This window comes from Brevundimonas sp. ALps5 (assembly GCF_058681645.1).
Genome location: NZ_CM178744.1, coordinates 1472407 through 1583607, shown reverse-complemented (window position 1 = coordinate 1583607; position 111201 = coordinate 1472407). Strand labels below are relative to the sequence as shown.

The following is a 111201-nucleotide window of genomic DNA, read 5'->3' as shown; positions in this document are numbered from 1 at the left end:
GGTCCGTTCATCGGCTTCCTGGTCACCCTGCTGGCCCTGTTCGGCGCCCTGACCGGCGTGATGGCGATCAAGGAACGGTCTGTCGCGGCCGGCGGCGCGGTCATCGACGGCTGGATCTCGACCGGCGTCCAGGCGGCGCTCAAGGCCGTGGGCAAGGCTCCGGCCGCCGCCACGGTCGCCGCCGACAAGGCTGGCGACACGGCCGAGAAGACCGGCGACGCCCTGAAGGCCGGCGCCGCAGAGACCGCCCAGGAACTGAAGCCCGCTCCGGCCCACTAAGGCCCTCGGCAGGGCGGCCGAACACCGCATCGACGGAATAGTGACGCTTGCCCGGAACGTCGGCTGCGGCTGGACGTTCGGGCGGTATGACCGACACCCTGATCCAGAGCGGCGCGACCGGTTCCGGCTCCGCGCCCCAGACTGAACCGCCCGCCCCGGACGCGGTGCCCGTCTCCGACGCGGCCATGGCGGAGGCGGCTGAAGCCGTCGTCCGCGCGCTGACGCCGCACGTCGAGATCAGACGCGTCGTCGTCCTGGTCAATCCGGCTTCGGGATCCGTCGGCCCCCGCGCCGCGGGCGAGGTTGAAGCCATTCTGGCGGACTACCCCCTCGAGGCCGAGGTGGTGTCGCTGGAGGGCGGCCATTTCGACGCCCAGATCGAAAAGGCCCTGACCTCCGATCCCGACGTCCTGTTCGTTCTGGCCGGTGACGGCACGGCGCGGGCGGTGGCCTCGCGGGCCGGTCCGAAGGGACCGCTGGTCGCCCCCCTTCCCGGCGGCACGATGAACATGCTGCCCAAGGCGCTCTATGGCACCGCCGACTGGAAGCTGGCCCTGCGCAAGGCGCTGGAGGAGGGCGCGCCGCAATGCGTCTCGGGCGGAACGGTGGAGGGCCAGGACTTCTACTGCGCCGCGATTCTCGGCTCGCCCGCCCTGTGGGCGCCGGCGCGTGAGGCCATGCGGTCCGGCAAACTGTCCCTGGCCTGGGCCTACGGGCGCCGCGCCCTGCGCCGCGCCTTCACCGGACGGCTGCGCTTCTCGCTGGACGGCGGCGCCAAGGGCAAGACCGAGGCCCTGGTCCTGATCAGCCCGATGATCTCCCGCGCGCTCGACGAGCCCGTCGGGCTGGAGGCCGCCGCCATGGACCCGACCGACACCGGTCAGGCTTTCCGTCTGGCCGCGACGGCCCTGTTCAGCGACTGGCGTCAGGACGCCTCGGTCACGACGAAGCCCGCCCGCAAGATCGAGGTCTGGGCCCGGTCGAAGATTCCCGCCGTCATCGACGGCGAGCCGACCCTTCTGCCGCACGAAACCAAGGTGACCTTCATCCCCAAGGCCTTCCAGGCCCTTGCGCCCCATCCGCCGGCGGCGGAAGACAGCGTATGACGAGAACCCCGCCTTGAGCGCCGGCCGCCTGATCCAGTTTTCCGACGTCCATTTCGGCGTCGAACACCGGCGCGCCTGCGCCGCCGCGCTGGACTATGCCCACGCCACGCCAAGCGACCTGATCCTGATCACCGGCGACGTGACCCAGAAGGGTCTGCCCGATGAGTTCAAGGCCGCGGGCGACTGGATCCGGGCCATGCCCGAGCCGCGCTTCGTCGTCGTCGGCAACCACGACGTCCCCTATTACAGCGCCATGGCGCGGCTGTTCTGGCCCTGGCGCGCCTTCGAGGCGGCGACCGGCCATCCGGCGCACGACGGGGAATTCAAGCGCGACAATCTGATGGTCCGGGGCGTGACCACCGCGCGCGGCTGGCAGGCCCGGCTGAACTGGTCCAAGGGCGTCATCGATCTGGACCAGACGCGGCGCGCCGCCGCCGCCCTGCGTCAGGCGCCGGTCGGCGCCCTGCGCATCCTCGCCTGCCACCATCCGCTGATCGAGATGATCGGCACCCCGATGACCGGGGACGTGAAGCGCGGCGACGCCGCTGCCGAAATCTTCGCCGAGGCCGGGGTCGATCTGATCATGACCGGCCATACCCACATCCCCTTCGCCCTGCCGATCGACCTGACCGACCGCTGCTCCTACGCGGTCGGTTGCGGGACCCTGTCGCACCGCGAGCGGGGAACGCCGCCCAGCTTCAACCAGCTGGAATGGGATGCGAAGGAGATCGTGGTCACGGCCATGGCCTGGGACGGTTCGGCCTTCGCGCCCAGCCGGACCTGGCGTCTGCCGCGCCGTCAGGACACCCGCAACCCCGAGACCGCGCCCGACCCCGGCGTCGCAGGCCAGAAGGAGAAGGCGGCGGTCTGAACCAGGCCGTCGTCTTCGCACGCCGATCTTCACGCACGAAAAAGCCGCCGCCCTTTCGGACGGCGGCTTCTGTTCGACCAGCGTTCAAGCGCCGGTCTAGATTCGGGTTCCGCGCCCGCGCAGACCGCCCGCGACCAGGGAGATCAGGAACAGGACAACGGCGACGATCGCGACGAACTTGGCGATCTCGAAGGACATGCCGGCGATGCCGCCGAAGCCCAGAACGGCAGCGACGAGCGCCACGACGAAGAAGATGATAGCCCAACGAAGCATGACGGCCTCCAGTAGAGAAGGGGTTGAAACGTTTGATGATCTGGGCGCCACCTGAACCGGCGCCGCTCGCTTCATCAACGCGTCTCAACTCCGACTGTTCCGTCGAGGTCGAAGACTCTCCCTGGTCTTAACGCCTTCTGCGGCCGTAGCCGCGGCTTTCCATCCGCTTCTCGGTGATCATGCTGGCGGCGATCGCGGCGAGGGCCGGATTGCGCAGCAGGAAGAAGAGAATGCCCAGACCGCCGGCTGCGCCGAGGATCGGACGCTCACGCAGGAGGTGCACCGCCTTCTGGGCGAAGCTTTCCGGTTCGTCGTCGTCCTCATCATCATCGTGATGACCACCGCCGGCGTTCAGGAACACCACGGCGATCAGGGCGGTGATCGCCCCGAAGACGGCGAAGGTGATCGCCGCCGCGCCGAGGGCGGGCAGAACCAGACACAGCGCGTAGAAGAGCGTGGCCCCCAGAGCGATCACGGCCACGAAGGCGCTGGCCGCGGCGGCGAAGCCGGCGACCAGCTTTTTAACCAGCCCCTTGCCGATCATCAGCGGCGACGACCGGCCAGCAGGAGGCCGAGCACGACGCCGACGCCGAGGGCGATGGCCGTCGACTGGACCGGACGCTCCTGCACGCGCTCGGTGATGTAGCGCTGGGCTTCGTCGAAGCGGTCGGAGGCTTCGTCATAGTATTCGCGGCCACGCACGCGGGCGCTGTCGTAATAGCCCCGGGCCTGTTCGCGCAGGACCTCGGCCTTTTCGCGCACCACGGCCTCGGCCTCGGCCGAGCGGGCCTTCAGACGCTCCTGGGCCTCGGCGGCCTTTTCCTTCAGACGCGCGGTCTCCTCGCGGGCGCCGGTCTTCAGGTCTTCCTTCAGGGTCTTGAGGTCGTTCTTGATGTCTTCTCGAGCCTTGGTCGTGGCCATGTCGCGCGCTCCGGTGGTCAGCTTGGCTGTAAATAGAGGTACCTGCCGCTGAACGCTACATCTTCGCGAGAGTTCCGGCCGTTTCGCCGCACCGCAGCATGGGATTGCGGATGACGCTGGAGATTCCGCGTCCTAGAACGGAGGCCATGACCGACTGGCTGTTCGAACCCGCCCCGACCCCCTCCCTGCCCATCGTCGGCGAGGCCCGCAGATTTCCGGTGCGCCGCATCCTGTGCGTGGGCCAGAACTATGCGGCCCATGTGCGCGAAATGGGCGGCGACGCGACGCGGCCGGCGCCCTTCTTCTTCTCCAAGCCCGCCGACGCGCTTGTGACGGACGGCAAGGATCCGGCTTATCCGTCGGCGACGACCAACCTGCATCACGAGGTCGAGCTGGTGGTGGCCATTGGCGAAGGGGCCGAGCCCATCGGCTGGGCCGTCGGCGTCGATTTGACCCGCCGCGATCTCCAGGCCCTGGCCAAGGAGAAGGGCCGGCCGTGGGACGCGTCCAAGGGCTTCGACCAGTCGGCGCCCTGCGGTCCGATCACCCTGGGCGACCTGCCCCGACCGATGGGGACCATCAGCCTGTCGGTCAACGGCGTGGCGAAACAGTCGGGATCGCTGGACGACATGATCTGGAACCCGCACGAGATCGTGGCAAAGGCCGGGGAGCTGTGGACGCTCCAGCCCGGCGACCTGATCTTCACCGGCACGCCCGAGGGCGTCGGCCCCCTGGTCCCGGGCGACCGGGTCGAGGCCGCCATCGAAGGCCTGACGACCCTGACCTTCACCGTCGCCCCCGCGCTGAAAGGCTGAGGCGGCCGTGATCCTGCACTCCTACTGGCGGTCCGGCGCCGCATACCGGACCCGCATCGCCCTGAATGTGAAGGGGCTGGAGTACGAACAGGTCGACGTCGATCTGCGTCAGAGGGCGCACAAGTCCGACGCCTATCTGGCGCTCAATCCGCAGGGAATGGTCCCGGCGCTGGAGGTCGAGGGCGCCGTCCTGACCCAGAGCGTGGCCATTCTGGAATGGCTCGAGGAGGCTTATCCCGAGCCCGCCCTGCTGCCCGTCGCTCCGCTGGAGCGCGCCCGGGTCCGGGCCATGGCGGCGGTCATCGGCTGCGATATCCATCCGCTGAACAATCTGAGGGTCCTCGGCGCCGTGCGCGGCCTGGGCGCCGATCAGGCCGGAGTGGACGCTTGGGCGGGCGGCTGGATCACCGCAGGATTCGATGCGCTCGAGCAGATGGTCGCGGCCGACGGCGCCGGCTGGAGCTATGGCGCGACCCCGACCCTGGTCGACTGCTATCTGATTCCCCAACTCTATTCGGCGCGCCGGTTCAACCTCGACCTCGCCCCGTGGCCCAAGCTTCTGGCGGTCGAACAGGCGGCCGAAACCCATCCGGCCTTTATCGCGGCCCACCCGGACAAACAGCCCGGCGCGGACTGAATTTCCTGAAGATTTCCGGCCTATCGCCGGTCCGCAGGTAAGGTTCCGGCAACTTCCGGGTCAGCCTCCCTTAAACTTTGTGGTGCAAGGGTCTTCGGGTGAAGCCTCTTCCCGCACAGACCCCCGCCGGCAAATTGGCCATGGCGGTCGTCACCGACCCTGAAAGGGGTCTGGGCGCCGTCGCGACCGCGCCTGTCGGCGCGCGCGAGGAGGCCATGCGCTTCCTGCTTCAGACCGCCGCCGACGGCGGAATCAACACCGTCGCCACCCGTCCCGACCGCGACGGCGAACGGCTGTTGGGTCAGGCCTGGCCCTTCCCTTCGCCCTTCCGCGTCACCGTGCGCACCGTTTCCCTCTCTGAAGGTCTGGACCGGGTCGAGGCCCGCGCCCGCCGGTCTCTGGAACGCATGGGTCTGCCACGCGGCGACACCCTGCTCGTCTCCAACGCCGCCGATCTGGCCGGGGCCGAGGGCCGCGCCCTGTGGGACCGGATGAAGGCGCTCAAGGATCGCGGCCTGTACCGCCGCATCGGCTTCTGCGCGACCATGGAGGACGGCCCGGCCCTGCTGGCCCGCCGCTACCAGCCCGACGTCGTTCAGATGCCCTGCAATCTTCTGGACCAGCGTCCGGTGACCGAAGGGGTCCTGTCGGACCTCGCCGGCATGGACATCGACGTCCACATCTCCTCCGTCTTCGCGCGCGGCCTGCTGTTCGCCAGCCGGGAAAACCTGCCGCCGCATCTGGCCGAGCACGGTCCCGCCCTGTCGCGCGTGCGCCGCAGCCTGGCCGAGGCGCGTGTCGATCCGATGCAGGCCGCCCTCGCCTTCGCCCTGAACCTGCCGCCGGCCGCCTGTGCGGTGGCCAGCGTCGCCTCGGCGGCCGAACTGCGGGCCATCCTGGCCGCCTCCTGCGCCCCCAAGCCCGATCTGGACTGGGAGACCCTCGCCCTGTCCGAGCCCGCGGCCCTCAGCGCCCGGGCTCCGATCAGCGCCGCGGCCTGACGCGAACAAGTCCGCCCCTGACTTCGGAATGGGTTGAGAGATGACTTGAGACGGGGCGCCTGATCCGTCACCCTGTGCGTTCGCATGAACGCTCCCCTCGCTCACCCCCCGCAACCCGCCTCTACCGAAGGCGTGACCCCCGTCATGGGCCAGTATCTGGCCGCCAAGGCGGCGCAGCCGGACGCTATCGTCTTCTTCCGCATGGGCGACTTCTACGAGCTGTTCTTCAAGGACGCCGAGATCGCCTCGGCCCTGCTGGGCATCACCCTGACCAAACGCGGCAAGCATCAGGGCGAGGACATCCCCATGGCCGGGGTCCCGGTCCACGCCATGGACGGCTATCTGGCGCGGCTGATCCGGGCCGGCCAGCGCGTCGCCATCTGCGACCAGATCGAAACCCCGGCCGAAGCGAAGAAGCGCGGCTCCAAGGCCATCGTGGCGCGCGACATCGTCCGGGTGGTCACCCCCGGCACGCTGACCGAGGATTCGCTGCTGGAGGCGCGGGGCGCCAACCGGCTGGCGGCCGTGGCCATCCGCAAGGGCCGCGCCGCCGTCGCCGTGGTCGAACTGTCGGCCGGTGCGGTGGATTCGGTCGCCTGCGCGCTCGAGGACCTGGCCGCGACGCTCGCCGCCTTCCGCCCGTCCGAGGTGCTGGTTCCGGACAAGCTCTTCTCCGACGACGCTGTGCGGCCGGCGCTGGACGGCTCGGGCGGGGTGGTTCAGGCCATGGCCTCGGCGGTCGCCGAGCCCGCCGCCGCGCGCGACCGAGTCGAGCGGCTGTACGGCGTCGCCTCGCTGGACGGTTTCGGCGCCTTCGAGGAGGCCGAGGTCTCGGCTCTGGGTCTGGTCGCCGCCTATCTGGAGACGACGCAGGCGGGCAAGGTTCCGGCCCTGACCCCGCCGCGCCGTTCGGGCGAGACGGGCTTCCTCGCCATCGACCCGGCGACGCGTCAGTCCCTCGAGATCGACCGCACCCAGCGCGGGGAGCGCGAGGGCTCGCTGCTGGCCTGTCTGGATCGCACCGTGACCTCGGGCGGGGCCCGGGCCCTGGCCGAGCGGATTTCGCGGCCCCTGCGCGATCCGCTGGCCATCAACGAGGGTCTGGACGCGGTCGAATGGCTGCTGGAACGGCGTGACCTGCGCCGCGACCTGCGAGACTCATTGCGCGCCTCGGCCGACGTCGCCCGGGCCGTGTCGCGGCTGGCGCTGGGGCGCGGCGGACCGCGCGATCTGGCGGCCATCCGTTCGGGTCTGGCCATCGCCGAGGGCATCGCCGGACTGTTCGTGGTTCCCGCCAATCCGCTCAGCGCCCCGCCCCGGCGCATCCTCGGCTGCCTCGACCGCCTGACCCTGTCGCCCGATCTGGGCCGGCTGAAGATCGATCTGGCCGAAGGGCTGATTGAGGAGCCGCCGCATCTGGCGCGCGACGGCGGCTTCGTCCGTCCCGGCTTCCGGCCCGAGCTGGACGCGGCCCGCACCCTCCGCGACGACAGCCGCCGCGTGGTCGCGGACCTCGAGGCCCGCGCCGTCGCCGAGTCAGGCGTGCCGTTCAAGATCAAGCACAACGCCGTCCTCGGCTATTTCCTCGAGACCACCGCCAAACACGCCGAACCCCTATTCCGGGCTGGTCCCGAGAGCCCCTACATCCACCGCCAGACCCTGGCGGCTCAGGTGCGTTTCACGACCGTCGAACTGTCGGAACTGGACGCGAAGATCAGCCAGGCGGGCTTCCGGGCGCTCGCCATGGAGGGCGAAACCTTCGAAGGCTGGCGCCAGACGGTGCAGCGTCTGGCCCAGCCGCTGCAGGCCGTTGCAGACGCCCTCGCCGAACTGGACGCCACCTCGGCCCTCGCGGAGTGGGCCGAAGAGGTCGGGGCGGTCAGACCCACCGTCGATTCCAGCACGGTCTTTGAGGTTCAGGCCGGACGCCACCCGGTGGTCGAGGCCGCGGTCAAGAAGGCGGGCGACCCCTTCACCCCCAACGACTGCCGTCTGGACGGCGCGCCGATCAAGGGTCCGGGCTCCTGCGCCCGCCTGTCGATCGTCACCGGACCCAACATGGCCGGTAAGTCGACCTTCCTGCGCCAGAATGCCCTTCTGGTGATCCTGGCCCAGGCCGGGTCCTTCGTGCCCGCCCGATCGATGCGGTTGGGCGTGGTCGATCGGCTGTTCTCACGCGTCGGGGCCGGGGACGATCTGGCGCGCGGCCGCTCCACCTTCATGATGGAGATGGTCGAGACCGCCGCCATCCTGACCCAGGCGACGCCGTCGAGCTTCGTGGTTCTGGACGAGATCGGGCGCGGCACCGCCACCTATGACGGCCTGGCCATCGCCTGGGCCTGCGCCGAGGCCCTGCACGAGACCAACCGGTCCCGGACCCTGTTCGCCACCCACTATCACGAGCTGGCGCGGCTGGAGGAGCGGCTCGACCACGTCTCCAACCTGTCGATGGTGGCCCGGGAGTGGAACGGAGAGCTGATCTTCCTGCACGAGGCCGCGCCGGGCGCCGCCGACCGCTCCTACGGGGTGCAGGTGGCGAAACTGGCCGGGGTGCCGCCGTCGGTGGTCGCCCGCGCCCGCTCGGTTCTGGACCGGCTGGAGGCCGAAAAGGCCGCCAACGACAAGCTGGACGACCTGCCCCTGTTCGCGGTCGCCGAACCGCCGCCTCCGCCGATGAAGTCGATCGTTGACGAGGCGGTCGCGGCGCTCGATCCCGACGCCATGACCCCGCGCGAGGCGCTGGAGGCTCTCTATCGTCTGAAGGCCCTGAAGGCCTGAATCTGAAGGGTTGAACTAGTGCCGTTTGATCGGCGCATAGCCGTAGTCGATGACGCACATGTGGTTGAACACCGCATGGGGACCGCAGCTGACGCCGGCGCGGACATAGCCGTCGCGGAACAGGTTCACCCGGTGGCCCCGGTCGGCGATGTTGTCATCAACCAGCAGCTGGATGATGACCTCACGCGCGGTGTCATAGCCGTAGGAGATATTCTCCCCGCCGTAGGGATCGCCGCCGCGCCGGGCGACGCGGGTCGCGAAGTCCCAGCCGTCCGAGCCATAGTGGCCGATGAAGCCTGAAGGCCCCTGATCCGCGACATGGTCACCGGCCGTCAGGGCCAGGATCAGGTCGGGCTCCAGCGGGTCCATCGGCTTCTGGCGGCGCAGGAAGGCGATGGCCTCGTCGACGGCCGCCACGCCTTCACGGGTCTGGATGTTGATGCGACCCGGGCGGACGACGATGTCGCCCCGGAACTGGGCCCGGTACTCCTGCAGCACAGCGATATAGCCCAGAGGATCGGACCGCATCAGGTTCATCTCGGCCAGGACCTCGCGCGACAGCTGGGCGTCACCGCCAGCTGGACCGTAGCCCGCCGCCGCCATGGCCATGCCGTTCGACCAGGTCTCGCGCCGCAGGTCGGCCCGGATCGTCGCGGGAGCCTCGCCCGAGGGCGGGCTGGAGGCGGCATGAGCGGGCGGGGCCGGGGCCGCCGGAGCCGGGGCCGTCCGTCCGCCGCCCGATCCATCACCATCGCCATCCCACGCGAGGGCGCGCGCGGGCGCGTCGAGGCTCGACGCCACGACAGCCAGAACTGCGAGGAGGACGAGGCGCGGGGTCAAAAAGGCTCCGGGAAACAGTGTTCCCGAACCCTGCCCCAAGCGCGGAAAAGACTCCAGCGGCCTCCCCGCGTTGGCGAACAGGCGCGGCGCCCGCGCCACACCGGGGGCTTTCCCCGATTGACATGTCGCCCGAGTACGGCAGACGAGACGGGCCGCCGTGGGGCGCCTATATTGGCCCGGCCGATGACCGCCGTTCCCCTCACCCCGACCCGGACCCCGCTCGACGATCGCCTCGACGCCCTCGTCGGTGGCCCGGACATGCGTGCGGGCGTCGCCGCCGCCCTGAAGGCCCACTATGACGCCGCGCGCGAGAAGATCGCGGCCCGGCTGGCAGGCGGTCTGGGCGGGGTCGAGGTCGCACGCCAGTACAGCGCCGCCGCCGACGAGATCCTGATCGCCCTGTGGCGTTTCACCTCCGAGACCCTCTATCCGTCGCACAATCCAACCGAGGCCGAAAAGCTGACCCTGATCGCCGTCGGGGGATACGGGCGCGGGGTGCTGGCGCCCTTTTCCGATCTGGACCTGCTGTTCCTGAGGCCGTGGAAGACCACCGCCCGGACCGAGACGGTCGCCGAGTTCGTCCTCTATGTCCTGTGGGACCTGGGGCTGAAGGTCGGGTCGGCTGCCCGGTCGGTCGACGAATGCCTGGCCCTGTCGCGCACCGACATGACGGTGCGCACCGCCCTGCTGGAGGGCCGCTGGCTGGCCGGTGACCGGCATCTGGCCGAGGACTTCCTGTGGCGCTTCCGGGGCACGGTGACCAATGCCGATCCCCGCCCCTTCATCGCCGCCAAGCTGGAAGAGCGTCAGGCGCGTCACACCAAGGCGGGCAATGTCCGCTATCGCGTCGAGCCCAACATCAAGGACGGCAAGGGGGGTCTTCGCGACCTCAACACCCTGTTCTGGATCGCCCGGGCCCTGGCCCCCGAAAGCCCCTTGGGCGCCGCCGTCCTCAACGACCTGCTGACCCCGCGCGAGCGCCGCACCTTCGAGGAGGCCTTCGACTTCCTCTGGCGGGTGCGCTGCCACCTGCATCTCATCGCGGGCCGGGCCGAGGAGAAGCTGACCTTCGACCTGCAGCCCGAGGTGGCGCGGCGGATGGGCTGGCGTGGGCGTGGCGACGAGCCGGCGGTGGAACGGTTCATGCGCCGCTACTTCCTGGTCGCCCGCGACGTCGGCGCCCTGACCCGGGCGATGAGCGCGACCCTGGAGGCGCGTCAGCAGAAGAACACCCTCAGCCTGTCGCGGCTGATCCCGGGGCGAAAGCGCAACCTCGGCGTGCCGGGCTTCATCGAGGACGGAGGCCGGCTGTCGGTCGATAGCGCCCAGGTCTTCGTCGACGATCCGGTCAAGCTGCTGACCCTTTTCGTGACTGCCGACCAGCACGACCTCGACCTGCACCCCCACGCCTTCTCGGCGGTGACCCGGTCGCTGGGGCTGGTGACGCCGAAGCTGAGGCGCGATCCGCGCGCCACCGCCGCCCTGCTGCACATCCTCGCCCATGGCCAGAGACCTTACCGGGTCCTGACCATCATGAACGAGACCGGTCTGCTCGGCCGATTCCTGCCCGAATGGGGTCGGATCGTCGGCCAGACCCAGTTCAACATGTACCACGCCTATACGGTCGACGAGCACAGCCTGCAGGCCATCGGCATCATCAACGACATCTTTCGGGGCAAGCTGAAGGATGAGCATCCGCTGTCGTCCTCAACCATCCACCTGATCGCCGACCTCGAGGTGCTGATGCTGGCCATGCTGCTGCATGACGTCGGCAAGGGCGGCGAGCGCGGCCAGCTTGAGGACGGGGCCATCGCGGCGCGTCGGGCCTGTGAGCGGCTGGGCGTCGATCCGCGCCGGATCGAGTTGGTGGTCTGGCTGGTCAGGAACCACCTGGCCATGTCCGACTACGCCCAGAAACGCGACACCTCCGATCCCCAGACCATCCGTGACTTCGCCGAACTGGTCGGCGATCCGGAGCGGCTGCGCCTGCTGCTGGTCCTGACCGTCGCCGACATCCGCGCCGTGGGGCCGGGCGTCTGGAACAACTGGAAGGGCCAGTTGATCACCGCCCTCTATACCCGGGTCGAGGCCCTGTTCCGGGGCGAGGACGTGGATGTGATCGACCCCCTGGCCGAGCACGCCGCCCTGATCGCCCGGGCCTTCGAGGCCGGGGCCGCCGCCGAATGCCGTCAGGGGCCGGGCCGGATCGAATCCACCACCGAGATCGCGCTCGCCGCCCGCGACCGGCCGGGCCTGTTCGCCGACCTGACGGCCGTGCTGGCCGCCGCCGGCGCCGACGTCACCGGCGCCCGGGTCGCCACCGCCGCCGACGGCACGGTGCTGGACGTGTTTCAGGTTCAGGACGGCGCCGACGCCCCCTATGGCCAGGCCGAACCACGCCGCCTGAAGACTTTGGTCGCCGCGCTGGAAGCCACCGCCCGGGGCGAGACGCCCGTCGAGGCGCCCGCGATGCCCGCGTCGACGCCGCGCCGCGCCGTCTTCGACGTCCGGCCCGTGGTCATGATCGACGCGGGGGCCAGCGAGACGGCGACGGTGATCGAGGTCTCGGGCGCCGACCGGCCGGGCCTGCTGGCCGAGCTGTCGCGCACCCTGACCGATCTGGACCTGTCGATCCGCTCGGCCCACGTCGCCGGCTTCGGCGAGCGGGCGGTCGACAGCTTCTATGTGGTCGACCGAAAGGGCCGGAAGGTCTTCTCCGAAATGCTGCTGAACGAAATCCAGTCGGCGCTCGAGGCCGTACTGGAACGGGCCCCCGCAGCGCCTCAGGGACGCGCCATCATGGCCGCCCGCGCCAGCGCCCGCGACGTCTCCGATCTCAATCGCCCGATCCGCCGCGCAAAGGACGTTTCGTCGCAGGCGGAACCGCGCTAAGCGCTGGAAATACCCGCCCTTCTGCGGGACCGGATCTCCCCGCATGAGCCTGGCTCGCAATACGATCGTCCAGTCCACCCTGACGCTGGGGAGCCGCGTCCTCGGCTTCGCCCGCGACCTGGCCCTGTCGGCCCGCTTCGGCCAGGGGCCGATGATGGACGCCTGGGCGACGGCGATCATGCTGCCCAACCTGTTCCGCCGCCTGTTCGCCGAGGGCGCTTTCGCCCAGGCCTTCGTGCCCATCTACGGCGGGGTCCGCGCCTCGGACGGCGAGGAGGCGGCGGCAGTGACGGCGTCGGAGGCCCTGTCCTTCATGTTCGCCGTGGTCACCGGTTTCTGCATCGTGATGCAGATCGCCATGCCCTGGATCATCCCGCTGCTGATGTCGGCCTACAAGGGGCGGCCGGACGTGCTGACCGTGGCCGTGACCGCGACCCAGCTGGCCATGCCCTATCTGGCCTGTATGACCATCGCCTCCCTGCTGTCGGGCGTGCTCAACACGGGCGGGAAGTTCGCCCTGTCGGCGGGCGTGCCTGTCGCCCTGAACGTCTGCACCCTCTTCCCGCTGCTGGCCCCGACCTTCATCCCCTCGATGACCCAGCCGGAAACCCTGCTGGCCGTCACGGCGGCGGTGACGGTGTCCGGCCTTGTCCAGGCGGGTCTCCTGTGGTGGGGCGTGCGACGTCTGGGCGTGAAGCTGAAGATTTCGGTGCCGAAACTGACCGCCAGCGTGAAGAAGACCCTCGCCCTGGCCATTCCCGGCGCCATGGCCGGCGGGGCGCTTCAGTTGAACTCTGTCGTCAGCCAGGTCCTGACCGGGTCGGACGCGGGCGCCCGTTCGGTGCTCTACAACGCCGACCGCCTCTATCAGCTGCCGCTGGGTCTCGTCGGCGTCGCCATCGGCCTGGCCCTCGTCCCGCGCCTGACCAAGGCCTTCGTCCAGGGCGACCATGAGGGCGGGCAGAAGACGCTGGACGACGGCATCAACCTGGCCATGGCCTTCACCCTGCCGGCCGCCGTGGCCCTGTTCGTCATCCCCTATTTCATCATCGATTCGACCGTGACCCGCGGCGCCTTCACCCACGCCGACGCGGCCCGCACCGCCGACACCCTGCGCCAGTTCGCCTGGGGCGTGCCCGCCTTCGTCCTCGCCAAGGTCCTGACCCCGCCCTTCTTCGCCCGGATGGATACCCGCCGGCCGATGATCTTCGCCGTGACCTCGGTGGTCATCACCGTGGTGCTGGGCGCCGGCCTGTTCTTCTGGTTCTCGCACATCGGGGTCGACGGGGTTCTGGGTCTGGCCATCGCCACCAGCGTCTCGGCCTGGATCAACGTCGCCCTGCTGTGGGGCACCCTGATCCGCGAGAAGGCCTGGTCGGCCTCGGCCAGCTTCATATCACGCATCTCGCGGGTGCTGGCGGCCAGTGGTGTGATGGCGGCCCTGCTGCTGGCGGCGGGGATCTTCTATCCCGAACTCAGCAAGCTGTTCCTCGCCAAGGAGATCGCGGTCCTGATCGTCTGCGGGGCCGGAGCGGTGGTCTACGGCGCCTGCCTGTTCCTCTTCCGGGCGGTCACCCCCGCCGAGCTCAAGGCGGTCCTGCGTCGCGAACCGGGCGCCCCGGTCTCAGGCGGCGGGCTGGACTAGGGGTTTTGTCGTATTCAGCCGGGTCGGGGAACTTGCTCTCTCCGCCCGGCTGGGGCATCTGCGAGCCCATGTCCGACGCTGCGCCCGCCTCCTCCGCTCCCACCTCCGAATACGCCGGTCCGCGGCGGGTGCTCTCGGGCATCCAGGCCTCGGGCGCCCTGCATCTGGGCAACTATCTCGGCGCCCTGAAGCGCTTCACCCAGCTGCAGGATCAAGGGGCGCCCTGCTTCCTGTTCGTCGCCGACCTGCACGCCATCACCGTCTGGCAGGACCCGGCCCTGCTGACCGCCCAGACGCGCGAGATCGCCGCCGCCTATCTGGCCTCGGGCCTCGATCCGGCGAAGTCGGTCATCTTCCCGCAATCGGCCGTGCGCGCCCATGCGGAGCTGGCCTGGGTCTTCAACTGCGTCGCCCGCCTCGGCTGGCTGGACCGGATGACCCAGTTCAAGGAGAAGTCGGGCAAACACAAGGAACGCTCGAGCGTCGGCCTGTACACCTATCCGGTGCTGCAGGCGGCCGACATCCTGCTCTACAAGGCCACCGAGGTGCCGACCGGCGAGGACCAGAAACAGCATCTGGAACTGACCCGCGACATCGCCCAGAAGTTCAACTCCGACTTCAATGTTCCCGGCTTCTTCCCCCTGCCCGAACCCCTGACCCAGGGACCGGCGCCGCGGGTGATGAGCCTGCGTGACGGCTCGGCCAAGATGTCCAAGTCCGACCCGTCGGACCAGTCGCGCATCAATCTGACCGACGACGCCGACGCCATCGCCGGCAAGATCAGGAAGTCCAAGACGGACATGGGCGTCATGCCAGAGGTCGGCGAGGCGCTGGACGACCGGCCCGAGGTCAAGAACCTGATCTCCATCTACGCTGCCTTGTCGGACCAGACCAAGGACCAGGTCACCGCCGAGTTCGCCGGTCAGGGCTTCGGCGCCTTCAAGCCGCGCCTGGCCGATCTGGCCGTCAGCGCCATGGCGCCGATCACCGCCGAGATGCGCCGCCTGATGGCCGACCCCGCCGAGATCGACCGCGTCCTCAAGGACGGCGCCGACCGCGCCGCCGCCATCGCCGACCCGGTGGTGGATGAGGTCAAGACAATCGTCGGATTCTGGCGGGCCTGAGGCCCGGCGGTTTCCGGACATCGGATTCGCGAAGGCGGCTGACGGCGGCGCTTCCCGGCGCTAGATCGGCATGACCATGTCCCATCCGCTCGACCGCACGACCTGGAACGCCCTGACCGGCCGGTTGAAAGCCTATGCGCTGGGTGACGACCATGCCGTCAGGCTCGATCCCGACCTCGGCGTCTTTCTGGCGGCGCGGGACGACAGCGCCGAAAGCCGGGCCTGCCTGAACGCCCTGGCCGCCCGCTATCCCGGCTCGGGCCTCGTCGAGCTGGAGGGCTCGGCGATGGAGAATGTCCTGCCCGACCAGCCGGTGGTCAGCCGTAGTCCCTGCGTCCAGATGACCTGCAGCGCCCTGACGACGTCCGGAGCGCCCGAGGTCGCGTTCGGGGCGCTGGGGCCGGACGACGCCGCCGAAATGCTGGCGCTCGCCACCCTGACCAAGCCGGGCCCCTTCCGAAGCCGGACCCAGGAACTGGGCGGTTTCGTCGGTGTGAAGCGCGATGGAAAACTGATCGCCATGGCCGGCAACCGGCTGCGGGTCGAGGGCTTCACCGAACTCAGCGGCGTCTGCGTCCATCCCGATTTCCGGGGACAGGGTCTTGCCGGCGCCCTGTCGCGGGTCGTCGTGGCGCGCATTCTGGAGACCGGGGAGCAGGCCTTCCTGCACGCCTATGCGGGCCATGAGGCGACGATCCGGCTGTATCGCTCGTTGGGCTTCGACGTGCGGACGCGGGTCACCTATACGGTTCTGGCCGGTTAAGCTTGAGAGGTCACCGATGAGCGCGCACCACACCACCGTTGAATGGAAACGCGATGGTCAGGTCTTCATCGACAAGAAATATTCCCGCGCCCACATCTGGACCTTCGACGGCGGCGCCGTGGTCAAGGGTTCCTCGGCCCCCGAGAGCGTGCCGGTTCCCATGTCCGACATCACCGCCGTGGACCCCGAAGAGGCCATGGTCGCCTCCCTGTCCAGCTGCCACATGCTGTGGTTCCTGGCCTTCGCCGCCGGCGACGGCTTCGTGGTCGACCGCTATGTCGACGAGGCCTCGGGCATGCTGGGCAAGAACGCGGGCGGTCACCGCTACATGAACCGGGTGACCCTGCGCCCCATCACCACCTTCTTCGGCCCCGCCCCCACGCAGGCTGAACTCGACGCCCTGCACCACGCCGCCCACGAACACTGCGAAATGGCCCATTCGGTCCGGGCCGAGATCGTAGTCGAGGCGAAGATCGGCTAGCGCTCAGGCAAGGCGCCTAAAACCCCCCGATCTCCTCCGCGATCAGGGAGCGGTGCAGGGCGATCCCGGCCATGACGCCGGAGGCCGAGGCCAGGGTCAGGTTCGACATCGTCGCGGCCGTGTCTCCCGCCGCGAAGACGCCCGGCACCGTCGTCTGCTTCATCTCGTCGACGCGAATGATATGGCCCATAGGGGTCTCGTCCACCGCACAGCCGAGGCTCTCGGCCATGGGACCGGGTTGGCGCAGGCGCGGGCCGACGAAGATTGCCTTCAGCGGGACCAGCCGCCCGTCGGCCAGCCGCGCCCCGGTCAGGGTCGGCGCCTCCCCCTCCAGCCCCACGACGGGTTCGCGCTCGATCGTGACGCCGCGCTTCGCCAGCTTCGTCGTCTCTTCCGCGTCGGGCGTCAGGGCGCCGTTCAGGAACAGGGTGACCTGACCCCAGTCGGCGACCATCAGGGCCTGATGCACGGACAGGGGCCCGGCCCCGAGCACGCCCAGCGCCCCGCCGCCGATCTCGAAGCCGTGGCAGTAGGGACAATGCAGGGCTGTGCGGCCCCAGCGCTCGCCCACGCCCGGCAGTTCGGGCAGATCATCGACCACGCCGTGGGCCAGCAGCAACCGACGGCCCGAGGTGGTGGAGCCGTCCTCGAGCGTGATCTCGAAGCCCCCGTCGACGGCCCGGGCCGCCGTGGCCTCGGCCATGCGGAAGGCCGCGGTCGGATAGGCGGCGACCTGGGCCCGGGCCTCGGCGGCGATGTCGGAGCCAGGGCGTCCGTCCATGGCCAGGATCCCGTGGGCGCGGGCGGCGAAGCGGTTGCGGCGACGGCCGTCGTCGATGACCAGCACACGGCGGCGCGCGCGAACCAGCTGCATCGCCGCCGACAGGCCGGCGTAGGAACCGCCGATGATCACGGCGTCATGAGGCATTGGGGCTTCCATGGTTGATTCCCTTGTGCGGATGGGCCGCCATCCGACGGCGGAAGTCATCGGCCAGATCGGCGAGGGTCACCTCGGCCAGCCGCGCGACCAGAAGGGCGTTGGCGGCCGCATGGGCCTCGGCCAGGGCGTCGGTCACCGCCGCCTCGACCAGACAGCCCTCGTGATCCACCAGTTTCGGGGTGGCCAGAAGCGTGGTCTCGCCCAGCGCCTCGGCCACCTTGAGCAGGGTGACCTCCTTGAGGTCCCGCGCCAGCCGCCAGCCGCCGCCGTGACCCCGCTCCGAGGTGACCAGACCCATTTCACGTAGCCCCGCCATGGTCCGGCGCACCACCACCGGATTGGTGGACAGGCAGGCGGCCAGCATTTCCGACGTCATCGGGGCGCCGGTCGCGGCCTGATGGTCGGCCATGTGCAGCAGGGCGTGCAGGGTGTTGGACAGTCGATCATCGCGCTTCATGTAACTTCAATTGTTACGTGACAGCCTGGCCGTCAAGACGGCGATGGAAGTTTCTTTTCCGGAGCTTCAGATGGCGACGGGTCAGGCCGCCAAAGGCTGGGGTCCGCGCGGGGCCGTGTCTTCCAGCAAGGCCTGGAAGCGCCGGATGGCCTCGTCGGTCAGTTCGGGGTGGTAGCGCATCGGCGGCGCCGAGGTCGGCTCGTCGAAACTATGGGTGCCCTCGGCGATCCAGGTCTCGACGTCCGCGCCGCAGTTGCGAACCATGTCGTGCACCCGCTCCGCATTGCGGACACTGGTCAAGTGGTCGCGGCGAGCGATAACGGCCAGGGTCTTGGGGCAATGCCGCCAGGGCCGCATCCGGTTCAGGGCGGCGAAGCCGATATAGGGATAGGCCAGATAGGCCGCCTTGACCCCGTCCAGCGAGACCTCGCCCGGATCGGCGAGGCCGAGCGAATTCGGGCGTCGGTCGGCGCTCATGGCCTCCATAATGCCCCAACCGCCATGGCTCCAGCCGGCCAGGGCGATGCGCGAGGCGTCCACATCGGGCCGGGTCGAGACGCCGTGGATCGTCGCCAGGATGTCGCCGGCCCGCTCGTCGCCACGCAGCACCAGACCCGTGCAGACCGTGGCCAGGGCGAAGACCCGGCTGAACCCGCGCGAGGCGTAGGAATCCACGGTGAAGGCCCGCCATCCGGCCGCCTTCGCCGCCTCGGCATACTTCGGCAAATGGTCGCGTAAGCCTCCACAACCGTGGAAGATCAGCACCGCCGGACGCGGCCGGTCGTCATCCGGCCCGACCACCGTCGTGTGAGGCTCCAGTTTCGCCCAGCGCGCGCTCAAGGTGTCCATGAGCGTCACCATAACTGCCCCGCGAGACTTGGGAAGGCTCGGCCCGGAGGTTCAGGCGCTTCGCAGTGCCTCGACCGCCGCGACCAGCCGGTCGAGATCGGCCGGGGTCGACAGCCGGTGGTCGCCGCCCTCGATCAGGTCCAGCCGCACGTCGCCGCCGGCCAGCCGCTCGACCAGCTGGATCGAATGCCCCCAGGGCACCACGTCGTCGGCCCGGCCCTGAAGGATGTGAACCGGCGCGGCGATGCGGACGGGTGCGCCGAGCAGCAGCCAGGTCTTGGCCTCCTCGAACATGGCGCGGGTCAGGACGTAGGAGCCCAGCCCTTCCTCGACCACGACCGTCTCGCCGTCACGCAGAATGGCCTGACGCTCGTGGTCGGCGAGGCCGGGCCACATCAGGGCCTCGGTGAAATCCTGGGCCGGGTTGACCAGCACCAGCCCCGCGATCGCCTCGGGCCGCGCCAGCGCCGCAAGCAGCGCCACCCAGCCGCCCATGGAGGAGCCGACCAGAACCACCGGTCCCTTCAGGCTGTCGATCAGGGCGATGGCGTCCTCGCGCCAGCGGCCAATGGTCGCCTGACGCCAGTCGCCGCTCGATTGCCCATGGGCGAAATGGTCGTAGCGGACATAGGCCCAGCCCCTGTCCCGGGCGACGGCGTCCAGCGCCAGCGCCTTGGTCCCCTCCATGTCCGAGCGAAAGCCGCCGATCCAGATGACGGTCGGGCCATCTCCGGAAACGGATTTGAAGGCGATCGTCTCGCCGTCGGGGCGTGTAAGGTGTTCCATGGCGGGCTCTGTGGTGACTGCGCCTGTGTCGTGAGAGAGGTCGATGAAATCAATCGGAATCCCGCCGGCGGCTCTCGAAGACGAGAAATCCGTGGAGATGGCCCGGGTCTGGGTCGCCCAGAAGGGTCTTCACTGCGTGCTGAACATCGGGACCTATCGGGACAGCAAAATCCGGGAAGCGAGGGCCTGGGGCGTCATGCTCGCCGACATGGCGCGTCACATCGGCGACGCCTTGGCCGCCGAAGGCTTCGAAGAGGATGCGGCTTCCGCGCTGGAAGAGGTTCGCCGGGCGATGGCGCAGGAGCTTGACGCTCCTACCTCGGCCGCGTCAGGCGAGTTCCGAAGAACCAAACAATAGCCGTTTGATCTTCCGCCAAGCCGGTCAATAAGACGGCATGTCCAAGGTTCTTTTCGTCAGCTCCAACCGTATCGGCGACTGCGTCATCTCGTCGGGCGTGATCCGCGAGATCGAGCGCCAGCTGCCGGGGGCGAAGATCACCGTTGCCTGCGGCCGGCCGCCCGCCCCCTTCTTCCGCTCCGCCCCGGGCGTCGAGCGCGTCATCGTCCTCGACAAGAAGAAGATGGCCGGACACTGGGTCGATCTGTGGAAGCAGGTCTCGGGGACCCGCTGGGACATGGTCGTCGACATCCGCGGCTCGGCGCTCAGCTATCTGATCCCGGCCAAACGGCGCGTGGTCTACAACCGCTCATGGGAGACGGGGCTGCGCAAGGTCGAGATGGTGTCGCGGCTGATGGGCTCCGAGACGCCGATCGATCCCGAGATCTTCCTCGACGACCAGGCGCGCGCCGAAGCCGCCGCCGTCATCGATCCGCAGCTGGCGGGCGGCGCGGGGCCGGGGCCCATCATCGCCCCCCCTATCATTGCTTTGGCGCCCATCGCCCATCAGCCGGGCAAGAGCTGGCCCGCCGAACGCTGGGGCCAGCTGGTCGAGAAGCTGAAGGCCGAGCCCCGTTTCGACGGCTGGCGCTTCATGCCCGTCGGCGGCCCGGGCGACCGGCCGCCCGCGACCCCGGCGCTGGAGGCCGCAGGACCGCGCGGCATCGACTTCGTCGGCAAGGGCGACATCCTGGCCTCGGCGGCGGCCATCGACCGGGCGGCCCTGTTCGTCGGCAATGATTCCGGCCTGATGCACGTCTCGGCGGCGCTGGGGCGGCCGACTCTGGGCCTGTTCGGCCCGACCGAATGGTGGCTCTACGGCCCCTGGGGCCCGCGCACGCGCATCGCGGCCTCCAATGAGACGCGCGGCGAGTTCTCGCCCATCGAGGACCTGACGGTCGACCACGTCTTCGACGCCGTTCTGGCGCTCCACGACCAGTATATCGCCAGCTGAGCCGTTAACGGCTGATCAGCCTCGCCTTGATAAAACGGGCTTTCGGGCGCATATAGCGCGCCTCAGGGAACGCGGCGCCGAGCCGCGCGCTGACCCCTGCAAGCCTGCAAGACTTTCGTCCACACAAGGAAACGACGCTCATTCGCCGTCCGATGCAAACGCCGCCCGTCAAGGATGGGCCGCCCATGAACCACGATATCCGCGCGCCGCGCGTTCTGCTGATCGATCAGAACGGCGAGAAGCAGGGCGTCATGCCGACGTCCGCCGCGCTGGAAGCCGCCGAAGAAGCGGGCATGGACCTGGTTCAGATCGTGTCCACCTCCGAACCGCCGGTGGCCAAGATCCTCGACTACGGCAAGTTCCGTTTCCAGGAGCAGAAGAAGAAGGCCGAGGCCCGCAAGCGCCAGAAGATCGTCGAGCTGAAAGAGATCAAGCTCCGTCCGAACATCGACACCCACGACTATGAGGTGAAGGCCAAGGCCATGCACCGCTTCTTCGACGAGGGTGACAAGGTCAAGGTGACCCTGCGCTTCCGCGGTCGTGAAATGGCTCACCCGGAACTGGGCATGAAGCTGCTCAACAAGGTCCAGGAAGACTTCGACGAGATCGCCAAGGTCGAATACGCGCCGCGTATGGAAGGCCGCCAGATGATCATGATCCTGGCGCCGAAGTAGCGGCGGCGACCCGGCCTCCGGGCTCAAGCAGCGCGACCGCGCGATAGCCCAAAAGACAATGCCCCGGCCGCCGCGCCGGGGCGTTTTCGTTTTCGGGTTGCAAAGAGTCTTGCCACAGGTTGAGGCGCCGCTAGGGTTCCCGCGGGGATTTCGGGGGAATGGGATGATTTCCAGGCAATTTGCGCGTGCGGCCGCCCTGTCGGCTGCATTGTCGGCGGCGATGTTGGGGCTCGTGGCGACCGGTTCGACCGTCAGGGCCGAAGCCGCGGCCGAAGGCGGCCTCGAGCCGATGGACGTTCAGGGCGCCGCCCCTTCATGCCTGCCCCCTGAGCCAGGCTATGTCCCGGGGGCCGCGCCGCTTTCCGTCTACGGAAGCATGCCGTCCACCGATATGGTCGAACTCTCGCCGAGCGGGAAACGTCTGGCCTATGTGGCCATCGTCGGAGAGCAGCGCAGCCTGATCATCTGCGATCTGGAGACTCTCGCCGTGATCGGCGGGGTTCGCGCGGGCGATATCAAGGTGAGGGGCCTGGACTGGATCGGCGAAGACTATGTGATGGCCACCACCTCCGCGACCCAGATGGGCGAACTGACGGGAGGCCAGCGCATGGAACTGTGGGAGGGGCAGATCTATTCGATCCGCACCCGCCAGGTGGCCAAGGTGTTCCGCAACACGGACGGGGTCTTTCCCCGGCTGAGCGGCCCGACCTATGTGCGCAACGGCAGGCTGATCGCCGCAGGCGCGGGCTATGAGGGCCCTGCCTACAAGGGGACGGGCCTGTGGCTCATCAATCCGGACACCGGCCGTGGCGACACCGTCCTGCAGAATCCCGCGCGGGCGGGCGGCTATCTTCTCAACGAGGCGGGCCAGCCTGTCGCCCGCGTGACCTATGAGGTCGGCGGCGAATGGGCCGTTCAGAAGGCGATCCCCGGCGGCTTCTTCCGCGACGTCTGGAAGACCAATGCCCCTATCGACACCCCCAGCATGGTCTCCCTGGGTCGCACGGACCGCGAGGTCGTCATCCAGGGCGGCAAGGACAGCGCGCCGGACGACTATCGCATCCTGAACCTCGATACCGGCGAATGGTCGGATTTGCCCTTCTCCGGACGACCGACCTCGGTGTCGGTTCACCCCCGCACCCGTCTTCTGATGGGCGCCCGCACAGAAGGCGACGGCGAGGCCAGCTATCAGTTCCTCGACCCCGCCGCCGAACGGGCCTGGAACACCATCAAATCCACGTTCCGGGGCAAGCGGACCCAGCTCGTGTCATGGTCGGACGACATGCGCACCATCGTGGTCCAGACCGAGGGCGACGGCGACCCCGGCACCTATCAACTGCTGGATCTCGACCGGCGCACCGCCGAAATCTTCGGCGAGACCTATCCGCTCAGACCAGACCAGGTCGGCCATATCCAGATCGTCGAATACCCTGCCGCGGACGGCATGCGCATTCCGGGCTATCTGACCTTGCCGCCGGGCGTCACCGACCCGAAGAACCTGCCGCTGGTCGTCCTGCCACACGGCGGACCCCAGGCGCGCGACAGCCTCGGCTTCGACTGGTGGGCCCAAGCGATCGCCTCGCGCGGCTATGCGGTGCTCCAACCCAACTACCGGGGTTCTGACGGCCTCGGTCAGGCGCATCTGGAGGCCGGCTACGGCCAATGGGGTCTGAAGATGCAGACCGACCTCTCGGATGGGGTTCGCTACCTGGCCGCGCAGGGAACGATCGATCCGAAACGGGTCTGCATCGTCGGCGCCAGCTATGGCGGGTACGCGGCCATGGCCGGTCCGACACTGGACAACGGCGTCTATCGCTGCGCCGTCGCGGTGTCGGGCGTCTCGGATCTGCGCGCCATGGTCCAATGGGAAGCGGACCAGGGCGGGCGACGGGACTCGCCGGTTGTGCGCTACTGGAACCGCTTCATGGGCGCCGAGCGCCTCGGCGACCGCTCCCTGGACGACCGATCGCCCATCATGCAGGCGGCCCGGTCGGATGCGCCGATCCTGCTCCTTCACGGCCGCGACGACACGGTCGTGCCCTTCATCCAGAGCCGACGCCTGGCCGACGCCCTGCGGCGGGCGGGCAAGCCGGTCGAGATGATCGAGCTGAGCGGTGAGGACCACTGGCTGTCGCGCGCCAGCACCCGCACACGGATGCTGACCGAGACGCTGCGCTTCCTCGAAACCCACAACCCGCCGGACTGAGGCCGCGGCGGCCGGATCGGCGCCGGCGCCCGCAGAACCCCGTTTCCGGATCGGGCGGCACAGGCTAGCGTCCGCCCATGACCGATGCGCCGCCCGATCCCGCCTCCTCCAAGCGTCAGGCCCCGGCCCTGGCCGTCCTGTTCGCCGTGGTCTTCATCAATCTGGTCGGGTTCGGCCTGGTGGTGCCGCTGCTGCCCTTCTTCGGACAGAGCCTGAAAGCCGAGGCCTGGCAAGTCGCCCTGATGTTCTCGGCCTATTCGCTCGGTCAGTTCTTCGGCGAACCCTTCTGGGGGCGGCTGTCGGACCGGATCGGCCGCAAGCCCGTGCTTCTGATCACCGTCCTGGCCAACGCCGTCGGCTATCTGGCCCTGGCCTTCGTGCCGAACATCTGGCTGGCGATCGCCGTGCGGCTGTTCACCGGCCTGGGCGCAGGCAATATCTCGACTGTTCAGGGCTATGTCGCCGACATCACCCCGCCCGAGCGCCGCGCCGGACGCATGGGGATGATCGGAGCCGCCTTCGGCCTGGGCTTCATCGTCGGGCCGGGTCTGGGCGGTCTGATGGTCCATCCCGACCTGGGCCGGCTGGGCTATCAGCTGCCGATCTTCGCGGCGGCGGGCCTGTGCCTGCTGGCCGGTCTGGGCGTGATCGTCTTCCTGAGGGAGAGCCGGGCGAAGGCCGATCCCGCCGCTGCGCGTCCGCCCTTCCTCGGCGGGGTGCGCGATGCCATGCGCGACCCGGTCATCTCCCGCGTCCTGCTGGTGACCCTGATCTACATGGCGGGCTTCTCGGGCATGGAATCGACCTTCGGCCTGTGGGTTGAGGCCCGCTACGGCTGGGGCGCGCGCGAGGTGGGGCTCAGCTTCATGGCCGTCGGCGTGGTCTCGGTCCTGTGCCAGAGCCTGATCACCGGCCGGCTGGCGCGGCGGTTTGGCGAGAGCAATGTCCTGGCCTGCGGCTGCCTGCTGTTCGGGATCGGCCTGACCGGCCAGGTGCTGTCGCCGGTCGCCTGGGCCGTGCCGGTGATGATGGCCGTCGGCGCGTTCGGGATGGCGACGGCCATGCCCAACATCTCGGCCCTGATCTCCCGCTCGGCCCCGCCCGACCGGCAGGGCGCGATGCTGGGTCTGAACATGGCCGCCAGCTCCAGCGCCCGCATCGTCGGCCCGATCGTGGCCGGCGCCGTCTTCTCGGGCGTGGGTCACAACTGGCCCATGCTGATCGGCGCCCTTCTGACCGTCCCGGCGGCGGTGGCCGCGCTCAACGCCGGCCGGGCCTTCCGTCGCCGGCAGGCGGAGATCGCGGCGACACAGACGACCTGAAGGCGAAATCCCCTTGAGCCTTCAGCCCTGCCGGGCGAAGGTGAACGGAGTTCAGTGTCGGCGGGGGCCAATCTTGTATCTTATAACGACGGCGGCGCTGGCCAGCGCCTTGCTTCTTTTCGCGCCGGTCGCGGCGCAGGCCCAAGGCGCGCCTGCCCAGAACCCGCCCGCCGCTCTGGCCCCTCTTTCGGCCTACGGCGCCCTGCCGTCGCTGGAACTGGTCCAGATCTCGCCCTCGGGAGATCGTCTGGCCTTCGTCGCCGTGGTCGGCGATCGGCGAACCCTGGCCGTCGCCGATTTGAAGGCAGGCCGGACGCTCGGCACGGCCGGCGTCGGCCTGACAAAGGTGCGGGACCTGCAATGGATCGGCGACGACAGGGTGCTGGTGACCAGCACCTCGACCGAGTCCCTTCCCGACATCGGCGTCAGCAAGACCGAGTTCTCCTTCGGCCAGATCTACGATCCGGCCCGACGCCGGGTCACCCGCATGCTGAACGGCGCTCCCGGCATCTTTCCCTCCCTGATGGGAACGCCGCGCGTCCTGCCCAACAGCGGCGACCCTCTGGTTCTCGTCCGCGCCCATGACTTCGGCCGCGCCAACCATCTCGACCTCTACCGGATCGATCCCGACACGGGCCGCCCCCGGCGCTTCGAGGACCTGTCCGACACGGTCGTGGACTATGTTCTCGACACCGCCGGCCATCCGCTGGCCCAGGCTGAGTACGACAGAGGAACCCAGCGCTGGAGCCTGCAATTCCGGCAGGGCGGCGCGGCGCGTGAAATCTGGTCCGTAAACGCCCCGCTCGACCGGCCGAGCCTCCTGGGTCTCGGCATGGCCGGAGACAGCGTCATCGTCCTGGCCGACCGCCCGGACCTGAGCCATCAGGGCAAGGGCGTGAACGGCCTGTTCGACGTCAATCTCTCGACCGGGGTCTGGCGTTCCCTGCGCTTCGAGTTCGAGACCCAGGGCGCGATCTTCCACCCGGTGACCGGGCGGCTGGTCGGGGTCACCCGCCGTGATGACGACGGCCGACGCTACAGCTTCGTCGAACAGGACGCGGGCGCGCTGTGGGACGCCGTCGAAACCGGCCTGCCCGGCAAGAAGCCCCAGCTCGTCAGCTGGAGCGACGACCTGCGCCAGGCGGTGGTCTTCACCAGCGGGGACGGCGACTCGGGCGCCTATCATCTCGTCGACCTCGACGGCGGGGGCGTGACCACCGTCGGCGCCGCTTATGACGCCATCACGCCGTCGATGGTCGCCTCCGTCAGGACCGTGACCTATGACGCCGCCGACGGACTGGAGATCCACGGCTATCTGACCCTGCCGCCGGGCCGGGCCGATGCGAAGGGCCTGCCGCTGGTGGTCCTGGCCCACGGCGGTCCCCAGGCGCGCGACGACGGCGGCTTCGACTGGTGGGCGCAAGGCCTCGCCTCGCGCGGCTATGCGGTGCTGCAGGCCAATTTCCGCGGTTCCAGCGGCTATGGCGAGGCCTTCGTCGAGGCCGGCTACGGCGAATGGGGCCGCAAGATGCAGACCGATCTCTCGGACGGCGTCCGCTGGCTGGCGGGTCAGGGGATCATCGATCCCGAGCGGGTCTGTATCGTCGGGGCCAGCTACGGCGGCTATGCGGCCCTCGCGGGTCCGACGCTGGATCACGGCGTCTATCGCTGCGCCGTTTCGGTCGCGGGCGTCTCGGACCTGCGCCGGATGGTCGCCCGGGAGGCCGGCCGGAGCGTGCGCCGCGACACCGAGGCCGTCCGCTACTGGAACCGCTTCATGGGCGGCGACGGTCCGGGCGACCGGTCGCTGGACGCCCGATCGCCGGTCCGGCTGGCGGAGACGGCCGACGCCCCCATCCTCCTGCTGCACGGCCGCGACGACACCGTGGTTCCGATCGAACAGAGCCGGATCATGGCCGACGCCCTGCGCCGGGCGGGCAAGCCGGTCGAGTTCATCGAGCTGACCGGCGAGGACCACTGGCTGTCGCGCGAGGAGACCCGCACCCGGATGCTGACCGAGACGGTCCGCTTTCTGGAGGCGAACAACCCGCCGAACTGAGTCGTGAGAAGGGGGCCGAAAATCCAGACTCCGCTTGCCTTTCGGGCCCGGTTCCCCTACTAGCCGCGCCTTCGCCTACGAACCGCCGGGCTAATGGCATGCCTTGGCGGTTTCGAAACCAGCGCCACCATCCACCTCGGGCTCAAGTAGTCCGAAGGACGGTAGCCCAAAAAGAGAGTGGAAAATGCCGAAACTGAAGACGAAGTCGGGCGCCAAGAAGCGCTTCAAATTCACCGCGACCGGTAAGGTCAAGGCGGGCGTGGCCGGCAAGCGCCACCGCCTGATCAGCCACAACTCGAAGTACATCCGCCAAAACCGCGGCACTTCGGTCATGGCCGACGCCGACGCCAAGAAGATCAAGTCCTACATGCCGTACGCCTGATCGGCGCACGCTCCAGACTGATCTCAACCCAACGAATTTGAAGGAATAAATCATGGCTCGCGTGAAACGGGGCGTTACGTCCCACGCCAAACACAAGAAGGTTCTCGAACAGGCCAAGGGCTTCTCGGGTCGCCGCAAGAACACCATCCGCACGGCCAAGGCCGCCGTCGACCGCGCCGGGCAATACGCCTACCGCGACCGCCGCGTGAACAAGCGCAACTTCCGCGCCCTGTGGATCCAGCGCATCAACGCCGCCGCCCGTCAGGAAGGCTTTACCTACTCCCAGTTCATCCACGGCCTGGGCAAGGCCGGCATCGAGCTGGACCGCAAGGTCCTGGCCGCGATCGCCATGGAAGGCGTGGGCTTCAAGGAAATCGCCGCCAAGGTCCGCGCCGCCCTGGCGTAAGATCTTCGGTCTATCCGATCGAAACGCCCGCCCCGGTCGCCGGGGCGGGCGTTTTCGTTTGCGGCCCGTGCAGCCTTGGAGATTCAGGCGGGTTCGGCGGAAGGCCGGGACGATGTCACGCGCGTCTTCCCCGGCGTCCAGGATCCGCCCCGGCTCGGCCAGACCGCCCAGACGACGGCGAGGACGATGCAGGCGATGAAGTTCGTCCAGCCATAAAGATCCGGCGAGGCCAGTTCCTTCAGGCCGGTCATCGTCGCCCACAGGCCGATCAGGCTGGCCAACCCCGCCCAGGCGGGCAGGCCGACATCGCGGGCGCGGCGGGTCACCAGCGCACTCCAGCCCCAGAACCAGACCAGGATGGCGGCGCAGACGATCACGGTCAGGACCAGGGCCATGATCAGGGCGATTGTCCGGGGGAAGACGGCGAACAGGCCCTTGACCGAACCCTTGATCGCCAGCGACAGGGCATAGGGCGCGATCACGGTCAGCGCGCCGCCGGCGATGAATTCGCGCCGATCAGAGCGGCCGGCGTAGCCCAGCCGGCGTCCAAGCCCGCGAATCCAGTTCATGGCCACCTCCCGTCGAGGCCGGATCATCGGCTCCATTCGATTGAGAAAGCGGCGCCGAACGTCGTTAAGCCGCGCCCGGATCGCCATACGGGCGTCACATGGGTGACGAACGCCTCGTCAGCCGCTAGATGCTCCCGACAATGACCGATCTTCCCCAACTCGAACTCGATCTGATCAACGCCATCGGCGGCGCGACGACCGTCGCCGAGGTGGAGGCCGTGCGCGTCAACGCCCTGGGCAAGACGGGCGTCATCTCGGCCCTGCTCAAGGGCATGGGCGCGATGAGCCCGGACGAGCGCCGCGAACAGGGGCCGATGATCAACGGCCTGCGCGACCGCGTCGCCGCCGGCATCGCCGACCGCAAGGCCGAGCTGGAGGCCGCCGAGCTGGACGCCCGGCTGCTGTCCGAAAAGATCGACCTGACCCTGCCGACCCGCCCGCGCCGCCAGGGCGGGGTCCATCCGACCATGCAGGTCATGGACGAGATGGTCGCCATCTTCGCCGCCATGGGCTTCGCCGTCGCCGAAGGCCCGGACATCGAGGACGACTTCCACAACTTCACGGCCCTGAACTTCCCGCCCAAGCATCCGGCGCGGGAAATGCACGACACCTTCTTCCTCAAGCCCGACCCCGAGACGGGCGAGCGCAAGGTGCTGCGCACCCACACCTCGCCGGTGCAGGTGCGGACCATGATGTCCCAGCAGCCGCCGATCCGCATCATCGCGCCCGGCCGGACCTTCCGTAAGGATTCCGACGCCACCCACACCCCGATGTTCCATCAGGTCGAGGGGCTGGTGATCGACCGCGACATCCACATGGGTCACCTGAAGACGACGCTCGAGACCTTCATCGCCCGCTTCTTCGAGCTGGACGCCGTCGACGCCCGCTTCCGCCCGCACCACTTCCCCTTCACCGAACCCTCGGCCGAGATGGACATCCGCTGCGACCGCTCGGGCGGCCAGATCCGGTTCAACGAAGGGAGCGACTGGCTGGAGATCCTGGGCTGCGGCATGGTCCACCCGAACGTGCTGCGGTCCTGCGGCATCGATCCGGACGAATACCAAGGCTTCGCCTTCGGCATGGGCGTCGACCGTCTGGGGATGCTGAAGTACGGCATGCCCGACCTGCGCCCCATGTTCGAGGCCGACGTCCGGTGGCTGGCCCACTACGGCTTCTCCGCCTTCTCCGCGCCCAACCCGGCCTCGGGCCTCAGCTGATTTCAAGAAGCGTCCCATGACAGATATCCACGACGAAGCCTTCGGTCGCGCGATGGTCGCCCGCACCGAGTTCACCAATGAAGCCGTCTGGCTGCCGATGCTGTCGGCCTATCACCTGAACGCCGGCGAGCCGGTGATCTCGGGCAAGACCTTCACCGACTGCGTCATCGAGGGCCCGGCGGTTCTGGTCGCTCTGAACGACGTCGGCCTCGACGGCTGCAACATGGGGGTCACTTCCAACCCGATGAATCTGATGTTCAAGCCCCTGGGCGACAAGATCATAGGCGCCGTGGGCGTCGCCAACTGCCGCTTCGTGCGCTGCCGCTTCGTCCAGGTCGGCTTCACCGGCCCGGAGACCTTCCTCAACGAACTCGCCGCCAGCATGAACGCTTCGGCCGGCGAAGGTGGAGTGGGCGCATGAGCGAGACCCTGACCTTCCAGGCCCTCGGCCCCGGCCCCGACTACAGCAACCTCGACATCTGGTTGCCGCTGCTGTTCCACGAAGCCGTGCTGCGCGGGGAGTCGGTGCTTAAGGGCAAGACCTTCACCAACTGTCGAATCCAGGGACCGGCGGTGGTCGTTCCCATTTCCGGCTGCCAGTTCGACGCCTGCAACATGGGCTCGGCCGACGGCGACATGCGCAATCTGATGTTCCAGCCACTCGGCCCGACCCGCCTCACGGGGGCTATCCCGCTGAGCGATTGCCTCTTCCGGCGCTGCGACTTTGTCGGCGTGGCCTACACGGGCGCGCCCGATTTCCTCGAGCAACTGCAGGGCCTTCCCACGGGGCCTGGCGGCGGAGCGCCGGCGTGAAGTTCACTCTCGGCTGGCTGAAGGATCATCTGGAGACGACCGCGGACGCCGCGGCCGTCGCCGACGCCATGACCATGGCGGGTCTTGAGGTCGAACATGTCGCCGATCCGACCGCGACCCTGAAGGCCTTCACCGTCGCCCGCATCGTCGAGGCGGTCCAGCACCCCAACGCCGACCGCCTGCGCGTCTGCCAGGTGGAGACCGTCGACGGGATGAAGGAGATCGTCTGCGGCGCCCCGAACGCGCGCGCAGGGCTGACCACCATCTACGCCCCCATCGGCGCCTGGGTGCCTGGCCTCGGCGTCACCCTGGTCGAGAAGCCGGTGCGCGGCGTCGTCTCCAACGGCATGCTGTGCTCGGCCGGCGAACTGGAACTGCCGGGCGAGAGCGACGGCATCCTCGAGCTGCCGCCGTCCATCCCGGTCGGGACCCCGGCCGCGACCGTCTACGCCCTGGAACCCGTCATCGACTTCGAGGTGACCCCCAACCGCCCCGACTGGCTGGGCGTCGCCGGCATCGCCCGCGATCTGGCCGCGACGGGTCTGGGCAAGCTGAAGCACTATGACATCGCCGTGGTGCGCGGCGCCTTCGCCTCGCCGATCACCGTGCGGATCGAGGCCCCCGGGATGTGCCCCGTCTTCGCCGGCCGCCTGATCCGCGGCGTGAAGAACGGCCCCTCCCCGGCCTGGCTCCAGACGCGTCTGCAGGCCATCGGCCTGCGCTCGATCAACCGCCTCGTCGATGTCACCAACCTGATCGCCTACGACCGCGCCCGCCCGCTGCACGTCTATGACGCCGGCAAGCTGGTCGGCGACGAGATCGTCGTTCGCGGCGGCCTGCATTCGGCCGAGACCGGCGCGGTCGAGCATCTGATCGCCCTGGACGGCAAGACCTATGCGGCCGAGGCGAGCGTCTGCGTCATCGCCGACGCCAATGGCGAACGCCCCATCGGCCTGGGCGGCGTCATGGGCGGGGAATCGACCGGCTGTTCGGACGAGACTGTCGATGTCTTCCTCGAAAGCGCCTGGTTCGACCCCATCGTCACGGCCCAGACCGGCCGCAGCCTGACCATCTCCTCGGACGCCCAGTACCGGTTCGCGCGCGGCGTCGATCCGGCCTCGGTCATCCCCGGTCTGGAGCTGGCCACCCGCCTGATCCTCGACCTGTGCGGCGGCGAGCCGTCGGAGATCGTGCTGACGGGCGAGCATCCGGCCAATCCCCTGCCCTTCCCGTTCGACCCCGCCTATGTGAAGCGGCTCTCGGGCATGGACCTGGAAGACGACCGGATCGGGACGATCCTCGGCCAGCTCGGCTTCCTCGTGAAGGCGGGTGAGACCGGCCAGGCCGAGCCCTGGACCGTGACCCCGCCGTCCTGGCGGCGCGACGTCGAGGGCAAAGCCGATCTGGTCGAGGAGGTCGCCCGCATCGTCGGCTTCGACCATCTGCCCGACACCCCCCTGCCCGACCAGAACCCGCCGTCGAAGGGCGTGCTGAACCCGCGTCAGGCCCGCATCCGTCTGGCCCGCCGGGCCTTGGCGGCCGCCGGTTACGCCGAGGCCGTGACCTGGTCCTTCACCAGCCAGAAGATCGCGGCCCTGTTCGGCGGCGGAGACGAGCGTCTGGTGCTCGAGAACCCCATCGCGTCCGAACTGGACTGCATGCGGCCCTCGGTCCTGCCCAACCTGATCCAGGCCGCCGCCCGCAACGCCGCGCGCGGGCACGCCGACGCCGCCCTGTTCGAGATCGGCCCCATCTATCCGGGCGACGGCCCCAGGGATCAGCGCACCGTCATCGCCGGCCTGATCGCCCCGCACGCCGCGCGGCACTGGGCCGGAAAAGAGGGGGCCGACGACGCCCTGTTCGGCCTCAAGGGCGACCTGATGGCCCTGCTGGAAGAGATCGGCGCGCCGGTCGGCTCCCTGCAGCTGGCCCAGGGGCAGAACCGTGACTGGTGGCACCCCGGCCGCTCGGCCCGCCTGCAGCTGGGTCCCAAGACGGTCATCGCCGAGTTCGGCGCCCTGCACCCGCGCGTGCTCAAGGCGCTGGACGCGGACGGTCCGATGCTGGCCTTCGAGATCGTGCTGGAAAGCGTCCCCGAGCCGAAGGCGAAAGCCAAGACACGCGGCTCGGCCGACCTGTCGGTGCTCCAGCCCCTGACCCGCGACTTCGCCTTCGTGGTCGAGGACGGCAAGGCGGCCGGCGATCTGGTCCGCGCCGTGGCAGGCGCCGACAAGACCCTGATCGAGGAGGTCCGGGTGTTCGACGTCTATCGCGGCGCCGGCGTTCCCGAGGGCTCCAAGTCCGTGGCGCTGGAGGTCGTGCTCCAGCCCCGCGAGGCGACCCTGACCGAGGCCGAGATCGAGGCCCTGTCGGCCAAGGTCGTGGCCGCCGCGACCAAACTGGGCGCCCAGCTGCGTGCCTGACGGAAAGGTGATGCTCGCTGCCTGGGCCTGACGCCCAGGCAGCGAGCGACCCCGCCGGCGCCGTAACCTCTCATTAACCCTGACGCCGCAAGGCTGCCGCAAAGGCCCGCGAGGTTGAGGATAACGCTCGCATGACGGGCGATTCTCACCGCCGGGGACCTCAGCCATGCATCGCCGCCACCTCATCCAGACCGGTTTCGCCGCCGCTGCCACCTCGGCGCTTGGGGCCTGCGCCAGCGGTGGCGTCGCCCCGCGTCAGGGGACCGAGCCCGCCTATCCGATCGCCTCGGACGCCAACGCCCCCGCCTATTCGGCCGATGAGCTGATCGCCGCCGGCTCGCGCCAACTGGGCATCGCCGCCGAGGCCATGGGCGGCGCGATCGAACGCATCTTCCGCGACCAGGGCGACAGCCCGACCGGCTATATCGCCGGTGAGGAAGGCGCCGGCGCGGTGGCGCTCGGCGTCCGCTACGGCCGCGGCGCCCTGCATATGAAGGACCTCGGCACGGCCCAGGACGTCTACTGGCAGGGCATTTCGATCGGCTGGGACCTGGGCGGCAACGCCAGCCGGGTCTTCACCCTCGTCTATGGCCTCTACACCCCCGACGCCATCTACCGCCGCTACCCGGGCGTCGAGGGCTCGGCCTATCTGGTCGGCGGTCTGGGCGTGAACTACCAGCGCGCCGACGGCATCGTTCTGGCCCCGGTCCGCACCGGCGTCGGCCTGCGCCTCGGCGCCAACGTCGGCACCATGGCCTACAGCCGCCAGCGGAACGTGCTGCCTTTCTGATCTGACCCCTCTCCCGGAGGGAGAGGGAGGGGCCCGCTGACGCAGTCAGTGGGAGGGTGAGGGGTTATGCCCTCGCCGGTTGGGGACAGAACCCCTCACCCTTTCGCCTTGCCGATCGCTACGCTCCCCGAGGCTCAAGCCTCCCCCTATGGGAGAGGGTGACTACAACAGGCTTTCCAGCCCCTCCCGCCAGGTCGGATACTTCGGCCGCCAGCCCAGTTCGGCCTTGGCTCGGGCGTTGGAGATGCGTTTGTTGTCCAGATAGAAGCGGCGCATGGCGTCGGAGACCTCGGGGTCATGCCAGTCGACCTCGGGCGGACGCGGCAGGCCGAGGCGGTCGGCGGCGCCGGCGATGACCACATCGGCGGGGGTCGGTGCGTCGTCGGCCAGATTATAGGCCGCGCCGGGCCGGGGCCGGGCCATGGAAGCGAACAGGCCCGCCACCGCATCCTCGACATGGACCCGGTTGAAGACCTGACCGGGCTTTCGCACCAGCCGGGCCGAGCCGTCGCGCAGCCGGTCCACCACCGACCGGCCGGGACCGTAGATGGCCGGCAGGCGGAAGATCTGCACCGTCAACCCCATGCCGCGCCCGGCGTCCAGCCAGTCGGCCTCGGCCCGGACGCGCCGACCGCCCTCGAGGCTGGAGGCGTTCAGGGCGTCATCCTCGAAGGCCCAGCCGCCGTCGCGGTCGCCATAGACGGCGGTGGAGGAGACATAGCCGATCCAGTCGGGCCAAGCCGTGGAGACCGATTCCGCCGCCGCCAGAGCCCTCAGGGCGGGGCAACCCTGGGCGTCGGGGGGAGAGGTGATCAGGACGGTCCTAGCGCCCGCCAGGGCCGCCGACAGGGCCTCGCGGTCGGCGGGGTCGACGGCGGCGATCCCTTCAGCTTCCAGCGCCAGACGCCGCGCGGGATCCCGCGAAGTGGCGACGGCCGTTCCGCCCCGGCGGATCGCCTCCAGCGCCGCGACCCGGCCCAGATAGCCGCCGCCGAACACCAGAAGCTTCAGATCGGCACTCAAATCGGTCTCTTTCAGGCCCGCGCCCGGGGCCGCAGAGGCGCGACATCGATCGAAGGCGGCGAGGTTGGGCAGGCGTCCGTCTCAAGCGCCCGGGCGCGGTCGGTGTTCCAGGCCGAGACGCAGGGAATCTTCGCCAGATCGGCGCGGTCGGCATAGCGGCGAGCCACCTCGGTGACGTCGGCCATCAGGCCCTCGGCGAGGGTGATCGGCTTGAGCCCCAGATCCCTGAACTGGTCGTTGGCCACGACCAGCTCGTTCTCGTCGGCCTCCTGACGCGGATTGGCGACGTTGTGGACCTCGGCGCCGGTCATGTGGGCGACCATGGCGGCCAGATCGCGGACCCGGCGGCTCTCGGTCATCTGGTTCAGGATCTTGACCCGCTCGCCGCGCGCCGGCGGGTTGTTGAGCGCCAGTTCGACGCAGCGGACCGTGTCCTGGATATGGATGAAGGCCCGGGTCTGGCCGCCGGCGCCGTGCACCGTGAGGGGGTATCCGACCGCCGCCTGCATCAGGAAGCGGTTCAGCACCGTGCCGTAGTCGCCGTCATAGTCGAAGCGGTTGATCAGCCGCTCGTCCAACCGCGTCTGCTCGGTCTGGGCGCCCCAGACGATGCCCTGGTGCAGGTCGGTGATCCGAAGCCGGTCGTTGCGGGCGTAGAACTGGAACAGCAGGGCGTCCTGCGTCTTGGTCATATGGTAGATCGAGCCCGGGTTCGGCGGGAACAGGATCTCCTGCTCGGTCGGGCCGTTGTCGGTCTCGACCGTGACCTTCAGATAGCCCTCGGGGATCTTCAGCCCCGCGGTGCCGTAGCCATAGACCCCCATGGTGCCCAGATGGGCCAGGTGGACGTCGCGGCCGCTCTCGACGATGGCGGCCAGCAGGTGGTGGGTGGCGTTGATGTTGTTGTCGACGGTGTAGAGCTTGTGCCGGGCCGACTTCATCGAATAGGGGGCGGCCCGCTGTTCGGCGAAATGGACGACGCTGTCGGGCTTCTCGTCGCGGATCAGGGCGACCAGCCGGTCGAACTCCTTGCCGACGGTCATGTTGACGAAGCTGATGGTGCGCCCGGTCAGTTCCTTCCAAGCCGCTATCCGCTCGCCCATGGTCCGGATCGGCGTCAGGGACTGGACCTCGAGCTCATTGTCGATGTTGCGGCGGCTCAGGTTGTCGACGATCACGACCTCCCAACCCTTCGCCGACAGATGCAGGGCCGTGGGCCAGCCGCAGAAGCCGTCGCCGCCCAGAATGAAGACCTTCATTTTACGCCACCTTTGTCCTTCCCCGACCCCTGCCTAGACCATGCGGCGCCCCGGAGCAAAGCGGGGCGATGGTCGCAGGGCGATCCCCTCTGGGAGGGCGGCCTCTCACCGCCTATATGGCGGCCATGGCTGATACCCCCGAAAATCCACCCGAGATCGCCCTCGACGCCCCCGCCAACGACCCCGGCTTCAATCTGGACGTCCCCGGCGCGACGCGCGAACGGCCGCTGAGCCCCGCCGCCCGCCGGGCGCTGGAGGAAGCCGCCGAGCGTCGGGCCGTGGAAGCCGCCGAAATGGCGTTGGAACATGGCGGCCCGACCGGCCCCGAGCCCACCCGGTACGGCGACTGGGAGAAGAAGGGCCTCGCGGTCGACTTCTGACACCGCATCCGAATCCGCGGCCTCCTCCACAGCGCAAGCGCGCTCCGAGCCCCCTCCCCCCTTCGTGGAGAGGAATCGCCGTTCGGCCTCATTTTCCAGCTACTGGTCTTTTCCGTCGCGCCCCTGTATGAGGCGCGCGCTCCCCGCAGACGCACATCCCAGAGCGGCCACCGGTTTTTCGGCCGCCTTTTCGCATTGAACGATCGAATATGAACCTTCGCAACGTCGCCATCATCGCCCACGTTGACCACGGCAAGACGACCCTGGTCGACCAGCTCCTGGCCCAGTCGGGCGTGTTCCGGGCCAATGAGGCCACGACCGAACGCGCCATGGACTCCAATGACCAGGAAAAGGAACGGGGCATCACCATCCTGGCCAAGTGCACCTCGGTGCTCTGGAACGGTGAAGCCGGCGAAACCCGCATCAACATCATCGACACCCCCGGTCACGCCGACTTCGGCGGCGAGGTCGAGCGCATCCTGGGCATGGTGGACGGCTGCGTCATCCTGGTCGACGCCGAAGAGGGCGTCATGCCCCAGACCAAGTTCGTTCTGACCAAGGCCCTGAAGATGGGCCTGCGTCCGATCCTGTGCATCAACAAGGTCGACCGCGCCCACGCCGATCCGGACCGCGTCCATAACGAGGCCTTCGACCTGTTCGCCGCCATCGGCGCGACCGAGGAGCAGCTGGACTTCCCGCACATCTACGCCTCGGGCCGCGCCGGCTGGGCGACGCTGGACCTGAACCAGCCGAACGACACCCTGGCCCCCCTGTTCGACCTGATCGTGCGCCATGTGCCGCCGCCCAAGGTCGCCGAGAACAAGGACAAGCCGTTCCGCATGCTGGACGTGCTGATCGAATCCGACCCGTTCCTGGGCCGTCTGCTGACCGGCCGCATCGAAAGCGGCAAGGCCATCCCCGGCATGGCGATCCACGCCCTGGATCGCGACGGCAAGGAAATCGAGCGCGGCCGGATCACCAAGGTCCTGGCCTTCCGCGGCCTGAAGCGCCAGCCGCTGGACGAGGGTTCGGAAGCGGGCGACATCGTCGCCATCGCCGGCATGTCCAAGGCGACCGTGGCCGACACCCTGTGCGCCATGGAAGTCACCGAGCCGCTGGACGCCCAGCCGATCGACCCGCCGACCATCTCCATGACCGTCTCGGTCAACGACAGCCCCCTGGCCGGCCGTGAAGGCGACAAGGTCCAGTCGCGCGTCATCCGCGATCGCCTGCTGAAAGAAGCCGAGGCCAACGTCGCCATCCGCGTCACCACCACCGAAGGCGGCGACGCCTATGAAGTGGCCGGCCGCGGCGAACTCCAGCTGGGCGTTCTGATCGAGAACATGCGCCGCGAAGGCTTCGAGGTCTCGATCTCGCGTCCGCGCGTGGTCTTCCAGACCGGCGAGAACGGCGAGAAGCTGGAGCCGATCGAGGACGTCATGATCGACGTCGACGACGAGTTCACCGGCGTGGTCATCGAGAAGCTGTCGGCCCGCAAGGCCGAGCTGTCGGACATGGGCCCGTCGGGCGCCGGCAAGACCCGCATCAGCCTGAAGGCCCCGTCGCGCGCCCTGATCGGCTATCAGGGCGAGTTCCTGACCGACACGCGCGGTTCGGGCGTGCTCAACCGCGTCTTCAGCCACTATGAGCCGCACAAGGGCGAGATCGCCGGCCGTCTGAAGGGCGTGCTGATCTCCAACTCGGACGGCGACACGGCGGCCTTCGCCCTGTGGAACCTGGAAGACCGCGGCGTCATGTTCGTCGGCGCCGGCGAGAAGACCTATGAGGGCATGATCATCGGCGAGAACGCCCGCTGGGACGACCTCGACGTCAACCCGATCAAGGGCAAGCAGCTGACCAACGTCCGCGCCGCCGGCAAGGACGAGGCCGTGCGCCTGACCCCGCCGCGCCAGATGTCGCTGGAACAGGCCATCGCCTATATCGGCGACGACGAGCTGGTCGAGGTCACGCCCAAGTCGATCCGTCTGCGCAAGCAGATCCTGAACCCCTCGTTCCGCAAGAAGCGCCAGCGCCCGGACTAAGGTTCGGGTTCAGGTCAAAGGAAAAGGCCGCCCCGTCGCCGGGGCGGCCTTTTTGCCGTCTGACGATCGCGCCTCAGTGGGTCTCGGTGATCACCAGCTTGGCGTCGGCGCCGTCGCCCGTGCCGTAGCGGCCGATCCAGATGTCGTAGACGCCGCTGGGCGGATTGGCCCAGCGCAGGCCCGGATTGACGTTGCCGCCGTCACCGGCGCCGTCGTCGTTGCAGACCCAGTCGCCGTTGGGGTCATTGACCACAAGGGTGGTGTCGACGTCGGCATAGACCCACAGGTTCAGCGGGAAGCTGCCCGCGGTATAGTCCAGCCGGAAGTCCGGCGCCTCGCCCACCATGCCCACGCAGGCGCCCCCCAGATGGGAGGCGTCCTCGGTCCCGCCCGCGACGATGTCGACGCTGTGCGGATCCGGCTTGAACCCGGCCTTCAGGGTCACCGAACCGAACACCGGATCCAGCGAGGCGTCCTGGGCCAGGGCCGGGGCGGCGGCGAAGGTCGCGGCGCACAGGGCGGCCGCGAACGCGCCCCCGATCAGTCTTGCAGTCATGGTCGTCCCCCGAACAGCGGACCTCGAAACGGGTCCGGCGCGATCACGCTATCACGGATACGCGAACCGACGAAAGCACGCGTCCCTACCGCCCCGCAGGGCCGGACCGTCTGAACCGGAGGGAGAAAATCGCCTGGTGGAGCCGAGGGGAGTCGAACCCCTGACCTCGTCATTGCGAACGACGCGCTCTACCAACTGAGCTACGGCCCCCTTCTCAGGGTGCAGGCGAGGGCGGGACATACGGGGGGCGGGGGTCTGGTGTCAACGGGGATTGTAGAGCCCTCCGCGCGTGAGAGCCCGCCGGTGCGGCGCCCCGTGCGGCGTATGGCCGTTTGGCGCGGGGCCGGACCTCGGCTAGAAGGCCCAAAGCAAGGGTACGGCAATCCGTACCCGTCGTTTCAGGAGACCTCGCGTGGGTAGTGCGATCATCTGGCTGGTCAATGCCGTCATCTCCCTGATGGTCTGGGCCATCATCGGCACGGCCATCCTGAGCTGGCTGTTCGCCTTCGACGTGATCAACCACCGCAACCGGTTCGTGAACCAGCTGGCCGGCTTCCTCGACGCCGTGACCCGTCCGTTGCTGGAGCCGTTCCGCCGGATCATTCCGTCGCTGGGCGGAATCGATATCTCGCCGATCGTGGTCCTGCTGCTGCTCGAGTTCGCGCGGCGGATGTTCAACGCCCTGGCCGCGCCGTCGCTGCTGTTCCTGGGCTAGGAACGCGAGGCGTCGGTCGGGCTCATGCAGGAGGCGAAACCGTGTCCCCGGCGCCGCCTCGACCGCCGCTCTGTTGCTGCATTGCACGATTCCGTCCTTGCACCGTCCGGCGACCCTCTTAAGGTGCCGCCGTCTGGCCGAAGGCCGCTGAACACCACGACTTGATGAGCACGATCGGAACAGTCGCCGTCATCGGCGCCGGACAGATGGGCGTCGGGATTTCCCACGCCGTGGCCCTGGGCGGCTATTCCGTGCGGCTGTACGACATCGCCGAGGCGCGCCTGCCCGTCGCCATGGGCGAGATCGCCGCCAACCTGGCCCGTCAGGTCGGCAAGGGAAAGACCACCCAGGCCGAGGCCGACGCGGCCCTGGCGCGCATCACCACCACGACGTCCCTGGCCGAGGCGGGCTCCGCCGATCTGGTCATCGAGGTCGCGGTCGAGGACGAGGCGGTCAAGAAGGCGCTCTACGCCGAACTGGTCCCGCATCTGGCCCCGCATACGCTGCTGGCCTCCAACACCTCCTCCATCTCCATCACCCGACTGGCCTCGGCGACCGACCGCGCCGACCGCTTCATCGGCCTGCATTTCATGAAGCCGGCCCCGGTCATGGGTCTGGTCGAGATCATCCGCGGCATCGCCACCTCGGCATCGACCTATGAGACCGCCGTCGCCTTCGCCGAGAGCCTGGGCAAGACCACCACCAACGCCGAGGACTTCCCGGCCTTCATCGTCAACCGCATCCTGGTGCCGATGATGAACGAGGCGATCTTCACCCTGTACGAGGGCGTGGGCGACGTGGCCTCGATCGACAAGGCGCTGCGGCTCGGCGCCAACCATCCGATGGGCCCGCTGGAGCTGGCCGACTTCATGGGTCTGGACGTGGTCCTGGCCATCATGAACGTGCTGTACGACGGTCTGGCCGACTCGAAATACCGGCCCTGCCCGCTGCTGGTGAAATATGTCGAGGCCGGCTGGCTGGGCCGCAAGTCGGGCCGCGGCTTCTACGACTATTCCGGCCCCGCTCCGGTCCCGACGCGATGATCCCGACCTTCGAAAAGCCCGAGGACCTTCCCGGCCAGACCCGGGTCATGTGGCGGCGCACCCCGGGCTCGCGGGTGCTGGCCAGCCTCGCCGCCGTCTGCTGGCCGCCGCTGATCATCACCTTCTTCATCTGGCCGCCCAGCGGGCCACACTGGATCCCGGGCCGCGAGATGGACTGGCGGCTGCTGGTCCTGTTCATCGGCCTGATCGCCGCCCCGACCGGCCTGTGGCTGCTGGGCCGCGAGCGCGAGCGCACCGGCCGCCCGGCCTCGCGTCTGGGCGTCATCTGGCGCTTCATGCTGTACGGCGGCCTGCTCGGCGCGGCGCTGGCGGTGCTTTTCGCCCTGATCCAGATCCTGATCGGCGCCATCTCCTCGGGCAATGTCATGCAGGCGCTCGGCTCGACCGAGACCATCCTGCTGATCTACGGCGTCGGCGGCCTGCCGGTCTCGATCCTGGTCGGCGTCAGCTATGCGCTGTGGGCCGGATTCTGCGCCGCCTTCCTCGCCTTCCAGCCGGCGCCCGAGAAGGTCCGCGACCGTCTGGGCCTGATGCGCGACGACAACCCCTAGACGGCTTTCGGCGGGTCTGAGGCCCCGGGCGTATTGTCAATCGACCGCCGTTCGGCGTCTTATGGCCAAGGTTCGTCAGCCGGACCGGGGGACATCGCCATGACAGACGCCGCAGCGGCCATCGCGCCGGAGGTTCAACCTGCCCTCAAGACGGGGCCGGTCAGCCGGGCCGACCGGATCGAGACGCTGGACATCCTGCGCGGCTTCGCGGTGCTGGGCATTCTGGCCGTCAACGCCATCGCCTTCGCCTGGCCGGCGATGATGGACGCCGGCTCGATGGCCGCGCCCTACAAGATGGACACGGCCAATACCTGGGCCGTCTGGGTCGTCGAGGTCCTGTTGCACAACAAGTGCCGGACCCTGTTCTCCATGCTGTTCGGGGTTTCGATCTTCCTCGTCGGCGGCGAGCGCAGCGACAAGGCAAGGGGCGCGATCCTCAGGCGGCGCCTGCTGGTGCTGGCCATCTTCGGACTGATCCACGGCCTGGCCCTGTGGTTCGGCGACATCCTTCTGCTCTACGCCTGGTCGGGCGTCTTCATGATGCTGTGCCGGTCGTGGTCGCCGAAACGCCTGTTGTGGAGCGGGATCGGGCTGGTCGCCGCCTTCACCCTGCTGGAGCTGGGCGGCAACGTCTTCTCCTCGCTCCAGCCCTATGACGCCGCCAAGGCCGGGCCGGAGATCGCCAAACAGCTCGCCGAGACGCTGAAGACCGTCGCGGCCGTCCGCTCCGGCTGGGCGGGCGCCATGTTCGAGAATCTGAAGATGTGGGCCCTCGTTCAGGGGATGAGCGTCGCGGTCTTCGTCTTCCCGACCGTGGGGCTGATGATGATCGGCCTGGGCCTGTTCAAGACCGGCTATCTGGCCGGACGCTCTTCGGCCTGGGTCTATGGGCTGATGGTCGTGGTCGGGATCGCCATCACCGCCATGTTCGGCTGGTACAACTGGCTGGACCTGCTGCCCGGCCATGCCCCGGCGGAGGTCTATATTCCCCGGTCGATCGGCGACGCCCTCGCCCCCTTCTGCACCCTGGCCTATGTCGGCCTGCTGGTGCTGATGACGCGATACGGTCTGGGCTGGCTGACGCGCAGGCTGGCGCCGGTCGGGAAGATGGCCTTCACCAACTACCTGACCCAGACGATGATCATGACGTCGCTCTTCTACATGCCTTGGGGGCCGCTGCTGTACGGCAAGGTCGAGCCGGCGCCCCTGTGGGGGATCGTCGGAGCGATCTGGCTGCTGCAGCTGATCTGGTCCCCGCTGTGGCTGTCGGTGTTCGAGATGGGTCCGCTGGAGTGGGTGTGGCGGTGTCTGACCTATGGGCGGATGGTGCCGCTGTTGAAGCAGCGCTAGGCCTTCAAAACATTGCCGGGCGGGGCTGCATGGCTTAATCGCCCGGCCATGACCGACACGCCTGACAATACCCCCGCCCGCCCCGAAGCCCGCAGCCCGCGCGGCTTTGGCGACAAGCGCGGCCGCGACCTGATCGCCGAGCGCCGCATCGTGGCGAAGGTGTCCGAGGTCTATGAGCGCTGGGGCTTCGAGCCGCTGGAGACCCCGGCCTTCGAATACGTCGATGCGCTCGGCAAATTCCTGCCCGATACCGACCGTCCGAACGAGGGCGTGCTGGCGCTGCAGGACGACGACGACCAGTGGATGGCGTTGCGCTACGACCTGACGGCGCCCCTGGCCCGGTTCGCCGCCCAGAACTGGGAGACCCTGCCCAAGCCCTTCCGCCGCTACGCCTTCGGCCCCGTCTGGCGCAACGAGAAGCCCGGCCCCGGCCGCTTCCGCGAGTTCTGGCAGTGCGATGCCGACACCGTGGGCTCGGACCGGCCCGAGGCCGACGCCGAGATCATCGCCATGGCCTGTGCGGGCCTGAGGGCGGCGGGTCTGGCCGAGGGTCAGGCGGTGATCCGCGTCTCCAACCGCAAACTGTTCGACGGCCTGTTCGACGCCGGGGGGGTAACCGACCCGGTCCAGCGCCTGACGGCGCTTCGCGCCGTCGACAAGTTCGACCGTCTGGGCTGGGAAGGCGTCTCGGCCCTGCTCGGCGAGGGCCGGCTGGACGAGAGCGGCGACTATACCAAGGGGGCGAAACTGCCGCTGGGCGTCGCCGCCACCATCGAGGCCTTCCTCGCTTCCGCGGGCGACACCGCCCTGTCGCGCGCCGAGACGCTGCAAGCCGTGGCCCGCGCCGGCGGTCTGGGCGCCGCCGGTGAGGCCGCGCTCGAGGAGTTGGCCGGAATCGACGCGGCCCTGAAGGCCATGGGTGTGGATCAGGCGTCAGTGAAGTTCGACCCGACCATCGTGCGCGGTCTGGAATATTACACCGGCGCCGTCTTCGAGGCCGAACTGCTGCTGGAGACGAAGGACGACAAGGGCCGGCCGATGCGCTTCGGCTCGATCGGCGGCGGCGGCCGCTATGACGATCTGGTCGCCCGCTTCACCGGCCAGTCGACCCCGGCGACGGGCTTCTCCTTCGGGGTGTCGCGTCTCGCTTCAGCTTTGAAAGCCGCCGGACGCGAGGACGGCTCGGTGCGCGGGCCGGTCGTGGTCATCGTCTTCTCCCAGGACGACATGCAGTCCTACCTCGACGCCGTCTCCGAGCTGCGCAACGCGGGCATACCCGCCGAGCTCTACCTCGGTCGGGCCGGGATGAAGGCCCAGATGAAATACGCCGACCGACGCAACTCTCCGGCCGTCGTCCTGCTGGGCGGGGACGAGATCGCCGCCGGTCAGGTGACCATCAAGGACCTCGACGCCGGACGCGCCCTGGCCGCGGGCGTGGCCGACAACGAAGCCTGGAAGGCCGCTCGGCCGGGCCAGATGACGGTGGCCAGAACCGAGCTGGTGCAAACCCTTCGCGGCATTATCGAATAAGCTTCGATAAAATCCGCCTTCCCGGATGACTTATCGACGATCACTCATAAAAGTTTCGATTTTTGCGTGACGGTTCATTGACGCCGACCGGGCATCCGGGTCATTTGACCTCACTCGAACGGCGCAACGCGGAAGCACCGCTGCCGGTCGGAGGCGTTTCGGGGAGGAAACGTCCGCTCCACAGAGAGCGTGAAAGCCCGCTGCGATGTATCCCCCGCAGCGGGCTTTTTCACGTCTGGAGTTCTGGTTCGTCCGCTACAGCCCGGCCCGGGAGGCCTCGCTGCTCGAGCGGGTTTCTGGGCGCGTAGTCGCCGGCGATGTGGTCGCTCCATGCCCAAGAGAGGCCTTGGCGCGAACGGAATCATCACGCGCCTGTAATTCGCCGCTCTCTTCGACTATAAGCCCGGCGCTCAAGCAGCGAGCGACCGCGTCGCGAGCGATAGCGCCCCCAAAAAGTCCTCCATGAAATTTCTCGACCAGGCCAAGATCTACATCCGTTCCGGCAACGGCGGCGGCGGTTCCGTTTCCTTCCGGCGTGAGAAATTCATCCCGAACGGCGGCCCCGACGGCGGCGACGGCGGCAATGGCGGCAGCGTCTGGATCGAGGCGGTCGAGGGGCTGAACACCCTGATCGACTATCGCTACAAACAGCATTTCAAGGCCGGCACCGGCCACCACGGCCAGGGCCGCCAGATGCACGGCGGCAAGGGCGACGACGTGATCCTCAAGGTTCCCGTCGGCACCCAGGTGCTGGGCGAGGACAAGGAGACGGTGGTTCTGGACCTGACCGAGGTCGGCCAGAGCGAATGCCTGCTGCGCGGCGGCAACGGCGGCTGGGGCAATGTCCGCTTCAAGGGCCCGCAGAACCAGGCGCCGCGCTTCGCCAATCCGGGCCAGGAAGGCCAGGAGATGTGGATCTGGCTGCGGCTGAAGCTGATCGCCGACATCGGTCTGGCGGGCCTGCCCAACGCCGGCAAATCGACCTTCCTCGCCGCCGCCTCGGCCGCCCGGCCCAAGATCGCCGACTATCCGTTCACGACCCTGGCCCCCAACCTCGGCATGGTCGACCTGTCGCCGGGCGAGCGCTTCGTCATCGCCGACATTCCGGGCCTGATCGAGGGCGCCAGCGAGGGCGCGGGCCTCGGCACGCGCTTCCTCGGCCACGTCGAACGCTCGGCCTCCCTGATCCATCTGATCGACGGGACCCAGGAAGACGTCGCGGCCGCCTATGAGATCATCCGGGGCGAACTGGACGCCTATGGAGAGGGTCTGGCCGACAAGACCGAGATCCTGGCCCTGAACAAGATCGACGCCCTGTCGCCGGAAGAGCGCGAAGAGAAGGCCGCGGCGCTGGAAGCCGTCGCCGGACGCCGGCCGATGCTGGTCTCGGGCGTCTCGGGCGAGGGCGTGCCCGAACTGCTGCGCGCCGCCTGGGCCGAGGTCCGCAAGAACCGCGGCGAGATCGACGAGGACGGCGACGAACGCCTGCAGTCGGCCGAGGCCTGGCGTCCCTGATAAGACACGCCGGGGGTCAAACGATACGCGACACAGGCGTAACGCCGTGATAGCGCAGCCTTGAGCATAAGCCTGTCAGAGCCCTCCCCGCCTTGTCCTTCTTCCACGCCGGTCCCGCGCCCCGGATCTCCGGGCCCCGTCACGGGGCGCTGAGGGATGGGCTGGCCCTGACCCCGGGGATGCGCGTCGGCCTGTTCGGCGGCTCGTTCAACCCGGCCCACGACGGCCACGCCCATGTCGCCGAGACGGCCATGGCCCGGCTGGGGCTGGAGCGGGTGATCTGGCTGGTCTCGCCGCAGAACCCCCTGAAGGGCCGTCAGGAGACGGCGCCGCTGGAAGGCCGCATGGCCTCGGCCCGCGCCTTCGCCAAGGGCCCCGGCATGATCGTCTCCGACGTCGAGACCCGCATCGGCACGGCCTGGACGGTCGACACCCTGCGGGCCCTGAAGGCGCGCCATCCGGGCGTGCATTTCGTCTGGCTGATGGGTTCGGACAACCTGGCCAGCTTCCATCGCTGGAGGGGCTGGACCGACATCATGCGGCTGATGCCCATGGCGGTCATCGCCCGGCCCGGCTCCCTGCTGGAAAGCCGCTCGGCGCCGGCCGCGCGGCGGTTCGCCGGCTATCGGGTGTCCGAGACCGAGGCGCGCCGCCTGCCCGACATGGCCGCCCCCGCCTGGACCTATCTGACCGCGCCGCTGAACCTCAGTTCCTCCACGGCCTTGCGCGCCAAGGCCAAGCTGGTCACGACCGAATCGACCTGATTCGCCGGAGTCGGGTGACCTCGGGGCCGGTCTGTGCTAGAGACCCTCTTTAGTCACCGCCCTGGAGCCCTCCGCTGACCCCCTCGCCCGCGTACGATACGCAAGACGAAGCCGTTTCCAACACGGCCCATGAGATGGACGATTTCGAGCCCATCCATTCCGAAGACGGCGACGAGTCTACGGGGTTTGACGGTCCGCGCGCGGCCCTGCCGGCCGGCTCCACGCCGCTGGAAACCGCGCTGCTGGCCAAGCTGGACGACGACAAGGCTCTGGACATCGTTCTGATCGACCTGAAGGGCAAGTCGCCCATGGCCGACACCATGATCGTGGCCTCGGGCCGATCGCACCGCCACGTCGGCGCCCTGGCCGACCACCTGCTGCGCACCCTCAAGGACCACGGCCTGGGCAAGGCCAAGGTCGAGGGCCTGCCGCACTGCGACTGGGTCCTGATCGATTCCGGCGATGTGATCATCCACCTGTTCCGGCCGGAAGTGCGGATGTTCTACAACATCGAGAAGATCTGGGCCGTCGACAGCGCCCACCGCACGCAAGCCTCCGCCTGATTTGAAACTCGCCATCGCGGCCATCGGCAAGCCGGGGCGTGGGCCCGAGGCCGCGCTGGCGGACGACTATGCCCGGCGCGCCACCCTCGCGGGGCGGGCGCTGGGCCTCGGTCCGCTGGAACTGGTCGACCTCGACCCGAAGAAGACCGGCAAAGGCCCCGAGGCCGAGCTGCTGCTGGCGGCGGCCGAGGGCGCGCATCTGATCGCCTGTGACGAGCGCGGCAGGACCTATTCCAGCCGCGCCTTCGCCGACCATATCGCCGGCCTGCGCGACCGGGGCGAGCGCAAGCTGGTCTTCGTCATCGGCGGAGCCGACGGGCTCGATAAATCCGTGCTCGAGGCCGCCGGATCGACCCTGGCCTTCGGGCCCCAGACCTGGCCCCACGCCCTGGCCCGCGCCATGCTGGCCGAACAGCTCTATCGGGCCGTGACGATTCTGGCCGGATCACCCTATCATCGCGACTGATCCGCCTCCTGAAGGTCGCCTGAAGTCTTGAAACGCCTTTTCCTCCTCGGCTGCGCCTTCGCGCTGGCGGCGACGCCGGCGGCGAGCCTGCGCGCGCGGCAGGAAAACAGCGAGCTGGCGGGGCTCCAGTCCGAATACCGCGACGAACAGGTCAGGGCCCGGCGCCTCAGGGCTGACGCCGCCGACGCGGCGGCCGAGATCGTCAATCTGGACCGCCAGCTGGCCTCCCTGCGTCAGGCCGAGACCCACGACGACATCCAGATGGCCGCCCAGCGGGCCCGGCTGAACGAGTTGAGCCAGAGGGAATCCGTCCTGCTGGTCGCGCTCGCCAAGGACCGGGGTCAGCAGGCGCGGCTGCTCTCGGCCTTGCAGATGATGAGCCGCGATCCGCCGCCGCCCCTGCTGATCCCCGCCGACAAGGCCGTGGATACGGTCCGCGCCGCCATCCTGATCCGCGCCATGACCCCTGAACTGCAACGCCGGACCCAGGCCCTGGTCGATCGCCAGGGCGAGATCGCCCGCATTCGCCGCCTCGCCGTCCTGTCCAGCGAGCAGCTGATGACCACCGAGAGCGCGCAAGGGGACCGGCGCGGCGAGATCGAGAGCCTGTCGGCGAGGAAGGCCGCGCTGGTCGCCGTCCTCAAGGCCGACGCCGAGCGGTCCGAACGCGCCGCGAAGGTGCTGGAGGCCCGCATCCGCAGTCTGGGCGGCGAGATTCCGCCCCTGTCCGCCGCCGAGGCCGACGCCGAGACCGTGGTCACCCGCCTGCCGGGCGGCCGGTCGCGCCTGACCCCGCCGACGCCGGGCGTGCCTGACACCACCTTCGGCCGCGGCTCTTCCGGCTGGCGCTGGCGTACCGGCGCCCGCGCCGTCGCCGCCCCCGCCAACGCCGTGGTCGACTACGCCGGGCCGCTGAGCGGCTGGGGTCAGGTGGTCATCCTCGACCTCGGCCCCGGCTGGCGCGCGGTGATCGCGGGGCTGGACACCGTTTCGGTCTCCGCCGGCGGGCGGGTGGCGGACGGCCAGACGCTCGGCCGCGCGGCCGAGGACGGCGAGGTCTATTTCGAACTGCGCCGCGACGAGCGCCCGGTCGATCCCGCGCCCTGGCTCAGGTGACCCGTTCGGCGATCGCGAAAGCGCTTTCCATCCGCCCCCGACGCTGATTTTATCCGCCACAGCCGTCGGCGCCACGATTTCGTCGTGACTTCGGCGCTCCTGACCCTGATACCGGACGCGTGAAGGCTTCGGCCCAAGGCCCTGGACTCGAAGCCTCTGAGACGACCGCGAAAGAGACCGAATGCGTAAACTGCTCCTCGCCGGCGGCGCCGTGCTGGCCCTGGGCCTGAGCGGCATGACCGTCGCCACCCAGACGCCCCGGAACGAGACCTTCCGGATGCTGCAGCTGTTCGGTGACGTCCTGGCCGTGGTCGAGCAGGCCTATGTCGTCCCGGTCGACAACAAGAAGCTGATCGAGGCGGCGCTGGCGGGCATGATGTCGGCGCTGGATCCCCACTCCAACTATCTGTCGCCCGATGGATACGGCGACCTGCAGGAGCGCACCTCGGGCGAATATTCGGGCGTCGGCCTGACCATCACGGCCGAGGGCGGTCTGGTGAAGGTCATCTCGCCGATGGACAACTCCCCCGCCAGCCGCGCCGGCATCCAGGCGGGCGACGTCATCTCGGCCATCGACGGCCAGAACGCCGCCGGCCTGACGGTGTCGGAAGTCTCCAACAAGCTGCGCGGCGCCATGGGCACCTCGGTCAACGTCACCCTGCTGCGCGACGGCGAGGAGGCCCGCGAGGTCACCCTCGTCCGCGAGGTCATCAAGGTCGAATCCGTCACCGGCCGTCTGGAAGGCGACTTCGGCTATATCCGCATCTCGACCTTCAACGAGAACACCGGCCGCGAGCTGACCCAGGTCATCACCCGGCTGAAGGCCGAGAAGCCCGGCATCAAGGGCTTCGTCCTCGACCTGCGCAACAACGGCGGCGGTCTGCTGACGGCGGCCATCGACGTCTCCGACGCCTTCCTCGAGCGCGGCGAGATCGTCAGCCAGCGCGGCCGCAAGCCCGACCAGATCGACCGCTACGCCGCCAAGCCCGGCGACCTGACCAACGGCCTGCCGCTGGTGGTCCTGATCAACTACGGCTCGGCCTCGGCGTCCGAGATCGTGGCCGGCGCCCTGAAGGATCAGGAGCGGGCGACGATGGTCGGCCTGACCAGCTTCGGCAAGGGCTCGGTCCAGACCGTCATCCCGCTGAACCAGGGCAAGGACGGCGCCCTGTCGATCACCACGGCGCGCTACTACACCCCGTCCGGCCGCTCGATCCAGAAGATCGGCATCGAGCCCGATCTGGAGGTCGCCCGTTCGGAGGCCGAGGGCCGGATCGTCTCGCGCTCCAGCTTCATCTATTCCGAGGCCGCCTACGCCACGGCCCTGGACGCCTCCATCGGCGCCGAGCGCAAGGGCGCCCATACCCCGCACGAAGCCCCGGGTCCCGACTTCGACAAGACCAAGGACTATCAGCTGGAGCGGGCGCTGGACGTGCTACGCGCCGGCGGCGACCTGTCGAAGCTGTCCGCGGCCCCGGCCGGGATCGTGGTCGATGGCGGCAAGGCGGAAACGGCGGCGAACGACGATGCGCCCGCGACACCGGAAGCAAAGCCGGAGACCGCTCCCGAGCCGACCCCGACGCCGCAGCAGCGCCGCCGGTAAGCCTGGTTCTTGGTGAATGCGGCGTTAGGCTTTCTTAACCGCCACACGCCAGACTGACGTTTGAGAAGGATCGCCCGTCGCGGTCCCTGACCGAGCGTCCAGTCGTCGTATGTTCGCCAAGAGAGAATCCGCCCTCGCCGCTGCCGCCGGAGCCGCTCCGCAGAGCAAACTGCCGCGCCTGAGCCTGGCCCCGGTCATCGACGCCCTGAAGCGGCCGCCCGTCGCCGTGGGCGCCGCGGGCTTCCTGCTGCTCGGAACCGTGGCCCTGTTCCTGACGGTGCTCGGCGATCCGCGCGCCGGCACGCCGTCGGCCCGCGCCGTCCTGCACCGTGACGCTCACGCCCCCGCCGCCGGGCCCGAGGCCCCCACGGGGATGGAGGCCTTCGGCATGGGCGGCGACTGGGCCGCATGGCAGACCCTGGGCGATCCAAACGCCGATCCCGCCTCCGGCGCCGCCGGGGGCGACGCCCTGATCACCCTGCCCGACGGCGCCACTGTCGCCGGCGGCGGCGGAGCCATCTCCGCGCCCAAACAGGCGCCCCAGCCCCTGACCGCCGCCCCCATCGCGGGCCTGAGCCAGCCGGGCCCCAACGGGCCGCTGCCGACCATCGCCGCCGACGGCCGCGTCCCGGCCCAGGCCTATGCCCGGCCCTTCCGCCCCAACGGCAAGCCGCGCGTCGCCCTGATCGTCGGCGGCCTCGGCCTCAACGCCGTCACAACCCGCGCCGCCATCGAGCGTCTGCCGGCCGAGGTGACCCTGAGCTTCGTCCCCTATGCCGACGGCCTGCAGGGCTGGATCGATTTGGCCCGGGCCCAGGGCCATGAGGTGATGATCGAGATTCCGATGGAGCCCTCGGGCTATCCCGACAACGACCCGGGTCCGCAAACCCTGCTGGCCAACGCCACGCCCGACGACATCACGGCTCGCATGGCCTGGCTGCTGGGCCGCGCCACCGGCTATTTCGCGGTGACCAACTATCTGGGCGACCGGTTCGTGGCCTCGGACAACGGCATGTCGTCCTTCCTCAGCTATCTGCGCCAGCACGGCGTCGCCTTCATCGACGACGGCTCGGCGCGCAGGAAGCCGGGCGCCTGGGCGCGCGCCAGCGCCGATTCCATCATTGACGAGACCCAGAGCCCGGCCTTCATCGTCGGCCGCCTGAACGCGCTCGAGGCCCGCGCCAAGGCCACCGGCGCGGCTCTGGGCACCGGCTTCAGCTATCCGGTCACCGTCGAGGCCGCCGCCCGCTGGACCGCCGGTCTGGACGCACGCGGCCTGCAGCTGGCCCCGGCGTCGGCGATGACGCAAAGGCCGGGTCGCTGACGCGACCGGGCTTTGCTCTTTTGTTGGCCTACGGCGCGTAGCGCTACTTGAGGCCGAGGGGCCCCATGCTCTGGCCTATCGGGTTGGCCTTGGGTAAGGGCGGAGGATGACCTCCGCACCCGACCTCTCCCTCTACCGCCCCAACGTCGGCGTCGTGCTGTTCAATGCCGGGGGCAAGGTCTGGTATGGCCGTCGTCACGCGACGGAAGGCCCCCACAACTGGCAATTTCCGCAAGGGGGCGTGGACAAGGGCGAGGACGTCGCCGCGGCCGCCCTGCGCGAGTTGCAGGAAGAGACCGGGGTCACCTCGGTCGAACTTCTGGGCCGCACGGAAGGCGAGATCCTCTACGACTTTCCCGCCGAACTGATGGCCCAACACCTGCGCGAGAAGCGCAAGCCCTGGAACGGCCAGCGCCAGACCTGGTTCGCCTTCCGCTTCACCGGCGACGAGGCCGAGATCGACCTGAACCAGCACGAGGAGGTCGAGTTCGACGCCTGGCGCTGGGGCGACCTCTCGGAAGCCTGCGACCTGATCGTGCCGTTCAAGCGCGCCGCCTATGAACAGGTGGTCGCCGCGTTCGCGAAATACGCGGCCTAGGTCGCCTGCCCGGACGCGGGGCAGAAGGACGGGCGCAGACCCTGGGCCCGCAGCACATTGGCCACGAAGGCGTTCCGACGGCCTGAGGTCCGGCGCAGCAGGGCGATGAAATACGGCCGGTTGGCCTCGGGCGTGCACCAGGCGGTGCGTTCCGCCTTTCCATTGTCCACCGGCTCCGGGGCAGCCGGAGCGAAGGCGGCCCGGGCCTGCATCATCTCGATGGCCGCCGCGTTCAGCCCGTCCGGATCGCCGCCCTCCACCCCGACGGAGCAGCCCCCGCCGGGCAGGGCCACGACATAGACGTGGGAGTAGGAGGCCAGCCGCCAGGCCGCAGTGGCGGTGGACGAACCGGTCGAGCGCGGATTGACCGGGACCAGATAGCGCTGCCGGGCAAGCTCTTCGAGCGACCGTCCCTCCAGCACGGACGGGAGGCAGACCTCGTCGAAGGCGACCTTGAGCGCGGCCGTCGGCGAGGTCAGGGCGCTGAAGGGCGCGGGCCCACGCTCCTGACGGGGCGAGGCGGGAGAGGCCGGGGGCGCGGCCTGGGCGGCGAGCGCCGCCGCGACCAGCAAGGCCGCGGATTGCATGAAACCGATCATCGGCATGGCCCCTCTCCCTCGACGCGAGGAAGCCTAATGCTTCAACTTGTGGAACGCCAGCCGCGCCAGCCCCGCCACGGCCACCAGGGCCCAGGCGCCCTCCATCAGGGCCGCCGACAGGTTGAAGTCGACCGACAGGGACCAGAGGATCAGCAGGGCGCCGATCAGGTTCAGCGTCAGGGCCGGCCACTGCTTCGGATCCAGCTTCCCGGCCGTAGCGCCCGCATAGGCGATCAGGATCAGCAAGACGCCGCCGACGCCGGCGATATCGATAAGGGTCAAGGCCATGACGGCCCTCCTTGCACAGGAGCCGGGCCGTCCCGGGCTTCACGCCGATGTCTGACCGGCGGCGGGGACGTGGCCCCATGCAGGCCAGTCTAGAACCCCGAACCGCCTGTTCAAGCCGTGTTGGTCAGTTTGGCGAGACTGGCGGTTGGCTCGCGCCGGCATTGGTCGATTTGGCGACCGGATTTGGCGATGCTTTCAGGGTCAGGATGACGATCTCGGGCGGGGCGCCGATCCGCATCGGCACGACCGAGGTTCCCAGACCGCCGGTGACGAAGAGGTCGCGTCCGGCGACCCTGTAGGCGCCGCAGGGCCACAGGGCGGCGCCCGGCGAGGCGCTGAACGGACGGCCGATCAGCGGCAGGTCGATCTGGCCGCAGTGGCTGTGGCCCGCCACGGTCAGGGCGACGCGCTGAGGCGTTTCGGCGAAGGGATCGGGCCAGTGGCTCATCAGGATGACGGGACGGCCCTCAGGCGCTGCGGACAGGGCCTCCTGGACCGAGGTCTGGAGCAGGCGAGACCGCATGTCGGCGACCCCGGCCAGGGTGAAGGCTCCGCCCGACCGCGCGACGGCGACGGAGCGGTTCTGGAGCAGAGGAATCCCGGCGGCCTCGAAGGCGCGCGCCAGGACGGCCTCATCGAACCAGCTGTCATGATTGCCCAGCACCGCCCAGGTCCCCAGCGGACTGTGGAGCGCCCGGAAGGCCGCGACACCCGCCAGGACGGCCTCACGGTCCGCCGGGGTCCTGCGCTTCGCCGCCAGATCCCCGCCCGCATAGTCGCCGAGCAGGAGGACGATATCGGGTTGTTCGGCGTTCATCCGGGCGATGACGCGCCGCAGCCTGGCCAGGTCCATGTGCGGCGACCCGACATGAGTGTCGGACATCAGGCCCAGACGCAGGGGCGGACCCGTCCAGGTCTCGCTCTCGATGGCGACCTCGCGGACCCGCAGGGTCTCGGGCTCGATGAAGACGGCCCAGACGCCCGCCGTCCACGGCGCAAGCGCCAGAATGCACAAAGCCGCCGTCAGGCGGGGCCTGCGGCGGCTTGTGCGCCGGGCGAACCCGGCAATCAGGAAAAGGCATCCGAGCGCCAGCGCCCCGAGGAACCAGACGAGGCCGTTCGGCGCCGTCATGCCTGCATCAGGCGGCGGTCACTTCCGAGGCCTGTTCGGCCAGGATGGTCAGGCCGGCCGGGGTCACGTCGGCGAAGCCGCCGTGGACCTCGAACACGCGACGGGCCGAGCCGTCGAACACCGTGACCACGCCCTCGCGCAGGGCGGTCATGAAGGGGGCGTGGTCGGGCAGGACGCCGAAGTCGCCCTCGACGCCCGGCGCGTCGACCTGATCCACGAGGCCCGAGAAGACCTCGCGTTCAGGCGCGACCAGCGAGAACTGCAGCTTGCCCGCCATGGATCAGGCCGCCTCGGCGGCCAGTTTGGCGGCCTTCTCGACGGCTTCCTCGATGGCGCCGACCATGTAGAAGGCGGCTTCCGGCAGGTGGTCGTATTCGCCGGCGACGATGCCCTTGAACGAGCGGATCGTGTCTTCCAGCGAGACGAACTTGCCGTCGGCGCCGGTGAACTGCTCGGCGACGAAGAACGGCTGCGACAGGAAGCGCGAGATCTTGCGGGCGCGCGAGACGACCAGCTTGTCGTCTTCCGACAGCTCGTCCATGCCCAGGATGGCGATGATGTCCTTCAGGGCCTTGTATTGCTGCAGGACTTCCTGAACCGAGCGGGCGACGTTGTAGTGCTCTTCGCCGATGACCAGCGGGTCCATGATCCGCGAGGACGAGTCCAGCGGGTCGACGGCCGGGAAGATGGCCTGGGCGGCGATGTCGCGCGACAGAACCGTACGGGCGTCAAGGTGGGCGAACGAGGCGGCCGGGGCCGGGTCGGTCAGGTCGTCGGCGGGAACGTAGATGGCCTGGATCGAGGTGATCGAGCCCTTCTTGGTCGAGGTGATGCGTTCCTGCAGGTTGCCCATCTCGGTCGCCAGGGTCGGCTGATAGCCCACCGCCGACGGGATACGGCCCAGCAGGGCGGACATTTCCGAACCGGCTTGCGTGAAGCGGAAGATGTTGTCGACGAACAGCAGCACGTCCTTGCCTTCCTCGTCGCGGAAGTACTCGGCCTGGGCCAGGCCGGTCAGGGCGACGCGGGCGCGGGCGCCGGGCGGCTCGTTCATCTGGCCGTAGACGAGGGCGCACTTGGAGCCTTCGGTCGAGCCGTCGTTCTTGGTCGGGTCCACGTTCACGTTGGACTCGATCATCTCGTGATACAGGTCGTTGCCTTCACGGGTGCGCTCACCCACGCCGGCCAGAACGGAGTAACCGCCGTAGGCCTTCGCGATGTTGTTGATGAGCTCCTGCATGGTCACGGTCTTGCCGACGCCGGCGCCGCCGAACAGGCCGGTCTTGCCGCCCTTGGTGTAGGGGCACATCAGGTCGATGACCTTGATGCCCGTGACCAGGATTTCCGACGAGGTCGACTGCTCTTCGAACGAAGGCGCCTCGCGGTGGATCGGGCGGTACATGGTGGTCTTGATCGGGCCCTGTTCGTCGATCGGCGCGCCGACGACGTTCATGATGCGGCCGAGCGTGCCCGGGCCGACCGGCGCCAGGATGGACGAACCCGTGTCGGTCACCGGCTGGCCGCGCGTCAGGCCTTCCGAGGTGTCCATGGCGATGGTGCGGACCATGTTCTCACCCAGGTGCTGGGCGACTTCCAGAACCAGGGTGAAGGGCTCGCCCGTCTTCTGGTCAACGTTCTGGGTGTGCAGGGCGTTCAGGATCGCCGGCAGCTGGCCGGTGAACTCGACGTCGACGACGGCGCCGATGACCTGGGCGATCTTGCCCGTGCCGGCGGCGGTCACAGCCTTGGCGGCGGCCGGAGCCTTTTTGGCCACGGGAGCCTTGGCGGCGGCGGGAGCCTTCGAAGCGGCAGGCTTCCTGGCGGCGGGTTTCTTGGCGACGGTGTCGGTCATCGGTGCGGTCCGTTTATCGTGTGTCTGTCAGGATCGGAGGATCAGAGCGCTTCCGCGCCGGCGATGATCTCGATCAGTTCGGTGGTGATCTGGGCCTGGCGCTTGCGGTTGTACTGCAGCGTCAGCGAGTTGATGAGGTCGCCCGCGTTGCGCGTGGCGTTGTCCATCGCGGCCATCTGGGCCCCGAAGAAGCTGGCCTGGTTCTCGTACAGCGCCGCCAGCACCTGGGTCGTGATGTTGCGCGGCAGGACGACGTCGAGGATTTCCTCTTCCGAGGGCTCGTACTCGTAGACCGCGCCATTCAGGTTGATCGGAGCGGCCCCCGCCGCTTCTGGGCCGTCGACGACCGCCGGGATCAGCTGTTTCGGCGTCGGCACCTGCGAGATGGCCGACTGGAAGCGGCTGTAGAACAGGGTCACGACGTCGGCGTGGCCGGCCTCGAACTCCTGGGCGATCAGGGCGGCGATCGGCTCAGCCGCGGCCATGCCGATGACCTTGTGGTCCGACAGTTCGAAGGTCTGGATCAGCTTGTCGCCGTACAGGCGCGACAGGCCGTCACGAACCTTGCGGCCCACGGCGACGATGCGAACGTCCTTGCCCGAGGCGATCAGGCTGTTGATCCGTTCCTTGGCGGCGCGGATGACGTTGGTGTTGAAACCGCCCGCCAGCCCCTTGTCGCCCGTGGCCACGACCACGAGGTGCTTCTTGTCCGAACCCGTGCCGGCCAGCAGCTTCGGCGCGCCGTCGCCGGAGACGCCCGCCGCCAGATTGGCGATGACGGCAGCCATCTTGCGAGCGTAGGGACGCGCGCTTTCGGCCTGGTCCTGGGCGCGTTTCAGCTTGGCCGCGGCGACCATGTTCAGGGCTTTCGTGATCTTCTGCGTGGACTTCACGCTGTCGATCCGATTGCGCATTTCCTTGAGGCTGGCCATCGGGCGCTACTCTTTCAGCTTCCGGTGATCAGGCTTAGGCGAAGGTTTTGACGAAGGCTTCCAGCACCGACTTCAGCTCGGTTTCGAGCTCGGCGGTGAGGTCCTTCTTGGCGCGGATGCCGTCCAGCAGCGAGGCGTTCGACGAGTGGATGCGGGCCAGGAGCTCGCTCTCGAAACGGCCGATGTCGGCGACAGCGATACCGTCGAGATAGCCACGCGTACCGGCGTAGACCGAGACGACCTGCTCTTCCATGGTCAGCGGCGAGTACTGGGGCTGCTTGAGCAGTTCCGTCAGGCGCGCGCCGCGGGCCAGCAGCTTCTGGGTCGAGGCGTCCAGGTCCGAACCGAACTTGGCGAAGGCGGCCATTTCCCGATACTGGGCCAGCTCGCCCTTGATCGAGCCCGCAACCTTCTTCATCGCCTTGGTCTGGGCCGAGGAGCCCACGCGCGACACCGAGATGCCGACGTTCACGGCCGGGCGGATGCCCTGGTAGAACAGGTCGGATTCCAGGAAGATCTGGCCGTCGGTGATCGAGATCACGTTCGTCGGGATATAGGCCGAAACGTCGTTGGCCTGGGTCTCGATGATCGGCAGGGCGGTCATCGAGCCCGAACCGTAGTCGCCGTTCAGCTTGGCCGAACGCTCCAGCAGGCGCGAGTGCAGGTAGAAGACGTCGCCCGGATAGGCTTCACGGCCGGGCGGACGGCGCAGCAGCAGCGACATCTGGCGATAGGCCACGGCCTGCTTGGACAGGTCATCATAGACGATCAGGGCGTGCATGCCGTTGTCGCGGAAGAACTCGCCCATGGCGGTGCCGGCGAACGGGGCCAGGAACTGCAGCGGGGCCGGCTCCGAGGCCGTGGCGGCGACGACGATGGTGTAGTCCAGGGCGCCGCGCTCTTCGAGCGTCTTGACGATCTGGGCGACGGTGGAGCGCTTCTGACCGATGGCGACGTAGATGCAGTAGAGCTTGTCGCCTTCCGACGCCGCGGCGGCGTTGGTCGACTTCTGGTTCAGGATGGTGTCGACGGCGACGGCGGTCTTGCCGACCTGACGGTCGCCGATGACCAGCTCGCGCTGGCCGCGGCCGACGGGGATCAGGGTGTCGATGGCCTTCAGGCCGGTCTGCATCGGCTCGTGCACCGACTTGCGGGGAATGATGCCCGGGGCCTTGACGTCCACGCGGCGGCGCTCGGTGAAGGTGATCGGGCCCTTGCCGTCGATCGGCTCGCCCAGCGGGTTGACGACGCGGCCCAGCAGGCCCTTGCCGACCGGCACGTCCACGATCTCGCCGAGGCGGCGGACTTCGTCGCCTTCAGCGATGGCGGCGTCGGCGCCGAAGATAACCGCGCCCACGTTGTCGCGCTCGAGGTTCAGGGCCATGCCCTTCACGCCGGCCTTCGGGAACTCGATCATCTCGCCGGCCTGGACGTTGTCCAGACCGTGGATGCGGGCGATGCCGTCGCCGACCGACAGCACGCTGCCGACGTCGGACACGTCCGCTTCAACGCCGAAGGAGGCGATCTGCGACTTGAGGATGGCCGAAATCTCGGCGGCGCGGATGTCCATTTGGATCTCTCTGTCTTCGTCTTCAGGTCGGGCCGTGAGGCCCGCTACATTCTTGTTGGCGCGCGCTTACGCACGCTTGAGGGCGAACTTCATCTGGTCGAGCTTGGTTTTCAGCGAGGCGTCGAACAGCGTCGAGCCGACCTTCACCTTCAGACCGCCCAGGATCGACGGATCGACCCGGGTGGTGATTTCGGGGTTCTTGCCCAGGGCCGTCGTCAGGGCCGAGGTGATGGTCTTCAGCTGGGCGGCGCTCAGGGCCTGGGTCGAGACGACCTCGGCGGCGACGACGCCGGTGTGCTTCGAGTACAGGGTCTCGAAGCTGGTGATGACGGAGCCCAGATCGCGGGCCCGGCCGTTCTGGGCCAGCAGGCCGAGGAAATTCTTCGTGGTGGTCTCGAACTTCGCCTTCACGGCGATGGCGGCGAGGCCCTTGCCCTGGTCTTCGGCCGAAATCACCGGCGAGGTGGCGAGGCGGCGCAGGTCGGCGCTCTCGATCCAGGCGGCCTTCAGCGACTTGAGATCGGCGCGCACGGCGTCGAGCTTCTTCGTCTCAAGCGCGAGGTCAAACAGCGCCTGTGCGTAGCGTTCGCCGACTTCCGTCGTCCTGAAATCGTCTGCCAAGGTGTCGTACCCGTTCGGTCAAGCTTTTGTGGTCGCGACCGGCGGGGGGTGTCCACGCCGGCCAAGGGCCTGTAATGCTTAAGGAAAGCACGCACAGGGCCGTTTCGTCTGAAACGCCCCTATGAAGCCGGGCGCCTGATAGCATGGGGTTTTCCCGCTCGCAACAAGTCGTGATCGAGCCTTGACGCAACCGCGCGAGCGACAATCCGACGCGGCATCAGGATGACGGGATTGCGAAGTCCTGCATTATCTAGGCGGCCACGCTTTCAAGGACCCCCATGCTAGACGCCATCGTCCCCCTGCTGACCGATCCCGCCGCCTGGCTGGCGCTGACAACCCTCATCGTGATGGAGGTGGTGCTGGGGATCGACAACCTGGTCTTCATCTCCATCCTGTCGAACAAACTGCCGCCCGAGCAGAGGCAGAAGGTGCGCCGGCTGGGCATCGGCCTGGCCCTGATCATGCGGCTGGGTCTGCTGGCCACCATCGGCTGGATCGTCGGCCTGACTGCCCCGGTGTTCGACCTGGGCTTCCATGGCCCGCTGAACAGCCACGGCGAGCCGTCGTTCGACACCACCTTCAGCTGGCGCGACCTGATCCTGATCGCCGGCGGGCTGTTCCTGCTGTGGAAGGCGACCAAGGAGATCCACCACACGGTCGACCCGACCCCAAGCCATGACGTCCTCGACAAGAAGGCGGTCGTCATCAACAACGCCGGCGCCGCCATCGTCCAGATCATCCTGCTGGACCTGGTCTTCTCGGTCGATTCCATCCTGACCGCCGTCGGCATGACCGATCACGTGCCGATCATGATGGTCGCCGTGGTCGTCGCCGTGACCGTGATGCTGCTGGCCTCGGATCCGCTGGCCAACTTCATCGACAAGAACCCGACCGTGGTCATGCTGGCCTTGGGCTTCCTCTTGATGATCGGCGCCGTCCTGATCGCCGACGGCTTCGGCGTCCATGTGCCCAAGGGCTATATCTACGCCGCCATGGCCTTCTCGGCCCTGGTCGAGGGGCTGAACATGGCGGGCCGCGCCGCCGGGCAGAAGAAGCAGGCGGCGATCGACGCGAAACAGGCCGAATTGAACGCGCGCGAAACGGCGGGGCCCGGGGTATAGGCGAAGGATGCGCCGCATCCTTTCCGCCCTTCTGCTGCTCCTCGGCGCCTGCGCCGCGCCCCTCGCCTCGACAGGGGTCGCCTCGGCCCAGACTCCGGCGGCCGCCGCTGCGGCGGCCGCGGTTCCGGTTCTGGGCTATGAGGTGGTGCGCACCTTCCCCCATGCGACCGACGCCTTCACCGAGGGCCTCTTCTATCGCGGCGACGACGAACTGGTCGAAAGCACGGGCCGCTTCCCGTCCGACATCCGCATCGTCCGCCTGTCCACGGGCGAGGTCCTGAAGAAGCGGGAGCTGGACACCGCCTATTTCGGCGAGGGGATCGTCCAGGTCGGCGACCGGCTGATCAGCCTGACCTGGCGCAACCGGATCGGCTTCATCTGGAACGCGGCCGACCTGACCCCGATGGGCCTGTTCAGCTACACCGGCGAAGGCTGGGCTCTGACCAGGGACGACCACCGCATCATCATGAGCGACGGCACCCCGGTGCTGCGCTTCCTCGACCCCGAGACCCTGGCCGTGACCGGCCGGCTGACCGTCACCGCTGCGGGCGTTCCGGTCGACCAGCTGAATGAGCTGGAATGGGTCGCCGACGCCGGAGCCCCGGGCGGCGGCTACATCTACGCCAACATCTGGCAGACCGACCGCATCGCCCGCATCGATCCGACCGACGGCCATGTCGTGGCCTGGATCGACCTGACCGGCCTGTTTCCGGCCTCCGAGCGCAAGGACGTCAACGACGACGTGCTGAACGGCATCGCCTGGGACGCCGCCGGCAAGAGGCTGTTCGTCACAGGCAAGAACTGGCCGCAGCTGTTCGAGATCCGGATCAAACAGGATCGACCCTAGGCCGCGATCGCCTTATCGAACGTGCATGACCGACGCTTCGAACATGACCTATGCCCGCTACCTCGGGCTCGACCGGCTGCTGTCGGCGCAGGATCCGATCTCGGACCAGCACGACGAGATGCTGTTCGTCATCATCCACCAGACCAAGGAGCTGTGGCTCAAGCAGATCCTGCACGAGGTCGCCCTGGCCCAGTCGATGGTGCGCAACGGCGATCTGGTCCCGGCCTACAAGTCGCTGGCGCGGGTCAGCCGCATCCAGTCGGTGATGACCCAGAGCTGGGACATCCTGGCGACCATGACCCCGGCCGACTATCTGCGTTTCCGCGATGTGCTGGGCTCCAGCTCGGGCTTCCAGAGCGACCAGTTCCGCCGCTTCGAGGCCATGCTGGGGCTCAAGGACGCCCGCTTCCTGGCCTTCCAGGAGGACCGGCCCGAGGCCCATGCGGCGCTCAAGGCCGCGATCGCGGCGCCCAGCCTCTATGACGACGCCCTGGCCCAGCTGGCGCGCGCGGGCCTGCCGGTGCCCGAGGCGGTCCTGAACCGCGACGTCAGCCAGCCGTATCAGCCGTCCGAAGCCGTCGAGGCGGCCTGGCTGGAGGTCTATCGCGACACCGACCGCTGGTGGGCCCAGTACCAGCTGGCCGAGAAGCTGGTCGATCTGGACGACGCCCTTCTGACCTGGCGGCACAAGCATGTGGTGACCATCGAGCGGATCATCGGCCGGCGTCGGGGCACGGGCGGAACCGAGGGCGCGGCCTATCTGATGGCGACGCTGGAGAAGCGCTGCTTCCCCGAACTGTGGTCGCTCCGGACCAAGCTGTAAGCACGAAGCTGTGATGGGGTTCTGACGTCACGGTGATCGGCTGGTCGCAATCGCGCCGCAACCCGGGCGGAGCGTGGGCCGTTCTAGAGGTCAGTATCTGGAGGCTTCTCATGCCCAACCGTCACGATATCCACGTTCTGAACGCCCTGATCGCCGCCACGCTGGACAGCGCCGAGCGGCTGGACCAGATCGCCGACGACAGCGAGAGCTCGGGCCACAACAGCCTGTTCGGGGCCCTGGCCGAGGAGCGGCGCGACATGGCCCGGGCCATGGCCGCGACCGTCACGGCGCTCGGTGGCCATCCCGACACCTCGGGCTCGATCTTCGCCAAGGCCCAAAGGGCCGTCATGGACATCAGCCACGCCCTGATGCGCGACGAGGCCGGGCTGGTCGACGCCGCCGACCGGGGCGAGGCCGCGCTGGACAAGCGCTTCCAGTCGGCCCTGGCCGACGAGAAGCTGTCGGCGACCACCCGCGAAACCATCCGCCGGGCCCAGGCGGCGATCCACCGCGAGAGGGGCGAGGTCCATGGGCTCAGACGCAGCGTGGACAGCCAGAGGGATGCGTCCAACAGCCTGTTTCCACAGTAGAAAATGAAAAAGGCCCCGGTGTTTCCACCGGGGCCTTCATGCTTTTGACGGAAGCGGTTCTTACGCTTCGTCGCCGCCCTTGTCGTCGGAGCCGGTGACCGGCACCACGGCGCCCTTGGCCGGACGAACCGTCTGGCGCTCGGCGATACGGGCCGACTTACCGCGACGGTCGCGCAGGTAGTAGAGCTTGGCGCGACGGACGACGCCGCGACGCTTCACCTCGATGGAGTCGATGTTCGGCGACAGGATCGGGAACTTGCGCTCCACGCCTTCACCGAAGGAAATCTTGCGGACCGTGAAGGTCTCGTTCACGCCGCCGCTGTCGCGGGCGATGCAGACGCCTTCGAAGGCCTGGATGCGTTCACGCTCGCCTTCCTTGATCTTGACCATGACGCGCAGGGTGTCGCCGGGCTGGAAGTCAGGGATCGCGCGGTTGGCGATCAGGCGGGCTTTTTCTTCGGCCTCGAGGGTCTGAAGGATGTTGGCCATAGTCTATTCTCCTCGGGCTTTTTTGCCCTTTAGCTTTGAATTGGCGGAGGATTCCGCTGGTCGATTTGCAAGATGGGCTTCCCAGAGATCGGGGCGCCGCTCCTGCGTAGTGAGTTCCCGCTGTTCCTGACGCCAGAGCTCCATCTTGCGATGGTCGCCCGACAACAGCACCTCGGGGATATCCAGCCCCTCGAACGTCCGCGGTCGCGTGTACTGCGGATGCTCCAGAAGCCCGTCCTCGAAACTCTCGGTCGACAGGCTTTCCGCCGCACCGAGCACCCCGGGGATCAGTCTGACGCACGCCTCGATCACCAGCATCGCCGCCGCCTCGCCGCCGGCGAGAACCGCGTCTCCGACGGAGACCTCCTCGAACCCCCGGGCGTCGAGCACCCGCTGGTCCACCCCCTCGAACCGGCCGCAGAGGACGGTGATCCCGTCCGCCTTCGCCCATTCCTTCACTCGCGCCTGCGTCAGGGGCCGACCGCGTGCGCTCATGTACAAAAGCGGCCGGGGCGGGCCTTCAAGGCTGTCGAGAGCCCGGGCCACCACGTCCGCTTTCAATACCTGTCCCGGGCCGCCACCCGCGGGGGTGTCGTCAAGGAAGCCGCGCCTATCCTCGCTGAAGGCCCGAATGTCAAGGGTTTCCAGGCTCCACAGCCCCTTCTCGCGCCAGGCCGTGCCGATCAGGGACACGCCGAGCGCGCCCGGAAAGGCCTCGGGGAACATGGTCAGGACGGTCGCGGTGAAGGGCATGGAGAGATCGGATCGATCCGGTGAAGTGGCCGGGTTTGATGAAAACGGGGCGCCAAACCGTGCCAAACCGTGCCAAACGGGCAAGGGGACCGACACGGGAGGGGCGGCGAGCCCAATATAGACCCGTTGCGGACGGCGCCATGCCGAAGTCGCCGATTTTCCGTCTTCAGATTGAAAAGACGCGGAAAAATCCCGCGCGGAATGCGAGGTTGAAGGCGCTCAGCCCGGCAGGAGGGTCTCCGCCTGCAACCGCGCGGTCCAGCGGGCGGCCCTTTCCTTGAGCTCGTCCTTGAGCCGCAGGTCGGACAGGTCGGTCGGCAGCCGGTCCAGCTGTTCAAAGCGGAAATCATCGGCGCCGTGGGCGTTCCAGGCCGCTTGCAGCGAGGGATCGCGGCCCGAGCCGGTCCGGAGGGTGAAGGAGAGCCCGTTCCAGCGGGTGTCGATATGACGGCTCTGGCCGACCCAGACCTGTCCGGTCGTCGAACAGATGACCGCATAGACCCCGGCGACCGTCGCCCGGTCCTTGTAGTCGGCGATCAGGGCCTTGCGGGCGCTGGAGGACAGGGTCGAGGTCATGGGAAAGCTCCTTTTACCCGGGCGAAATAGGCGATATTTTCGCCCGGGTAAATACCCTTGCCCGACGCCGTTCGCCAGCGTCACGGAAATCGTATAGGCGACGGTTCATGAGCCAGACCGCCCTCGTTCTCGAGACCACCGACACGGCCGACAGCCCGGTCTTCGCCGACTTCTTCGCCGGCTATGAGAAGGCCTTCGTCCTGCCCGAGGAGATGGAGGACGAGGATGGGTTTCGCGCCTGTCTGGAGCTGAACCACGGCGAGGCGCGGCGGGCGCTGGAGGCGCGCTACGGCCTGTTCCGCGAGATCTGCCTGACCGCGCGCGATCCCGGGGACGGGTCTCTGGTCGGCGGGGCCAATCTGATCGCCATGCCGAACGGCGAACTGGACGGGACGCCCGTGGTCACGGCCAATCTCAACTATGTCTTTGTCGACGCGGCCCAGCGCGGGAAGGGCCGGTTCAAGGCCCTGATCCAGGCCATTTCCGACCATGTGGCGGGGATGTTCCCCGAAACGCCGGGCGCGCGGCCTCTGGTCTTCATCGAGCAGAACGATCCCATCGCCATGGACGACGCGGCCTATGAGCGCGACACGCATTTCACGGGGATGGACCAGTTCGACCGCTTGCGCGTCTGGACCCGGGCCGGGGCCCTGATGGTGGATATGGACTATGTCCAGCCGCCCCTGTCGCCCGAGCATCCGCCCGTCGACACCCTGATCCTGTCGGTGCTGGGAGCCGGAGACGCGCGCGCCCTGCCCGCCCGGCTGGTCCGCGACCACCTGGCCCGCTTCTTCGGCATCTCGGTGCTGAAAGGCCGGCCGCTGGAGGAGAACGCCACGGCGGCGCGCCAGCTGGCCGACCTCGACGCCCTGGCCTGGGCGGAGAAACCGGTGCGCCTGATCGATCTGGTCCCCGTTCTGGCCACGACCGAGACGCCGGGCGCGATCCGCGCCCGCATCGGGGCCGGGCGGCGGTTCCGGGACATGCCGGCGGGCTGAAGCCGCAAGGCGCCCGCTTAAATCGGAAAGTCCGGCTGGTCCGGCTGGTCCGGCGTGTCGGGCTCGTCCGGAAAGGAGTCGTAGTGGCGTTCGACCAGTCGGGAGATGCGGCAGGCATGATAGGCCTTCGCCGCACGCCATTCGGCCGGTGCGGGATCAAGGACGATCAGACCCTTGTTCCGGCCGCGGTCCAGTCCGGCCTTCTTCAGCCGTTCGCGCAGAATGTCCCGGATCAGCCGGCGTCCCTGCCAGCCCGGGAAGGCCGGCGGCGAGTCGCACCCCGGCTCGTCGATCGAACAGGCGAAGACGAAGCGCACCGGCTTTCCGGTCGCCGCCTTCGCCAGCTGCTGGAAGGCGTCGGTGACCTTGGCCGCGAGCTGGCTCTTCGAATAGGCGCAGGACTGGGGATCGGCGAGGTTCCCATGCTCGAAGAAGGGGATGAAGTCGGCCCAGGGACGCCCCTTCTCGCCGAGCGGTCGCTGGACGCCGTCGTCGCCGACCTCCATCATCACGAAGGCGATCCAGAGATAGGCTGAGTAGTATTTCGAAGCGACGGTGCGGTTGGAGGCCATCAGCCGGCCCATCCGGGAGGAATCGTGGCTGATACCCTGATTGACGGCGTCGCCCGTCTCAAGGCGCGTGAGGTGGAGAACCGGGCGCAGACCGGGGTCGCTCTGCCAGTTCTGCACGACGCCCTTCGGAAAGACGATGTCGTGGCCCTGCCGGTCGCGTTTGATGGAATCGCTGAGACGCAGCCGGCCCAGCACCATGGCCGGCAGGGCCATGGGCAGGCCGGCGTCGGCGCTGCCGTCCATCCGGCAAGGCTGCCGGTCGGACGCCGCCTTGTGCAGCTGGTTCATGGCGGTGTCGACATCCTCGGTGGCGCCGACGACATCGATGGAGTTGTTCTCGTCGCCGTAGCCGTACTGAACGACCCGGAACAGGCCCACTGAGTTCTCGCAACTGCACAGGGGCACGCTGGGCCCCCAGAGCAACCAGCAGGTATAGACGAACATCTGGATCTGCCGCGTATCGGTGGCGAGGTCGTCAAAGGCGGAGATCGGCCGGTCGGCGTCCTCGTTGAAGAGGTCGAGGATTCGCTTCCAGCTCTCGTCGTACTGGGCGATCAGGCCGGTGATCAGATGGATCGGGGAAACGAACCCGTTCTCGATCAGGATCGCGCACAGGAAGTTGTCAACGTCCCTGACCTCCCGGCGCCTCTTGTCCTTGCCCAGAAGCTCGGACAGGACGGAGAAATAGTCGGAGATCGCCTTGAACCGCTTGTTCACCTCGGCGGCGTTCTCGACATGAATCATCTGGTTTGCGGGACGGTAGATGTTGGGCAGGTACCAGGTCCGATCGCGGTCCTGAACGCCCTGATCCCCGTCCTGAAACCGGAAATAGCGATTGCCGTAGACGAAAAAGGCCTGACCGAAATTCACGCCATCCTCGTCCGCCGCGAACATCTCATGCTCGACGAGCATGCGGGTGCGACGGAAAATCGAGCCCCTGCCCTCGGCGATGTCCTTGAGATTCTCGACGAACTTGAAGGGGTTGAGGATATAGACGGCGATCACCACGACGGATCCGATCACGTCGTGGATGCCGCCTCGCGGGCGGCCACGCCGCATGCGCCGCAGGAGCACACAGGACCGCCAGAAGTCCCGGGCCAGATAGGCCAGCAGGGCCCCGAGGCCGATGAGCGCCAGCCATTTTCCACCGTTGTCGTACCAGGCCAGAACCTGATCCGGGAAGGATTTCGGCTGTTCGGTCATGCGTCCCCCTGCATTCCGGATTCGACCGTAGGGCGGGTCCGTCGGCCCTGTCCACGAGAATGCGCAAACCTGTGGAACCCCGGTTCGCGAGACCTTGGTAAATGCCCCCTTAACCCCCTTGCGCCGACAATAGCGGGAAGACCCGTTCGTCCGGAGTAGCCTCTTCATGTCCGCCGTTCTGATTATCGGCAATCGCGCCTGGTCGAGCGCCCGCATCCTGTGGGACGCGCCCTTCGTGGTGCGGTTCCGGGGCGTGCTTCAGGCCCTGCTGGCGGCCCTGCTGCTGGTCGCCCTGATCTCGTGGAACCCGGCCGATCCGAGCCTGAACGCCGCCTCCTCGACCGAGGCCACCAACTGGCTGGGCGGCAACGGCGCCCTGTTCGCCGACCTGGCCATGCAGTCCGTGGGTCTGGCCGCCTGGCCGATGACGGTGCTGCTGATCGCCTTCGGCCTGGCAACGGCGATCGGGGAAGCCATCCAGCAGCGGCTCAAGCCAACGCCGCTGAAGGCCCTGTCGGCCTCGGCGGGCGTGCTGCTGCTGTCCGCCGCCCTGTCGGCCCTCGCCGCGCCCGCCGCCTGGCCTCTGGCGACGGGAATGGGCGGGCTGTGGGGCGACGCCTTCACCGGCCTGACCTCGGCCGGTCTGCATGCGCTCAGGATTCCGGGCGCGCGCGTCCTCGTCGGCCTGCTGTTCGCCGGGCTGGGCCTGTGGGCCTGCGCCTATGCCGTGGGCGTGCGCCTGACCGATTTCGCCGAGGCCCTGCACTGGGGCGCCACCCTGCGCCGCCAGCCCGATCCCCAGCCGGTCCCCGCGCCGAAGAAGCCGCGCGCGCCCCGAGCCAAGCCCATGACCGAGGCCGCCGCGATCCAGTCCGAGCGGATGGCCGTCCAGGGGCCCGAGGTTGCGACCCGCGCCCCCTCAGCCCCGGACCCCGCTCCGGAAGCCGCCTGGACCCCCGATGAGGCCGACAGCGACGGCGCCTGGGCCGATGACGGCCCGCCGTGGGACGAGGCTCCTATGGCCCCCACCTCTCTGGCCGCCGCCGTTGAACCCCGCGTCGCCGCGCCCAAGACGCCGAAGCCCGCGAAGAACACCGCCGATCCGGATCAGGGCGCCTTCGTCTTCGACCGGCCGGAAGGCGACTTCGACCTGCCGCCGCTCGGTATGCTGGCCAAGCCCCAGGCCCGCGTCGGCATGATCGACGAGGATTCCCTCAAGCAGAACGCCAAGATGCTGGAAGGCGTCCTGGCCGAGTTCGGGGTCAAGGGCGTCATCGACCAGATCCGCCCGGGTCCGGTCGTCACCCTCTATGAGCTGGTGCCCGCCGCCGGGGTCAAGCACGGCCGCGTCGTGGCCCTGTCCGACGACATCGCCCGCTCCATGTCCGCCCGCGCCTGCCGCATCTCCGTGGTTCAGGGCCGCAACGCCATCGGCATCGAACTGCCCAACGCCAAGCGCGAGACCGTCTATCTGCGCGACCTGCTGGCCTCGGGCGAATACGCCAAGCCCTCGCACATCCTGCCTCTGGCCCTGGGTGAGAGCATCGGCGGCGAGCCCTACGTCGCCGATCTGGCGCGCATGCCCCACCTGTTGATCGCTGGCACCACCGGCTCGGGCAAGTCGGTCGGGGTCAACGCCATGATCCTGTCGATCCTCTACCGCCTGACGCCGGCCGAGTGCCGCTTCATCATGATCGACCCCAAGATGCTGGAACTGTCGGTCTATGACGGCATCCCGCACCTGCTGGCCCCCGTCGTCACCGATCCCAAGAAGGCGGTCGTCGCCCTGAAGTGGACGGTGCGCGAGATGGAGGACCGCTATCGCCGCATGTCCAAGCTCGGTGTGCGCAACGTCGCCAGCTACAACGACCGCGCCCGCGAAGCTCAAGCGAAAGGCGAGCATTTCGAACGCACGGTCCAGACCGGCTTCGACGAACAGGGCCGGCCGATCTACGAGTCCGAGAAGATCCGCCCGGAGCCCATGCCCTATCTGGTCGTGGTCATGGACGAGATGGCCGACCTGATGCTGGTCGCGGGCAAGGACGTCGAGGGCGCCGTCCAGCGTCTGGCCCAGATGGCCCGCGCCGCCGGCATCCACCTGATCATGGCGACGCAGCGCCCGTCGGTCGACGTCATCACCGGCACCATCAAGGCCAACTTCCCGACCCGGATCTCCTTCCAGGTCACCTCCAAGATCGACAGCCGCACCATTCTGGGCGAACAGGGCGGCGAGCAGCTGCTGGGTCAGGGCGACATGCTCTATATGGCCGGCGGCGGCCGCATCACCCGCCTGCACGGTCCGTTCGTGACCGACGGCGAGGTCGAAAGCGTCTGCGCCCATCTGCGCGCCCAGGCCGAGCCCGACTACCTCGACCTGATCACCGACGACCCCGACGGTGACGGCGACAACGCCATGGGCGGCGACGACGGCGGCTCCTCCGGCGACGACCTCTACGACCGCGCCGTCGCCGTGGTCACCCGCGACCGCAAGGCCTCGACCTCCTATGTCCAGCGCCGCCTGCAGATCGGCTATAACCGCGCCGCCTCCCTGATCGAGCGCATGGAGCAGGAAGGGGTAGTCTCGCCCGCCAACCACTCCGGCAAGCGCGACGTTCTGGCCGGCCCGCCGCCGATGGGGTGAGGTCGCGTTCTATGAGGACTTGGCTGGTGCTAGGCGGTTCCAACAGCGGAAGGGCGAAGCGCGTCGTAGTGGTCGCGGCTCTTCTTCTGGCGTCTTGCTCCGCATCGCCAAACTGGACGGGCTTTGTGTACCCAGATGCCAACAATCTCACCGTCAGCGTTCAGATAGGTCGGTTTAAGACCTTCGAACAGTGCAGGGCATCTGCCCTCGAAACGCTGGTGGTTTTCGGTGTTCCGGATCGCGGAACATTCGAATGCGGCCGCGATTGCCATCCAAGCAAGGACACAGGTCTGAATGTCTGCGCGGAAACCCGCGACTAGGTCTTTTGAATGCGGCGCAGACACGAAAAAGGCCGGTGGATCGCTCCACCGGCCTTTACTGTCTCAAACCGCTGAGGCCGATTACTCGGCCGCGATGGCTTCGGCTTCGGGGGTCGAGCCGCCGCCTGCGAGGTTGCGCAGGACGTAGGGCATGACGCCGCCGGCGCGGAAGTAGTCCAGCTCGGTCTGGTTATCGATGCGGCAGCGGACCGGGAAGCGGGCCATCTTGCCGTCCGACGGACGGAACAGCTCGACCCACAGGTCCTGACGCGGCTTCAGCTTGCCGATGTTGACGTCCGACAGGCCGCGGACGGTGACGATTTCCTCGCCCGTCAGACCCAGCTTCTGCCAGCCGTCAGCCTTGAACTGCAGCGGCACCACGCCCATCCCGACCAGGTTGGAGCGGTGGATACGCTCGTAGCTCTCGGCGATGACGGCGCGGACGCCCAGCAGCCTGGTGCCCTTGGCCGCCCAGTCGCGCGACGAGCCGGTGCCGTATTCCTTGCCGGCGAAGACGACCAGCGGACGGCCTTCCGACTGGTAGCGCATGGCCGCGTCGTAGATCGACATGGTGTCGCCCGACGGGAAGTGCTTGGTGACGCCGCCCTCGATGTCGGGGGTGATGCGGTTGCGGATGCGGATGTTGGCGAAGGTGCCGCGCATCATGACTTCGTGGTTGCCGCGGCGGGCGCCGTAGCCGTTGAAGTCCAGCGGGTCGACGCCGTGGTTGATCAGGAAGGCGCCGGCGGGCGACGAGGACTTGATCGAACCGGCCGGGGAGATGTGGTCGGTGGTGATCGAGTCGCCGAAGATGGCCAGGACGCGGCCCTCGACGATGTCGGTGACCGGAGCCGGGTCCATCGACAGGCCCTCGAAGTAGGGCGGGTTCTGGACGTAGGTCGAATCCGCATCCCAGTCGTAGGTCTGGCCGCCTTCGATCTTGATCGCCTGCCAGTGCTTGTCGCCCTTGAAGACGTCCTTGTAGCGCTTGGCGAACATGGCCGGGGTGACCGACTTGCGCTGGATGTCGGAGACTTCCTTCGAGGTCGGCCAGATGTCCTTCAGGAAGACATCCTTGCCCTTCTTGTCCTGACCGATCGGGTCCTTGGTGATGTCGATGCGCATCGAACCGGCGATGGCGTAGGCCACGACCAGCGGCGGCGAGGCCAGGTAGTTGGCCTGGACGTCGGGGTTCACGCGACCTTCGAAGTTGCGGTTGCCCGACAGGACCGAGGTGGCGACCACGGCGTTGTCGTTGATCGTCTTGGAGATCGCCGGCGACAGCGGGCCCGAGTTGCCGATGCAGGTGGTGCAGCCGTAGCCGACCAGGTTGAAGCCCAGGGCGTCCAGATCCTTCTGCAGACCGGCGTCGGTCAGATAGTCGGTGACGACCTGCGAGCCGGGGGCCAGCGAGGTCTTGACCCAGGGCTTGGCCTTGAGGCCCAGCGCATTGGCCTTGCGCGCCACCAGACCGGCGGCGATCAGGACCGAGGGGTTGGACGTGTTGGTGCAGGAGGTGATGGCCGCGATGACCACGTCGCCGTCGCCGACGGTGAACTTCTCACCGGCGACTTCGTAGCGCGGAGCGTCCGACGGACGGCCGAAGGTGCCGGTCAGATGGCCTTCGAACTCGGGGGCGGCGGTGGTCAGTTCGACGCGGTCCTGCGGACGCTTCGGGCCGGCCAGCGACGGGACGACCGAGGCGAGGTCCAGCTCGAGGGTGTCGGTGAAGACCGGCTCTTCGGAGTTCTCGTCGATCCACAGCCCTTGCGCCTTGGCGTAGGCTTCAACCAGCGCAACGCGGGCCTTGTCGCGGCCGGTGGCGGTCAGGAAGTCGATGGTGGCTTGCGAGACGGGGAAGAAGCCGCAGGTGGCGCCGTATTCCGGAGCCATGTTGGCGATGGTCGCCTGGTCTTCCAGGGTCAGGCCGGCCAGGGCGTCGCCGAAGAACTCGACGAACTTGCCGACCACGCCCTTCTTGCGCAGCATCTGGGTGACGGTCAGGACCAGGTCGGTCGCGGTCGCGCCTTCCGGCAGACGGCCGGTCAGTTTGAAGCCGATGACTTCCGGGATCAGCATCGGGATCGGCTGGCCCAGCATGGCGGCCTCGGCCTCGATGCCGCCGACGCCCCAGCCCAGAACGGCCAGGCCGTTGATCATGGTGGTGTGGCTGTCGGTGCCGACGACGGTGTCGGGATAGGCGACGGTCTTCTTGCCCTCTTCCAGCGTCCAGACGGTCTGGGCGAGGTTTTCCAGGTTCACCTGGTGGCAGATGCCGGTGCCGGGCGGGACGACGCGGAAGTTGGCGAAGGCCGAGGAGCCCCAGCGCAGGAAGTTGTAGCGCTCGATGTTGCGCTCATACTCGCGCTCGACGTTCTGGCCGAAGGCTTTCGGGGTGCCGAAATTGTCGACCATGACCGAGTGGTCGATGACGAGGTCGACGGGGTTCAGCGGGTTGATCTTGGAGGCGTCGGCGCCCAGGGCGGTCATGGCGTCTCGCATGGCGGCCAGGTCGACGACGGCGGGCACGCCGGTGAAGTCCTGCATCAGGACGCGGGCCGGGCGGAAGGCGATCTCGTGCTCGACCGAACCCTTGTTCTCGATCCAGGCGGCGACGGCCTTGAGGTCGTCCTCGGTGACCGAGACGCCGTCTTCGTTACGCAGCAGGTTCTCGAGAAGCACCTTCATCGAGCGCGGCAGACGGGAAATCCCGGCCAGACCGGCTTCCTCGGCGGCGGGAAGGCTGTAATAGGCGTATTTCTTGCGCCCGACGGAGAGGTCCTGGCGGGTCTTGAGGCTGTCAATCGACGGCATGGAGAGTCTTCCTCTGGTGTACGCCGCCCGACAATCCGGTTGCGCCTCCGCGCGACAGACGCCGGGTCACACAGGTCCCCGACGCGCGCGGCGAAAGCCTGCTGCGGCACGGGGGGCTATAGCTCCGCAGATGTATACAGTCCATGTATCCACGTCCTCCGTGGGGACATTGAGAACGGATCGCAAAAAGTGATCCATTCCCTCAGCTTGAGCCGGGTTTCGATCGTCCGTGGAGAGAGGGTCCTGTTCCGCGAACTGGACTTCGAACTTCAGGCCGGTGAGGTCTCGGCCCTCACCGGGGCCAACGGCGCCGGCAAGACCAGTCTGTTGCGCGCCGTCGCCGGGCTGATCCGGCCGGAAGCCGGCGAAATCGCCTTCCACGACGGGGACCGCAACACCCTCGATCCGCGCGAGGCGCGGGGGCGGGAGGTGCATCTGCTGGGCCATCTGGACGGGCTGAAGGGAGCCCGGACAGCGCGGGACGAACTGGCCTTTCAGTGCGACTGGCTGGGCCACACCCAGGATGGGGTCGACGAGGCGATCGAGACCTTCGGCCTGAAGCCCCTGCTGGATCTGGAGGTGAGGAAGCTGTCGGCGGGCCAGAGGCGCAGGCTCGCGCTCGGCCGTCTGGTCGGATCGCCGCGCGCCCTGTGGCTGCTGGACGAGCCGATGGGGCCGCTCGACGCCCGCTGGCGCGCCGTCTTCGCCGAGGTGATGCAACGCCATCTGCGGTCTGACGGCCTGATCCTCGCCGCCGTCCATGACGCCTTGCCGATGCCGGTGCGGACGCTGGATCTGGGGGGTCTGGGATGAGCGAGCCCCGCCTGCCCAAATGGGACGACCCCAAGCCCGGCAAGCCCGAACCCGGGGCGCCGGAGCCGCGCGCGCCCGGTCTGCGCGGGGCGACGCGGGTGCTGTTCGAGCGGGAGCTGTCGCTGGCCTGGGGTGGCGGCGGCGGGCCCCTGCTGGCCTGCGCCTTCTTCGCCTGTCTGACGGCCATCCTGCCTCTGGCGGCGGGCGGCGATCTGAAGACGCTCGGCCCCGTGGCGGCGGGCGTGGCCTGGCTGGCGCTGGCCCTGTCGTCCCTGCTGTCGCTGGAGCGGCTGTTCGAACGCGATCTGGAGGACGGAGCGCTGGATTTGCTGGCGACGGGCCATCTGCCGCTGGAATCCGTCTTCGTCATCAAGGCCCTGAGCCAGTGGATCGCCACCGGCCTGCCCCTGGCCCTGACCGCGCCCGTGGCGGCGCTGGCTCTGGGTCAGCCCGTGCATCTGGCGCCCCTGACGGCGCTGGCGGCGGGTCTGGGCGGGCTGGGCTTCGCCTTCACCGGCGCCCTGGGCGCGGCGCTGGCGCTGGGGGCGAAGCGCGGCGGTCTGCTGATCGCCGTCGTCGTCCTGCCCCTGTTTATTCCGCCGGTGGTGTTCGGTTCGGGGGCGCTGGCCCGGGCGGTTCAGGGTCTGCCGCCGGGACCCGCCCTGGCCCTGCTGGCCGCCTATGCCCTGTTCGCCGCCGTCATTGCGCCGTTCGCGGGGGCCGCGGCGATCCGGAACGCTCAGGGATAGATCATAAGTGATCAGTGATAATCTGAAACCGGAGTTGGCTTGCCGTCCCGGCCGGCAGGCGTAAAGCGGATCTCATGACCGACACCGTCCAACCCGAAACCCCGCTTCAGGCGCCCGACCAGCAACCGGTCGTGCGCGTCATCGCCATGCCCGCCGACACCAACCCCGAGGGCGACATCTTCGGCGGCTGGCTGCTGGCCCAGATGGACCTCGCCGGCTCGACCCCGGCCTTCGACCTGGCGCGCGGCCGCTGCGCCACCATCGCGGTGGACGGCATGGTCTTCCACCAGCCGGTCTCGGTCGGCGATGAGGTCTCGATCTATGCGAAGGTCCTGCGGATCGGCCGCACCTCCATCCGCGTCCATGTCGAGGCCTGGCGGCGGCCTCGCGCCTCGCACGACGTCAGCCGGGTGACCGAGGGCGTCTTCACCTATGTCGCCATTGACGAAAACCGGAAACCGCGCGCCATTCCGGAACAGGGCTCGGAACAGGGCTGACACCCGAAGAAGGACAGCAATGATCTCCAGAAGCAGGCTGGTTCGGATAGCGACCCTGGTCCTGACCCTGATCGTGGCCGTAGCCTGCCTTTTCTTCGGAGCCTTCATCCTCCTCCTCAGCGTCACGACAGATCCCGAGTATGCGCACGCAGGCCTGATGCTGTCCGTGTTTTTGGGCGGACCGCCTCTGTTGACGGCCGCCCTCCTGGTCGGCAGCGCCGTGTCGCTCTGGCGAGGGAAGGCGGGCCGGGTCGCCAAAATCGTGGCCGGAACCACCGGCGCCCTGACGGCCGTTTGCGCCTTCGTCACCCAGTTCCACGGTCCCGGGACGGCCTTCGCCCTGCTGTTCCTGATGGTCGCCCTGCTGCTCGCCAGCCCCCTCGCGCTACGGTCGCCCGGGGGCGCAGAACCCCCGAAATCTTGACCCGGAGGGCCTTCGCGCCTACCTGAGCCCCATGGCCGTCAGACGTATCCTCACCATCGACAACGCCGCCGACCTGGCGGTGCTCAAGCAGATCTCGAAACCCGTCGAGGCTGTGGACGATGGCGTGCGCGCCCTGATGGACGACATGCTGGAGACCATGTACGCGGCGCCGGGCATCGGCCTGGCCGCGGCCCAGATCGGCGATCTGCGCCGGGTCGTGGTCATGGACCTGCACGACGGCGAGCCGACGACGGACGCCGAGGTGGTCGACGAGGGCGGCGAGGACGCCGAGCCCAACCGCGGCGCCAATCCGCGCTTCTTCGCCAATCCGGAAATCCTCTGGGCCTCGGACGAGCTGTTCCAGTACGAGGAGGGCTGCCTGTCCCTGCCGGAATACTTCGACACCGTCTCGCGCCCGGCCCGCATCCGCATCGGCTACCTGAACCGCGACAACCAGCGCATCGAGGAAGAGATCGACGGCCTCTACGCCGTCTGCTTCCAGCACGAACTGGATCACCTCGAAGGCGTTCTGTTCATCGACCACCTGTCGCGGCTGAAGCGCGACCGGGCGGTGACCAAGGTCAAGAAATACATGCGCTCGCGGGCGCTGGAGGACGCGTGATGGGTCGTAAATCGGTGGTGATCGACACCCATGGCCGCCGTCGTCTGACCCGCTCCGAGAAGATCGGCATCGGCAGCCTGGCGACCATCATCGGCGTCGCCGCCATCGGTCTGGTCGCCGGGGTCCTGCTGGACCGCCTGCTCGACTTCGACGACGCCCTGGACGCCGGCGGCGAATGGGACGAGGGCGGCGGCGTGGCCTCGCGCTGGGACTAAAGTCCCAGCTTTCTTTTTTAGGCGCTATGTTCGCGACGCGGTCGCTCACGACTTGAGCGCGATCTGGTCTTTACCCTGGCGCTCAAGTAGCGAGGCTCCGCGAGCCGAGCGATAGCGCCGTCGCCGTGAGGCGACACTAAAAGGAACATTCCATGCGCCTGGCCTTCATGGGCACCCCCGAATTCGCCGTGCCCTCGCTGGGCGAGCTGATCGCCTCGGGCCATGAGATCGTCGCCGTCTATTCCCAGCCGCCGCGCCCCAAGGGCCGGGGCCAGAAGCTGACGCCGTCGCCGGTTCACGCCTTCGCCGAGGCCATGGGCCTGCCAGTCTTCACCCCGGAATCCATGAAGGCCGAAGAGGCCATCGAGATCTTCCAGAGCCTCGATCTGGATGCGGCCTGCGTCGTCGCCTACGGCCAGATCCTCAAGCCCGCCGTGCTCGAGGCGCCGCGTTTGGGCTGTTTCAACCTGCATGGCTCGCTGCTGCCCCGCTGGCGCGGCGCCGCCCCGATCCAGCGCGCCATCATGGCCGGGGACCGCGAGACCGGCGTCCAGATCATGCGCATGTCCGAGGGCCTCGACGAGGGCGCGATCCTGCTGTCCGAGGTCCTGTCCATCCATCCCGACGATACCGCCGCCAGCCTGTCCGAGCGGATGGCGACCACCGGCGCCACCCTCTGGACCCGGGCGCTCGCCGCCATCGAGCGCGGCGGGGTGACCGAGACGCCCCAGGCCGGCGAGCCGACCTATGCCCGCAAGATCACTCCGGCCGAGGCCCGTATCGACTGGACCCGTCCGGCCGCCGAGGTCGACTGCCACATCCGCGGCCTGTCGCCCTTCCCCGGCGCCTGGTTCGCCGCGCCCGACGGGACGCGGGTCAAGGCCCTGATGTCGCGGACCAGCCTGAAGGGGACCGGGGCGCCCGGCGAAATCCTCGATGACGATCTGCTGGTCGCTTGCGAGGACGGCGCTGTGCGCCTGACCCGCGTCCAGCGCGAGGGCAAGGCGGCGCAGCCGGCGTCGGATCTGCTCAAGGGCTTCCCGCTCCCGGCCGGGACCGTATTGGGCTGATGCCCCGCTACCGCCTGACCATCGAGTACGACGGCGCAAGCTATGCCGGGTTTCAGGCCCAGGCGGGCCTGCCGACCGTGCAGGGCGCGATCGAGGCGGCGGTGAAGGCCTTTTCGGGTCAGGTCGTCCGCATCGCCGCCGCCGGCCGCACCGATTCCGGCGTCCACGCCACGGGTCAGGTCGTCCATGTCGATCTCGACAAGGACTGGCCCGCCGACACGGTGATGAATGCGCTGAACGCCCATCTGGTGAAGGAGGCGGTCGCCGTTCTCGACTCCACGGCCGTCGGCGACGACTGGCACGCGCGCTTCTCGGCGACCGGCCGCCGCTATCTCTACCGCATCCTCAATCGGCCCGGCCGTCCCGCGCTGGAGCGCGGCAAGGTCTGGCACATGAAGAAGGCGCTGGACGCCGGGGCCATGCATGAGGCCGCCCAGGTGCTGGTCGGCCATCACGACTTCACCACCTTCCGCGACCTGGCCTGCCAGTCGAAGTCGCCGGAGAAGACGCTCGATGTCGCCCGCGTCACCCGCGTCGGCGAGGAGGTGCATCTGGTGTTCGAGGCCCGGTCCTTCCTGCACCGTCAGGTCCGCTCCATGACCGGCACCCTTGTCGAGGTCGGCCTCGGCCGCTGGACGGCGCAGGATGTGGCGGACGCTCTCGCCGCGCGCGACCGCACCGCCTGCGGCCCGGTCGCGCCTTCGGACGGCCTGTATCTGACGGGCGTAGCGTACGACTGAGGTCTCCTCCCCGTCGCGCAGCGATGGGGAGGTGGCTCCGAGCCCTTGCGAGGAGACGGAGGGGGTCTTGAGGGCGAACAGGACGTGGGCGTGAAGAGCCCCTCCACCCCTTCGGGGTCCCCCTCCCCGCAGAGCGGGGAGGAGACACGTTCTTATCTCTTCAGAAACCCGCCGATCATCCCGCCCAATACGCCGTTTTGGCCGCCGGGCAGCTGGTCCAGCAGGGCGCCGGCGTCGTTCGTGTGGCCGTTGGGCGTCAGCCGGTCGATGGCCTCGGGCAGGAGGCCGGCCAGGGTCTGGCTGGCCTGTTCGGGCGAGACGCCGAGTTTGGCGGCCAGATCGGCGATGGGGCCGTGGCCGATGACCGACTGGATCTGTTCCGGGGTGATGTTCAGATTGGCGCCCTTGCCGATCCACGAGGCGGCGACCTCGCCCAGACCATGCTGGCCGAACTTGTCCGCCAGGCCCTGAACCCCGCCCTGCCCTTTCAGCAGATCGGCGAGACCGCGCGCGGCGTCATCGCCGAGGCCGTGCATGACGTTATCGAGAAGTCCCATGATCGCTCTCCGGTTTCGCACCCCACGGTGCGCCGGACAGGCTACGCCTTTGTGACGGCCGGCACAGTAAAACAACGCAAAAAGGCCCGCCGGTCAGGGCGGGCCTTTCATCAGTCGAGGCCCTGGCCTCAGTGTTTGGCCGACTCGGCGCCCGAGGTGACGGCCGAACCGGCGGCCGAGACGTCGCGGCCGACGCCCGAGACGGTGTTGCAGGCCGAGACGGCCAGGGCGGCGGCGACGATGCCGAGAGCGATGATCTTGCGCATGGGGGTATCTCCGAGGGGGGAACTGTTGAACCGTGGCCGTAACGCCAAGCGTGACCATAGGGTTGCATGGTCAATTCAGGCTCGGGTCTGCTAATCCGTGGCGATGACCCAAGCCGCCGATACCGCCGCCAACACCGCTCGCCGCCTCGTCGATGTCCTCGTCATGAACGGGGTGGAGCGGATCTTCTGCGTCCCGGGCGAGAGCTATCTGGCCGTGCTGGACGCCCTCGCCGACGTCACCGATCAGATCCAGGTCATCACCTGCCGGCACGAGGCGGGCGCCGCCAACATGGCCGAGGCCTACGGCAAGCTGACCGGCAAGCCGGGCGTCTGCATGGTCACGCGCGGTCCGGGCGCCACCCACGCCTCCATCGGGGTGCATACCGCCCATCAGGACTCGACCCCGATGATCCTGTTCGTCGGCCAGATCGCGGTTTCGGACCGGGGTCGCGGCGCCTTTCAGGAGGTCGACTACCGCGAGGTCTTCGGCGGTCTGGCCAAATGGGCGACCGAACTGGAGACCTCGACCCGCACGGTCGAGGTGGTCGAGCGCGCCTTCGCCACCGCCCTGCAAGGACGGATGGGGCCGGTGGTCATCGCCCTGCCCGAGGATGTGCTGGAGGCCGACGGCGGCCCGGCCCCGGTGCGGCCCGTCAGCCCCGCTCGGTCGGCGCTGGATCCCGCCTTCGTCGCCGAGGTCGGGTCGCATCTGGCCAAGGCCGAGCGGCCCCTGCTGGTGCTCGGCGGCTCCGGCTGGACTGAGGAGGCGACCACGGCCATCGGCGACTGGGCCGAGCGGATCGGCCTGCCGCTGGCCCTGTCCTTCCGGCGAAAGGATCTGATCTCCAACGATCGGCCCAACTATGTCGGCGACTTGGGCCTCGGCCCCAATCCGGTGCTGCTGCAGCAGGTCAGGGACGCCGACCTGATCCTGACCATCGGCGCCCGCCTCGGCGAGAACCCGACCCAGGGCTACACCCTGCTCGACCGGGCCCGCACGCCCGAGACCCTGATCCATATCCATCCCGGGCCTGAGGAGCTGGGCCGCGTCTGGCCGCCGCTGATGAGCGCCTGCGCCGATGTGTCGCTCGCGGCCATGGCCCTGTCGGAGATCGAGCCGGGCCGGACCTGGCACGATCAGGCCGAGTCCGGCCATGCGGCCTATGAGGCCTTCACGACCCCGGTCGCCGTCACCGGCGCGGCCAATATGAGCGAATGCATGGCCCATCTGCGGTCGGTCCTGCCCGCCGACGCCATCCTGACCAACGGGGCCGGCAACTACGCCGCCTGGCTGCACCGCTTCCACAAGCATACGGCGATGCATACCCAGCTGGGCCCGACCTCGGGCGCCATGGGCTACGGCTATCCGGCGGCGGTGGCGGCCAAGAGCCTCTATCCCGACCGCGACGTCGTCTGCATCGCCGGCGACGGCGAATATCTGATGACCGGTCAGGAGCTGGCCACGGCGGTCCAGTACGGGATCAATACCGTCACCGTCATCGTCGACAACGGGACCTATGGCACCATCCGCATGCATCAGGAGCGCGACTATCCGCGCCGGGTCATCGCCACCGACCTGAAGAACCCCGACTTCGTCCAGTACGCCCGGGCCTTCGGCGCCTTCGGCGTCCGCTGCGAGACGACCGAGGACTTCCCCGCCGCCTTCGCCGCCGCGCGCGAAGCGGCGTCCGGGAGCCAAGGGGTCCCCGCGATCGTTCACCTGATCACCTCGGCCGAGGACATCGCGCCGGGACGGACGATTACAGGTCTCAGAGGCGGATAGACCCTTCCTCCGCTCATCCCGGCGGAGGCCGGGATCCAGATCCATATGCCGGCGTCTGGCATGAGGCCCCGAACCCTGCTTCTCTCAACGGCGTTGTGCCTCTGGATCCCGGCCTCCGCCGGGATGAGCGGTGAGGAGATGGGATATGCGGTTCTTGGTTCCAATGATCGCCGGGATGGCGCTTCTGTCCGCCTGCGCCACCGATCCCTCCGGCCCCGGCGGGCCGCCCGTGGCGGAAAACGCCAACGACTGCGCCGTCATCGCCGCCGTGGCCAAGGGCCACTATCAGTTCAACACCACCGACCGCCTGCCCCCGCCCCTGTGGCTCAAGGACGGCGACCGCGCCTGGAGCCCGCGTTGCGACTGGGGCCGCTATGGACTGAGCTTCCCCCGCACTTACGACCCGAACGCCCGTCCGGAGCCCGGCAAGCCGACGCAGTGGGTGTCGTTCGACAGGCCGGTCTATGACGGACGCGGCGCCACGGTGCAGAGCGGCATCCTGCACGGGCCGCTGGCCGGGATGGGCGTCGAATGCCGGGTGATCTCGGGCGTCGCCGGCTGGACCGTCGGCGAGTGCCGCAACACCTGGATCTCCTGAAGGACAATCGGTCCGGGTCACGGGTCTGGACGCCGAAGCCTGACGGCGCGACAAGCGGGGCATGAGCACGCCCTTCACCCATGACGTCATCATCGCCGGCGCCGGCATGGCCGGGGCGACCTTCGCCCTGGCCGCGGCGCAGGGCGGGCTGAAGGTGGTGCTGGTCGATCCCCAGCCGTTTTCGGACCAGCTGGCCCCGACCTTCGACGGCCGCTCGACCGCCGTGGCCTATGCCACCTTCCGCATGTGGGATGCGCTGGGCGTCGGCGAGGCTCTGCGGCCCCACGCCTGCCGCATGGACCATATCCTGGTCACCGACGGCCATAGGCCCGGCGCGGCTTCGCACCGGCCCCTGCCCGCCTACCTGAGGTTCGACGCCGCCGAGATCGGCGACCAGAATGGCGACGAACCGCTGGGCTATATGGTCGAGAACCGCCAGATCCGCACCGCCCTCGCCCGCGCTGTGAGCGAGGCCGGCATCGAGGTCCGGGCGCCCGCTTCGGTGGCCTCGGTCGAGACGGACGGCTTCGGCGCGCTCATCACATTGAATAATAACGATATTCTGAGGGCGCCTCTGGTCGTGGGCGCCGAGGGGCGGGGTTCTGTCGTGCGCCGGGCCGCGAAGATCGGCACGGTCGGCTGGAGCTATGGCCAGAGCGGGGTCGTGGCCACGGTGCGGCTGGGCCGCCCTCACGGCGGCGTGGCCCACGAATACTTCCTGCCCGGCGGCCCCTTCGCCATCCTGCCCCTCACCGACCAGCGCGCCAGCCTCGTCTGGACCGAGACCACCCGCCGCGCCGAGGCCCTGAAGGCCGCCTCCGACGAGGCCTTCAACGCCCATCTGATGCGCCGCTTCGGCGAGTTCCTGGACGGCGCGACGCCTGAGGGCCCGCGCTTCGTCTATCCGCTGTCACTGGAGCTGGCCGAGAAGCTGACGGCGCCGCGCACGGCCCTGCTCGGCGACGCCGCCCATGGGGTGCATCCGGTGGCGGGTCAGGGACTGAACATGGGGCTGAAGGACGCCGCCGCCCTGGCCGAGGTCCTGATCGAAGCCGTGCGGCTGGGCGAGGATTTCGGCTCGGAGATGGTGCTGGACCGCTATGCCCGCTGGCGCCGGTTCGACAATGCGGCCCTGGCGGCTGGTTTCGACGGCTTCGTGCGGCTGTTCTCCAACGACCTGCCGCCGGTGCGGCTGGCGCGCGATCTCGGCATGGCGGCCGTCAACCGCATCGGCCCCCTGCGCCGCGCCTTCATGCGCGAGGCCGGCGGCGCGACGGGCGATCTGCCGAGGCTGCTGAGGGGCGAGGTGGTTTAGTCAGGCCGTCTCCTCCCCATCACAGATGGGGAGGAGACACGGATCAGCCCCGCTTCGAGGCCTTCCTGAAGGCCGGCTTGGCCATGGCCGCGCTTTTGGCGCTGGCGGCCTTTTCCGGATGCTGGCCCGGCTTGAAGGCGGGGCCGCCGGACCCTGTGGCGTTCGCCTTCTTGGCGGCGAGGACGCGTTTGAGAGCTTCGGCGGCGGTTTCGGGCTTGTCGGTCATGACTGCACCCTAGCACAGGCGAGGCTCAACCGCGCATCAGCCGGCGGCACAGGTCGTCGAGCTGCTCCAGCGAGCCGTAGCGGATGGTGATCTCGCCCTTGCCGCCCTTGTCGGCCAGCTGGACCTTCAGGCCCAGGGCGTCGGCCAGATCCTGTTCCAGCGCCTGAACATCGGCCGAACCTTCGCCCGAGGCCGCGGCCGGCTTCGAGGAGGTCGGCTTGGGGCCCTCGGCCGCGCGGCGGGCCAGGGCCTCGGCCTGACGGACGTTCATGCCCTCCTTGAAGACCTGTTCGGCCAGCTCGCCCGGGTTGGGGGCGGTGATCAGGGCGCGGGCGTGACCGGCGGTCAGCTTGCCGTGACGCACGTACCAGAGGACCTCTTCCGGCAGCTGCAGCAGGCGCAGGGTGTTGGCGACATGGCTGCGGCTCTTGCCGACCACGCCGGCGACCGTGTCCTGGGTCCGTCCGAAACGCTCCATCAGCATCCGGTAGGCGTCGGCCTCTTCCAGCGGGTTCAGATCGGCGCGCTGGACGTTTTCAATGATTGCGACCTCGAACACCTCGACGTCGTCCATCTCGCGCACGACGATCGGCACCTCGGTGAGACGGGCGGCCTGGGCGGCGCGCCAGCGGCGTTCGCCGGCGATGATCTGCCACATGCCGTCCTGACCCGGCTGGGTGCGGACCAGGATGGGCTGAAGAATGCCCTTGTCGCGGATCGAGGCCGTCAGTTCGTCGAGGTCTTCCTGGGTGAAGATCTTGCGCGGCTGGTCGGGGTTGGGCTTGAGGCTCTCGATCGGGGCGGTCTGGATTCCGGCCGCCTGCGCGCCCGCGACCGGCACGGCCTCGGCGGCGTTCTCGCCCAGCAGGGCCGACAGGCCGCGGCCCAATCCTCTTTGACGTTCAGACAAGTCTTTGTTCCGTTTCTTCTATTGTTTTCAGGCGGCGGCCGGTTCGGCGCGGCGGCGGCGTTCGCGGCCGACCACCTCCTTGGCGAGGCGCAGATAGGCCTGGCTGCCCGTGCATTTCAGATCGTAGATCAGCACCGGCTTGCCGAAGGACGGCGCCTCCGACACCCGGACGTTCCGTGGAATGACCGCATCATACACCTTGTCGCCGAAATGGCCGCGCACGTCGGCGGCGACCTGGGCCGACAGGGCGTTGCGGCGGTCGTACATGGTCAGGACCAGACCCTGGATTTCCAGCGCCGGATTCAATGATTGACGGACCATGTCGATGGTCTTCATCAGCTGTGTCAGGCCCTCCAGGGCGAAGAATTCGCACTGCAGCGGCACCAGCACCCCGTCGGCCGCAGCCATGGCGTTCAGCGTCAGCAGGTTCAGCGACGGCGGACAGTCGATCAGGACATAGTCGTAGGGGGCCGGGTCATACCCGGTATTGCCATTCGCCTGGGCCTCGAGCGCATCGCGCAGGCGGTAGGAACGGCGGTCGGCCTGACTGAGCTCGATCTCGACGCCGGACATGTCGGCGTCGGCCGGGATGATGTGCAGGCCCGGTACGGCCGTCGGTACGGCCGCGTCATGGATCGAGCGGCCGTCGACGACGACGTCATAGATGGTGATGCGGCGCGTTTCACGTGGAACGCCCAGACCCGTGGAGGCATTGCCCTGGGGGTCCATATCGACGATCAGCACCTTCTCGCCGATGGCGGCCAGGGCGGTGCCCAGATTGATCGCGGTCGTAGTCTTGCCCACCCCGCCCTTCTGGTTGGAGACGGCGAGGACGCGGGTCTTCTTCTCAACTTCAGGCATGTTTACGCTTTTGGGGGCCACGGCGAAGGGTCCTGACGGTGACGATACGACCGCGGGGATCGCTGCGGGAAATGGAGAGTTCGGCATCCAGATGCCAGACCTTGGCCGCCTCCCGCAACTCCGCCTCGGCCTTCTCTCCCTTGAGAAACACAGCTTGTGCACCGCGAGAGAGGTAGGGCTGTGCATAACCCAGAAGCTTGTCCATCGGGGCGACGGCGCGGGCGGTGACGACGTCCGCCGTGACCGACTGCTCCTCGGCCCGACCCCATATCACCGTCGCCGGCAGGGCCAGTTCATCGACAATGGTCTGGAGGAAGCGGCAGCGTTTCTGCAGGGAATCGATCAGCCAGACATGTGCGCCGGGCCGATCCTTCAACAGGATGGCGAGGACCAGACCGGGGAAGCCCGCCCCTGCCCCCAGATCGGCCCAGGTCCTGGCCTCCGGCGCCAGATCCAGCAACTGGGCCGAGTCCCAGGCGTGACGGTTCCAGAAGTCGGGGATGGAGTCCGGCCCGACGAGGTTCATGACTTCATTGGCCTCGGTCAGCCGCTCGAGGAAGACGGCGAGGTCGGCCATACGCTCCGGCGACGCGCCGGTCAGGGCCTGGAATTCGGAAGGCGTCATCTCAGGCGGCGGCTTCGGCGCGCGAACCCTTGCGCACGTGGGACAGAAGCGCGGTCAGGGCGCCGGGGGTCATGCCCTCGATCCGGCCCGCCTGCCCCAGGGTCTGGGGCTGAATGAGCGACAGCTTCTCGCGCACCTCGTTAGAGAGGCCGCCGATCAGGGCGTAGTCAAGATTGGCCGGCAGCTTCAGCTGCTCCTCGCGGCGCAGGGCCTCGGCGTCGGCGGCCTGGCGGTCGAGGTAGCCGGCATAGCCCGCGTCGATCTGGACCTGTTCGCGCACGGCGGCGGACCAGCCGACGATGGCCGGATGCTCGCCCTCGAAGGCGGTCAGGTCGACGCCGGGATAGGCCAGCAGATCGCGCATCGACCGGCGCTGACCGTCGGGGTTGACGGCGATGCCGAGGGCCTGCGCTTCCTTCGGCGTGTACCGCGTTTCACGTGCAAGGGTCATGGCCTCGGCCAAAGCCGCCGCCTTCTCGCCGAAGCGTGCGGCGCGGTCCGAACCGACGACACCCGCCGCGATGCCGATCGGCGTCAGGCGCTGGTCGGCGTTGTCGGCGCGCAGGGTCAGCCGGTACTCGGCCCGGCTGGTGAACATCCGATAGGGCTCGGTAACGCCCCGGGTCACGAGGTCGTCGATCATCACCCCGATATAGGCCTGGTCGCGGCCGAGGATGATCGGGTCCGAGCCGGCGGCGGCGCGGGCGGCGTTCAGACCGGCGATCAGGCCCTGGGCCCCCGCCTCCTCATAGCCGGTCGTGCCGTTGATCTGGCCGGCCAGATAGAGACCCGGTCGGCGTTTGACCTCCAGCGCCGGGGTCAGTTCGCGCGGATCGACATAGTCGTATTCGATGGCGTAGCCGAAGCGGAAGACCTCGACCGCCTCCAGCCCCGGCATGGTGCGCAGGAAGGCCGCTTGCGTCTCCGGCGAGACCGAGGTCGAGATGCCGTTCGGATAGACGGTCGGATCGTCCAGACCCTCGGGCTCGAGGAAGACCTGGTGCGAGGTCTTGTCGGCGAAACGGACCACCTTGTCCTCGATGGAGGGACAGTAGCGCGGACCGCGTCCGGTCAGATGGCCGCCATAGACGGCGCTTTCGCCGAGGTTGGCGGCGATGATCCGGTGGGTCTCTTCATTGGTCGAGGTGATGCCGCAGGCGATCTGGGGCACGTCGATCCGGTCGGTCAGGAAGCTGAACGGCACGGGCTCGTCGTCGGCGGCCTGCATCTCCAGCCGGTCCCAGCCGATGGTGCGACCGTCGAGGCGGGCAGGCGTGCCGGTCTTCAGACGGCCCATCTGCAGGCCGGCGCCATAGAGGTCGGCGGCCATGCCGGTCGAGGGATCCTCGCCGTGACGGCCCGCCGGGATACGCTCGTCGCCGCGATGGATGACGCCGTTGAGGAAGGTGCCCGTGGTCAGGACAACGGCGGCGGCGCGGATCTGTTCGCCGCCGAGGGTGACGACGCCCACAACGCGGTCCGCATCCATGATCAGGCCTTCGGCGGTGCCGGCCATCAGGGTCAGGTTCGGGGTCTGGGCCAACTCGGCCTGCATGGCCTCGCGGTACAGACGGCGGTCGATCTGGCTGCGCGGCCCCTGGACGGCGGCGCCCTTGGAGCGGTTCAGCAGGCGGAACTGGATGCCGGAGACGTCGCCGACCCGACCCATGACGCCGTCGAGGGCGTCGATCTCGCGGACCAGATGGCCCTTGCCGAGACCGCCGATGGCCGGATTGCAGGACATCTCGCCCACCGTCTCCAGCTTCTGGGTGAGCAGAAGGGTACGGGCGCCGGTGCGCGCGGAAGCAGCCGCGGCTTCACAGCCGGCGTGGCCGCCGCCGATGACGATGACGTCGAAGGAGTGGGAGGAATGCATGGGGCGGGACATAGGGGAAATGGGCCGAAAAAGCTACCGAGGGCGGTGTTTCACGTGGAACAGACCGCCCTCACTTTCCGATACAGAAGGTCGAAAACACCTCCCCGAGAACATCCTCGACGCCGATGGCGCCGGTGACCCGGGCCAGGGCCTCTGCTGCGCGGCGCAGATCGTCCCCCGCCATCTCGGGGGCCCGGTCGAGTGCGGCGCGTCCGGCCTCGACGGCGGACAGGGCTTCGGTCAGACGGCGCCGGTGTCTTTCACGTGTAACGGCGGGGAAGTCTGCGCCTGAGAGATCGCGGGCGAGCCGGGCGGCGATCCAGTCGTGCAGGGCGCCGAGCCCCTGCCCGCTCGCCGTGCTGACCTTCAGAACGTGTTCGGCGCAGACCGAGGCCGCGCCCAGATCGGCCTTGGTCAGAACCACCAGATCGTCGGACCGGGCGAAGTCGGCGGCGACGCCGTCGGGGTCTCCGGGGCCCCGGACCCACAGACGCAGGTCGGCCTCGGCGGCGCGGGCGCGGGCCCGGCGAACGCCCTCGGCCTCGACGGGATCCTCGCTGTCGCGCAACCCGGCTGTATCCGACAAGGTCACGGCATAGCCGCCGATGACCAGTTCGGCGTCGAGGACGTCGCGGGTCGTGCCCGCGATGGGGGTGACGATCGCCGCCTCACGCTCGACCAGGGCGTTGAACAGGGACGACTTGCCGGCGTTGGTCTCGCCGATCAGGACGATCCGATAGCCCTCGCGCACCCGCCTGCCCCTGTCGGCGTCGGCAAGTGCGGCCCTCAGGTCGGAGGCCAGACCCTCGAGCACCGGCCCCGCGGTGCGGGCCAGATTGTCGGGGACGTCCTCATCCGGAAAATCGATCTCGGCCTCAACGAGGGCCAGCGCCTTGAGCAGGTCACGGCGGAAGCCGGCATAGGTCTGGCTGAGGGCGCCGTCGAGTTGACCGAGGGCCTGACCGGCCTGGGCCGTGGTCTCGGCGTCGATCAAATCGGCGACCGCCTCGGCCTGCGCCAGATCCATCCGGCCGTTCTCGAAGGCGCGCCGGGTGAACTCGCCCGGTTCGGCGGGGCGCAGGCCGAGCGTGATCAGGGCTTGGGACGCCGCCTCGACCACGGCGCGACCGCCATGAAGGTGGAGCTCGGCGCAGTCCTCGCCGGTGTAGGAGTTCGGCCCCGGGAAGCGGAGGACGAGGGCCTGATCGATGACGGCGCCGACGTGGGTCAATGTCCGGAGAGAGGCCAGACGGGCTTTTAGCCCCCCGGCGCCGAGGGCGGTCAGGGCGGCGTCGGTCCCGGGACCGGACAGGCGGAGGATGGCGATGGCCCCGCGACCCGGAGGGGTGGCGAGGGCGAAGATGGTGTGGGTGGTCACACGTCTCCTCCCCATGAAATGGGGAGGGGGACCGCAAAGCGGTGGAGGGGTTCTGGCGGCATCGAATCTGTGTGGGGCGAAGAACCCCCTCCGTCTCTTCGCTACGCTCCGAGCCACCTCCCCATCGCAGAGCGATGGGGAGGAGACGACTGGGTCACTTCGTCGACGTCGTCGCGGCTTCCATCAGGCGGCGGAACTGGTCCTGGGCGGTCAGGCCGAAGCTGGTCCAGGACTTCATCAGCTCTTCCGGCTGCATGGCCGAGACGTTGGCGTCCATCCGCTTCTTCATCTCCTCGACCAGATGATCGTTGAGCGAAGTGACGTCCGGGAGGCCCAGAAAGGCCCGGGCCTCGGCGGGCTCGCACTCGATGTTGATGGTGACCTTCATCGTCTCGCTCCGTTTTCACACCGACGTTCGGGCCGATGTTTCACGTGAAACTACGTAGTGCCTGGCCATACCGGCCAAACACTGATCGTCGATCAGGTGTTCATCGACTGGAAGAAGTCGCCGTTGTTCTTGGACTGGCGCAGCTTATCGAGCAGGAATTCGATGGCGTCCTGCGGACCCATGGGGTTCAGGATGCGACGCAGGACGTAGGTCTTGGTCAGCTGTTCCTTCGGCGTGATCAGCTCTTCCTTGCGGGTGCCGGACTTGAGCACGTCGATGGCCGGGAAGATGCGCTTGTCGGCGACCTTGCGGTCCAGGACGATTTCCGAGTTACCGGTGCCCTTGAACTCTTCGAAGATCACCTCGTCCATGCGCGAGCCGGTGTCGATCAGGGCCGTGGCGATGATGGTCAGGGAGCCGCCCTGTTCCACATTCCGCGCCGCGCCGAAGAAGCGCTTGGGCCGCTGCAGGGCGTTGGCGTCGACACCGCCGGTCAGGACCTTGCCCGACGACGGGACGGTGGCGTTGTAGGCGCGGCCCAGACGGGTGACCGAGTCGAGCAGGATGACGACGTCGCGCTTGTGCTCGACCAGGCGCTTGGCCTTTTCGATGACCATCTCGGCGACGGCGACGTGGCGGCTGGCCGGCTCGTCGAAGGTCGAGGCCACGACCTCGCCCTTCACGGTGCGCTGCATGTCGGTGACTTCTTCCGGACGTTCGTCGATCAGCAGGACGATGAGGAAGACCTCGGGGTGGTTCTTCTCGATCGACTTGGCGATGTTCTGAAGCATGACCGTCTTACCCACGCGCGGCGGGGCGACGATCAGGCAGCGCTGGCCCTTGCCGAGCGGGGCCACGATATCGATGACCCGGCCAGAACGGTCCTTCAGGGTCGGGTCCTGGATTTCCATGTGCAGCCGCTCGTCGGGATAGAGCGGGGTCAGGTTGTCGAACAGGACCTTGGTCGAGACCGTTTCCGGGCTCTCGAAATTGATGGTGTCGACCTTGAGCAGGGCGAAGTAGCGCTCGCCTTCGCGGGGGCCGCGGACGGCGCCGTGGACGGTGTCGCCGTTGCGCAGGCCGAAGCGGCGGATCTGCGAGGGCGAGACATAGATATCGTCCGGACCCGGAAGGTAATTGGCGCCCGGGCTGCGCAGGAAGCCGAAGCCGTCGGAGAGGATTTCCAGGACCCCGTCGGCGATGATCTCGACTTCCTCGTCGGCCAGGGCCTTGAGGATGGCGAACAGCAGGTCCTGTTTGCGCAGGTTGCCGGCGTTCTCGATCTCGAGCTGTTCGGCGAAGGCGACCAGATCGGCCGGCGTCTTGTCGTTGAGCTCCTGCAGGGTGATGCGGCCGGAGGGGACGACGGCTTCGCCCTCCTCCTCGTCCTCCGCCTCGGCGGCCTCGATGGCGCTCTGGGCGGCGGCGATCTCTTCGGGAGTCGCCTCGGTGTTTTCGGGGGTCAACGCCTCGAGCGCTTCGGCTTCGGGGGCGGTGGGGTCAGTGTCGCGTACGTCAGTCATGTCAGGATAGCACCCGGCCTCGCGCCCGGACGCCGTGAGAGCGCGGGACGAAGAGGCGTTGGAAAAGTCTGGCCCAGAGGCCGGAGGGATTTGCGACGGGCTCCGGCGGGTCGAACCGGCCGGCGTCGCGAAGAGAGAGGGACCGTGGGCGGACTGCGCCTCGCGGTTCACCGGCAGCGAAACCACGGATCGGGGGGCGAGGTCAAGCCGCAGGAGAAACAGACGGGCTCGTGCTCAAGCAGCGAGGCTCCGCGAGCCGAGCGATAGCGCCCTACGAAAATGTCCACTCCGTCGTCACCGACAGGACCATGATGATGGCCAGGACGAAGGGGATCTCATTGGTCATGCGCCAGAACTTCGCCGTGCGGACCGAGGTCCCGGCGGCGATGCGCTTGCGTTCGGCCGACAGATAGCCGTGCCAGCCGTAGAGCAGGACCACGCCGACCAGCTTTGTGATCATCCACGGCTGGGCCAGGAAGCCGGCGCCGCGCATCTGGATGTCGAGATGGATCAGCCAGGCGCCGAAGACGAAGACGAGGATGGAGGCCGGATTGAGGATGATCTTCATCAACCGTCCTTGCCAGGTTCGCAGCAGGGCCTGCATCTCGGACTTCAGCGGCTCGGGCTTGCTGGCCTGCTCGGCGTCATAGGCGAACAGGCGCGGCAGGAAGAGCAGGCCGGCCATCCAGGCGATGACCGCGAGGATGTGGAGGCCGCGGGCGAGATCGTACGGGTTCATGCGGCTCTCTCCTGATGTTGGCCAGAACTCTGGAACGGACAGGCCTTCCACGCCACCTTGCAGCCCGGACCATAGGGCGCGACGCCGGTGCGGCCCAACGCCCCGACCACAGCGTCGGACAGCATGGCGATGAAGGGCTCCGACAGGCTGACCGTCGGGGTGCGGATCCAGGGCGCGACGCCAAGGGTCTCCGCCAGATGGAGGTATTCGATGTCGAGTTCGACCAGGGTCTCGATGTGTTCGGAGACGAAGGCGACCGGGACGACCACGGCGCCGACCCCGTCGCGGCCGCACTCGGCGACGGCCTCGGGCGTCGAGGGGCCCAGCCATTTCATCGGCCCGACGCGGCTCTGGTAGCAGATGCGGTGATCGACCGGGCCCCGTGCCCCGACTTCGAGCCGGGCGACGATGGCGGCGACCGTGGCCTCGACCTGCTCCTGATAGGGATCGCCCTGTTTGACCAGCTTCTCGGGAATGCCGTGGGCGGAGAAGAGGAGACGCACCGGTCTGTCGCCGGCCTCGGTCAGGGCGGCGCGGACGCTGTCGGCCTGGGCCGCGATCCAGCCGTCGCCTTGCGGATAGCAGCAGACGGCGCGCGAACGGCCCGACCCGGCATAGGTCTGGTTCCACGCCTTGAGCGACGAGGCCGTCGTCGTGGTGGAGAACTGGGGATAGAGCGGCAGCAGAACGACTTCGTCCGGACCGAAGGCGGCGACGTCGGTCGCGGTCTCCTCGGTCAAGGGATGCCAGTAGCGCATGGCGATGAAAGTCTGGACCTCGTCGCCCGGCAGGGCCGAGGCCAGAACCGCCTCCAGCGCCGAGGCCTGACGGCGGGTTTCGGGCAGCAGGGGCGAACCGCCGCCCGCGTCCATCATCGCATAGTTGGCCTGGGCGGAGGTCTCGCGTCGCGAGGAGATCAGCTTCGCCACCCGCCCGCGTAGAAAGCCCGGCAGGCCGATGATGGCGGGGTCATTGAACAGGTTGAACAGGAAAGGCTTGACCGAGGCGGCGTCGTCCGGCCCGCCCAGATTGAACAGCACCACCGCGATGCGACGGCCTCCGGTCCCCTGCCCGCTCGCCATTACCGGGCGCCGATCCGTTTCAGGACCTGTTCGACATGGGCCATGGGCACGTCGGGCAGGATGCCGTGGCCGAGGTTGAAGATCCACGGACCGTCGCCCCACGCTTCCAGAAGCTGATCGACGCGGGCGTCCAGCGCCTTGCCCCCGGCGCGCAGCAGCAGGGGGTCGAGCGCCCCCTGGATCGGCTTGATCTTCTGCACCCTCTGCCCGACCACGAGCGGACAGGCGGTGTCGAGCGCGACGGCCTGAACCTCGACCTCGGCCGCATAGCGTTCGGCGTGGATGGCGGACCCGCGCGGGAAGCCGATCAGGGGAACCGTCACCCCCAGCTCACGCGTCCGGGCGACCAGGGCCTGATGGGGTTTGAGCACCAGCCGTTCAAACAGGTCGTCGGGGAGCCCTTCGGCCCAGCTCTCGAAGATCTTGAGGACCTGGGCGCCGGCATTGGCCTGCATGACGAAATAGCGGGCGGTGGCCTCGACCAGAACCGCCAGCAGGGCATCGACCGTCTCCGGATCCTCATAGGCGTATTTGCGCGCCGTGGCCCGCTCGCCCTTGCCGATCGTGTTGTGATGACCGTCCAGCATATAGGTGGCGACGGTCCAGGGGGCGCCGCCGAAACCGATCAGGGCCCGCTCGGGCTCCAGCCCCTCGCGGACCAGGGACAGCGTCTGGCCGATCGAGGCCAGATGTTCGCCCGCGCCCTCGGCCAGCTCGGCCATGCGGCCCACCGGCGGCATCTCGCCGAGCCGCGGCCCCTCCCCGGTCTCGAACCAGACGTCCTGACCGAGCGCCCGGGGGATGAGCAGGATATCGGCGAAGACGATGGCCGCGTCGAAGCCGAAGCGCTTCATCGGCTGCAGGGTCGCCTCGGCCGCCATCTCCGGGTTCAGGCAGAAGGCGATGAAGTCCGGGGCCTCGGCGCGCAGAGCCCGGTATTCCGGCAGATAACGCCCGGCCTGACGCATGAACCAGACCGGAGGCCGGCTGGTGGTCTGGCCCGAGAGGACCTGAAGGAGGAGAGGCTCGGCGGAGGACGTCGTCATGACCTTGCTCCTACGGGGAGCCCGTCTGTCTCTCAAGAGCCCGGTTTGTCCAAGGGGTCACAGACCCTCCCCCTATTCTGATCAAGAATAAGAAAAAGATTGGAAGAAGGTGGTTGGGCGCGGGACGGCGGGGATCATTTGAAAGTCGCTCCGTGAACGGAAGGCGAACCTCCACGGGCGGTTCGGGACGGTTCGGAGGCCCGCGAAAAGGCTGTCGAAACCGGGGATAAGTCTTAACGAACCCTTAACGCGCGGGGCTTTGAGCGGGGCTGCGCCTGGGCATGACCGCAGGGCGCCGTTTACGACTTGTTAACCTTATCCCCGTCCGGGCGGTGGAAGGCCGATCGCCTTGGGAAAGATCCGTCTCCGGAGCGTGGAATCCTCCCGTCTGTCCCCGCTCGCGCCCGGCGAGGCGCCCCGCTATAGAGATCGGCGCCCAGACCGACGGTCGCGGCGCCCGGAAAGCCAACCGGGTCTTCCACAGGAATCCGTTGATGCCTCCCACCGGAATGACGCCCAATACGCCTCCCGGAAAGCCGGCCGGTCCCATGCGGCTGGCGACCTATTTCCATGTCCATCTGGTCTCGGATTCGACCGGCGAGACCCTGAACGCCATGGCCAAGGCGGTGACGGCCCGGTTCGAGGGCGTCATCCCGATCGAGCACATCTATGCGCTGGTCCGCTCCGAGAAACAGATGGAGCGGGTGCTGGAAGAGATCACCATGGCCCCGGGGGTGGTGCTGCACACCCTTGTCGACCGCGATCTGCGCGCCCAGCTGGAGGAAGGCTGCCGCGCCGCCGACATGCCCCAGATCGGGGCGCTGGATCCACTGGTCGGGGCCCTGTCCCGCTATCTGGGCGCGGCCCTGTCGACCCGGGTCGGGGCGCAGCACGCGCTGGACCACGAATATTTCAACAGGATCAGCGCCCTGGACTACGCCATGGCCCATGATGACGGTCAGGGCACCGCCGAGCAGCTGGAGGGCGCCGATGTCGTGCTCTGTGGCGTGAGCCGGACGTCCAAGACCCCGACCTGTATCTATCTGGCCCACCGCGGCATTCGCGCGGCCAATGTGCCCCTGGTGCCGGGACAGGAGGACGGGGAGCGTCTGGTGGGCTTGAAGAACCCGCTGGTCATCGGCCTGACCGTCTCGCCCGACCGTCTGATCCAGATCCGCCGCAACCGTCTGGACGGGCTGAACGCCGACCACGGCTCGGCCTATGTGGATCATGATCTGGTCCGCGAGGAGACGGTCAAGGCGCGCCGGGCGTTCGAGCGCCGCGGCTGGCCGACCATCGACGTGACCCGCCGCTCGGTCGAGGAGACGGCGGCCGCCATCGTCAATCTGTTGAGCGAGAAGCGCACCCGCCGCATCGGAGCCGCCTGGTAATGAGCGACGAACGATTGATTCTGGCGTCGCGCAGCGCCGCGCGTCGGGCCATGCTGACGGATGCGGGCGTGACCTTCGGGCTGGAGGACGCCGGCGTCGACGAGGACGCGATCAAGGTCGCCATGAAGGACGCGGGCGCCGCCGAACTGGCCGTCGAACTGGCCTGCGCCAAGGCTCTGGCCGTGTCGCGCCGCGATCCGGACGTCTGGGTTCTGGGCGCCGACCAGACCCTGGCCTTCGACGGGGGCCTGATCTCCAAGGCGAAGTCGCTCGACGAGGCGAAGGCGCGGCTGAAGTCCATGCGCGGCAAGGCGCACCAGCTGCACTCGGGCGCGGCCCTCGCCACCAGGGGACAGGTCGTCTGGTCGGGCGTGGACACGGTGCAGATGAAGATGCGTGACTTCTCCGACGCCTTCCTCGACGCCTATCTGGCCGCCGAGGGGACTGAACTGCTGGCCTGCGTCGGCTCCTACCGGCTTGAGGGGTTGGGCTCGCAGCTGTTCGAGGCGGTGGAGGGCGACTATTTCACCGTCCTGGGCCTGCCGTTGTGGCCGGTCCTGGCCGAACTGCGCCGCGCCGGAGTGATCGCCTCGTGAGTCAGACTATCTCCGGCGCCGCGAAGGTCGGCGGCATCGCCGGCCATCCGATCGGCCATTCCCTGAGCCCGGTCATCCACAACGCCTGGATCGCCGCCGCCGGCATGGACGCCGCCTATGTTCCCTTCGCCCCCGCCGATGAGGCCGGGTTCGCGGCGCTCGTCGCCGCAGGCCGGGCGGGCCTCTTGATGGGGATCAATGTCACCGCCCCGTTCAAGGAACAGGCCTTCGCCCTGGCCGACAGCGCGAGTGACGCCGCCAGGGGGTCCGGCTCGGCCAATGTGCTGGTCTTCCGCGATGGTCGGGTCGCCTGCGACAGCACCGACGGCTTCGGCATGATGTGGGCGATTTCCGATCAGGCGCCGGGCCTGACGGTGAAGGACCAGCCGGTGGTCATCCTCGGCGCCGGGGGCGCGGCCCGGGCGGCGGCGGGGACCCTGATCGCCGAGGGGGCGCGGGTGCGGATCCTGAACCGATCGCGCGACCGGGCCGAGGCCCTGGCCGCCGATCTGGGGCCGTCGGTCACGGTTGTGGATGAAGCGGACGCCTTCGCTGGCGCGGTTCTGGTCATCAATGCGCTCAGCATCAGGCCGACGCTGGATCTGGCGCGGCTGGAGGACCAGACGGCGGTGATGGACATGACCTATCGCCCCGTGGACACCGAATTCCTGCTCGCGGCGCGCGCCCGGGGCCTGAGGACCGTCGACGGTCTGGGGATGTTGATCGGCCAGGCGGGACCGTCGTTCCGGGCCATCTTCGGCGTCGAACCCCCTGCCCTGCCCATTCGGCCCCTGCTGCTGGCGGCGATCGAGGCGCAAAAGTGATCCTGCTGGGCCTGACCGGCTCCATCGGCATGGGCAAGTCGACGACGGCGCAGATGTTCGCCGACGAGGGCGCCGTGGTCTGGAACGCCGACGAGGCCGTGCACAAACTCTATGCGCCGGGCGGGCCCGCGGTCGGGCCGGTCGGCGAGGCCTTCCCCGGCGTGGTCGTCGACGGCGCCGTGGACCGGACCCGGCTGGCCGAGGCTTTGGGCCGTGACGACGCCGCCTTCAAACGGCTGGAGGCCATCGTCCATCCCCTCGTCGCCGCAGGCCGGGCGGGCGAACTGGCAGAGGCGGCCGGGCGCGGGGTCAAGTTGGCCGTGCTGGACATTCCCCTGCTGTACGAAGGCGGCGGCCAGAAGAGCTTTCATGCGGTGGTGGTGGTCACGGCGGCCCCCGAGGTTCAGGCCGAACGGGTCCTGGCCCGCCCCGGCATGACCCGCGAACGCTTCGAGGCCATTGTGGAGCGTCAGGTCCCCGACGCCGAAAAACGCCGGCTGGCCGACTTCATCGTCGAGACCGACCGGGGGCTGGAGGCGGCGCGGGAGCAGGTGAAGGCCATCGTGGCGACGGTGCTGGATCCGGACTGGGTTTCTCCCCAGCGCTGACCGCGCCTGACTTTCGTGCCCCTTTCGCCGGGACTCGAAGCACGCCATTTATCCGGCATGGCCCGCGAAATCGTCCTCGATACTGAAACCACCGGCTTCGACCCGCGCACGGGCGACCGGCTGATCGAGGTCGGCTGTATCGAGATCATGGACCTGCTGCCGACGGGCCGGACCTTCCACCGCTACTGCAATCCCGAGCGGCTGATCCCCGAGGACGCGATCCGGGTGCACGGCATCACCGACGAGAAGGTCAAGGACGCGCCGAAATTCGCCGAGATCGTCGCAGACCTGATCGAATTCATCGGCGACGCCCCGGTCATCGCCCACAACGCCCAGTTCGACCGCAACTTCATCGACCATGAGTACGGTCGTTGCGGTTCGCCCCTGCTGCCGGCGGACCGCTGGATCGACACCCTGCAGCTGGCCCAGAAGCGCTGGCCGGGCATGCCCAACTCGCTGGACGCCCTGTGCAAACGCTACAAGGTGTCGCTGGCCGACCGCTCGTTCCACGGGGCCCTGATCGACGCCCGTCTGCTGGCCGAGGTCTATCTGGAGCTGCGCGGCGGCAAGGAGCGGGTGCTGGACCTGACCAGCCGCAAGGGCGCCGAACAGGCCGCCGCCTTCGCCGCCGCGGGCGGTCACGGCGCCCGGCCCCGACCGCTCGCTCCGCGCTCGACGCCGGCCGAGCATGAGGCCCACCTCGCCTTCCTGACCGCGACCCTGAAGGACCGGTCCCTGTGGCAGGGCTACGGCGTGACCGTGGAAGCCGACATGGAAAAGGCGTCCGCCGGCTGACGGACGCCTTCCAGGGTCTTCGATTTCAGACGTTTAGGCCTGGCCGGCGCCCGCGTCGGCGTTGGCGGCCATCTGCTGCTGGCGGGCCATGTAGATGGCCACGAAGTCGATCGGGTCCATCATGAAGGGCGGATAGAAGCCGCCGTCCGCCGTGGCGCGCGAAATGATCTCGCGAGCATAGGGGAAGAGGTAGCGCGGGCATTCGATCAGCAGCAGGGGCTCGATGTCGGCCGGGGCGACATTGTTCAGCTGGAACAGGCCGCCGTAGACCAGTTCGACGTTGAACACGGTCAGGGCGTCGGTCGAGGCCTTGACCGACAGGCGCATGTCGACCTCGAACAGGCCGTCGGGGCGGCCCTGGGCGTTCAGTTCGACGCCCATGTCGATGCCGGGCTTGCCTTCAATACGCAGGCTGTCGGGGGCCTTGGGGTTTTCGAACGACAGATCGCGGACGTACTGGGCCAGGATGCGGAAGCCGCCGTTCGGCGGGGCGCCGTCCTGGGTTTGCGGGGTGTCGGCGGCGGTGGTCGTGACGTCGGTCATGGGCGATAGGGGCCGTGAATGGAGTGAACCCGACCGCCGCGTGCGACCGGGTGAAGGCGGGGCGACTACCACGGCGAACGGTGCTGCGGCAACGGCGCGCGCCTGTCAGGGCGTGTCGGCGGGTGTGTCTCGCCTTGCGCCGCCCTATATGAGACCCTAATCGTCCGTCGCGCGTTCCGTTTGGGCCCTGATTTGGGGGTCGTCGGGACCCGACGTCATTCAGGATAGAATCTTGCCGGTCCAGTTCCAGATCTTGATCTTCGCGGGCATCGCCGCCGTGGTCCTGTTCCAGCTCTATAATGTGCTGGGCAAGCGGGTGGGCCGTCAGCCGCAGGAGGACGCCAAGGCGCCGCTTCCGGCGCCGGTCGAGAGCCCCGCGATCCGCCCGGCCCTGGATGCCCAGACCCTGGCCGCCATCTCGGGCCTGCGCGCCCGCGACCCGCAGTTCGATCCGCAGAAATTCCTCGACGGCGCCCGTCAGGCCTATGAGACCATCGTGCGCGGCTACGCCTCGGGCGACCGCACCGCGCTGAAGCCGCTTCTGGCCCCCGCCGTGATGGAATCCTTCGAGCATGGCATCGCCGCGCGCGAGACCCGGGGCGAGACCGAACAGGTCGAGTTCCTGCACGCGCCGCGCGCCGATCTGGAAAGCGCCACCGCCGAGGGCGACAAGGCCATCGCCAAGGTCCGCTTCCTGTCCGAACTGCGCAGCCAGATCCAGCCGCCGGTCGAGGAGGCCACTCCGGGCGCCCCGGCCGAACCGCGCATCGAGGAACGCCGCACGGCCGAACACTGGACGTTCGAGCGCACCCTGGGCGCCGCCGATCCCAACTGGGTCCTGGCCCGGGTCGAGCCGGCCACCGCCTGATGTTCCTGCAACGACGGTTCGCGGCGGCGGCGCTGGGCCTCGCCGTGTCCGCCGTTCTGGCGAGCTGCGCCTCGACCCCACCGGCCGTACCGAACCGGCCGCCGGTGGTGGCGCCTCCCGTGACGACCCCTGCGCCGCCGACTTCCGATCCCTCTTCGTCGGGCCCTGCGGCCGCCGACAGCCCCGCGCGCCTGACCGGCTGGGACACGGAGGACTTCGTCGCCGCCTTCGACGCCTATTTGAGAACCTGCGGCGTGGCCCGCGATGCGGCCGGCGCGCGCCAGTGCGCCCGGGCCATGGACCTGCAACGCACTTCGCGCCCCGTCACGCCCGCCCTCGCCCGCGCCTTCTTCGAAACCGGCTTCCGGGTGGTTCAGGCCCGGACCGCCGACGGACGCGACGGCCTTCTGACCAGCTATTTCGCCCCCGAATATTCGGCCAGCCACCGTCAGACATCCGAGTTCGACATGCCGGTGCTGGCCAAGCCTCTGGATCTGGAGCGCAGCGCCGCAGGCGTGGTCCAGCGCCGTCCGGACGGTTCGACCGGCCCCTATGCCGACCGCGCGGCCATCGAGGCCGCGGCGGCCGCGGGTTCGCCCTCGGCCCCGGTTCTGGCCTGGATGCGGGCCGAGGACCTGTTCTTCCTGCAGATCCAGGGTTCGGGCTATCTGACCTTCGAGGACGGAACGACGGGCCGCGCCGCCTATGCCGCCGACAACGGCCGCCCCTTCGTCGGCATCGCCCGGCCGATGGAGCAGCAGGGCCTGCTGCCGAGAAACGGCACCTCGGGCGAGGCCATCCGCGCCTGGCTGGCCGCGCATCGGGGCCGTGAGGCGCGGGCGATCACGGCGCTGAACCCGCGCTACATCTTCTTCGATCTCCAGTCCGACGACGGCGGCGATCCGGCCGGGGCGGCGGGCGTGCCCCTGCCCGCGCGGCGGTCGATCGCGGTCGATCCGGCCAGCTGGACCTATGGCGACCTCGTCTGGATCGACGCCGACGGCGGCAATCTGGCTGGCGCCCACACTTCCTACCGCGGACTGGTCATGGCGCTGGACACGGGTTCGGCCATTCGCGGGCCGGTCCGCGCCGACTTCTACATGGGTCGGGGCCAGGCGGCGGGCGCCGAGGCTGGAACCGTCAGGCATCCCTTGCGGATGTGGCGGCTGGTCCCGAAACCCTGAACTCATCACCCGCGCCTCACGCAGATATGAGGGGCGATCCCGGCCGCCGCCCGCTACGGTTCGCGGCATGACACTCAGGGGATGGATGATCGGGGCGGCGATGGCGATCGCCGGGACCGCGACCATGGGGGCGGCCCTCGGGTCGGCCATGGGGTCGTGGGCCCAGCCCGCGCCCTCGCGCAACCATGCCCCGACCAACCGCCGTCCGCCGTCAGAGCCCGTGGTGGTCGAACTGTTCACCGCCCAGGGCTGCCCCGGCTGTCCCGACGCCAATCAGGTGGTCGAGACCATCGCCGACGAGCCGGGGGTCATCGCCCTGACCTATGCCGTGGGCTACTGGGACTACATGGGCTGGCCCGACACCTTCGCCCGGCCCGAGTTCGCCCAGCGTCAGCGCGCCTATCAGACGGCGATGCGGCTGCGCGGCGTCTATACGCCCCAGGTCATCATCGACGGCCGCCGTCAGGTCTCGGGCGCCGAGGCGCCCGCCGTTCAGGCGGCGGTGGACGAGGAGGCGACGCGCCGCATCTTCCCGCCCCAGGTCGAGTTCCGCGAGAGCGGCGACCGCGTCGGCGTCGGTTCGGGCCGGGCGCCCGTCGGCGGGGCCGAGGTCTGGGCCGTGATCTACAAGCCCGGCGCCCAGACCGTGACCGTCAGCGGCGGCGACAACCGCGGCCGGGTGGTGCGCCACGTCAACGTCGTGCGCGATCTACGCAAACTGGGCGACTGGAACGGCCGACCGGTTCTCTATGCTCTTCCGGCCCAGCGCGATCCGGGCGAATCCGTCGCCGTCATGGTCCAGGCCAAGGGCGACCGCCGCATCCTGACCGCCGCCACCCTCTAGAGACGGCGCTTGAATCGACTGGCGTTCGCCTAGTCAGGTTCTGGCAGTTTCCCGAAAACCGTTTACCGTCCAGCCTGTTGTCCGATCGGCTCAGGCGAGGCCGACGGCGATGGGGGACGGAATGCGCGCGCATCGGGGCTTGAGGCGAACTGGACTGGTTTTCGGGGTGCTGCTGGGCGGTGTTTCGGCCGCCTTCTCCGCCGTGTCCCAAACCGCCGACGGGCCTGAAGCCGCCGCCCGCATCACGCCGGAAGCCGACGGGGTGCGCCAGATGGTCACCGCCGCCGAGGTCGCGGCCTGGGGGCGGCGCAATTCGGACGCCGGCGCCCTGATCATGGCCGCCCGACTGCTGGCCGAGGTGCCGGTGCGGCCGGGCGCCGACAGCGAGGCCGGACTGACGCCTTCCCTGACGCCGGACGCCCTGCTGGACGAGGCGGCGGCGCTCGCGGCGGGACGGCAAGGGGTGCTGGACGCCATCGAGCGGCTGCGCGGCGGTACGCGCGGGGTGCAGTCCTCGCCCTTCGGCCGGGGCCCGATCTATCTGGTCCGCCAGATCCGGGCGCGCGAGACCTATGGCTTCGACCTCGAGGCGCGGGGCGGGGAGGTGCTGCGTGTCGCCGCCATCGGCGACGGCGACACCAATATCGACATGTCCGTGCGCGACGCCGAGGGCGCGCTTCTCTGTCAGGACGGCTTCGGCGACCACTATCCGGTCTGCACCGTGGCCCGGGCCCGGTCGGGCAAGATGCGCGTCGACATCGTCAACCGCGGCGCGGTCTGGACCAAGGTCCAGATCCTGAGCAACTGACGGGGCGAAGATGAGGGGGAGGGCAGGGGGTTTTCTGGCGGCGGTGATGCTGGGCCTCGCCGCGCCCGCCTTCGCCCAGACGCCTGTTCCCGCCGACACGCCCGAAGCCCTGCGCGCCGAGGCCTTCGAGGCGGCGCAGTGGGCCATTGCCTCCGACGCCGCCGACGCCCTGGCCAAGGTCTCGGCCCGGTTCGCCCAAGGGGACGACGCGCTCGGCCGGCTCGCCGAGGAGCGCGAGACCCTGATCACCCGCCGCGACGGGCTGGAGCGGACGCTGGAGCAGCTCTATGCCGCCGATGCGCCCGAGGCCCAGGCGCGCCGCGCCGCCACCCGCACCGACTATGAGGCCGTGCTGGCCCGGCTGAAGACCGTCGACGCCGATATCGAAACCCGCTTTCCCGCCTATTCCGAACTGACCAGCCCCCGGGCGCTCAGCGTTTCGGAGGCGCAGGGGCTGCTCAAGGACAATGAGGCCCTGCTGCTGGTGCTGGTCAATCCGGAGGCGACCTATGTCTGGGGCGTGTCGCGCGACCGGATCGCCTGGGCCCGGGCGGCCGATCTCGGCGATGCTGAGATGACCAGGGCGGTCAATGCTCTGCGCGGCGCCCTGACCACCGGCGCCTCGCGCGGCGATCCGACGCTCGATCCTTCCATCTTCGCCGGGCGCCCGGTCGCGGCCTTCGACCGGACGGAGGCCTACAGGCTCTATTCGGACCTGATCAGGCCGGTGGAGGGGGTGTTCGAGGGCAAGACCACCCTGATCACCGTGGTCACCGGCGCCCTGACCACCCTGCCGCTGGCCGTGCTGGCGACCGAGGCCCCGACAGGATCGGACACGGCGCCCGAGGCCCTGTCGACCACCAGCTGGCTGATCGACCGCTATGCCCTGGCGACCCTGCCGTCGGTGTCCAGCCTCAAGGCCCTGCGCTGCTACCTCGTCGCCGATTCGGCCGAGCGCAGCCCGGGGTGTCCGGCGACGGCGGCGGCGCCGGTGCAGACGGCGCCGGTGCAGACGGCGGCGTCCGGCTTTTCGCTGGCGGCCTTCGGGGCGCCGATCCTTCAGGGCGCGCCACAGGACGGATCGCGCGGGGCCCCGCCCGCCGACGGCATTCTCGGCGAGGGCCGGCTGGCTGACGTCGCCAAGCTGAGGGCGCTTCCCTATCTGCCCGGCTCCAAGGCCGAGCTGGATGCGCTCAAGACCCGCTATCCCCGCGCCCTCGTCCGCACCGGGGTCGCGGCGACCGAGACGGCGGTGCGTCAGGGCGATGCGGCGCCCCTGTCGCAGGCTCGCTTTGTGGTCTTCTCCACCCATGGGCTGATGGCCGGGTCGACGGCGGGGGAGCCGGGTCTGGTCCTGACCCCTCCGGCCGAGGCGACCGAGGCCGACGACGGCTATCTGAGCGCCTCGGAGGCCGCCCAGCTGAGACTGCACGCCGAGTTCGTGGTCCTGTCGGCCTGCAATACGGCCGCCTCCGACGGGCGACCGGGCGGGGAGGGGTTGTCCGGTCTGGCCCGGGCCTTCTTCTATGCCGGGGCGCGGTCGGTGCTGGTGTCCCACTGGGAGGTCTCGGACACGGCGACCACCGAACTGATCTCCGACACCTTCGCGGCGCTGGACCGGCCCGGCGCCGACGTCGGCGACCGCGCCCGGGCCCTGCAGAGCGCCATGCGCAGCGTCCGCGCCGATCGCCGCTGGACCCATCCCGCCTATTGGGCCGCCTTCACCCTGGTGGGCGAGCCGGGTTAGGCCCGCGTCTTCGCGAAGGTTGTGATCCGGGCCGCCCGCTGGCACGGTCCCGCGCCATGACTGAATCCGCCCAGCCTTCCGGCCTGTTCCCCCCGACCGCTCCGCCGTCGCGCCGCGTCACGCCCGGCCTCTATCTGGTGGCGACGCCCATCGGGAACCTGAGGGACATCACGCTTCGGGCGCTCGACGTTCTCGCCGCCGCCGACATCGTCCTGGCCGAGGACACCCGCGTCACCGCCAAACTGCTGTCCGCCTTCGGCCTGAAGGCGAAGCTGGAACGCTGCGACGACCACGCCTCGGCCCGCGCCGCCGAGATCGCCGTCGAGCGGGTGCGCGAGGGCAGGGTGGTGGCCCTGGTCTCGGACGCCGGGACGCCGGTCATTTCCGATCCCGGCTTCGTGGTGGCGCGGGCCTTCATCGCCGCCGACCTGCCGGTGCATCCGATCCCGGGCGCCTCAAGCCTGCTGGCGGCCCTGTGCATCGCCGGCCAACCGTCGGACCGCTTCCTGTTCGCGGGCTTCCCGCCGCCCAAGTCGGCCGCGCGCAAGACCTTCCTGTCGGAGTTGAAGCAGGGCCGGCAGACGCTCGTCCTGTTCGAGAGCGGGCCGAGGCTGGCCGCGAGCCTCGCCGACATGGCCGAGGTGCTGGGGCCCCGCCCCGCCGCCGTGACCCGCGAACTGACCAAACTCTATGAGGAGGCGATCCGCGGGACCCTGGCCGAACTGGCCGTCGACCCGCGCTGCGACGCCCCGAAAGGCGAGATCGTCATCGTCATCGGCCCCGGGGCGGTCGAGGCCGCCTCGGCCGCCGACGTCGACGCGGCCCTGACCGAGGCCCTGGCCCGGCTGCCGACCGGAGAGGCGGCCTCGGAGGTCGCCGGCGTGCTGGATCTGCCGCGCAAGACGCTCTACCGCCGGGCGCTGGAGCTTCAGGGCAAGGGATGAAACCCCCCGGCCGCCTGAAAGCGCCGAAAGTCGCGGCCCGTCCCAAGGCGGCGTGGCGGCAGGCGCTGGGCGGCAAGGCGTTCAAACAGGGCCACGCCTCGGAATGGACGGCCGCCGTCTGGCTGATGCTCAAGGGCTACCAGATCCTCGGCTTTCGCCTGAAGGGCCGGGGAGGGGAGATCGACATCCTCGCCCGCCGGGGCCGGGTGCTGGCCGTGGTCGAGGTCAAACGCCGCGCGACCATGGCGGCGGCGCTGGTCGCCCTGACCCCCGAACAGCATCAGAGGCTGGTCGCGGCGGGCAAGGCGGTGTTGCACGGACGACCCAGCTTGGCCGGACATGAACTCAGAATCGATATTGTGGCGCTGGCTCCCGGACGATTTCCGCGCCATGTTTCCGCCATAAGTTTTCCCGGGCCCTGAATTCCCGTTGGAAAATCCGGTTGGGGAGCAGTTGTGACACGCGAGGAGGCGGAAGCCATCCTGATCGAAGCCGGTCAGGCCGACGACGACGCCTTCCCCCTCCTGGAGGCGGCGATCGCCTGCGCCATCCACGACTATCCGTTCCGCGACACCGATCCGGTGCGCACCCTGGCCCGCAACGCCGCCGAGCGGCTGGGCGAGAGGATGGACCGCGAAAGCCCCGACGACGCCCTGACCGAGACCATGGCCGCCGACCTGAGGCTGAACGGCGACCTGCTCCACTATGACGACCCGGCCAATACCGATGTGATCGACGTCGCCGAGCGTCGGCGCGGCCTGTCGGCGGCCCTGGCCGTCTTCTATCTCGACGCCGCCAAGCGGGCGGGGCTGGAGGCGCAAGGCGTCGACTTTCCCAACCATTTCCTGCTGCGCGTTGAGACCCCGGCCGGGCCGGTGGCGCTGGATCCGTTCAGCCAGGGCCGGATCGTCCTGCCGTCGGAGCTCAGCCGCCGGGCCCTGCGCGCCGGGCTGACGCCGCACATCGCCGACCGGCTGGACCTGCTGATGGCCCCGGTGACCGACCGTCAGGCCCTGATCCGGCTGCAGAACGTCCTGTTCAGCCGCGCCATCAAGGCCGAGGACTTCCAGGGCGCCGAACGCTCGGCCATGCGCCGCGCCCTGCTGGATCCCGAAGATCACCGCGCCTGGCTGGACGTCGCCGCCGCACGCGAGAAACAGGGCGCCCTGAACGGCGCGCTCGAAGCCCTGCACCGCGCCCGCGTCGTGGGCGGGCAGGACATGGTCGTCCAGACCGCCAGCTTCGACCGGCTGAGGATGCGGCTGAACTAGGGTCGCCCTTGCGCCGACGGGCCTCGCCGCCCATTACCCAAGCTTCCAGCCGCGCAAGGTCTTCAGAATGCTCAAGGTCGCCGTCCAGATGGACCCCGTCGAAGGGGTGGATATCGAGGTCGACACGACCTGGCTGATGATGATGACGGCCCAGGAGCGGGGGCACGCCCTGTGGGTCTATGACTTCCGCACCCTGGCGCTGGAGGAGGGCCGTCTCTACTGCCGCGCCCGGCCGGTGACCCTGAAGCACGTCGCGGGCGACCATGTGAGCTTCGGCGACTGGGTGAAGCTGGATCTGGCTGAGGACGTCGACGTCATCCTGATGCGCCAGGACCCGCCGTTCGACATGGCCTATGTGACCGCGACTTATCTGCTGGAGACGGTCCATCCGAAGACCCTGGTGGTCAACGACCCGGCCGAGGTGCGTTCGGCGCCCGAAAAGCTGATGGTCACGGCCTTCCCGGGCCTGCAGCCTCCGACCCTGATCACCTCCGATCCGGTCGCCCTGACGGAATTCCACAAAAAGCACGGCGACGTGGTGCTCAAGCCCCTGCACGGCAACGGCGGCTCGGGCGTGATCAAGCTGCGCGCTGATGACCCCAATCTCGACGCCCTGATCGAGATCCACGCCGCCGGGTCGCGCGACCCGCTGGTGATCCAGAAATTCATCCCGGCCGTCTCGAAGGGCGACAAGCGTATCCTGCTGATCGACGGCGAGCCCGTCGGAGCGATCAACCGGGTGCCGGCCGAGGGGGCAGTGCGGTCGAACCTGCACGTCGGCGGCACGGCCATGCCGGTCGAACTGACGCCCCGCGATCTGGAGCTCTGCGCGGCCATCGGACCGACCCTGAAAGAGCGCGGCCTGATCTTCGTCGGCATCGATGTGATCGGCGACTATCTGACCGAGATCAACGTCACCTCCCCGACCGGCGCCCAGCAGTTGAAGCGGTTCACCGGTATCGACGCCACCGCCCTGATGTGGGACGTCATCGAGGCGAAACGCGCGGCCTAAACCACGCGGGGTTGCATTCCCTTCGGGTTCATGGTTCGTTCTCTTCCGGAGCGGGAGAGCGACCATGCTGGCCAGTATCGCGACGGTGGCGTTCGAGGGGGTGGAGGCGCGGCGCGTCGACGTTCAGGTGCAGCAGATCGGGGCCGCCGAGGGCTCCTTCGCCATCGTCGGCCTGCCGGACAAGGCGGTGGCCGAAAGCCGTGAGCGGGTCAGGGGCGCCTTCGCCGGCATCGGTCTGGCTTTGCCGTCGCGGCGGATCATCGCCAATCTGGCCCCCGCCGACCTGCCCAAGGAGGGCAGTCATTTCGATCTGCCCATCGCCCTGGCCCTGCTGGCCTCAATGGGGGTGATCGCGCCCGATGCGCTGGAAGGCTGGGCGGCGATCGGGGAGCTGGGGCTGGACGGGCGGATCGCGGCGGTGGGTGGCAGTCTGTCGGCGGCCATGGCGGCCAACGCCATGGGACTGGGACTGATCTGTCCCGAGGCCAACGGGCCCGAGGCCGCCTGGGCCGGGGATGTGGCGCTGCTGGCCCCACGGTCGCTGATCGGACTGGTCAATCACTGCAAGGGGACCCAGGTGCTGCGCGCGCCCGAACGGGGGCCGGTGGTTTCGGGAACGCGCGTTCCGGACCTGCGCGAGGTCAAGGGGCAGGAGAGCGCCAAGCGGGCGCTGGAGGTCGCCGCCGCCGGGGGGCACAATCTGCTCTTCATCGGCCCACCGGGCTCGGGCAAGTCGATGATGGCGGCGCGGATGCCGGGCCTTCTGCCGCCTCTGACCTCGCAGGAGCTGCTGGAGACTTCGCGCATCTGGTCCGTCGCCGGGATGATCGAGCGCGGCGCCCTGACCCATGAGCGGCCGTTTCGCGCGCCGCATCACTCGGCCTCGATGGCGGCCCTGACCGGCGGGGGGCTGAGGGCCAGGCCGGGCGAGGCGTCCCTGGCCCACAACGGCGTCCTCTTCCTCGACGAACTGCCCGAATATTCGGCCCAGGCGCTCGACAGTCTGCGTCAGCCGCTGGAGACGGGCGAGATCGTCGTCGCCCGCGCCAACCACCATGTGAAATATCCGGCCCGGTTCCAGCTGGTGGCGGCCATGAACCCCTGCCGTTGCGGCGTCGGCGGCTTCGGCAAGGGCGCCTGCGGCAAGGCCCCGCGCTGTCAGCGCGACTATCAGAACCGTATCTCCGGCCCGATGTTCGACCGCATCGACCTGACGGTGGAGACCCCGCCGGTGACCGCCGCCGACATGGCCCTGCCGCCGCCCTCGGAAGGGACCGCGGAAGCGGCCGCCCGCGTCGCGGTCGCCCGCGCCCTGCAGGCCGAGCGCGTGGCTTCGCTGGGCCTCGACCCGGTCCAGTCCCGGGATCAGGGGATCAACGCCCGCTGCTCGGGCGAGGTGCTCGACCGGTTCGCCACGCCCGACGAGGCGGGGCGGGCCCTGCTGATGCGGGCCGGGGAGGCGGGGGGACTGACCGCGCGCGGCTGGACCCGGACCCTGCGGCTGGCCCGGACTATCGCCGATCTGGAGGGTTCGACCGGGGTCCTGCGCCGCCATATCGCCGAGGCCCTGATCTATCGCCGCGCCTCATCCGGAGCCCAGGAGGATTTCGACCGCCAGCGCGCCCGGCACGATCCGGATCTTTCCGACGCACACACAGGCCTTCCGGCGTGGTGACGACGGCGAGCAGGCGGCGATGATCCGAAGCGCACGCGAGGGCGCCGTCTTGAACCCGCGCAGATTGTCATGGAAGCTGGGCCGGACGTCACCGGGGGCCCCATGATCAGTCTGTTCGCCGCCCTTGTCATCCAGACGGCCGCAAACCCGGCCGAAAGCCCGCCCGCGGGGACGCCGACGCCCGACTGTTCCCTGTCCGAGGCCGACCTCACGGGCAATCGCGCCCTGACCTTTGAACAGTTCGACCAGTACAGGTCCACGCTCCGGTCCACGGCATGGAACCTGTCCATGGCCGGGTGCCACGCGGCTTCGGCGGAGGCGGATCAGGACTATCTGATCCATGGCCCGGTGCTGACGGACCGCCAGTATGTGGTGGTCCGCTGGCATATGGCCCTGAGCCTCGCCCGCGCCGGACGCGAGGCCGAGGCCATCCCACTGGCCGCCGCCTCCATCGCCCCGGTCGAGCCTTCGGAAGACCAGTTCGACTGGAACACCTATGTCCGGGGCGTCTGGGGGTTCCTGACGAAACGCCGCGAGGTTCTGGACGCTTCCCTGATCACGCTGAAGGCCGCGCCCGGCGGACGCAACGCCATCAACGCCCGGGCTCTGGGTCGGCTTTCGAAATGCTTCGGCCGCCCCTATGCCGAGGCCGTTGAGGCCGAAATCTGCGCCGTCGACTGAGCGTCCGGCTTCGCCGGCCACCTCTCCGGCGCTTGAACCGTCCTTAACCCTTGGTGGTGCAGGGTGATCGTCACGAAGGCGATCCACGGACGCGACCATGGCCCGAAGGGCGAAGACCAGCCAAGACTGCCCGAAGGCCCCGGTTCCTGCTCAGGCGGCTGCCCTGCCCGTCACCGGCACGGACGGCAGCGACCAGTTCCTGCGCCTGATGAGCCATGAGATGCGCACGCCTCTGAACGGGGTGATCGGCATGCTGGGCCTTCTGACCCGGACCCGTCTGGACGGCGCCCAGCGCGCCTATGCCGAGGCGGCGCAGTCCTCGGCCGAACATCTGCTGGGTCTGGTCAATGACCTTCTGGATTATGCGCGGCTGGAGGCGGGACGGCTGGAGTTCGATCCCGCGCCGGTCGAGGTCGAGGCCCTGGTGCGCGGCGTCGCCGAACTGCTCAGCCCCCGCGCCCACGACAAGGGGCTGGAGATCGTCTGGTCGGTCGCCGACGGGACCCCCGATATCATGGCCGACGAGGGCCGGCTGCGGCAGGTCCTGTTCAACCTGGCCGGAAACGCGGTGAAGTTCACCGATGCGGGCGCCGTCCGCATCGCCGTGGAGCGCACCGGCGGCAGCGAAACACGGCCCGTCCTCGCCTTCATCGTCGACGACACCGGCCCCGGCGTTCCGCCCGAGGCCCGCGAACGCATCTTCGAGGAGTTCGGCCATGTCGACGCCTCGGACGCCACCCGTTTCGGCGGCGCCGGCCTGGGTCTGGCGGTGGTCCGGCGCCTGGCCGAGGCCATGGGCGGAACCGTCGCCGTCATGGATCGTCCCGCCGGAGAGGGGTCCAGAGGCGGTTCCCGCTTCCGTTTCGAGGCGCCCTTCGCCGCCATCGCCGGAGCCGAACCCCGTCCACGTCCCCTGACCGGGATCGCCGTCACGGTCTGCTCGCCCGAGCCCTTCGTTCGCCGTGCGGCCGAGGACCAGATCCGCGCCAGCGGCGGCGAGGTCTGCGAGGCGGCGGGCGTCGCCCTCGTCGATCATGCCGGCGCCGCACCGGGCGGCGTCGTCCCCCTGCCGGCCTCGGGCCGCGGGGTGATCCTGCTCAAACCCTCCGAGCGCGAGCTGATCGCCCGCTATCGGGCGCTGGGCTTCCAGGGCTATCTGATCAAACCCCTGCGCCGCGCCTCCCTGGCCGAAAGGGTGCTGGCCGCCGTCCATGCCGCCGAGCCGACCAACGACGCCGCACCGCGCAAGGCCCCGGCCGAGGACGACCGCGTCATCCCCGTTCGCTTCGCCGGCATCCGCGTCCTGCTGGCCGAGGATAATCCGGTCGGCGCCCTTCTGGCCAAGACCCTGCTGCGCCGCGAAGGCTGCGTCGTCGAAACCGCCGCCACGGGAGACGAGGCCGTCGCCGCCCTGAAGCGCGCCCGCTACGACATGGTCTTCATGGACATGCGCATGCCGGGCATGGACGGGCCGGCGGCGACCCGGGCCATCCGCGCCACGGGGGATCGCACCCCCATCGTCGCCCTGACCGCCAACGCCTTCGCCGAGGACCGCAAGGCCTGTCTGGAGGCCGGGATGGACGACCATCTGGTCAAGCCGCTGGAGCCCGACGCCCTGCGCGCGGCGCTCACCCGCTGGACGAACCGCGACAACCGCTTCAAGGTCGCGGTCTGACGCCGGGGGGCGTCGCCCCCGGAGTTTTCCCATGACCGACGCCGTGACCACCAAGCCCGCCGGCCGCCTCGGCGGACTGGCCGTCTATTGCGAGCGGCGCGTCATGGCCCAGCTGCTGCTGGGCTTCTCGGCCGGTCTGCCGAACCTGTTGATCTACGACACCCTGACCGCCTGGCTGCGCGATTCCGGGGTGACGCTGGAGCTGATCACCTTCTTCGGCCTCGCCACCCTGACCTATGCGCTGAAGTTCGTCTGGGCCCCGTTGCTGGACCGGACCAACATTCCCTTCCTGACCAAATGGCTGGGCCATCGCCGGTCGTGGATGCTGGCCACACAGGCGATGATCGTGCTCGGCCTGTGGATGCTGGCCGGACAGAACCCCCAGACCAATCTCGCAGGCGTGGCCCTGTTCGCCCTGATGGTCGGCTTCTTCGGCGCCACCCAGGATATCGCCATCGACGCCTGGCGGATCGAGGTGTCGGACGACGCGCGTCAGGGCGCCATGGCCGCCGCCTATCAGCTGGGCTACCGGGTCGCCGTCATCGTCGCGGGCGCCGCGCCCCTGGTGCTGGCCGAGCTCTACAACTGGAACTTCTCCTAC

114 protein-coding genes and 1 tRNA gene (2 of these 115 cut by a window edge) are annotated in these 111201 nt (G+C 68.8%); 75 read left to right on the top strand and 40 right to left on the bottom strand.

Annotated elements, in window-relative coordinates; translation table 11 throughout:
* From ACW172_RS07625 to ACW172_RS07615, 3 genes are all read left to right on the top strand, one after another.
* Window positions 1-279: the 3' portion of a hypothetical protein gene (locus ACW172_RS07625; RefSeq protein WP_492034579.1), read on the top strand. Its footprint begins 90 nt before the window's first position; the window shows 279 of its 369 coding nt (coding positions 91-369); its start codon lies off the left edge, out of view; its stop codon occupies window positions 277-279.
* An 86-nt stretch (window positions 280-365) separates the two neighbouring features.
* Window positions 366-1385, top strand: coding sequence for a diacylglycerol/lipid kinase family protein (locus tag ACW172_RS07620; RefSeq protein ID WP_492034578.1), 1020 nt, complete (start codon window positions 366-368; stop codon window positions 1383-1385).
* A gap of 13 nt (window positions 1386-1398) precedes the next feature.
* Window positions 1399-2256: a metallophosphoesterase family protein gene (locus ACW172_RS07615; protein ID WP_492034577.1), complete on the top strand. Its 858-nt coding sequence runs from the start codon at window positions 1399-1401 to the stop codon at window positions 2254-2256.
* Window positions 2257-2352: 96 nt separating this feature from the next.
* Here the strand turns inward: ACW172_RS07615 and ACW172_RS07610 are convergent, their stop codons facing one another.
* The 3 genes from ACW172_RS07610 to ACW172_RS07600 all read right to left on the bottom strand — a co-directional run bounded on the left by ACW172_RS07610 (window position 2353) and on the right by ACW172_RS07600 (window position 3450).
* Entirely contained in the window at window positions 2353-2529 is a 177-nt protein-coding gene (locus tag ACW172_RS07610) for a DUF1328 domain-containing protein (RefSeq protein ID WP_492034576.1), read from the bottom strand.
* A 127-nt stretch (window positions 2530-2656) separates the two neighbouring features.
* Window positions 2657-3073, bottom strand: coding sequence for a hypothetical protein (locus ACW172_RS07605; RefSeq protein WP_492034575.1), 417 nt, complete (start codon window positions 3071-3073; stop codon window positions 2657-2659).
* Window positions 3073-3450 (bottom strand): glycine zipper domain-containing protein, encoded by a 378-nt coding sequence (locus ACW172_RS07600; protein ID WP_492034574.1) that lies wholly within the window; start codon window positions 3448-3450, stop codon window positions 3073-3075. Before ACW172_RS07600 ends, ACW172_RS07605 begins: the two co-directional genes overlap by 1 nt.
* A gap of 146 nt (window positions 3451-3596) precedes the next feature.
* Here ACW172_RS07600 and ACW172_RS07595 point away from each other — a divergent pair, with 146 nt between their 5' ends.
* The 4 genes from ACW172_RS07595 to mutS all read left to right on the top strand — a co-directional run bounded on the left by ACW172_RS07595 (window position 3597) and on the right by mutS (window position 8681).
* Window positions 3597-4265 (top strand): fumarylacetoacetate hydrolase family protein, encoded by a 669-nt coding sequence (locus tag ACW172_RS07595; RefSeq protein ID WP_492034573.1) that lies wholly within the window; start codon window positions 3597-3599, stop codon window positions 4263-4265.
* Between the two features lie 7 nt (window positions 4266-4272).
* The gene (gene maiA, locus ACW172_RS07590) at window positions 4273-4902 is read left to right on the top strand and encodes a maleylacetoacetate isomerase (protein WP_492034572.1); all 630 of its coding nucleotides are present in this window, start codon (window positions 4273-4275) and stop codon (window positions 4900-4902) included.
* A gap of 98 nt (window positions 4903-5000) precedes the next feature.
* Window positions 5001-5903 (top strand): aldo/keto reductase, encoded by a 903-nt coding sequence (locus tag ACW172_RS07585; RefSeq protein WP_492034571.1) that lies wholly within the window; start codon window positions 5001-5003, stop codon window positions 5901-5903.
* A gap of 84 nt (window positions 5904-5987) precedes the next feature.
* Entirely contained in the window at window positions 5988-8681 is a 2694-nt protein-coding gene (gene mutS, locus ACW172_RS07580; protein WP_492034570.1) for a DNA mismatch repair protein MutS, read from the top strand.
* 15 nt (window positions 8682-8696) lie between these two features.
* On the opposite strand, the gene ACW172_RS07575 is transcribed toward mutS, so the two are convergent.
* Entirely contained in the window at window positions 8697-9521 is an 825-nt protein-coding gene (locus ACW172_RS07575; RefSeq protein ID WP_492034569.1) for a CAP domain-containing protein, read from the bottom strand.
* A 183-nt stretch (window positions 9522-9704) separates the two neighbouring features.
* Here ACW172_RS07575 and glnD point away from each other — a divergent pair, with 183 nt between their 5' ends.
* The 5 genes from glnD to ACW172_RS07550 all read left to right on the top strand — a co-directional run bounded on the left by glnD (window position 9705) and on the right by ACW172_RS07550 (window position 16426).
* A complete protein-coding gene (gene glnD / locus ACW172_RS07570; RefSeq protein ID WP_492034568.1) occupies window positions 9705-12413 on the top strand; it encodes a [protein-PII] uridylyltransferase in 2709 nt (902 codons plus the stop codon).
* Between the two features lie 43 nt (window positions 12414-12456).
* A complete protein-coding gene (murJ, locus tag ACW172_RS07565) occupies window positions 12457-14058 on the top strand; it encodes a murein biosynthesis integral membrane protein MurJ (protein ID WP_492034567.1) in 1602 nt (533 codons plus the stop codon).
* Between the two features lie 68 nt (window positions 14059-14126).
* Entirely contained in the window at window positions 14127-15182 is a 1056-nt protein-coding gene (gene trpS, locus ACW172_RS07560; RefSeq protein WP_492034566.1) for a tryptophan--tRNA ligase, read from the top strand.
* A gap of 70 nt (window positions 15183-15252) precedes the next feature.
* Window positions 15253-15945, top strand: coding sequence for a GNAT family N-acetyltransferase (locus ACW172_RS07555; protein WP_492034565.1), 693 nt, complete (start codon window positions 15253-15255; stop codon window positions 15943-15945).
* 16 nt (window positions 15946-15961) lie between these two features.
* The gene (locus ACW172_RS07550) at window positions 15962-16426 is read left to right on the top strand and encodes an OsmC family protein (RefSeq protein WP_492034564.1); all 465 of its coding nucleotides are present in this window, start codon (window positions 15962-15964) and stop codon (window positions 16424-16426) included.
* A gap of 16 nt (window positions 16427-16442) precedes the next feature.
* On the opposite strand, the gene ACW172_RS07545 is transcribed toward ACW172_RS07550, so the two are convergent.
* The 4 genes from ACW172_RS07545 to ACW172_RS07530 form a co-directional block, all read right to left on the bottom strand.
* On the bottom strand, window positions 16443-17354 hold the full coding sequence (locus tag ACW172_RS07545) for an NAD(P)/FAD-dependent oxidoreductase (protein WP_492034563.1): 912 nt from the start codon (window positions 17352-17354) through the stop codon (window positions 16443-16445).
* Window positions 17344-17823, bottom strand: a complete 480-nt coding sequence (locus tag ACW172_RS07540; RefSeq protein WP_492034562.1) for an Rrf2 family transcriptional regulator — start codon at window positions 17821-17823, stop codon at window positions 17344-17346. The genes ACW172_RS07545 and ACW172_RS07540 overlap by 11 nt, the downstream gene beginning before the upstream one ends.
* Window positions 17824-17904: 81 nt before the next feature.
* Window positions 17905-18672, bottom strand: a complete 768-nt coding sequence (locus ACW172_RS07535) for a dienelactone hydrolase family protein (RefSeq protein ID WP_492034561.1) — start codon at window positions 18670-18672, stop codon at window positions 17905-17907.
* 51 nt (window positions 18673-18723) lie between these two features.
* Window positions 18724-19458 carry an alpha/beta fold hydrolase gene (locus tag ACW172_RS07530; protein ID WP_492034560.1) on the bottom strand — a complete coding sequence of 245 codons (735 nt, stop codon included), beginning with the start codon at window positions 19456-19458 and terminating at the stop codon, window positions 18724-18726.
* Window positions 19459-19501: 43 nt separating this feature from the next.
* Here ACW172_RS07530 and ACW172_RS07525 point away from each other — a divergent pair, with 43 nt between their 5' ends.
* The 8 genes from ACW172_RS07525 to rplT all read left to right on the top strand — a co-directional run bounded on the left by ACW172_RS07525 (window position 19502) and on the right by rplT (window position 27859).
* Complete coding sequence (locus ACW172_RS07525) at window positions 19502-19816, top strand: DUF5076 domain-containing protein (RefSeq protein ID WP_492034559.1); 315 nt, start codon at window positions 19502-19504, stop codon at window positions 19814-19816.
* Between the two features lie 37 nt (window positions 19817-19853).
* Window positions 19854-20810 carry a glycosyltransferase family 9 protein gene (locus ACW172_RS07520; RefSeq protein WP_492034558.1) on the top strand — a complete coding sequence of 319 codons (957 nt, stop codon included), beginning with the start codon at window positions 19854-19856 and terminating at the stop codon, window positions 20808-20810.
* A 152-nt stretch (window positions 20811-20962) separates the two neighbouring features.
* Window positions 20963-21484 (top strand): translation initiation factor IF-3, encoded by a 522-nt coding sequence (gene infC / locus ACW172_RS07515; protein WP_492034557.1) that lies wholly within the window; start codon window positions 20963-20965, stop codon window positions 21482-21484.
* Window positions 21485-21860: 376 nt separating this feature from the next.
* The gene (locus ACW172_RS07510; protein WP_492034556.1) at window positions 21861-23690 is read left to right on the top strand and encodes an alpha/beta hydrolase family protein; all 1830 of its coding nucleotides are present in this window, start codon (window positions 21861-21863) and stop codon (window positions 23688-23690) included.
* A gap of 77 nt (window positions 23691-23767) precedes the next feature.
* Window positions 23768-25012, top strand: coding sequence for an MFS transporter (locus tag ACW172_RS07505; RefSeq protein ID WP_492034555.1), 1245 nt, complete (start codon window positions 23768-23770; stop codon window positions 25010-25012).
* Window positions 25013-25085: 73 nt separating this feature from the next.
* Window positions 25086-27071 (top strand): alpha/beta hydrolase family protein, encoded by a 1986-nt coding sequence (locus ACW172_RS07500; protein ID WP_492034554.1) that lies wholly within the window; start codon window positions 25086-25088, stop codon window positions 27069-27071.
* 184 nt (window positions 27072-27255) lie between these two features.
* On the top strand, window positions 27256-27453 hold the full coding sequence (rpmI, locus tag ACW172_RS07495; RefSeq protein ID WP_003166435.1) for a 50S ribosomal protein L35: 198 nt from the start codon (window positions 27256-27258) through the stop codon (window positions 27451-27453).
* 52 nt (window positions 27454-27505) lie between these two features.
* Window positions 27506-27859, top strand: a complete 354-nt coding sequence (gene rplT, locus ACW172_RS07490; RefSeq protein ID WP_207869596.1) for a 50S ribosomal protein L20 — start codon at window positions 27506-27508, stop codon at window positions 27857-27859.
* A gap of 83 nt (window positions 27860-27942) precedes the next feature.
* Here the strand turns inward: rplT and ACW172_RS07485 are convergent, their stop codons facing one another.
* Complete coding sequence (locus ACW172_RS07485; RefSeq protein WP_492034553.1) at window positions 27943-28428, bottom strand: DUF805 domain-containing protein; 486 nt, start codon at window positions 28426-28428, stop codon at window positions 27943-27945.
* Window positions 28429-28568: 140 nt separating this feature from the next.
* On the opposite strand from ACW172_RS07485, the gene pheS reads away from it, so the two are divergent.
* From pheS to ACW172_RS07460, 5 genes are all read left to right on the top strand, one after another.
* The gene (gene pheS / locus ACW172_RS07480) at window positions 28569-29645 is read left to right on the top strand and encodes a phenylalanine--tRNA ligase subunit alpha (protein WP_492034552.1); all 1077 of its coding nucleotides are present in this window, start codon (window positions 28569-28571) and stop codon (window positions 29643-29645) included.
* A 16-nt stretch (window positions 29646-29661) separates the two neighbouring features.
* On the top strand, window positions 29662-30066 hold the full coding sequence (locus tag ACW172_RS07475) for a hypothetical protein (protein ID WP_492034551.1): 405 nt from the start codon (window positions 29662-29664) through the stop codon (window positions 30064-30066).
* Window positions 30063-30458 carry a hypothetical protein gene (locus ACW172_RS07470; RefSeq protein ID WP_492034550.1) on the top strand — a complete coding sequence of 132 codons (396 nt, stop codon included), beginning with the start codon at window positions 30063-30065 and terminating at the stop codon, window positions 30456-30458. Before ACW172_RS07475 ends, ACW172_RS07470 begins: the two co-directional genes overlap by 4 nt.
* Window positions 30455-32881 carry a phenylalanine--tRNA ligase subunit beta gene (pheT, locus tag ACW172_RS07465; protein ID WP_492034549.1) on the top strand — a complete coding sequence of 809 codons (2427 nt, stop codon included), beginning with the start codon at window positions 30455-30457 and terminating at the stop codon, window positions 32879-32881. The genes ACW172_RS07470 and pheT overlap by 4 nt, the downstream gene beginning before the upstream one ends.
* 166 nt (window positions 32882-33047) lie before the next feature.
* Entirely contained in the window at window positions 33048-33671 is a 624-nt protein-coding gene (locus ACW172_RS07460; protein ID WP_492034548.1) for a DUF1134 domain-containing protein, read from the top strand.
* A gap of 162 nt (window positions 33672-33833) precedes the next feature.
* On the opposite strand, the gene ACW172_RS07455 is transcribed toward ACW172_RS07460, so the two are convergent.
* Complete coding sequence (locus tag ACW172_RS07455) at window positions 33834-34694, bottom strand: Rossmann-fold NAD(P)-binding domain-containing protein (RefSeq protein ID WP_492034547.1); 861 nt, start codon at window positions 34692-34694, stop codon at window positions 33834-33836.
* A gap of 11 nt (window positions 34695-34705) precedes the next feature.
* Window positions 34706-35953 carry an NAD-dependent epimerase/dehydratase family protein gene (locus tag ACW172_RS07450; protein ID WP_492034546.1) on the bottom strand — a complete coding sequence of 416 codons (1248 nt, stop codon included), beginning with the start codon at window positions 35951-35953 and terminating at the stop codon, window positions 34706-34708.
* A 125-nt stretch (window positions 35954-36078) separates the two neighbouring features.
* Between ACW172_RS07450 and ACW172_RS07445 the strand changes: the two genes are divergently transcribed.
* Both ACW172_RS07445 and typA read left to right on the top strand, forming a co-directional pair.
* Window positions 36079-36333: a DUF1674 domain-containing protein gene (locus tag ACW172_RS07445; protein WP_492034545.1), complete on the top strand. Its 255-nt coding sequence runs from the start codon at window positions 36079-36081 to the stop codon at window positions 36331-36333.
* A gap of 209 nt (window positions 36334-36542) precedes the next feature.
* On the top strand, window positions 36543-38375 hold the full coding sequence (typA, locus tag ACW172_RS07440; RefSeq protein WP_492034544.1) for a translational GTPase TypA: 1833 nt from the start codon (window positions 36543-36545) through the stop codon (window positions 38373-38375).
* 73 nt (window positions 38376-38448) lie between these two features.
* Here the strand turns inward: typA and ACW172_RS07435 are convergent, their stop codons facing one another.
* Both ACW172_RS07435 and ACW172_RS07430 read right to left on the bottom strand, forming a co-directional pair.
* Window positions 38449-38931 (bottom strand): peptidase S1, encoded by a 483-nt coding sequence (locus ACW172_RS07435; protein ID WP_492034543.1) that lies wholly within the window; start codon window positions 38929-38931, stop codon window positions 38449-38451.
* A 134-nt stretch (window positions 38932-39065) separates the two neighbouring features.
* Window positions 39066-39141, bottom strand: a tRNA-Ala gene (locus ACW172_RS07430).
* A 202-nt stretch (window positions 39142-39343) separates the two neighbouring features.
* On the opposite strand from ACW172_RS07430, the gene ACW172_RS07425 reads away from it, so the two are divergent.
* The 13 genes from ACW172_RS07425 (at window position 39344) to ACW172_RS07365 (ending at window position 52090) form a co-directional block, all read left to right on the top strand.
* Window positions 39344-39646 carry a YggT family protein gene (locus ACW172_RS07425; protein WP_492034542.1) on the top strand — a complete coding sequence of 101 codons (303 nt, stop codon included), beginning with the start codon at window positions 39344-39346 and terminating at the stop codon, window positions 39644-39646.
* A gap of 164 nt (window positions 39647-39810) precedes the next feature.
* The gene (locus ACW172_RS07420; protein ID WP_492034541.1) at window positions 39811-40689 is read left to right on the top strand and encodes a 3-hydroxybutyryl-CoA dehydrogenase; all 879 of its coding nucleotides are present in this window, start codon (window positions 39811-39813) and stop codon (window positions 40687-40689) included.
* Window positions 40686-41261, top strand: a complete 576-nt coding sequence (locus tag ACW172_RS07415; protein ID WP_492034540.1) for a phthalate transporter — start codon at window positions 40686-40688, stop codon at window positions 41259-41261. Before ACW172_RS07420 ends, ACW172_RS07415 begins: the two co-directional genes overlap by 4 nt.
* A 99-nt stretch (window positions 41262-41360) precedes the next feature.
* Window positions 41361-42611 carry a DUF418 domain-containing protein gene (locus ACW172_RS07410; protein ID WP_492034539.1) on the top strand — a complete coding sequence of 417 codons (1251 nt, stop codon included), beginning with the start codon at window positions 41361-41363 and terminating at the stop codon, window positions 42609-42611.
* 48 nt (window positions 42612-42659) lie between these two features.
* Complete coding sequence (hisS, locus tag ACW172_RS07405) at window positions 42660-44141, top strand: histidine--tRNA ligase (protein ID WP_492034538.1); 1482 nt, start codon at window positions 42660-42662, stop codon at window positions 44139-44141.
* Between the two features lie 462 nt (window positions 44142-44603).
* Complete coding sequence (gene obgE, locus ACW172_RS07400; RefSeq protein WP_492034537.1) at window positions 44604-45656, top strand: GTPase ObgE; 1053 nt, start codon at window positions 44604-44606, stop codon at window positions 45654-45656.
* Window positions 45657-45835: 179 nt separating this feature from the next.
* Window positions 45836-46420, top strand: coding sequence for a nicotinate-nucleotide adenylyltransferase (locus ACW172_RS07395; protein WP_492034952.1), 585 nt, complete (start codon window positions 45836-45838; stop codon window positions 46418-46420).
* Between the two features lie 134 nt (window positions 46421-46554).
* The gene (gene rsfS / locus ACW172_RS07390) at window positions 46555-46983 is read left to right on the top strand and encodes a ribosome silencing factor (protein ID WP_492034536.1); all 429 of its coding nucleotides are present in this window, start codon (window positions 46555-46557) and stop codon (window positions 46981-46983) included.
* Window position 46984: 1 nt separating this feature from the next.
* The gene (gene rlmH / locus ACW172_RS07385) at window positions 46985-47449 is read left to right on the top strand and encodes a 23S rRNA (pseudouridine(1915)-N(3))-methyltransferase RlmH (protein WP_492034535.1); all 465 of its coding nucleotides are present in this window, start codon (window positions 46985-46987) and stop codon (window positions 47447-47449) included.
* 27 nt (window positions 47450-47476) lie between these two features.
* Window positions 47477-48565, top strand: coding sequence for a murein hydrolase activator EnvC family protein (locus ACW172_RS07380; RefSeq protein ID WP_492034534.1), 1089 nt, complete (start codon window positions 47477-47479; stop codon window positions 48563-48565).
* 181 nt (window positions 48566-48746) lie between these two features.
* Window positions 48747-50168 carry a S41 family peptidase gene (locus ACW172_RS07375; RefSeq protein WP_492034533.1) on the top strand — a complete coding sequence of 474 codons (1422 nt, stop codon included), beginning with the start codon at window positions 48747-48749 and terminating at the stop codon, window positions 50166-50168.
* Window positions 50169-50277: 109 nt separating this feature from the next.
* Window positions 50278-51492 (top strand): divergent polysaccharide deacetylase family protein, encoded by a 1215-nt coding sequence (locus ACW172_RS07370; RefSeq protein ID WP_492034532.1) that lies wholly within the window; start codon window positions 50278-50280, stop codon window positions 51490-51492.
* Window positions 51493-51598: 106 nt separating this feature from the next.
* A complete protein-coding gene (locus ACW172_RS07365; protein WP_492034531.1) occupies window positions 51599-52090 on the top strand; it encodes an RNA pyrophosphohydrolase in 492 nt (163 codons plus the stop codon).
* Here the strand turns inward: ACW172_RS07365 and ACW172_RS07360 are convergent.
* The 8 genes from ACW172_RS07360 to ACW172_RS07325 form a co-directional block, all read right to left on the bottom strand.
* Entirely contained in the window at window positions 52087-52695 is a 609-nt protein-coding gene (locus tag ACW172_RS07360) for a hypothetical protein (protein ID WP_492034530.1), read from the bottom strand. The genes ACW172_RS07365 and ACW172_RS07360 overlap by 4 nt on opposite strands.
* A gap of 27 nt (window positions 52696-52722) precedes the next feature.
* Window positions 52723-52977, bottom strand: a complete 255-nt coding sequence (locus tag ACW172_RS07355) for a CBU_0592 family membrane protein (RefSeq protein ID WP_492034529.1) — start codon at window positions 52975-52977, stop codon at window positions 52723-52725.
* A gap of 124 nt (window positions 52978-53101) precedes the next feature.
* Window positions 53102-54109, bottom strand: a complete 1008-nt coding sequence (locus ACW172_RS07350) for a metallophosphoesterase (RefSeq protein WP_492034528.1) — start codon at window positions 54107-54109, stop codon at window positions 53102-53104.
* Window positions 54110-54116: 7 nt separating this feature from the next.
* Complete coding sequence (locus tag ACW172_RS07345) at window positions 54117-54386, bottom strand: ATP synthase F1 subunit epsilon (protein ID WP_492034527.1); 270 nt, start codon at window positions 54384-54386, stop codon at window positions 54117-54119.
* Between the two features lie 3 nt (window positions 54387-54389).
* Window positions 54390-55961, bottom strand: coding sequence for a F0F1 ATP synthase subunit beta (atpD, locus tag ACW172_RS07340; protein ID WP_492034526.1), 1572 nt, complete (start codon window positions 55959-55961; stop codon window positions 54390-54392).
* A gap of 41 nt (window positions 55962-56002) precedes the next feature.
* On the bottom strand, window positions 56003-56893 hold the full coding sequence (locus ACW172_RS07335) for a F0F1 ATP synthase subunit gamma (protein ID WP_492034525.1): 891 nt from the start codon (window positions 56891-56893) through the stop codon (window positions 56003-56005).
* A 34-nt stretch (window positions 56894-56927) separates the two neighbouring features.
* Window positions 56928-58463, bottom strand: a complete 1536-nt coding sequence (gene atpA, locus ACW172_RS07330) for a F0F1 ATP synthase subunit alpha (protein WP_492034524.1) — start codon at window positions 58461-58463, stop codon at window positions 56928-56930.
* A 66-nt stretch (window positions 58464-58529) separates the two neighbouring features.
* Window positions 58530-59084: a F0F1 ATP synthase subunit delta gene (locus ACW172_RS07325; RefSeq protein WP_492034523.1), complete on the bottom strand. Its 555-nt coding sequence runs from the start codon at window positions 59082-59084 to the stop codon at window positions 58530-58532.
* A 278-nt stretch (window positions 59085-59362) separates the two neighbouring features.
* Here ACW172_RS07325 and ACW172_RS07320 point away from each other — a divergent pair, with 278 nt between their 5' ends.
* The 4 genes from ACW172_RS07320 to ACW172_RS07305 all read left to right on the top strand — a co-directional run bounded on the left by ACW172_RS07320 (window position 59363) and on the right by ACW172_RS07305 (window position 62465).
* Complete coding sequence (locus ACW172_RS07320) at window positions 59363-60205, top strand: TerC family protein (protein WP_492034522.1); 843 nt, start codon at window positions 59363-59365, stop codon at window positions 60203-60205.
* 7 nt (window positions 60206-60212) lie between these two features.
* Window positions 60213-61052 carry a glutaminyl-peptide cyclotransferase gene (locus tag ACW172_RS07315; protein ID WP_492034521.1) on the top strand — a complete coding sequence of 280 codons (840 nt, stop codon included), beginning with the start codon at window positions 60213-60215 and terminating at the stop codon, window positions 61050-61052.
* 25 nt (window positions 61053-61077) lie between these two features.
* Window positions 61078-61875 carry a tryptophan 2,3-dioxygenase gene (locus ACW172_RS07310; protein WP_492034520.1) on the top strand — a complete coding sequence of 266 codons (798 nt, stop codon included), beginning with the start codon at window positions 61078-61080 and terminating at the stop codon, window positions 61873-61875.
* Window positions 61876-61985: 110 nt separating this feature from the next.
* Entirely contained in the window at window positions 61986-62465 is a 480-nt protein-coding gene (locus ACW172_RS07305; protein ID WP_492034519.1) for a PA2169 family four-helix-bundle protein, read from the top strand.
* A gap of 60 nt (window positions 62466-62525) precedes the next feature.
* Here ACW172_RS07305 and rplS read toward each other — a convergent pair whose 3' ends face one another.
* The 3 genes from rplS to ACW172_RS07290 all read right to left on the bottom strand — a co-directional run bounded on the left by rplS (window position 62526) and on the right by ACW172_RS07290 (window position 64283).
* The gene (gene rplS, locus ACW172_RS07300; protein WP_492034518.1) at window positions 62526-62954 is read right to left on the bottom strand and encodes a 50S ribosomal protein L19; all 429 of its coding nucleotides are present in this window, start codon (window positions 62952-62954) and stop codon (window positions 62526-62528) included.
* A gap of 3 nt (window positions 62955-62957) precedes the next feature.
* Complete coding sequence (trmD, locus tag ACW172_RS07295; protein WP_492034517.1) at window positions 62958-63707, bottom strand: tRNA (guanosine(37)-N1)-methyltransferase TrmD; 750 nt, start codon at window positions 63705-63707, stop codon at window positions 62958-62960.
* 219 nt (window positions 63708-63926) lie between these two features.
* On the bottom strand, window positions 63927-64283 hold the full coding sequence (locus ACW172_RS07290; RefSeq protein WP_492034516.1) for a GIY-YIG nuclease family protein: 357 nt from the start codon (window positions 64281-64283) through the stop codon (window positions 63927-63929).
* Between the two features lie 107 nt (window positions 64284-64390).
* Here ACW172_RS07290 and ACW172_RS07285 point away from each other — a divergent pair, with 107 nt between their 5' ends.
* On the top strand, window positions 64391-65281 hold the full coding sequence (locus ACW172_RS07285; RefSeq protein WP_492034515.1) for a hypothetical protein: 891 nt from the start codon (window positions 64391-64393) through the stop codon (window positions 65279-65281).
* 17 nt (window positions 65282-65298) lie between these two features.
* Here the strand turns inward: ACW172_RS07285 and ACW172_RS07280 are convergent, their stop codons facing one another.
* The gene (locus ACW172_RS07280; RefSeq protein ID WP_492034514.1) at window positions 65299-67056 is read right to left on the bottom strand and encodes a hypothetical protein; all 1758 of its coding nucleotides are present in this window, start codon (window positions 67054-67056) and stop codon (window positions 65299-65301) included.
* A gap of 166 nt (window positions 67057-67222) precedes the next feature.
* On the opposite strand from ACW172_RS07280, the gene ACW172_RS07275 reads away from it, so the two are divergent.
* A complete protein-coding gene (locus tag ACW172_RS07275) occupies window positions 67223-69697 on the top strand; it encodes an FtsK/SpoIIIE family DNA translocase (RefSeq protein WP_492034513.1) in 2475 nt (824 codons plus the stop codon).
* 401 nt (window positions 69698-70098) lie between these two features.
* On the opposite strand, the gene acnA is transcribed toward ACW172_RS07275, so the two are convergent.
* Window positions 70099-72831, bottom strand: coding sequence for an aconitate hydratase AcnA (gene acnA, locus ACW172_RS07270; protein WP_492034512.1), 2733 nt, complete (start codon window positions 72829-72831; stop codon window positions 70099-70101).
* Between the two features lie 189 nt (window positions 72832-73020).
* Here acnA and ccmA point away from each other — a divergent pair, with 189 nt between their 5' ends.
* The 8 genes from ccmA to truA all read left to right on the top strand — a co-directional run bounded on the left by ccmA (window position 73021) and on the right by truA (window position 77961).
* The gene (gene ccmA, locus ACW172_RS07265) at window positions 73021-73644 is read left to right on the top strand and encodes a heme ABC exporter ATP-binding protein CcmA (protein ID WP_492034511.1); all 624 of its coding nucleotides are present in this window, start codon (window positions 73021-73023) and stop codon (window positions 73642-73644) included.
* Window positions 73641-74393, top strand: coding sequence for a heme exporter protein CcmB (gene ccmB / locus ACW172_RS07260; RefSeq protein ID WP_492034510.1), 753 nt, complete (start codon window positions 73641-73643; stop codon window positions 74391-74393). Before ccmA ends, ccmB begins: the two co-directional genes overlap by 4 nt.
* Window positions 74394-74467: 74 nt before the next feature.
* Entirely contained in the window at window positions 74468-74890 is a 423-nt protein-coding gene (locus ACW172_RS07255; protein ID WP_492034509.1) for an acyl-CoA thioesterase, read from the top strand.
* Window positions 74891-74909: 19 nt separating this feature from the next.
* Window positions 74910-75314 carry a hypothetical protein gene (locus ACW172_RS07250; RefSeq protein ID WP_492034508.1) on the top strand — a complete coding sequence of 135 codons (405 nt, stop codon included), beginning with the start codon at window positions 74910-74912 and terminating at the stop codon, window positions 75312-75314.
* A 31-nt stretch (window positions 75315-75345) separates the two neighbouring features.
* Entirely contained in the window at window positions 75346-75936 is a 591-nt protein-coding gene (locus tag ACW172_RS07245) for a peptide deformylase (RefSeq protein WP_492034507.1), read from the top strand.
* A complete protein-coding gene (locus ACW172_RS07240; RefSeq protein ID WP_492034506.1) occupies window positions 75936-76151 on the top strand; it encodes a hypothetical protein in 216 nt (71 codons plus the stop codon). The genes ACW172_RS07245 and ACW172_RS07240 overlap by 1 nt, the downstream gene beginning before the upstream one ends.
* Window positions 76152-76303: 152 nt before the next feature.
* Entirely contained in the window at window positions 76304-77221 is a 918-nt protein-coding gene (fmt, locus tag ACW172_RS07235) for a methionyl-tRNA formyltransferase (RefSeq protein WP_492034505.1), read from the top strand.
* Window positions 77221-77961: a tRNA pseudouridine(38-40) synthase TruA gene (gene truA / locus ACW172_RS07230; protein WP_492034504.1), complete on the top strand. Its 741-nt coding sequence runs from the start codon at window positions 77221-77223 to the stop codon at window positions 77959-77961. The genes fmt and truA overlap by 1 nt, the downstream gene beginning before the upstream one ends.
* A 152-nt stretch (window positions 77962-78113) precedes the next feature.
* Here the strand turns inward: truA and ACW172_RS07225 are convergent, their stop codons facing one another.
* Entirely contained in the window at window positions 78114-78518 is a 405-nt protein-coding gene (locus ACW172_RS07225) for a YidB family protein (protein WP_492034503.1), read from the bottom strand.
* A 128-nt stretch (window positions 78519-78646) separates the two neighbouring features.
* Entirely contained in the window at window positions 78647-78784 is a 138-nt protein-coding gene (locus tag ACW172_RS07220) for an entericidin A/B family lipoprotein (protein WP_492034502.1), read from the bottom strand.
* Between the two features lie 103 nt (window positions 78785-78887).
* On the opposite strand from ACW172_RS07220, the gene ACW172_RS07215 reads away from it, so the two are divergent.
* From ACW172_RS07215 to ACW172_RS07205, 3 genes are all read left to right on the top strand, one after another.
* Window positions 78888-80567, top strand: a complete 1680-nt coding sequence (locus ACW172_RS07215) for a thiamine pyrophosphate-binding protein (RefSeq protein WP_492034501.1) — start codon at window positions 78888-78890, stop codon at window positions 80565-80567.
* Window positions 80568-80712: 145 nt separating this feature from the next.
* Window positions 80713-81165: a hypothetical protein gene (locus ACW172_RS07210; protein WP_492034500.1), complete on the top strand. Its 453-nt coding sequence runs from the start codon at window positions 80713-80715 to the stop codon at window positions 81163-81165.
* Window positions 81166-81226: 61 nt separating this feature from the next.
* The gene (locus tag ACW172_RS07205; protein WP_492034499.1) at window positions 81227-82480 is read left to right on the top strand and encodes a UbiH/UbiF/VisC/COQ6 family ubiquinone biosynthesis hydroxylase; all 1254 of its coding nucleotides are present in this window, start codon (window positions 81227-81229) and stop codon (window positions 82478-82480) included.
* A 43-nt stretch (window positions 82481-82523) separates the two neighbouring features.
* Here the strand turns inward: ACW172_RS07205 and ACW172_RS07200 are convergent, their stop codons facing one another.
* The 11 genes from ACW172_RS07200 to hemE all read right to left on the bottom strand — a co-directional run bounded on the left by ACW172_RS07200 (window position 82524) and on the right by hemE (window position 93134).
* Entirely contained in the window at window positions 82524-82706 is a 183-nt protein-coding gene (locus ACW172_RS07200; RefSeq protein ID WP_492034498.1) for a hypothetical protein, read from the bottom strand.
* Window positions 82707-82731: 25 nt separating this feature from the next.
* Window positions 82732-83616 (bottom strand): ParB/RepB/Spo0J family partition protein, encoded by an 885-nt coding sequence (locus ACW172_RS07195; RefSeq protein WP_492034497.1) that lies wholly within the window; start codon window positions 83614-83616, stop codon window positions 82732-82734.
* Between the two features lie 27 nt (window positions 83617-83643).
* On the bottom strand, window positions 83644-84477 hold the full coding sequence (locus tag ACW172_RS07190) for a ParA family protein (RefSeq protein ID WP_492034496.1): 834 nt from the start codon (window positions 84475-84477) through the stop codon (window positions 83644-83646).
* Window positions 84470-85102 (bottom strand): 16S rRNA (guanine(527)-N(7))-methyltransferase RsmG, encoded by a 633-nt coding sequence (gene rsmG / locus ACW172_RS07185; RefSeq protein WP_492034495.1) that lies wholly within the window; start codon window positions 85100-85102, stop codon window positions 84470-84472. The genes ACW172_RS07190 and rsmG overlap by 8 nt, the downstream gene beginning before the upstream one ends.
* 1 nt (window position 85103) lies before the next feature.
* On the bottom strand, window positions 85104-86978 hold the full coding sequence (mnmG, locus tag ACW172_RS07180) for a tRNA uridine-5-carboxymethylaminomethyl(34) synthesis enzyme MnmG (protein ID WP_492034494.1): 1875 nt from the start codon (window positions 86976-86978) through the stop codon (window positions 85104-85106).
* Window positions 86979-87048: 70 nt separating this feature from the next.
* Window positions 87049-88371, bottom strand: a complete 1323-nt coding sequence (mnmE, locus tag ACW172_RS07175; protein ID WP_492034493.1) for a tRNA uridine-5-carboxymethylaminomethyl(34) synthesis GTPase MnmE — start codon at window positions 88369-88371, stop codon at window positions 87049-87051.
* Between the two features lie 139 nt (window positions 88372-88510).
* Entirely contained in the window at window positions 88511-88744 is a 234-nt protein-coding gene (locus ACW172_RS07170; protein WP_492034492.1) for a DUF6489 family protein, read from the bottom strand.
* Window positions 88745-88836: 92 nt separating this feature from the next.
* Window positions 88837-90267 (bottom strand): transcription termination factor Rho, encoded by a 1431-nt coding sequence (gene rho, locus ACW172_RS07165; protein WP_492034491.1) that lies wholly within the window; start codon window positions 90265-90267, stop codon window positions 88837-88839.
* A gap of 271 nt (window positions 90268-90538) precedes the next feature.
* Window positions 90539-91006 (bottom strand): CopD family protein, encoded by a 468-nt coding sequence (locus ACW172_RS07160; RefSeq protein WP_492034490.1) that lies wholly within the window; start codon window positions 91004-91006, stop codon window positions 90539-90541.
* The gene (gene hemH / locus ACW172_RS07155) at window positions 91003-92088 is read right to left on the bottom strand and encodes a ferrochelatase (RefSeq protein ID WP_492034489.1); all 1086 of its coding nucleotides are present in this window, start codon (window positions 92086-92088) and stop codon (window positions 91003-91005) included. Before hemH ends, ACW172_RS07160 begins: the two co-directional genes overlap by 4 nt.
* Window positions 92088-93134 carry a uroporphyrinogen decarboxylase gene (gene hemE, locus ACW172_RS07150; protein ID WP_492034488.1) on the bottom strand — a complete coding sequence of 349 codons (1047 nt, stop codon included), beginning with the start codon at window positions 93132-93134 and terminating at the stop codon, window positions 92088-92090. The genes hemH and hemE overlap by 1 nt, the downstream gene beginning before the upstream one ends.
* Window positions 93135-93628: 494 nt before the next feature.
* On the opposite strand from hemE, the gene ACW172_RS07145 reads away from it, so the two are divergent.
* Genes ACW172_RS07145 through dnaQ form a run of 5 tightly spaced genes read left to right on the top strand, consistent with a single transcriptional unit; the run spans window position 93629 to window position 97348 of the window.
* Window positions 93629-94525 (top strand): pyruvate, water dikinase regulatory protein, encoded by an 897-nt coding sequence (locus tag ACW172_RS07145; RefSeq protein ID WP_492034487.1) that lies wholly within the window; start codon window positions 93629-93631, stop codon window positions 94523-94525.
* A complete protein-coding gene (locus ACW172_RS07140; RefSeq protein ID WP_492034486.1) occupies window positions 94525-95121 on the top strand; it encodes a Maf family protein in 597 nt (198 codons plus the stop codon). Before ACW172_RS07145 ends, ACW172_RS07140 begins: the two co-directional genes overlap by 1 nt.
* Window positions 95118-95945 (top strand): shikimate dehydrogenase family protein, encoded by an 828-nt coding sequence (locus ACW172_RS07135; RefSeq protein ID WP_492034485.1) that lies wholly within the window; start codon window positions 95118-95120, stop codon window positions 95943-95945. Before ACW172_RS07140 ends, ACW172_RS07135 begins: the two co-directional genes overlap by 4 nt.
* A complete protein-coding gene (gene coaE, locus ACW172_RS07130; RefSeq protein ID WP_492034484.1) occupies window positions 95942-96553 on the top strand; it encodes a dephospho-CoA kinase in 612 nt (203 codons plus the stop codon). Before ACW172_RS07135 ends, coaE begins: the two co-directional genes overlap by 4 nt.
* 57 nt (window positions 96554-96610) lie before the next feature.
* Entirely contained in the window at window positions 96611-97348 is a 738-nt protein-coding gene (gene dnaQ / locus ACW172_RS07125) for a DNA polymerase III subunit epsilon (RefSeq protein WP_492034483.1), read from the top strand.
* Window positions 97349-97381: 33 nt separating this feature from the next.
* Here the strand turns inward: dnaQ and secB are convergent, their stop codons facing one another.
* Complete coding sequence (gene secB / locus ACW172_RS07120; RefSeq protein ID WP_492034482.1) at window positions 97382-97891, bottom strand: protein-export chaperone SecB; 510 nt, start codon at window positions 97889-97891, stop codon at window positions 97382-97384.
* Window positions 97892-98123: 232 nt separating this feature from the next.
* Between secB and timA the strand changes: the two genes are divergently transcribed.
* The 13 genes from timA to ACW172_RS07055 all read left to right on the top strand — a co-directional run.
* Window positions 98124-98759 carry a TIM44-related membrane protein TimA gene (gene timA, locus ACW172_RS07115; protein WP_492034481.1) on the top strand — a complete coding sequence of 212 codons (636 nt, stop codon included), beginning with the start codon at window positions 98124-98126 and terminating at the stop codon, window positions 98757-98759.
* Window positions 98759-99943 carry an MltA domain-containing protein gene (locus ACW172_RS07110; RefSeq protein WP_492034480.1) on the top strand — a complete coding sequence of 395 codons (1185 nt, stop codon included), beginning with the start codon at window positions 98759-98761 and terminating at the stop codon, window positions 99941-99943. The genes timA and ACW172_RS07110 overlap by 1 nt, the downstream gene beginning before the upstream one ends.
* 67 nt (window positions 99944-100010) lie before the next feature.
* Window positions 100011-100787: a DUF1223 domain-containing protein gene (locus ACW172_RS07105; protein WP_492034479.1), complete on the top strand. Its 777-nt coding sequence runs from the start codon at window positions 100011-100013 to the stop codon at window positions 100785-100787.
* A 139-nt stretch (window positions 100788-100926) separates the two neighbouring features.
* Window positions 100927-101595, top strand: coding sequence for a hypothetical protein (locus tag ACW172_RS07100; protein ID WP_492034478.1), 669 nt, complete (start codon window positions 100927-100929; stop codon window positions 101593-101595).
* Window positions 101596-101641: 46 nt separating this feature from the next.
* A complete protein-coding gene (locus tag ACW172_RS07095; RefSeq protein WP_492034477.1) occupies window positions 101642-103342 on the top strand; it encodes a CHAT domain-containing protein in 1701 nt (566 codons plus the stop codon).
* A gap of 56 nt (window positions 103343-103398) precedes the next feature.
* Window positions 103399-104286, top strand: a complete 888-nt coding sequence (rsmI, locus tag ACW172_RS07090; RefSeq protein WP_492034476.1) for a 16S rRNA (cytidine(1402)-2'-O)-methyltransferase — start codon at window positions 103399-103401, stop codon at window positions 104284-104286.
* Window positions 104283-104708, top strand: coding sequence for a YraN family protein (locus ACW172_RS07085; RefSeq protein ID WP_492034475.1), 426 nt, complete (start codon window positions 104283-104285; stop codon window positions 104706-104708). The genes rsmI and ACW172_RS07085 overlap by 4 nt, the downstream gene beginning before the upstream one ends.
* A 33-nt stretch (window positions 104709-104741) precedes the next feature.
* On the top strand, window positions 104742-105557 hold the full coding sequence (locus ACW172_RS07080; protein ID WP_492034474.1) for a SirB1 family protein: 816 nt from the start codon (window positions 104742-104744) through the stop codon (window positions 105555-105557).
* Window positions 105558-105624: 67 nt separating this feature from the next.
* Window positions 105625-106569, top strand: coding sequence for a glutathione synthase (gshB, locus tag ACW172_RS07075; protein WP_492034473.1), 945 nt, complete (start codon window positions 105625-105627; stop codon window positions 106567-106569).
* A gap of 64 nt (window positions 106570-106633) precedes the next feature.
* Complete coding sequence (locus tag ACW172_RS07070) at window positions 106634-108244, top strand: YifB family Mg chelatase-like AAA ATPase (protein WP_492034472.1); 1611 nt, start codon at window positions 106634-106636, stop codon at window positions 108242-108244.
* 102 nt (window positions 108245-108346) lie between these two features.
* Window positions 108347-108925, top strand: coding sequence for a hypothetical protein (locus ACW172_RS07065; RefSeq protein WP_492034471.1), 579 nt, complete (start codon window positions 108347-108349; stop codon window positions 108923-108925).
* A 97-nt stretch (window positions 108926-109022) separates the two neighbouring features.
* Window positions 109023-110600 carry a response regulator gene (locus ACW172_RS07060; protein WP_492034470.1) on the top strand — a complete coding sequence of 526 codons (1578 nt, stop codon included), beginning with the start codon at window positions 109023-109025 and terminating at the stop codon, window positions 110598-110600.
* A gap of 31 nt (window positions 110601-110631) precedes the next feature.
* On the top strand, window positions 110632-111201 hold the 5' portion of the coding sequence (locus tag ACW172_RS07055; RefSeq protein ID WP_492034469.1) for an AmpG family muropeptide MFS transporter. Its footprint extends 1182 nt past the window's final position; the window shows 570 of its 1752 coding nt (coding positions 1-570); its start codon is at window positions 110632-110634; its stop codon lies off the right edge, out of view.

Coding starts and splice junctions, on each gene's coding strand:
- ACW172_RS07620 (WP_492034578.1), top strand. CDS start 366: ATGACCGACACCCTGATCCAGAGCGGCGCGACCGGTTCCGGCTCCGCG.
- ACW172_RS07610 (WP_492034576.1), bottom strand. CDS start 2,529: ATGCTTCGTTGGGCTATCATCTTCTTCGTCGTGGCGCTCGTCGCTGCC.
- ACW172_RS07605 (WP_492034575.1), bottom strand. CDS start 3,073: ATGATCGGCAAGGGGCTGGTTAAAAAGCTGGTCGCCGGCTTCGCCGCC.
- ACW172_RS07600 (WP_492034574.1), bottom strand. CDS start 3,450: ATGGCCACGACCAAGGCTCGAGAAGACATCAAGAACGACCTCAAGACC.
- ACW172_RS07595 (WP_492034573.1), top strand. CDS start 3,597: ATGACCGACTGGCTGTTCGAACCCGCCCCGACCCCCTCCCTGCCCATC.
- mutS (WP_492034570.1), top strand. CDS start 5,988: ATGAACGCTCCCCTCGCTCACCCCCCGCAACCCGCCTCTACCGAAGGC.
- glnD (WP_492034568.1), top strand. CDS start 9,705: ATGACCGCCGTTCCCCTCACCCCGACCCGGACCCCGCTCGACGATCGC.
- murJ (WP_492034567.1), top strand. CDS start 12,457: ATGAGCCTGGCTCGCAATACGATCGTCCAGTCCACCCTGACGCTGGGG.
- trpS (WP_492034566.1), top strand. CDS start 14,127: ATGTCCGACGCTGCGCCCGCCTCCTCCGCTCCCACCTCCGAATACGCC.
- ACW172_RS07555 (WP_492034565.1), top strand. CDS start 15,253: ATGACCATGTCCCATCCGCTCGACCGCACGACCTGGAACGCCCTGACC.
- ACW172_RS07550 (WP_492034564.1), top strand. CDS start 15,962: ATGAGCGCGCACCACACCACCGTTGAATGGAAACGCGATGGTCAGGTC.
- ACW172_RS07545 (WP_492034563.1), bottom strand. CDS start 17,354: ATGCCTCATGACGCCGTGATCATCGGCGGTTCCTACGCCGGCCTGTCG.
- ACW172_RS07540 (WP_492034562.1), bottom strand. CDS start 17,823: ATGAAGCGCGATGATCGACTGTCCAACACCCTGCACGCCCTGCTGCAC.
- ACW172_RS07535 (WP_492034561.1), bottom strand. CDS start 18,672: ATGGACACCTTGAGCGCGCGCTGGGCGAAACTGGAGCCTCACACGACG.
- ACW172_RS07530 (WP_492034560.1), bottom strand. CDS start 19,458: ATGGAACACCTTACACGCCCCGACGGCGAGACGATCGCCTTCAAATCC.
- ACW172_RS07525 (WP_492034559.1), top strand. CDS start 19,502: ATGAAATCAATCGGAATCCCGCCGGCGGCTCTCGAAGACGAGAAATCC.
- ACW172_RS07520 (WP_492034558.1), top strand. CDS start 19,854: ATGTCCAAGGTTCTTTTCGTCAGCTCCAACCGTATCGGCGACTGCGTC.
- infC (WP_492034557.1), top strand. CDS start 20,963: ATGCAAACGCCGCCCGTCAAGGATGGGCCGCCCATGAACCACGATATC.
- ACW172_RS07510 (WP_492034556.1), top strand. CDS start 21,861: ATGCCGTCCACCGATATGGTCGAACTCTCGCCGAGCGGGAAACGTCTG.
- ACW172_RS07505 (WP_492034555.1), top strand. CDS start 23,768: ATGACCGATGCGCCGCCCGATCCCGCCTCCTCCAAGCGTCAGGCCCCG.
- rpmI (WP_003166435.1), top strand. CDS start 27,256: ATGCCGAAACTGAAGACGAAGTCGGGCGCCAAGAAGCGCTTCAAATTC.
- rplT (WP_207869596.1), top strand. CDS start 27,506: ATGGCTCGCGTGAAACGGGGCGTTACGTCCCACGCCAAACACAAGAAG.
- ACW172_RS07485 (WP_492034553.1), bottom strand. CDS start 28,428: ATGAACTGGATTCGCGGGCTTGGACGCCGGCTGGGCTACGCCGGCCGC.
- pheS (WP_492034552.1), top strand. CDS start 28,569: ATGACCGATCTTCCCCAACTCGAACTCGATCTGATCAACGCCATCGGC.
- ACW172_RS07475 (WP_492034551.1), top strand. CDS start 29,662: ATGACAGATATCCACGACGAAGCCTTCGGTCGCGCGATGGTCGCCCGC.
- ACW172_RS07470 (WP_492034550.1), top strand. CDS start 30,063: ATGAGCGAGACCCTGACCTTCCAGGCCCTCGGCCCCGGCCCCGACTAC.
- ACW172_RS07460 (WP_492034548.1), top strand. CDS start 33,048: ATGCATCGCCGCCACCTCATCCAGACCGGTTTCGCCGCCGCTGCCACC.
- ACW172_RS07450 (WP_492034546.1), bottom strand. CDS start 35,953: ATGAAGGTCTTCATTCTGGGCGGCGACGGCTTCTGCGGCTGGCCCACG.
- ACW172_RS07445 (WP_492034545.1), top strand. CDS start 36,079: ATGGCTGATACCCCCGAAAATCCACCCGAGATCGCCCTCGACGCCCCC.
- typA (WP_492034544.1), top strand. CDS start 36,543: ATGAACCTTCGCAACGTCGCCATCATCGCCCACGTTGACCACGGCAAG.
- ACW172_RS07435 (WP_492034543.1), bottom strand. CDS start 38,931: ATGACTGCAAGACTGATCGGGGGCGCGTTCGCGGCCGCCCTGTGCGCC.
- ACW172_RS07420 (WP_492034541.1), top strand. CDS start 39,811: ATGAGCACGATCGGAACAGTCGCCGTCATCGGCGCCGGACAGATGGGC.
- ACW172_RS07415 (WP_492034540.1), top strand. CDS start 40,686: ATGATCCCGACCTTCGAAAAGCCCGAGGACCTTCCCGGCCAGACCCGG.
- ACW172_RS07410 (WP_492034539.1), top strand. CDS start 41,361: ATGACAGACGCCGCAGCGGCCATCGCGCCGGAGGTTCAACCTGCCCTC.
- hisS (WP_492034538.1), top strand. CDS start 42,660: ATGACCGACACGCCTGACAATACCCCCGCCCGCCCCGAAGCCCGCAGC.
- obgE (WP_492034537.1), top strand. CDS start 44,604: ATGAAATTTCTCGACCAGGCCAAGATCTACATCCGTTCCGGCAACGGC.
- ACW172_RS07395 (WP_492034952.1), top strand. CDS start 45,836: ATGCGCGTCGGCCTGTTCGGCGGCTCGTTCAACCCGGCCCACGACGGC.
- rsfS (WP_492034536.1), top strand. CDS start 46,555: ATGGACGATTTCGAGCCCATCCATTCCGAAGACGGCGACGAGTCTACG.
- ACW172_RS07375 (WP_492034533.1), top strand. CDS start 48,747: ATGCGTAAACTGCTCCTCGCCGGCGGCGCCGTGCTGGCCCTGGGCCTG.
- ACW172_RS07370 (WP_492034532.1), top strand. CDS start 50,278: ATGTTCGCCAAGAGAGAATCCGCCCTCGCCGCTGCCGCCGGAGCCGCT.
- ACW172_RS07365 (WP_492034531.1), top strand. CDS start 51,599: ATGACCTCCGCACCCGACCTCTCCCTCTACCGCCCCAACGTCGGCGTC.
- ACW172_RS07360 (WP_492034530.1), bottom strand. CDS start 52,695: ATGCCGATGATCGGTTTCATGCAATCCGCGGCCTTGCTGGTCGCGGCG.
- ACW172_RS07355 (WP_492034529.1), bottom strand. CDS start 52,977: ATGGCCTTGACCCTTATCGATATCGCCGGCGTCGGCGGCGTCTTGCTG.
- ACW172_RS07350 (WP_492034528.1), bottom strand. CDS start 54,109: ATGACGGCGCCGAACGGCCTCGTCTGGTTCCTCGGGGCGCTGGCGCTC.
- ACW172_RS07345 (WP_492034527.1), bottom strand. CDS start 54,386: ATGGCGGGCAAGCTGCAGTTCTCGCTGGTCGCGCCTGAACGCGAGGTC.
- atpD (WP_492034526.1), bottom strand. CDS start 55,961: ATGACCGACACCGTCGCCAAGAAACCCGCCGCCAGGAAGCCTGCCGCT.
- ACW172_RS07335 (WP_492034525.1), bottom strand. CDS start 56,893: ATGGCCAGCCTCAAGGAAATGCGCAATCGGATCGACAGCGTGAAGTCC.
- atpA (WP_492034524.1), bottom strand. CDS start 58,463: ATGGACATCCGCGCCGCCGAGATTTCGGCCATCCTCAAGTCGCAGATC.
- ACW172_RS07320 (WP_492034522.1), top strand. CDS start 59,363: ATGCTAGACGCCATCGTCCCCCTGCTGACCGATCCCGCCGCCTGGCTG.
- ACW172_RS07315 (WP_492034521.1), top strand. CDS start 60,213: ATGCGCCGCATCCTTTCCGCCCTTCTGCTGCTCCTCGGCGCCTGCGCC.
- ACW172_RS07310 (WP_492034520.1), top strand. CDS start 61,078: ATGACCGACGCTTCGAACATGACCTATGCCCGCTACCTCGGGCTCGAC.
- ACW172_RS07305 (WP_492034519.1), top strand. CDS start 61,986: ATGCCCAACCGTCACGATATCCACGTTCTGAACGCCCTGATCGCCGCC.
- rplS (WP_492034518.1), bottom strand. CDS start 62,954: ATGGCCAACATCCTTCAGACCCTCGAGGCCGAAGAAAAAGCCCGCCTG.
- trmD (WP_492034517.1), bottom strand. CDS start 63,707: ATGCCCTTCACCGCGACCGTCCTGACCATGTTCCCCGAGGCCTTTCCG.
- ACW172_RS07290 (WP_492034516.1), bottom strand. CDS start 64,283: ATGACCTCGACCCTGTCCTCCAGCGCCCGCAAGGCCCTGATCGCCGAC.
- ACW172_RS07285 (WP_492034515.1), top strand. CDS start 64,391: ATGAGCCAGACCGCCCTCGTTCTCGAGACCACCGACACGGCCGACAGC.
- ACW172_RS07280 (WP_492034514.1), bottom strand. CDS start 67,056: ATGACCGAACAGCCGAAATCCTTCCCGGATCAGGTTCTGGCCTGGTAC.
- ACW172_RS07275 (WP_492034513.1), top strand. CDS start 67,223: ATGTCCGCCGTTCTGATTATCGGCAATCGCGCCTGGTCGAGCGCCCGC.
- acnA (WP_492034512.1), bottom strand. CDS start 72,831: ATGCCGTCGATTGACAGCCTCAAGACCCGCCAGGACCTCTCCGTCGGG.
- ccmB (WP_492034510.1), top strand. CDS start 73,641: ATGAGCGAGCCCCGCCTGCCCAAATGGGACGACCCCAAGCCCGGCAAG.
- ACW172_RS07255 (WP_492034509.1), top strand. CDS start 74,468: ATGACCGACACCGTCCAACCCGAAACCCCGCTTCAGGCGCCCGACCAG.
- ACW172_RS07250 (WP_492034508.1), top strand. CDS start 74,910: ATGATCTCCAGAAGCAGGCTGGTTCGGATAGCGACCCTGGTCCTGACC.
- ACW172_RS07245 (WP_492034507.1), top strand. CDS start 75,346: ATGGCCGTCAGACGTATCCTCACCATCGACAACGCCGCCGACCTGGCG.
- ACW172_RS07240 (WP_492034506.1), top strand. CDS start 75,936: ATGGGTCGTAAATCGGTGGTGATCGACACCCATGGCCGCCGTCGTCTG.
- fmt (WP_492034505.1), top strand. CDS start 76,304: ATGCGCCTGGCCTTCATGGGCACCCCCGAATTCGCCGTGCCCTCGCTG.
- truA (WP_492034504.1), top strand. CDS start 77,221: ATGCCCCGCTACCGCCTGACCATCGAGTACGACGGCGCAAGCTATGCC.
- ACW172_RS07225 (WP_492034503.1), bottom strand. CDS start 78,518: ATGGGACTTCTCGATAACGTCATGCACGGCCTCGGCGATGACGCCGCG.
- ACW172_RS07220 (WP_492034502.1), bottom strand. CDS start 78,784: ATGCGCAAGATCATCGCTCTCGGCATCGTCGCCGCCGCCCTGGCCGTC.
- ACW172_RS07215 (WP_492034501.1), top strand. CDS start 78,888: ATGACCCAAGCCGCCGATACCGCCGCCAACACCGCTCGCCGCCTCGTC.
- ACW172_RS07210 (WP_492034500.1), top strand. CDS start 80,713: ATGCGGTTCTTGGTTCCAATGATCGCCGGGATGGCGCTTCTGTCCGCC.
- ACW172_RS07205 (WP_492034499.1), top strand. CDS start 81,227: ATGAGCACGCCCTTCACCCATGACGTCATCATCGCCGGCGCCGGCATG.
- ACW172_RS07200 (WP_492034498.1), bottom strand. CDS start 82,706: ATGACCGACAAGCCCGAAACCGCCGCCGAAGCTCTCAAACGCGTCCTC.
- ACW172_RS07190 (WP_492034496.1), bottom strand. CDS start 84,477: ATGCCTGAAGTTGAGAAGAAGACCCGCGTCCTCGCCGTCTCCAACCAG.
- rsmG (WP_492034495.1), bottom strand. CDS start 85,102: ATGACGCCTTCCGAATTCCAGGCCCTGACCGGCGCGTCGCCGGAGCGT.
- mnmG (WP_492034494.1), bottom strand. CDS start 86,978: ATGCATTCCTCCCACTCCTTCGACGTCATCGTCATCGGCGGCGGCCAC.
- mnmE (WP_492034493.1), bottom strand. CDS start 88,371: ATGGGGAGGAGACGTGTGACCACCCACACCATCTTCGCCCTCGCCACC.
- ACW172_RS07170 (WP_492034492.1), bottom strand. CDS start 88,744: ATGAAGGTCACCATCAACATCGAGTGCGAGCCCGCCGAGGCCCGGGCC.
- rho (WP_492034491.1), bottom strand. CDS start 90,267: ATGACTGACGTACGCGACACTGACCCCACCGCCCCCGAAGCCGAAGCG.
- ACW172_RS07160 (WP_492034490.1), bottom strand. CDS start 91,006: ATGAACCCGTACGATCTCGCCCGCGGCCTCCACATCCTCGCGGTCATC.
- hemH (WP_492034489.1), bottom strand. CDS start 92,088: ATGGCGAGCGGGCAGGGGACCGGAGGCCGTCGCATCGCGGTGGTGCTG.
- hemE (WP_492034488.1), bottom strand. CDS start 93,134: ATGACGACGTCCTCCGCCGAGCCTCTCCTCCTTCAGGTCCTCTCGGGC.
- ACW172_RS07145 (WP_492034487.1), top strand. CDS start 93,629: ATGCCTCCCACCGGAATGACGCCCAATACGCCTCCCGGAAAGCCGGCC.
- ACW172_RS07140 (WP_492034486.1), top strand. CDS start 94,525: ATGAGCGACGAACGATTGATTCTGGCGTCGCGCAGCGCCGCGCGTCGG.
- dnaQ (WP_492034483.1), top strand. CDS start 96,611: ATGGCCCGCGAAATCGTCCTCGATACTGAAACCACCGGCTTCGACCCG.
- secB (WP_492034482.1), bottom strand. CDS start 97,891: ATGACCGACGTCACGACCACCGCCGCCGACACCCCGCAAACCCAGGAC.
- ACW172_RS07110 (WP_492034480.1), top strand. CDS start 98,759: ATGTTCCTGCAACGACGGTTCGCGGCGGCGGCGCTGGGCCTCGCCGTG.
- ACW172_RS07105 (WP_492034479.1), top strand. CDS start 100,011: ATGACACTCAGGGGATGGATGATCGGGGCGGCGATGGCGATCGCCGGG.
- ACW172_RS07095 (WP_492034477.1), top strand. CDS start 101,642: ATGCTGGGCCTCGCCGCGCCCGCCTTCGCCCAGACGCCTGTTCCCGCC.
- rsmI (WP_492034476.1), top strand. CDS start 103,399: ATGACTGAATCCGCCCAGCCTTCCGGCCTGTTCCCCCCGACCGCTCCG.
- ACW172_RS07085 (WP_492034475.1), top strand. CDS start 104,283: ATGAAACCCCCCGGCCGCCTGAAAGCGCCGAAAGTCGCGGCCCGTCCC.
- gshB (WP_492034473.1), top strand. CDS start 105,625: ATGCTCAAGGTCGCCGTCCAGATGGACCCCGTCGAAGGGGTGGATATC.
- ACW172_RS07070 (WP_492034472.1), top strand. CDS start 106,634: ATGCTGGCCAGTATCGCGACGGTGGCGTTCGAGGGGGTGGAGGCGCGG.
- ACW172_RS07065 (WP_492034471.1), top strand. CDS start 108,347: ATGATCAGTCTGTTCGCCGCCCTTGTCATCCAGACGGCCGCAAACCCG.
- ACW172_RS07060 (WP_492034470.1), top strand. CDS start 109,023: ATGGCCCGAAGGGCGAAGACCAGCCAAGACTGCCCGAAGGCCCCGGTT.